This window comes from Deltaproteobacteria bacterium HGW-Deltaproteobacteria-4 (assembly GCA_002841765.1).
Taxonomy (GTDB): Bacteria; Desulfobacterota; Desulfuromonadia; order Desulfuromonadales; family UBA2197; genus UBA2197.
In genome coordinates this window covers 57,391-172,733 of the sequence record PHAV01000004.1, presented here as the reverse complement: position 1 = coordinate 172,733, position 115,343 = coordinate 57,391, and the positions used below count along the sequence as shown (strand labels likewise).

General features: G+C 55.0%; 91 protein-coding genes, 2 pseudogenes and 1 riboswitch (1 of these 94 running past the window's edge). Of the genes and pseudogenes, 32 read left to right on the top strand and 61 right to left on the bottom strand.

All coding sequences use genetic code 11. From position 1 onward, the window contains the following. Positions 1–25 precede the first annotated feature (25 nt). The 13 genes from CVU69_04115 to CVU69_04055 all read left to right on the top strand — a co-directional run bounded on the left by CVU69_04115 (position 26) and on the right by CVU69_04055 (position 15,248). The gene (locus CVU69_04115; GenBank protein PKN13190.1) at positions 26–703 is read left to right on the top strand and encodes a PTS fructose transporter subunit IIA; all 678 of its coding nucleotides are present in this window, start codon (positions 26–28) and stop codon (positions 701–703) included. A 9-nt stretch (positions 704–712) separates the two neighbouring features. Next, positions 713–1,462 carry a DUF1275 domain-containing protein gene (locus CVU69_04110; protein ID PKN13189.1) on the top strand — a complete coding sequence of 250 codons (750 nt, stop codon included), beginning with the start codon at positions 713–715 and terminating at the stop codon, positions 1,460–1,462. After that, positions 1,459–3,453: an oxidoreductase gene (locus CVU69_04105; GenBank protein ID PKN13188.1), complete on the top strand. Its 1,995-nt coding sequence runs from the start codon at positions 1,459–1,461 to the stop codon at positions 3,451–3,453. Before CVU69_04110 ends, CVU69_04105 begins: the two co-directional genes overlap by 4 nt. 6 nt (positions 3,454–3,459) lie before the next feature. After that, positions 3,460–5,433, top strand: coding sequence for a hydrogenase (locus tag CVU69_04100; protein PKN13187.1), 1,974 nt, complete (start codon positions 3,460–3,462; stop codon positions 5,431–5,433). A gap of 10 nt (positions 5,434–5,443) precedes the next feature. Further along, positions 5,444–6,355: a hydrogenase gene (locus tag CVU69_04095; GenBank protein ID PKN13186.1), complete on the top strand. Its 912-nt coding sequence runs from the start codon at positions 5,444–5,446 to the stop codon at positions 6,353–6,355. Positions 6,356–6,513: 158 nt separating this feature from the next. Next, complete coding sequence (locus CVU69_04090; protein PKN13185.1) at positions 6,514–7,152, top strand: hydrogenase; 639 nt, start codon at positions 6,514–6,516, stop codon at positions 7,150–7,152. Between the two features lie 3 nt (positions 7,153–7,155). Beyond that, positions 7,156–8,577, top strand: coding sequence for a hydrogenase (locus CVU69_04085; GenBank protein PKN13210.1), 1,422 nt, complete (start codon positions 7,156–7,158; stop codon positions 8,575–8,577). Next, a complete protein-coding gene (locus tag CVU69_04080; protein ID PKN13209.1) occupies positions 8,577–10,103 on the top strand; it encodes a hydrogenase in 1,527 nt (508 codons plus the stop codon). Before CVU69_04085 ends, CVU69_04080 begins: the two co-directional genes overlap by 1 nt. A gap of 11 nt (positions 10,104–10,114) precedes the next feature. Continuing rightward, positions 10,115–10,870 carry a hydrogenase gene (locus tag CVU69_04075; GenBank protein ID PKN13184.1) on the top strand — a complete coding sequence of 252 codons (756 nt, stop codon included), beginning with the start codon at positions 10,115–10,117 and terminating at the stop codon, positions 10,868–10,870. A 68-nt stretch (positions 10,871–10,938) separates the two neighbouring features. Further along, positions 10,939–11,169 (top strand): hypothetical protein, encoded by a 231-nt coding sequence (locus CVU69_04070; protein ID PKN13183.1) that lies wholly within the window; start codon positions 10,939–10,941, stop codon positions 11,167–11,169. Positions 11,170–11,172: 3 nt separating this feature from the next. Further along, on the top strand, positions 11,173–14,373 hold the full coding sequence (locus CVU69_04065; protein ID PKN13182.1) for a stage II sporulation protein E: 3,201 nt from the start codon (positions 11,173–11,175) through the stop codon (positions 14,371–14,373). 76 nt (positions 14,374–14,449) lie between these two features. Next, positions 14,450–14,800 (top strand): anti-anti-sigma factor, encoded by a 351-nt coding sequence (locus tag CVU69_04060; GenBank protein ID PKN13181.1) that lies wholly within the window; start codon positions 14,450–14,452, stop codon positions 14,798–14,800. Between the two features lie 16 nt (positions 14,801–14,816). Next, complete coding sequence (locus CVU69_04055) at positions 14,817–15,248, top strand: anti-sigma factor (GenBank protein ID PKN13180.1); 432 nt, start codon at positions 14,817–14,819, stop codon at positions 15,246–15,248. Here CVU69_04055 and CVU69_04050 read toward each other — a convergent pair. From CVU69_04050 to CVU69_03990, 13 genes and pseudogenes are all read right to left on the bottom strand, one after another. Then, positions 15,242–15,874, bottom strand: coding sequence for an HAD family hydrolase (locus tag CVU69_04050; GenBank protein PKN13179.1), 633 nt, complete (start codon positions 15,872–15,874; stop codon positions 15,242–15,244). The genes CVU69_04055 and CVU69_04050 overlap by 7 nt on opposite strands. After that, on the bottom strand, positions 15,868–16,650 hold the full coding sequence (locus CVU69_04045; protein PKN13208.1) for a prolipoprotein diacylglyceryl transferase: 783 nt from the start codon (positions 16,648–16,650) through the stop codon (positions 15,868–15,870). Before CVU69_04045 ends, CVU69_04050 begins: the two co-directional genes overlap by 7 nt. 23 nt (positions 16,651–16,673) lie before the next feature. Further along, on the bottom strand, positions 16,674–17,630 hold the full coding sequence (locus CVU69_04040; GenBank protein PKN13178.1) for an RluA family pseudouridine synthase: 957 nt from the start codon (positions 17,628–17,630) through the stop codon (positions 16,674–16,676). A gap of 69 nt (positions 17,631–17,699) precedes the next feature. Beyond that, positions 17,700–17,990, bottom strand: a complete 291-nt coding sequence (locus CVU69_04035) for an integration host factor subunit beta (protein PKN13177.1) — start codon at positions 17,988–17,990, stop codon at positions 17,700–17,702. Between the two features lie 23 nt (positions 17,991–18,013). Next, complete coding sequence (gene sppA / locus CVU69_04030; protein PKN13176.1) at positions 18,014–18,886, bottom strand: signal peptide peptidase SppA; 873 nt, start codon at positions 18,884–18,886, stop codon at positions 18,014–18,016. A 52-nt stretch (positions 18,887–18,938) separates the two neighbouring features. Further along, positions 18,939–20,651 carry a 30S ribosomal protein S1 gene (locus tag CVU69_04025; GenBank protein PKN13175.1) on the bottom strand — a complete coding sequence of 571 codons (1,713 nt, stop codon included), beginning with the start codon at positions 20,649–20,651 and terminating at the stop codon, positions 18,939–18,941. A 114-nt stretch (positions 20,652–20,765) separates the two neighbouring features. Continuing rightward, the gene (locus CVU69_04020; GenBank protein ID PKN13174.1) at positions 20,766–21,446 is read right to left on the bottom strand and encodes a cytidylate kinase; all 681 of its coding nucleotides are present in this window, start codon (positions 21,444–21,446) and stop codon (positions 20,766–20,768) included. 21 nt (positions 21,447–21,467) lie between these two features. After that, positions 21,468–22,760: a 3-phosphoshikimate 1-carboxyvinyltransferase gene (aroA, locus tag CVU69_04015; protein PKN13173.1), complete on the bottom strand. Its 1,293-nt coding sequence runs from the start codon at positions 22,758–22,760 to the stop codon at positions 21,468–21,470. Positions 22,761–22,783: 23 nt separating this feature from the next. Further along, on the bottom strand, positions 22,784–23,653 hold the full coding sequence (locus tag CVU69_04010; GenBank protein PKN13172.1) for a prephenate dehydrogenase/arogenate dehydrogenase family protein: 870 nt from the start codon (positions 23,651–23,653) through the stop codon (positions 22,784–22,786). Next, positions 23,643–24,506: a hypothetical protein gene (locus CVU69_04005; protein PKN13171.1), complete on the bottom strand. Its 864-nt coding sequence runs from the start codon at positions 24,504–24,506 to the stop codon at positions 23,643–23,645. The genes CVU69_04010 and CVU69_04005 overlap by 11 nt, the downstream gene beginning before the upstream one ends. Continuing rightward, positions 24,503–25,588 carry a prephenate dehydratase gene (locus tag CVU69_04000; protein PKN13170.1) on the bottom strand — a complete coding sequence of 362 codons (1,086 nt, stop codon included), beginning with the start codon at positions 25,586–25,588 and terminating at the stop codon, positions 24,503–24,505. The genes CVU69_04005 and CVU69_04000 overlap by 4 nt, the downstream gene beginning before the upstream one ends. Before the next feature lie 88 nt (positions 25,589–25,676). Next, positions 25,677–26,306, bottom strand: a complete 630-nt coding sequence (locus CVU69_03995) for a hypothetical protein (GenBank protein PKN13169.1) — start codon at positions 26,304–26,306, stop codon at positions 25,677–25,679. A gap of 848 nt (positions 26,307–27,154) precedes the next feature. Then, positions 27,155–27,892, bottom strand: a pseudogene (locus CVU69_03990) (ATPase). A 145-nt stretch (positions 27,893–28,037) separates the two neighbouring features. Between CVU69_03990 and CVU69_03985 the strand changes: the two are divergent. Then, a complete protein-coding gene (locus tag CVU69_03985; protein ID PKN13168.1) occupies positions 28,038–29,744 on the top strand; it encodes an alpha-glucan family phosphorylase in 1,707 nt (568 codons plus the stop codon). Positions 29,745–29,784: 40 nt separating this feature from the next. On the opposite strand, the gene CVU69_03980 is transcribed toward CVU69_03985, so the two are convergent. The 7 genes from CVU69_03980 to CVU69_03950 form a co-directional block, all read right to left on the bottom strand. Then, entirely contained in the window at positions 29,785–31,074 is a 1,290-nt protein-coding gene (locus tag CVU69_03980; GenBank protein ID PKN13167.1) for a hypothetical protein, read from the bottom strand. 18 nt (positions 31,075–31,092) lie between these two features. Further along, entirely contained in the window at positions 31,093–33,018 is a 1,926-nt protein-coding gene (locus tag CVU69_03975) for an ABC transporter ATP-binding protein (protein PKN13166.1), read from the bottom strand. 95 nt (positions 33,019–33,113) lie between these two features. Continuing rightward, positions 33,114–33,830 carry a creatininase gene (locus tag CVU69_03970; GenBank protein ID PKN13165.1) on the bottom strand — a complete coding sequence of 239 codons (717 nt, stop codon included), beginning with the start codon at positions 33,828–33,830 and terminating at the stop codon, positions 33,114–33,116. A 19-nt stretch (positions 33,831–33,849) separates the two neighbouring features. Further along, a complete protein-coding gene (locus CVU69_03965; GenBank protein PKN13164.1) occupies positions 33,850–34,629 on the bottom strand; it encodes a radical SAM protein in 780 nt (259 codons plus the stop codon). Beyond that, positions 34,583–34,954, bottom strand: coding sequence for a 6-carboxytetrahydropterin synthase QueD (gene queD / locus CVU69_03960; protein PKN13163.1), 372 nt, complete (start codon positions 34,952–34,954; stop codon positions 34,583–34,585). The genes CVU69_03965 and queD overlap by 47 nt, the downstream gene beginning before the upstream one ends. Positions 34,955–35,040: 86 nt before the next feature. Then, the gene (locus CVU69_03955; protein ID PKN13162.1) at positions 35,041–36,570 is read right to left on the bottom strand and encodes a hypothetical protein; all 1,530 of its coding nucleotides are present in this window, start codon (positions 36,568–36,570) and stop codon (positions 35,041–35,043) included. A 44-nt stretch (positions 36,571–36,614) separates the two neighbouring features. After that, the gene (locus CVU69_03950; GenBank protein ID PKN13161.1) at positions 36,615–37,745 is read right to left on the bottom strand and encodes a tRNA guanosine(34) transglycosylase Tgt; all 1,131 of its coding nucleotides are present in this window, start codon (positions 37,743–37,745) and stop codon (positions 36,615–36,617) included. Positions 37,746–37,924: 179 nt separating this feature from the next. Between CVU69_03950 and CVU69_03945 the strand changes: the two genes are divergently transcribed. After that, positions 37,925–38,788, top strand: coding sequence for a hypothetical protein (locus tag CVU69_03945; GenBank protein ID PKN13160.1), 864 nt, complete (start codon positions 37,925–37,927; stop codon positions 38,786–38,788). A gap of 13 nt (positions 38,789–38,801) precedes the next feature. On the opposite strand, the gene CVU69_03940 is transcribed toward CVU69_03945, so the two are convergent. The 3 genes from CVU69_03940 to CVU69_03930 all read right to left on the bottom strand — a co-directional run bounded on the left by CVU69_03940 (position 38,802) and on the right by CVU69_03930 (position 43,319). After that, positions 38,802–40,952 (bottom strand): bifunctional 23S rRNA (guanine(2069)-N(7))-methyltransferase RlmK/23S rRNA (guanine(2445)-N(2))-methyltransferase RlmL, encoded by a 2,151-nt coding sequence (locus CVU69_03940; GenBank protein PKN13159.1) that lies wholly within the window; start codon positions 40,950–40,952, stop codon positions 38,802–38,804. Continuing rightward, positions 40,952–41,821 carry a phosphatase gene (locus CVU69_03935; GenBank protein ID PKN13158.1) on the bottom strand — a complete coding sequence of 290 codons (870 nt, stop codon included), beginning with the start codon at positions 41,819–41,821 and terminating at the stop codon, positions 40,952–40,954. Before CVU69_03935 ends, CVU69_03940 begins: the two co-directional genes overlap by 1 nt. Positions 41,822–41,987: 166 nt before the next feature. Then, positions 41,988–43,319: a type I citrate synthase gene (locus CVU69_03930; protein PKN13157.1), complete on the bottom strand. Its 1,332-nt coding sequence runs from the start codon at positions 43,317–43,319 to the stop codon at positions 41,988–41,990. A 439-nt stretch (positions 43,320–43,758) separates the two neighbouring features. Here CVU69_03930 and CVU69_03925 point away from each other — a divergent pair, with 439 nt between their 5' ends. Both CVU69_03925 and CVU69_03920 read left to right on the top strand, forming a co-directional pair. Further along, positions 43,759–44,643, top strand: a complete 885-nt coding sequence (locus tag CVU69_03925) for an acyltransferase (protein ID PKN13156.1) — start codon at positions 43,759–43,761, stop codon at positions 44,641–44,643. A 4-nt stretch (positions 44,644–44,647) separates the two neighbouring features. After that, positions 44,648–45,313, top strand: a complete 666-nt coding sequence (locus CVU69_03920) for a DUF480 domain-containing protein (GenBank protein PKN13155.1) — start codon at positions 44,648–44,650, stop codon at positions 45,311–45,313. Between the two features lie 244 nt (positions 45,314–45,557). On the opposite strand, the gene CVU69_03915 is transcribed toward CVU69_03920, so the two are convergent. From CVU69_03915 to CVU69_03890, 6 genes are all read right to left on the bottom strand, one after another. Further along, positions 45,558–46,229, bottom strand: a complete 672-nt coding sequence (locus tag CVU69_03915) for a hypothetical protein (GenBank protein PKN13154.1) — start codon at positions 46,227–46,229, stop codon at positions 45,558–45,560. 28 nt (positions 46,230–46,257) lie between these two features. Further along, positions 46,258–46,980: a hypothetical protein gene (locus tag CVU69_03910; protein PKN13153.1), complete on the bottom strand. Its 723-nt coding sequence runs from the start codon at positions 46,978–46,980 to the stop codon at positions 46,258–46,260. A 77-nt stretch (positions 46,981–47,057) separates the two neighbouring features. Then, positions 47,058–48,224, bottom strand: coding sequence for an exonuclease (locus tag CVU69_03905; GenBank protein ID PKN13152.1), 1,167 nt, complete (start codon positions 48,222–48,224; stop codon positions 47,058–47,060). A gap of 4 nt (positions 48,225–48,228) precedes the next feature. Then, positions 48,229–49,089, bottom strand: a complete 861-nt coding sequence (locus CVU69_03900; GenBank protein ID PKN13151.1) for a bifunctional methylenetetrahydrofolate dehydrogenase/methenyltetrahydrofolate cyclohydrolase FolD — start codon at positions 49,087–49,089, stop codon at positions 48,229–48,231. Positions 49,090–49,137: 48 nt separating this feature from the next. Further along, positions 49,138–50,205, bottom strand: a complete 1,068-nt coding sequence (locus CVU69_03895; GenBank protein PKN13150.1) for an aminopeptidase — start codon at positions 50,203–50,205, stop codon at positions 49,138–49,140. Positions 50,206–50,324: 119 nt separating this feature from the next. Continuing rightward, a complete protein-coding gene (locus CVU69_03890; protein PKN13149.1) occupies positions 50,325–50,579 on the bottom strand; it encodes a transcriptional regulator in 255 nt (84 codons plus the stop codon). Between the two features lie 39 nt (positions 50,580–50,618). Between CVU69_03890 and CVU69_03885 the strand changes: the two genes are divergently transcribed. Then, entirely contained in the window at positions 50,619–53,777 is a 3,159-nt protein-coding gene (locus CVU69_03885; protein PKN13148.1) for a hypothetical protein, read from the top strand. 49 nt (positions 53,778–53,826) lie between these two features. Here CVU69_03885 and CVU69_03880 read toward each other — a convergent pair whose 3' ends face one another. The 3 genes from CVU69_03880 to CVU69_03870 are packed head-to-tail and all read right to left on the bottom strand — an operon-like array spanning position 53,827 to position 58,890. Continuing rightward, the gene (locus CVU69_03880; protein PKN13147.1) at positions 53,827–56,139 is read right to left on the bottom strand and encodes a 4Fe-4S ferredoxin; all 2,313 of its coding nucleotides are present in this window, start codon (positions 56,137–56,139) and stop codon (positions 53,827–53,829) included. A 13-nt stretch (positions 56,140–56,152) separates the two neighbouring features. Beyond that, positions 56,153–57,796, bottom strand: a complete 1,644-nt coding sequence (locus tag CVU69_03875; GenBank protein ID PKN13146.1) for a glutamate synthase — start codon at positions 57,794–57,796, stop codon at positions 56,153–56,155. Further along, entirely contained in the window at positions 57,784–58,890 is a 1,107-nt protein-coding gene (locus CVU69_03870) for a glutamate synthase (GenBank protein PKN13145.1), read from the bottom strand. Before CVU69_03870 ends, CVU69_03875 begins: the two co-directional genes overlap by 13 nt. 378 nt (positions 58,891–59,268) lie before the next feature. Here CVU69_03870 and CVU69_03865 point away from each other — a divergent pair, with 378 nt between their 5' ends. From CVU69_03865 to CVU69_03820, 10 genes are all read left to right on the top strand, one after another. Beyond that, complete coding sequence (locus tag CVU69_03865; GenBank protein ID PKN13144.1) at positions 59,269–61,626, top strand: hypothetical protein; 2,358 nt, start codon at positions 59,269–59,271, stop codon at positions 61,624–61,626. Then, the gene (locus tag CVU69_03860) at positions 61,598–62,224 is read left to right on the top strand and encodes a hypothetical protein (protein ID PKN13143.1); all 627 of its coding nucleotides are present in this window, start codon (positions 61,598–61,600) and stop codon (positions 62,222–62,224) included. The genes CVU69_03865 and CVU69_03860 overlap by 29 nt, the downstream gene beginning before the upstream one ends. Further along, complete coding sequence (locus CVU69_03855; protein ID PKN13142.1) at positions 62,172–63,041, top strand: radical SAM protein; 870 nt, start codon at positions 62,172–62,174, stop codon at positions 63,039–63,041. Before CVU69_03860 ends, CVU69_03855 begins: the two co-directional genes overlap by 53 nt. Further along, positions 63,038–63,811: an inositol monophosphatase gene (locus CVU69_03850; protein PKN13141.1), complete on the top strand. Its 774-nt coding sequence runs from the start codon at positions 63,038–63,040 to the stop codon at positions 63,809–63,811. Before CVU69_03855 ends, CVU69_03850 begins: the two co-directional genes overlap by 4 nt. A 514-nt stretch (positions 63,812–64,325) precedes the next feature. Beyond that, positions 64,326–64,406: riboswitch (cyclic di-GMP riboswitch) on the top strand. A gap of 176 nt (positions 64,407–64,582) precedes the next feature. Next, positions 64,583–68,752 carry a hypothetical protein gene (locus CVU69_03845; protein ID PKN13140.1) on the top strand — a complete coding sequence of 1,390 codons (4,170 nt, stop codon included), beginning with the start codon at positions 64,583–64,585 and terminating at the stop codon, positions 68,750–68,752. Positions 68,753–68,837: 85 nt separating this feature from the next. Beyond that, positions 68,838–69,851, top strand: a complete 1,014-nt coding sequence (locus CVU69_03840) for a hypothetical protein (GenBank protein PKN13139.1) — start codon at positions 68,838–68,840, stop codon at positions 69,849–69,851. 50 nt (positions 69,852–69,901) lie between these two features. Next, positions 69,902–70,396, top strand: a complete 495-nt coding sequence (locus CVU69_03835; GenBank protein PKN13138.1) for a hypothetical protein — start codon at positions 69,902–69,904, stop codon at positions 70,394–70,396. Between the two features lie 84 nt (positions 70,397–70,480). Next, a complete protein-coding gene (locus tag CVU69_03830; protein PKN13137.1) occupies positions 70,481–71,725 on the top strand; it encodes a hypothetical protein in 1,245 nt (414 codons plus the stop codon). Between the two features lie 12 nt (positions 71,726–71,737). Then, positions 71,738–77,752, top strand: a complete 6,015-nt coding sequence (locus CVU69_03825; protein ID PKN13136.1) for a hypothetical protein — start codon at positions 71,738–71,740, stop codon at positions 77,750–77,752. Positions 77,753–77,850: 98 nt separating this feature from the next. Beyond that, positions 77,851–80,688, top strand: a complete 2,838-nt coding sequence (locus tag CVU69_03820) for a hypothetical protein (protein PKN13135.1) — start codon at positions 77,851–77,853, stop codon at positions 80,686–80,688. Between the two features lie 79 nt (positions 80,689–80,767). On the opposite strand, the gene CVU69_03815 is transcribed toward CVU69_03820, so the two are convergent. From CVU69_03815 to CVU69_03735, 17 genes are all read right to left on the bottom strand, one after another. Further along, a complete protein-coding gene (locus CVU69_03815; protein PKN13134.1) occupies positions 80,768–81,370 on the bottom strand; it encodes a peroxidase in 603 nt (200 codons plus the stop codon). A 157-nt stretch (positions 81,371–81,527) separates the two neighbouring features. Then, on the bottom strand, positions 81,528–82,484 hold the full coding sequence (locus CVU69_03810; GenBank protein PKN13133.1) for a class 1 fructose-bisphosphatase: 957 nt from the start codon (positions 82,482–82,484) through the stop codon (positions 81,528–81,530). 41 nt (positions 82,485–82,525) lie between these two features. Beyond that, positions 82,526–82,822, bottom strand: a complete 297-nt coding sequence (locus CVU69_03805; GenBank protein PKN13132.1) for a hypothetical protein — start codon at positions 82,820–82,822, stop codon at positions 82,526–82,528. Positions 82,823–82,917: 95 nt separating this feature from the next. Continuing rightward, positions 82,918–83,643, bottom strand: a complete 726-nt coding sequence (locus CVU69_03800) for a FadR family transcriptional regulator (protein PKN13131.1) — start codon at positions 83,641–83,643, stop codon at positions 82,918–82,920. Positions 83,644–83,724: 81 nt separating this feature from the next. After that, positions 83,725–84,252, bottom strand: coding sequence for a heptaprenyl diphosphate synthase (locus CVU69_03795; GenBank protein PKN13130.1), 528 nt, complete (start codon positions 84,250–84,252; stop codon positions 83,725–83,727). 18 nt (positions 84,253–84,270) lie between these two features. Beyond that, positions 84,271–84,654, bottom strand: coding sequence for a hypothetical protein (locus CVU69_03790; GenBank protein ID PKN13129.1), 384 nt, complete (start codon positions 84,652–84,654; stop codon positions 84,271–84,273). Then, complete coding sequence (locus tag CVU69_03785) at positions 84,641–85,705, bottom strand: ApbE family lipoprotein (protein ID PKN13128.1); 1,065 nt, start codon at positions 85,703–85,705, stop codon at positions 84,641–84,643. The genes CVU69_03790 and CVU69_03785 overlap by 14 nt, the downstream gene beginning before the upstream one ends. Next, the gene (locus CVU69_03780) at positions 85,702–86,583 is read right to left on the bottom strand and encodes an electron transporter RnfB (GenBank protein PKN13127.1); all 882 of its coding nucleotides are present in this window, start codon (positions 86,581–86,583) and stop codon (positions 85,702–85,704) included. Before CVU69_03780 ends, CVU69_03785 begins: the two co-directional genes overlap by 4 nt. 13 nt (positions 86,584–86,596) lie before the next feature. Further along, entirely contained in the window at positions 86,597–87,172 is a 576-nt protein-coding gene (locus tag CVU69_03775; protein PKN13126.1) for an electron transport complex subunit RsxA, read from the bottom strand. A gap of 19 nt (positions 87,173–87,191) precedes the next feature. Then, entirely contained in the window at positions 87,192–87,782 is a 591-nt protein-coding gene (locus CVU69_03770) for an electron transport complex subunit RsxE (GenBank protein ID PKN13125.1), read from the bottom strand. A gap of 25 nt (positions 87,783–87,807) precedes the next feature. Next, positions 87,808–88,395, bottom strand: a complete 588-nt coding sequence (locus CVU69_03765) for a hypothetical protein (GenBank protein PKN13124.1) — start codon at positions 88,393–88,395, stop codon at positions 87,808–87,810. Then, a complete protein-coding gene (locus CVU69_03760) occupies positions 88,388–89,347 on the bottom strand; it encodes a Na+-transporting NADH:ubiquinone oxidoreductase subunit D (protein PKN13123.1) in 960 nt (319 codons plus the stop codon). Before CVU69_03760 ends, CVU69_03765 begins: the two co-directional genes overlap by 8 nt. A gap of 14 nt (positions 89,348–89,361) precedes the next feature. Continuing rightward, complete coding sequence (locus CVU69_03755) at positions 89,362–90,681, bottom strand: electron transport complex subunit RsxC (GenBank protein PKN13122.1); 1,320 nt, start codon at positions 90,679–90,681, stop codon at positions 89,362–89,364. Positions 90,682–90,709: 28 nt separating this feature from the next. Further along, positions 90,710–92,410 carry a hypothetical protein gene (locus CVU69_03750; protein ID PKN13121.1) on the bottom strand — a complete coding sequence of 567 codons (1,701 nt, stop codon included), beginning with the start codon at positions 92,408–92,410 and terminating at the stop codon, positions 90,710–90,712. A 122-nt stretch (positions 92,411–92,532) separates the two neighbouring features. Next, complete coding sequence (locus tag CVU69_03745; protein ID PKN13120.1) at positions 92,533–93,792, bottom strand: (Fe-S)-binding protein; 1,260 nt, start codon at positions 93,790–93,792, stop codon at positions 92,533–92,535. Position 93,793: 1 nt separating this feature from the next. Beyond that, positions 93,794–95,167 (bottom strand): glycolate oxidase subunit GlcD, encoded by a 1,374-nt coding sequence (locus tag CVU69_03740; GenBank protein ID PKN13119.1) that lies wholly within the window; start codon positions 95,165–95,167, stop codon positions 93,794–93,796. A gap of 32 nt (positions 95,168–95,199) precedes the next feature. Further along, a complete protein-coding gene (locus tag CVU69_03735) occupies positions 95,200–96,795 on the bottom strand; it encodes a lactate permease (GenBank protein ID PKN13118.1) in 1,596 nt (531 codons plus the stop codon). Positions 96,796–97,633: 838 nt separating this feature from the next. On the opposite strand from CVU69_03735, the pseudogene CVU69_03730 reads away from it, so the two are divergent. Both CVU69_03730 and CVU69_03725 read left to right on the top strand, forming a co-directional pair. After that, a pseudogene (locus CVU69_03730) lies at positions 97,634–97,729 on the top strand (lactate utilization protein). Positions 97,730–97,731: 2 nt separating this feature from the next. Beyond that, positions 97,732–99,843 carry a hypothetical protein gene (locus tag CVU69_03725; protein ID PKN13117.1) on the top strand — a complete coding sequence of 704 codons (2,112 nt, stop codon included), beginning with the start codon at positions 97,732–97,734 and terminating at the stop codon, positions 99,841–99,843. A 72-nt stretch (positions 99,844–99,915) separates the two neighbouring features. On the opposite strand, the gene CVU69_03720 is transcribed toward CVU69_03725, so the two are convergent. The 3 genes from CVU69_03720 to CVU69_03710 all read right to left on the bottom strand — a co-directional run bounded on the left by CVU69_03720 (position 99,916) and on the right by CVU69_03710 (position 102,745). After that, positions 99,916–101,664, bottom strand: coding sequence for a hypothetical protein (locus CVU69_03720; protein ID PKN13116.1), 1,749 nt, complete (start codon positions 101,662–101,664; stop codon positions 99,916–99,918). Positions 101,665–101,982: 318 nt separating this feature from the next. Further along, a complete protein-coding gene (locus CVU69_03715) occupies positions 101,983–102,297 on the bottom strand; it encodes a hypothetical protein (GenBank protein PKN13115.1) in 315 nt (104 codons plus the stop codon). A gap of 4 nt (positions 102,298–102,301) precedes the next feature. Continuing rightward, positions 102,302–102,745, bottom strand: coding sequence for a hypothetical protein (locus CVU69_03710; protein PKN13114.1), 444 nt, complete (start codon positions 102,743–102,745; stop codon positions 102,302–102,304). Here CVU69_03710 and CVU69_03705 point away from each other — a divergent pair. Then, positions 102,704–104,281 carry a kinase gene (locus CVU69_03705; protein ID PKN13113.1) on the top strand — a complete coding sequence of 526 codons (1,578 nt, stop codon included), beginning with the start codon at positions 102,704–102,706 and terminating at the stop codon, positions 104,279–104,281. The genes CVU69_03710 and CVU69_03705 overlap by 42 nt on opposite strands. Beyond that, positions 104,278–105,033, top strand: a complete 756-nt coding sequence (locus CVU69_03700; GenBank protein PKN13112.1) for a hypothetical protein — start codon at positions 104,278–104,280, stop codon at positions 105,031–105,033. The genes CVU69_03705 and CVU69_03700 overlap by 4 nt, the downstream gene beginning before the upstream one ends. 17 nt (positions 105,034–105,050) lie before the next feature. Here CVU69_03700 and CVU69_03695 read toward each other — a convergent pair whose 3' ends face one another. The 9 genes from CVU69_03695 to CVU69_03655 form a co-directional block, all read right to left on the bottom strand. Further along, positions 105,051–105,347, bottom strand: a complete 297-nt coding sequence (locus CVU69_03695; GenBank protein PKN13111.1) for a hypothetical protein — start codon at positions 105,345–105,347, stop codon at positions 105,051–105,053. A gap of 544 nt (positions 105,348–105,891) precedes the next feature. Further along, entirely contained in the window at positions 105,892–106,671 is a 780-nt protein-coding gene (locus CVU69_03690) for a hypothetical protein (GenBank protein PKN13110.1), read from the bottom strand. Between the two features lie 106 nt (positions 106,672–106,777). After that, complete coding sequence (locus tag CVU69_03685; protein ID PKN13109.1) at positions 106,778–107,137, bottom strand: MmcQ-like protein; 360 nt, start codon at positions 107,135–107,137, stop codon at positions 106,778–106,780. Positions 107,138–107,265: 128 nt separating this feature from the next. Further along, the gene (locus CVU69_03680; GenBank protein PKN13108.1) at positions 107,266–107,679 is read right to left on the bottom strand and encodes a DUF393 domain-containing protein; all 414 of its coding nucleotides are present in this window, start codon (positions 107,677–107,679) and stop codon (positions 107,266–107,268) included. Positions 107,680–107,860: 181 nt separating this feature from the next. After that, positions 107,861–109,348: a DNA methyltransferase gene (locus tag CVU69_03675; GenBank protein PKN13107.1), complete on the bottom strand. Its 1,488-nt coding sequence runs from the start codon at positions 109,346–109,348 to the stop codon at positions 107,861–107,863. A gap of 2 nt (positions 109,349–109,350) precedes the next feature. Beyond that, positions 109,351–110,346 (bottom strand): cytochrome C biogenesis protein CycH, encoded by a 996-nt coding sequence (locus tag CVU69_03670; protein PKN13106.1) that lies wholly within the window; start codon positions 110,344–110,346, stop codon positions 109,351–109,353. 131 nt (positions 110,347–110,477) lie between these two features. After that, entirely contained in the window at positions 110,478–112,169 is a 1,692-nt protein-coding gene (locus CVU69_03665) for a hypothetical protein (protein PKN13105.1), read from the bottom strand. A 135-nt stretch (positions 112,170–112,304) separates the two neighbouring features. Further along, positions 112,305–112,883 (bottom strand): transposase, encoded by a 579-nt coding sequence (locus tag CVU69_03660; protein PKN13104.1) that lies wholly within the window; start codon positions 112,881–112,883, stop codon positions 112,305–112,307. A gap of 83 nt (positions 112,884–112,966) precedes the next feature. Further along, on the bottom strand, positions 112,967–115,343 hold the 3' portion of the coding sequence (locus tag CVU69_03655; GenBank protein PKN13103.1) for a type III restriction endonuclease subunit R. It continues 470 nt past the right edge of the window; the window shows 2,377 of its 2,847 coding nt (coding positions 471–2,847); its start codon lies off the right edge, out of view; the stop codon is at positions 112,967–112,969.

Genomic DNA, 115,343 nt, shown 5'->3' with positions numbered 1-115,343 from the left:
TGACACTACATGACAGGCGAGGATTATGAACCTTTCAGTCAAAGAGGCGGCCCGCCTCCTCTCTGTTTCAGAAAAGACCATTTACCGCTGGATCCAGAAGGAGGTCATCCCGGCCTACCGCATCCACGAGCAGTACCGTTTCAATAGAGCTGAACTCATGGAGTGGGCAACCTCCCGCCGGATCGGTGCGGTACCGGAGTCCCTCCTGACTCCTTCGAGTCCCTCGTCTGTGCCGATCAGCCTCAGCGATGCCCTTGAGGCCGGCGGCATCTTTTATCGCATCAGCGGCAGCACTCGCGATCAGGTTCTGGCGGATATTGTCACACATTTGCGCCTTTCCGACGGAATTGATCGTAACAAACTCCTCAAGCTGTTGATTGTCAGAGAGAACCTCTGTTCGACCGGAATCGGCAACGGCATCGCCCTGCCGCATCTGCGCAATCCCGGTATCCTCCCGATCAGTCGCGCCACCGTCACCCTCTGTTTTCTCGAAAACAAAGTCGATTTTCAAGCCCTCGACGGTCTGTCGGTCGATACCCTCTTCACCATTATGGCGCCGGATCTTCCGGCCCATCTTAACCTCTACGCGCGGCTGAATTTTCTTCTGCAGCGACCGGCCCTGCGCCGGATGCTGGCGATCCCCGGCGGGCGGGAAGAAATTATGACGACATTGCGCGCGGAAGAAGAACGCTTGAGCGAATAATAAAAAGTCATGCCCTATATCCCTTACAAAGAACAAAACAAAACATTCAAAGAACGACCTTGGGTCTTTATTTACGGGGCCATGCTCGCGGCAGCTGCCGGTTTTGTCAATGTCCTCCTCCTTGGTATCTATCATGTTCCGGTCAGTCACATGACCGGCGCGGTCGCCCGTATTGCCATCGATATTTCTTCGAGCAATCGCGCTGATTTCTGGGGAGCCTTTTCGATCTTTATCGGTTTTTTATGCGGGGCGATCGTGAGCGGTTTAATCATCGGCGGTACCCGTGTTCAACCGGGACGCCGCTACGGGGTGGCGATGATGACCGAAGCAAGTCTCCTCTTCATTGCGGCAACGCTGCTGATCAACAACAATACCCGCAGCGGCATCCCCGTTGCCGCCATGGCCTGCGGACTGCAGAATGCCATGGCCAGCAGTTACTGCGGGCTGATTCTGCGCACGACACACGTCACCGGGATGGTGACGGATATCGGCGTTTTGCTCGGACACTGGATTCGCTATCGGCGCATCGAATATTGGAAGCTTGCCCTGCTGCTGGTCATCTTATCGGGATTTGTCACCGGCGGGATTAGCGGCGGCATCAGTTATGCTAATTACGGGATTTACCCGCTCTTTTCCCTGGCGGCCGGTTGTTTTGTCGCCGGACTCAGCTACTTTATCTGGCGTATTCGGCATTACGAGGACTTCTCGATCGATCGCTGGGGGTACTTCCCCCCCGAAGAGGATAATAACGGCTTATGAGCTTTCTAGTGGCGGCCCTGGCACTCCTGATGATTGGCGCTTTGATCAGCCTGATCGCCGGCAAACGCTACCCTCTGGCCCTGACTGCCGCGCTGACCGCCATTATCGGCGCCTCGTTATTGACCGGAACGACGGCTCTCCGGGTCTTGCTCAGCCATGAAACGCTTATCTCCAGCGACACCTGGCTGGTCCCCGGCGGCGCCTTCGCCCTGCACGTCGACCCTCTTGCCGCCTTCTTTCTGCTACCGATCGCTATCCTCCCGACCCTTGCCGCCATTTATGCAGTCGCCTATCTCGACGAAGATGCCAAAAGACGGAATCTCGGAGCTCATTTCTCCCTTTATTGTTTGCTGGTTGCGGCCTTGATCCTGGTGGTGACAGCGGCTAATGCCCTGCTCTTTATCGCCGCCTGGGAGATCATGACGATCTCTTCTTTTTTCCTGGTCAGTTACGATCATCATCATGCAGAGGTCCGCCAGGCAGCCTGGCTTTATCTCCTGGTTGCCCATTTTGGCCTGCTGCTGATCCTTGCTTTTTTTCTCCTCGCCGGCAGCCATTACGGAAGCCTTAATTTTGCCGACTTCACCCCGCTGACCCAGACCGGGCCGACACTCACCGCGGTTCTCTTCCTCCTGGCTCTGGTCGGTTTCGGCATCAAGGCCGGTCTCTTTCCCTTCTTTATCTGGCTTCCTGATGCCCATCCGGCCGCCCCGAGTCATGTCTCGGCGGTTATGTCCGGGGTCGTTGTCAATGCCGGCATCTACGGAATCCTGCGGGTGATGACTCTTCTTCCCCCTCTGTCGGCACTCTGGGGCGCGATCATCCTCACTCTCGGCCTGCTCGGGGCGCTGTACGGTATCGCCATGGCGATGCTGCAAAAGGATCTCAAGCGCTGCCTGGCGTATTCGACAGTGGAGAATATCGGCATCATCTTTATGGGGATCGGTCTCGGGATCCTGGCAGCAGCGGAACAGTTGCCAGTCGTTGCAACCCTGGCCTTTGCCGGCGGTCTCCTTCATATCTGGAATCACACCCTCTTCAAGGGACTCCTCTTTCTCGGTGCCGGCACCCTGCTTCATGCTACCGGCACCCGAAATCTCGATCAAATGGGGGGTTTACTGCGACGCATGCCGCAGGCCGGCTTGCTGATCATCGGCGGCAGCATCGCCCTCGCCGCCCTCCCCCCCTTAAACGGCTTTGCCAGCGAGTGGCTGATCTACCTCGGACTCCTGCACGCCGGGATCGCCATGAGCGGCGTCAGCGCCTTAGGGATCAGCATGGTTCTGGTGCTCTTCGGCGTCGTCGGCACCCTGGCGGTGGTGACCTTTACCCGATTGATCGGCATTGCCCTCCTCGGTGAAGCGCGCTCCCCGGCAGCGGCGCAGGCGCATGAAGCGACGGCGGCGATGCTCTGGCCGATGCGCCTCCTCCTTTTTGGATGCCTGATCATCGGACTCCTGCCGCAACTGACTCTACATCTCCTCGCCCCGGTTCTCACTCAACTCACGCCGACAGCAGCCCTTGAGCTCCTTGCAACCTTTGCCCAACTCGGGCAGATCGGCCTCTGGGGAATGATTCTCTGCGCCACCCTTATCATTGTGTCCCTCCTCCTAGCCGCGCTGCAGAGGCGCCGTCCGACAACGACCGCATCGACCTGGGGTTGCGCCTTCCCCCGCCCGACAGCGCAGATGGCTTATACGGCCGAGAGTTACAGCAGCTTGGCCTATCACCATCTTTTACCGCAAGTGCTGCAACCGGAGATCAGCACAAAACGGCCGCGCTCGCTCTTTCCAGTGACAGTTCAATTTTTTCAGCATTCCCAGGAAGTGCTTCTCCAGCGCTGTTACCAACCCCTCTTTTCCTATCTGGCTGAGCGTTGTGTACGGCTGCGCTGGCTGCAACAAGGCAAACAGCATCTCTATCTTCTTTATATCTTCATCTGTTGTGCAGGCCTCATGCTTTGGAGCATCCTCGCGAGCAAAGGACCTTAGGACCTTATGATCCTTTTTCTCAGTGGCATCGTCATCATTGCACTCTCGGGTCTTCCCGGCCTCTTTATGTCGAGCCGGGATCATCGGGGACAAACGTTTGCCGAAATCCTGGCGCTGCTCGGGACGATCACAGCCTTTACCGGCCTGCTCCTCTGCGCTAATCGCGCCGGAGAAACCGTTCTGCGCGCCGACTGGAGCATCCCCGGCGGTGAACTGCTGATTCGCATCGATGCCATCTCCCTGATCTTTCTTTTGCCTCTTCTCCTCGTCTTTGCGATGACAGTCATCTTTGGGAAAGATGACTGGCCGCAATCTCAGCACCCTGAGAACAGCTGCAAACTGCGCCTCTTTCACGGCCTGATCGCCGCCGCCATCGCCCTGGTACTGACCGCCCAAAACGGCATCCTCTTCCTCCTCGCCTGGGAGATCATGGCCTTGGCCAGCTACTTCCTCATCACCACCGAGGATGATCTCGAAGCAACGCGCCGCGCCGGTTTCATCTATCTGGTGGCAACTCACACCGGCACCCTCGCTCTCTTTGCCCTCTTTGCCCTGCTCGACCTCAGTTGCGGCACCTTCTCCCTCCCCGCTGCCGGCACCCTCCCTGCCGGTGCGGTGACGACCGCCATCTTTCTTTTGGCCCTTTTCGGCTTCGGTCTCAAGGCAGGGATCATGCCGCTGCATATCTGGCTCCCCGGTGCCCATGCTGCCGCACCAAGTCATATCTCTGCCCTTCTTTCCGGGATCATGATCAAGACCGGTATTTACGGCCTGGTGCGCATCACCTCGCTCTTTGCAACGATCCCGCTGTGGTGGGGCTGGGTCCTGATTGTCCTCGGAGTCATCACCGGTATATTCGGTGTCGCCTACGCCCTGGCGCAGCACGATCTCAAACGCCTCCTTGCTTATCACAGTGTCGAGAATATCGGCATCATCACCCTGGGGTTGGGGCTCGCCCTCCTCGGCCGCAGTGCCGGACTGCCTGAGTTGGCGGTTCTCGGCCTGGCCGGCGCCCTCCTCCATGTCGTCAACCATGCCCTCTTTAAATCCCTCCTCTTTTTGAGTGCCGGCGCCGTGATTCACGCCACCAGCACACGCGAAATCGACAAGATGGGCGGACTGATCCGTTCACAGCCCTGGACCGCCGCCCTCTTTCTCGGCGGCGCTGTTGCTATCTGCGGCCTCCCCCCCTTTAACGGCTTTATCAGTGAATGGTTCATCTATCAGGGGAGTTTTCGCGCCCTAATCGATCAGCGCTTAACCCTGAGCCTGGCGATTCTCGTCGCGCCGGTACTCGCTCTGATCGGCGGTCTCGCCCTGGCCTGTTTCGTCAAGGTCTTCGGCATCGTTTTTCTCGGCGCCCCCCGCACGCCGGCCGCGGCCGCGGGGCACGATGCCACACTGCTGATGCGCGCAGCGATGCTTGTCCTTCTGGCTGCCTGCCTCAGCATCGGCCTCCTCCCCTGGCTCTTCGCCCCGCTACTGGAGTCTGCGACTCTGGCCTGGGCACCGTTGAACGGCAGCGGCACGATCACCGCCACCATGACCTCGCTGATCTGGATCGGCATCCTCGGGACGGTTCTAATCCTTCTCACCACTGGTCTCAGTTGTTGGCTGCACCGCCGCAGTCATCAGGCTAACGCTCAGCAGTTAACCTGGGGCTGCGGTTACCTGTGGCCGACCGCGCGCATGCAGTACACCGCCTCCTCCTTTGCCGTTACCCTGGTCAAGCTCTTCCGTTTCGGGCTCTGGAGCAGGGAGCATGGCGGCAAGACGCACGGACTCTTCCCGCCCCGGACAGAATTTGCCAGCCACACCCCCGACAGCATCCTCGACCGTGTGCTGTTGCCGCTATTCAATGTGCTGGCCGTAGCGGCGACCTGGCTGCGCACCTGGCTGCAAAACGGCGTCACCAGTCTCTATCTTCTGTATGTCGTCCTGACTTTATTTGCTCTGCTGATTATCAGCAGCGGGCACTAGCGAGGTAACGATGCTCCTGCAATTATTCCTCCATCTCTTCATTGTTATCCTCTTCCCGCCGCTCCTCCTCGGCGTGATCACCAGGACCAAAGCACTCTTTGCCGGCCGGAACGGACCGCCGTTATTGCAGCCGTACTACGACCTTCACCGGCTGTGGCAGAAGGGCTTTGTCATCAGCCGCACCACCACCTGGGTCTTTCATGCCGGGCCGATTGTCGGTCTCATTGTCCCGCTGCTGGCGGCGCTGCTGATCCCCTTCGGGGCGATTCCCGCCCCCTTCTCCTTTAACGGCGACCTCATCCTCTTTGTTTACTTATTTGCCTTAGCCCGTTTCTTTACCGCCAGCTCAGCCCTTGATACCGGGTCGAGTTTTGAAGGGATGGGGGCGGCGCGGGAAGTGACCTTTGCCTGCCTGGTCGAACCGACCCTCCTCTTTGCCCTGATCGTCCTCGTCCGTCTCTCTGGCGGTTTCTCCCTGAATCAACTTCTGGGCAGCCATCTTGTCACTTCCTGGCAAAGTGCCGGGGCGTCCCTCTTGTTACTGGTGATTGCCCTTTTTGTTGTCCTTCTCGTCGAGAATTGCCGGATACCCTTTGACGATCCGAATACCCATCTGGAGTTGACAATGATTCACGAAGTCATGGTCCTCGATCACAGCGGACCGGCCTTCGCCATGATTCTTTATGGCGCCAGCCTGAAGCTGCTCGTCCTCGGCGCCCTGCTGGTGCGACTCATCCTCCCCTGGGACAGTGGCAATCCCGGCGTCGATGCTGTGGTCTTCATGGCCGGGATGCTGTTCATTGTCGTGGCGATCGGCGTCGTCGAATCGGTGATGGCACGCCTGCAACTGGTGCGCATTCCACAGTTGTTGATCGGCACCACCTTGATTTCCATCTTTGCCCTGGTTCTGGTTTTACGTTGAAGGACTCTTCTTACGACTACCACCCCTAACCCCTCCTAATTTAGGAGGGGGATTTCAAGATTTAAGCTCCCCTCCTTATTTAAGGAGGGGCTGGGGGTGGTCGATTTTAATACCACCCGTACATGCCATTTAGAATAACTCCGATTGGAGATTCACTGATGATCGAATTGAGTAACCTTATCCTGCTGCTGGTGGTGCTGATCAACTTCTATACCCTCGGCACCTCGCGCCTGGTCGCCTGTATTCGCGCTGTCGCCCTTCAGGGCGGACTGCTGGCCCTGCTGCCCTTGGTGGCGCACGGGCTTTCCCTGCACACCCTGATCCTCGCTTTCTGGGCACTATTGATCAAGGCGATCCTGATTCCCAATCTTCTCACCCGCACCATCCGGGAAGTGCGCATCCGCCGCGAGATGGAACCTCTGATCGGTTTTATCCCAACCCTCGCCCTTGGTGCCCTGGTCACTTCCGGCGCTTTCATCTTTGCCAATTACCTACCGTTGATTGCCGCACACCGCGGCAGTCTCTTTATCCCGACAGCATTAGCGACCTTCTTCAGCGGTTTTCTTCTGCTCATGACCCGACGGAAAGCGATCACCCAGGTCGTCGGTTACCTTATCCTTGAAAACGGCATCTTCATCTTCGGCATCCTCCTTTCTGAAGCGATGCCGTTGATGGTCGAGGCCGGGGTCCTCCTCGACATGCTGGTCGGAATCTTTGTCATGGGGATCGTCATCAATCAGATCAATCGCGAATTCTCGACGGTGAATACTGAACGTCTTTCGGCGTTAAAGGAATAGATGATGCTCCTTTTTCTGATCTTCTTCCCTCTGTTGTTCGGCGCCCTGGCTCTATTTCTACCGTCAGAACGATGGCGCTGCCGGCTCCTCCCCCTGGCCGGCACCCTGCACCTCGGCGGCGTGGCGATCATCGCCTGGCATCCCCCCACCGGTAATCTCTGGATTGGTCTCGATGCCTTGTCGCTCCTTGTGCTGCTGGTGACCTCGACCCTCTACTTTGCCTGTTCGATTTATGCTGTCAGCTATCTGCAACTGCGCAGCGGTCGAGGAACCCGCACCATCGTCGCCTGCCTGCTGATCTTTCTGTCGGCCATGACCCTGGCAACGGCGGCCCGTCACCTCGGGCTCCTGTGGATGGCGGTTGAGGCGACGACGATCGCCAGCGCCCCGCTGATCTACTACAACCGCAATCGCTTATCGATCGAAGCCACCTGGAAGTATCTCCTGATCTGCTCCGTCGGCATTGCCCTCGCCCTCCTCGGCATGCTCTTTCTTGCTTATGCGGCGCTCCTTGGAGGGGTCGAGGTGACTCTGCAATTTGACCACCTCCTGGCCGAAAGCTCAGCCCTTTCGACGGCCTGGCTGCGGGCCGGCTTTGTCTTCCTCCTCGTCGGATTCGGCACCAAGATGGGACTGGCGCCGCTGCACAGCTGGAAACCGGACGCATACGGCGAAGCGCCGGGGATGATCGGCGCTCTCCTTGCCGGCGGGTTGACGAGCATCTCCTTCCTCGCCATCCTGCGCGCCGTACAGCTGATGAATGCTGCCGGTCTCGGAGACCTGGCCCGGCAGCAACTCCTCGCCCTCGGCGTCCTCTCTCTCCTCATCGCCGCCATCTTCATGGTGCGCCAGAACGATGTAAAGCGGATGCTCGCTTATTCGAGTGTCGAGCATATGGGGATCCTTGCCATAGGCATCGGCATCGGCGGCCTCGCCACCTTCGGCGCCCTGCTGCATCTGGTCAACAATGCCCTGACCAAGGGGTGCATGTTCCTTTCGGTCGGCAACATCCATCGCGCCTTTGCCAGCAAAAAGATCACCGATATTCACGGCTCCATGCGGCGTCTGCCGATCTCGGGGACGATCTTTCTCGCCGGATTTTTTGCAGTCACCGGCTCTCCTCCCTTCGGGCCGTTTATCAGTGAGTTTACAATACTGCGTGGCATCTTTGCCGGCGGTCACTACTGGCTGGCCGGAGCCTTCCTCCTCCTTTTGGCGATCGTCTTTATCGGTATGGGATCGACAGTGCTGGGGATGGTGCAGGGGACGCCGGACGCCACCGCCGACTCGGAATTCAAGGATACTTTTCTGCTGGTGGCGCCCCCTCTCCTCCTGCTCCTCCTGGTTCTGCTGCTCGGACTTTATCTCCCGCCGGCGCTGCGCCGTTTACTGGAAGAGGCTGTCGTCCTGTTGGAGGTGCAATGATGACTCCGCAAGAATTTGGCAAGATCACTAAAAATCCCGGATCTATTGCCCTGACCGCCTTGCCCCTCCTGGCTTATGAACGCTTTAGTGAACTCTGTCTCGAATTGTGCAAGAAGGGTGGGCGGATTGTTGCCTACTTTGCGAGACCGCAGCCGGAAGGGGATGATCTCGAACTCTTTGCCATCATCGCCCGCTGCTGGGAAGGGGAACTGCTGATTCTGCGCTGCACAGTCGGCCGCAGCTTCCCCTCCCTCACCCCGCACTGCCCGCAACTCCATCTCTTTGAGCGGGAGATTGCCGAAGCCTACGGGGTCATCCCGACCGGCCATCCCTGGTTCAAACCGGTCCGTTTCCATCGACGTTGGCGTGCTGGCAGCGACGCCTGGAATCGCGGAGAGGAAAGACCGCTGCCGGGGGAGATGGATTATTATCGGGTCGAAGGGGAGGAAGTCCATGAAGTTGCCGTCGGTCCGGTCCATGCTGGAGTGATTGAGCCGGGGCACTTCCGTTTTCAGTGCCACGGCGAAAACGTCATGCATCTGGAGATCTCCCTCGGCTATCAGCATCGCGGCATCGAGCAACTCCTGTTGGGCGGACCGCATCCGGCGTCGATCTATCAACTCGAAACCGTCGCCGGCGATACCACTGCCGGGCACGCCAGTGCTTACAGTATGGTTCTCGAAGCGCTGGCGGGGATTGCACCCTCCCCTCGCGCCGAGGCGATCCGGGCGATCGCCCTCGAACTCGAACGTTTGTCCAACCATGTCGGCGATATCGGCGCCCTGGCCGGCGATGTCGGTTTCTTACCAACTGCTTCGTTCTGCGGACGGCTGCGCGGCGATTACCTCAACCTCACGGCGGAAATTTGCGGCAGTCGTTTCAGCCGCGGGTTGATACGTCCTGGCGGGGTCGGCTTTGCTCTTGATGATGAACTCGCCGCGCGCATGCTGCACCGCTTGCTGGTGATTGAAAAAGAGACGCGCGGCGCCATCGAACTCTTCTTTGATGCCCCCTCTGCTCTGGCGCGCATGGAACGGATCGGCACCCTGAGTATCGATGACGCAGAGGCTCTGGGAATGGTTGGAGTTGCAGCGCGGGCCTGCGGTCTGACCCGGGATGTGCGGCTGCATTACCCCTACGGCGGCTATATCTCGACCTACGACCACTGCGTGATCGAGGATAGCGGCGATGTCTTTGCCCGCGCCAATATCCGCCGCCGTGAAATCTACAAATCGCTGCATTGGCTCAAACAAAGTTTGCGGGATCTCCCCCGTGGAGAGCTGCGACGCGAACTTCCGCCCCTGGCGGCGGATACTCTGGCGGTGGCGATGGTCGAAGGCTGGCGGGGGGAGTTGGTACAGGTGGGGATTACCGATGCTGCCGGGAAATTCGATCGCTACAAAATTATCGACCCCTCCTTCCATAACTGGAGCGGTCTGGCGATGGCGCTACGCGAACAACAGATTTCCGACTTTCCCTTGTGCAACAAGAGCTTTAACCTGTCTTATTGCGGCTTTGATCTGTAAGGAGTCATGACATGCTGAGCATCATTCGCGAGCGCATCCGCCAAGGACATCGCACCGGTAAATACCCGCAGCAAGCGCCGACGCTCCCGGCACAATTCCGGGGACGGCCGATTATTGATCAGGAAAAGTGCCCGCCAGGTTGTCATGACTGCCTTGCGCGCTGTCCCTTTGGCGCCCTCGCCCTGCGCGACAACACCCTGCAGATCGACCTCGGACGCTGTCTCTTATGCCCGGAGTGTGCAACCGCCTGCCCGAACGGCGCTTTGTCCTTCAGCACCGATCACCGTCTCGCCGCCAATCAACGCCAGGACCTGTGGACGGGGGAGAAGGAAGCGCAACTGGCAACGGCCCTCCACGCCAAAATGCTGCGGTTCTTTGGTCGCTCCCTGAAGCTGCGCCAGGTCTCGGCCGGGGGCTGCAACGCCTGCGAAGCCGACATCAATGTCCTCGGCACCCTCGTCTTCGATCTCGGCCGTTTCGGTATTCAGTTCGTCGCTTCCCCTCGCCATGCCGACGGTCTCCTCGTCACCGGTCCGGTCACAGAGAATATGCGCAGCGCCCTCCTCGACACCTACGCCGCCGTCCCGGAACCGAAGATTGTCATCGCCTCCGGCGCCTGTGCCATCAGCGGCGGCCCCTTCGCCAACAGTCCGGAAGTCCATAACGGGATCGGGGATATCCTCTCCGTCGACCTTTACATCCCCGGATGCCCACCCCATCCTTATACGGTTCTGGACGGTTTACTACGGATGTTGGGACGGTTATAAATCTTCCTGTCGACAGCCGCCCTATCTTTGCTTATAATTCAATTTGTCATTCTAAAGAGGTGGAATCTATGAAACCTGACAGCCTTTTTCTGCGCGAAGCCTGGCGGCTCTTTTTCTTTCTCGGGATCATCCTGATTAACTACCCCTTTGTACAGATTTTTGACAAGCCTATCCTTATTGCCGGCATCCCCCTTCTCCTCCTCTATTTTTTAGTCGGTTGGCCACTCTCGATCTTCGTCATCTTTATTTTTTCCCGATATCACTCCAATGACCATAATCACAACAAGGAAAAGGGGTAGCTGATGCTCTCTGCCGGCCTTGTTATTTCTCTGACGCTCCTTTATGTCGGTCTGCTCTTTGCGGTCGCGCTCTACGCGCAAAAGCGCCAACGTGCCGGCAAGGGTATTGTCAATAACAGCACGGTCTATACGCTTTCACTCGCGGTCTTTCTCACCTCCTGGACCTATTACGGCAGCGTCGGCCGGGCAGCGACCTCCGGACTCGATTTCCTGCCGATCTACCTTGGACCGACCCTCGTTGCTTTTTGCTGGTGGTTCACAGTGCGCAAGATGGTGCGCATCAGTAAAGCCAACAAAATCGTCAGTATTGCCGATTTTATTTCCAGTCGTTACGGAAAATCGGTCAGCCTCGGGGCGCTGGTGACGCTCTTTGCCCTGATCGGCATCACACCGTATATTGCACTGCAACTGAAGGCGGTCGCCCGCACTTTCGACATTATCACCACCGCTGACATCAGCGGGGTGCACATACTGGCCGAGCACTACAGCGCTCTTCCTGCCTTTATCGATACCGCCTTCGTCTTTTCTATAGTTCTTGGTCTCTTTGCCATCCTTTTCGGTGCCCGCACTCTCGACTCCAGCGAAAGCCATGACGGCATGGTGGCAACGATCGCCCTGGAATCGATTGTCAAACTGGTGGCGCTGCTTGTCGTCGGAATCTACGTTACCTACTTTCTCTTTGACGGATTCAGCGATATCTTTACCCAGGCGACCAGCCGCTTTCCGCAGGTTAAGGATGCTTTTCTCCTGGGGAAAAAAGGCTCTACCTCTTATTCAACCTGGTTTTCCCTGACCTTTATCTCCATGGCCGCAGTCATGCTCCTCCCCCGCCAGTTTCACATGCTGGTTATCGAAAATAACAATGAAGATCATATTCGTCAGGCGATGTGGAAATTCCCGGCTTATATGTTCCTCATCACCCTTTTTGCCACCCCTATCGCCATGGCGGGACTCCTCTTCAATCAGGGGAATACAGTTGCTGCAGATTTCTTTGTCTTACAACTGCCCCTGCAAAATGGCCAAAAATGGCTGGCCCTTCTAGTTTATATCGGCGGTTTTTCTGCGGCCGCGGGGATGATCATAGTTGAGTCAATGACCATGGCGACGATGCTTCTCAATCATCTCTTTGTCCCGGTGCTGTTACGCTTTAATCACAATAATGAAAGAGATTTCTCCGGGCTATTGATCAATCTCAAACGTATCGGCATTCTTCTCGTCCTGGGGCTCGGTTATCTTTATCATCGCACCATGGCCGATACGACTTCGCTGGTCGATATCGGCTTGATTTCCTTTGTTGCGGTCACGCAATTTGTGCCGGCGATGATCGGTGCTTTATACTGGAAACGCGCTAACCATTTCGGGGTCATGATCGGTTTACTCCTCGGTTTTTCGATCTGGACCTACACCCTTCTCGTCCCGGCTTTCGCAAGTGCCGGACTCCTCCCTGCCAGTATCGTCATCGATGGTCCCTTTCAGATTAGCCTGTTGCGTCCGCTTGCACTCTTTGGCCTCACCGGTCTGGATGTGTGGAGCCATGCTCTTTTTTGGTCCTTTTTCTTCAACTTCGGATCTTTTCTGACGATTTCGCTCTTGACACAAAGCAGCCAGGAAGAGCGGGAGCAAGCGCAGCGTTTTGTCGATGTTTTTGTACCGGCGCATCGTCCGGCGCAATTGACCCGTATGGTCAAGGCGCCGACGATTATTGAGTTTGTCGAATTGATCGGGAAGTTTATCGGTAAAAAACAGGCAGAAGCGGCTATTGCCGATTATCTCGGTCACCAGGAGATTGAGGCCAGCGGGAAATTAAGCGACGAGCACCTCCCTGCCCTGAAAAACTTCACGGAATTAACTTTGGCCGGGAGTGTCGGGGCGGCACCGGCCAAGATTATAGTCGAAAATTATCTGGCGACGCGCGGCAGTCATATGGAGGAGATTTTTAATGTTTTCGGTTCGGTGACCTTGAGTCGCACCTCAAGTCGGGAACAGTTGGCCGTCCTTTATGACGTTGCACGACAGGTCGGCAGCGGGACCAGTCTGAAATCGACCCTCGATGAGATCCTGTCTCTCATCAGTCATCAGTTTCGCATCGATCTTTGTGTTATATGGCTTTACGAAGAAAGCACCGACGATCTGCAGATCCGGGCAAAAATGCCCCTCGATGAAAATACCGACTTTGATATTGGCAGAATTCTTCACGATCCCTTGCTGAAAGATACATTTGTGCAGGGGAATGCTAATTTTATCAACGATCTTGCCAGTACGCACCATACCTTTGAAAAATTAGGGATTAAGGCCCTGTTGCATATGCCAATTATTGCAGAAGGAGATACAATCGGCGTTATGTCCGCTTATTCAACTTCAGTTAAAGGTCTCTTTACTGATGAATTCATTGAATTATTGAGCAGTGTTGCCAATCAGATCGGGATTGCCTGGCGTAACAGTTGCCTGACGGAAGAAATGATCTCTGTCAAGGAACAGGAGAAGGAACTTGAGATTGCCAAGCATATCCAGCATGACCTTCTCCCGGATCAAGCCCCGGATATCGAGGGGATCGAATTGCATGGACTTTGCGTTCCGACCAATCAGATCGGTGGTGATTATTACGACTATCTGCATCGTGACCTGGAAAGGATCGATCTGGTCATTGCCGATGTCTCCGGACACAGTATCGGCGCGGCCCTCCTGATAGCTGAAACGCGCGCCTTTATCCGTGCCAAAGCGGAGTCACTGCAGGGCCCGGCACAGATTATTCGTGCCGTCAATGCCTTTATTCTTACGGACCTTGATCGCGCCGAAATGTTTATTACTCTTTTTTACGCCAGCTATGATGCCATCAATCAGAAGCTTCGCTATGCAAGTGCCGGCCACAATAATCCGATGATCTGGCGAGCCGAAACCGGTCGCTGTGATCACCTCGATGTCAATGGTTTGATCCTGGGCGTTAAACCTGATGTTATTTATGAAGAGAAAGAGACCGAGATGTCCAGTGGCGATCTCCTGATCCTTTTTACCGATGGATTGACGGAAGCGGAGAACCGTACCGGAGACTTTTTTGGCGAGGAGCGTCTGGAAGAATTGTTGCGGGAATACCACTTATTGCCAACCGTAGAAATTATCGACCGGATCATGGAACAGGCACGGCTCTTTACCGGAACCCGTTCATTTCGGGACGATGTGACGATTGTTTTGATGAAAATCCTGTAAAACGATGAAAGTTCAGTGACCGACCTTGACCGTTATGATAGAGTCGTGGCTAATTTAACTGGAAATGGAGACCAATATGCAACTTAATATCACCGAATATCCTCAGGCCGTAGTGATTTCCGTACAGGAAGCACGCCTCGATGCCCACAACAGTCCCGAACTGAAAACTGCAATTCTGCAACAGTTTGACGCAGATAAAACCAACCTCATCATTGATCTCAACGAAGTTCGTTTTATCGATTCTTCCGGACTTGGTGTTCTGGTTTCAGGCTTCAAGAACGCCAGCGCCCGTAATGGTGTGCTGCTCCTTTGCTCTATGCAGCCACAGGTTAAATCAATGTTCGAGTTGACGCGTTTGCATCGGGTCTTCGATATTTACCCAACAAGCGATGAGGCATTGGCCAACTTGAAGGATGTTACTCCTTAAATCCGGGATTGCGGCGATGATTGAAAAGATTCACATCAACATCAAGGTTCCGAATGAAACCTGCTATCTCGGGCTGATTGGCAAGATCGGCGAAGACCTGGCGCACACCTTGACCCGTTCTGCGGTTAATCGTGAGGTGCTCGGTTATGAATTGAATACCGTTTTGACCGAAGCGATGGCGAATGTCATCTTTCACGCCAATAAGGGAGATCCGACGCGGAGTATTGAAATCACTCTGAGCGTGGAAGGAAATCGCATTATCATTAAAATTTATGATGAAGGACACGGCTTCGATGCTGCCAATCAGGCATTGGCAGCTCCCTGTACACCGGATGATCTCAGTGAACGCGGTCGCGGGATCTTTATTATTCGTTCATTGATGGATAGTGTGACCTATAAGCGGATGAACGGTAAACACGTTCTCGAGATGGTCAAAACCTTTCACTGAAATCCTTCCTGATTTAACAGCGAAAAAATCTCCCGGTGTGAATTGATGACCGGTGCGACCCCTTGAATATTTCGATAAGCAATAAACGGCATCCCCGCCGCAGCTGCGGCTGCAGCATCGAGCTCTGAGTCGCCGACAAAGAGCAACTCCTTTTCGGCGATGCCGAGACGCCGGGCGGCAAGGTGCAGCATGTCGGGAAAAGGTTTGGGACGGGGAACATCCCGACTGGTGATCACTACTTTAAAGTAAGCAGCGAGATCAAAGTGCAACAGGATCTCCGCCATGCTTGTTCCACGATTAGTCGCCACTGCCAGAGGGTAGCGCTCGGCAAGGGTGGCAATGACTTCCTGCATCTGCGGCTCGGGAGTCATGTAGGGAATAAACTTTTTATAGTCAAGCTTGACCACCATCTGCAGAGCAAGGGCGGCCCGTTCGGGCCCAAGGAGGGCGGCAAAAACCTGGGGCGTGGCGGCAGTATGACAGATATGGGCACGCTCATGTTGCTCGAGAGTGACGGGAGTGACGTCAAAAGCACCGAGAACCTCATTATAATAAGCCAGATTCGCACTTTTACTTTCAAAAAGAACGCCGTCACAATCAAAAACAATCCCTTTCGGACTCAGCATTTATCCCCCCGACTCTTTAAACAGAAGAGACCGCCGCTCCCTAAAAGAATCATCGCCAAACACAGTATCTGTCCCATCGTTGCTCCGCCCCAGAGAAAACCGATCTGCTGATCCGGCTCCCGAAAAAATTCGATAATAAACCGACCAGTTCCATAAAAAATCAAGAAGAAGAAGAAGACCATGCCACTTCTGACCTTGCGGGAAAAGAGCCAGTAAAGGAGAAGGAAGATAATCGGCCCTTCGAGCATCGCTTCATAAAGCTGACTCGGATGACGCGGCTGCGGCCCCGCGGCCGGAAAGACAACTCCCCAAGGTAAAGTGGTAACGCGTCCCCAAAGTTCACCATTAATAAAGTTGCCGATCCGACCCAGACCGAGTCCGATGGTCGCGGCAATAGCGAGGATATCGGCGAGGGGGAGGATGGCAATGGCATGACGACGGGAGTAGATCAAGGTCGCAATGACGACCCCGGCCAATCCACCGTGAAAGCTCATACCGCCCTGCCATACGGCAAAAACCTGAAGGGGATGATCAATAAAATAGGAAAAATTATAGAAGAGAACATAACCAAAACGCCCTCCGAGAATCACCCCGAGGACGATATAAAAAAGGAGATCAGAAACAGCATCTTGATCCAGAGCGAGGTTTCGGCGGGGCGCGAGGCGGCTGATGATAAAGAAGGCCGCGACAAAACCGAGTAGATACATCAAGCCGTACCAGCGGACAGCAAGGGGGCCAAGATGAAATAATATCGGATCGATCTGCGGTGCGTTCAACATAAAACCTCTATTATTACCACTTAACAGACAGATAAATGGTAATGGTTGACCAGCAGTTGAAAGTCAGCCGCCAATGGAGCTAAAAGCTGCAGGGGTTGCCGGGTGATCGGATGAAAAAAATCGAGGCTTTGCGCATGGAGCATGTGACGGGGAATCGCCATGTCACCAAACTGTTGCGGGCCACCGTATCGTGTGTCACCAAGGAGAGGGAAGCCGGCTTCAGAGAGATGGACCCGAATCTGATGCATGCGGCCGGTAATCGGTGTGACTTCTACAAGTGTACAGATTTCGGAAGCGGCAATGCGGCGATATTGAGTTACAGCCTCTTTCCCTCCCCTGGGGATGGATCGGACGCAATTGTCGCGATGACTGCGCGCGAGTAAAGATTTTATCTCATGTTCGCCGGGAGGAACAACCCCTGCAACAAGAGCATAGTAGGTTTTATGCAACGCATGGGTCGTGATGGCTGTCGTTAAAGGTTTATGGGCACGGGGGCTGATTGAAAAAAGAATCACACCAGAGGTGTCGCGATCAAGCCGCTGCACCATGCCGATGGAAGGTTGCAGCTGAGGGCGAAAGGGGTCAGCAAGGAATTCGGCCAGCGCCGCGTAAAGTGTCCCCTGATAGCGGGCCGGTGTCGGCTGTGTCTCTATCCCTGCCGGTTTATTCAGGACAATGATATCAGCATCGCGATAAAGGATTGCGTCAGCGCTGATAGTATAAGGAGTAAGGGACAGACCATCGCAATAAACAGCAATCTCATCCCCATCCTTGACAGTTCGCGAACAACTTCGGACCCGTCGGCCCGAGATATGAACGCCGCCGATATCAATAATTTTTCGCGCCTGTGTCCGTGACAGTCCGGCACATTGTCGAGGCAATGCCAGGTCAAGGCGCAACCCGGCATCGTCAGCAGGGACAGTGAAATTCCAGTGGATCCGCTTTGATGATGGGCTAAAGGCGTCAGTGCTGTTCATAAGAGGCCTTACGCAAGAAAGGCTCCGCCATACGCCGGAGCCTTTCCTGATAAATAGAAGCTAAAACAATCAAGCTGTTTTTCCGTTGTTCACCCGTTCGCGCAACTCTTTGCCGGTCTTGAAAAAAGGGGTCTTTTTCTCTGCAATCATGACAACATCGCCACTCTTGGGATTTCGTGCTTCTCGGGCATCGCGGGAGCGGATGGTAAATGAACCGAATCCACGGATTTCAACACGGCCCCCCTGGACAAGTTCCCCACCGATACTGTCAAAAATTGTATTGATAATCAGCTCGGATTCGCGCTTGTTCAACTGCTCGTTATTGATAGAAAGCTGTTCAATAAGTTCGCTCTTGGTCATGACTACGGCTCCTGTAACATGCGTTATAAAAAATTTAATTTCAACTGACTCTGCTGCTGCATAATCTTGAAGAGGTGATCTGCTGTGCCTTGCATGATGTAATCGATCAGTTTCCGGGGAGGTTCCAGCGGATAAATCACTTCAGGTTCAACAATACCGGCGAGGTCGGCGGCAAGATCGATCGCTGACTCTAAGCCGCCAAGTTTATCGACCAGCCCAGCTGCGAGGGCTTGTCGACCGGTCATAATCCGACCGTCTGCGACTTTTTTTACTTCTTCCAGGCTCAAGTTCCGCCCTTGTGCAACGGCATCGACAAACTGCGACTGCACATCATCGATCATCGCTTGCAAAAGTTGCTGATCAGCAGCAGACATGGGTCGATTAGGAGAACCAATATCCTTGAAGCGCCCGCTCTTGACAACGATATTTTGCCAGCCGATTTTTTTCAGGAGTTCCTCGTAGTTGGCAAACTCCATAATGACGCCTATGCTCCCCGTCATTGTTCCGGGATTAGCGACAATCTGCTGAGCGGCGACCGCAATGTAATAACCGCCCGATGCTGCAACCGATCCCATAGAGACGACAACCGGCTTTATCGCAGCAGTTTTTTTGATAGCATCATGAATTTCTTGCGAAGGAGCAACAGAACCACCGGGAGAATCGATGCGCAGCACAATTGCCTTGATTGCCGAGTCATCCTCGAAATCACGCAGATCTTCAATAATTTCCGAAGCAGAAGTAATGACGCCGCTTATTTCTATGACTCCAACTTTGGTGCCTAAAGAAAAACGGGCACTGCGTCCGGATTGGGGACTCAAGAAGAGTGCGAGGATCACAAAAAAAAGAAAAATGGCACCAACGATTAAGAGTGCCATCACCAGCGGATTTTTTTTCATAGTCTTTCAAACTACCGGGCTTCAGTGGAAGCCCGGTAGTTCATTCTCACATTTATTCAGGAGTTTCGCTGTTGGCTTTATCGCGCAGAGCACCTTGAAGAAGATCACCAAAACTCGAAGTCGCATTGCGATCAGAGCCAAGGAACGATGCCACATCGGCTTTTTCCTTGCGATCCGCCAAATGTTTCATCGAGAGAGCGATCTTGCGATCGACAGTGTCGACACTCAAGACGACGGCTTCAAGATCATCGCCGACCTGAGCAACAGACTTGGGAGAATCGATCTTCTCTTTGCTGATTTCAGAGACATGAATCAAACCTTCAATTCCCTCTTCAACTTCAAGAAAGATCCCGAAATCCGTGACCGAAGTGACCTTGCCGCGAATAATGGTGCCCGGTGCGAAACGCTTGGGAATCGAGAGCCAGGGATCCTGCGAGAACTGCTTGATCCCGAGAGAGAAACGTTCGTTTTCACGGTCAATATTGAGAACAACCGCGCGAACGGTATCTCCCTTTTTATAGAGTTCCGACGGATGTTTGACCCGCTTCACCCAGGAAAGATCCGAGATATGGACAAGCCCGTCAATGCCTTCATCGACACCGACAAAGATACCAAAATCGGTAATATTCTTGACTTGACCTTCGATGATTGTCCCGATCGGGAACTTCTCGCCGATTAGATCCCAGGGATTGGCTTCAATCTGCTTGAGACCGAGGGAGATTCTCCGACTGCTGGTATCGACTGCAAGGACGACCGACTCGACTTCATCGCCAACAGTGAGGATTTTATTCGGATGTTTAACGCGCTTGGTCCAGCTCATTTCCGAGACATGAATCAAGCCTTCAACACCTTGCTCGAGTTCGACAAACGCGCCGTAATCAGTCAAGCTGACAACTTTGCCGTTGACCCGCAAACCGACCGGGTACTTTTCGGCAACGACCAGCCAGGGATCAGGAACGACCTGTTTGAGGCCGAGAGAAACGCGCTGTTTTTCACGGTCAAACTTAAGAACTTTGACGTTGATCTTCTCGCCGACAGCGATGACATCGGAAGGATGGTTGACCCGTCCCCAGGACATGTCAGTGACATGAAGAAGGCCATCAATGCCGCCGAGATCGATGAATGCCCCGTAATCGGTCAAATTTTTGACCGTACCTTCGAGTACATCACCTTCATTCAAGGCGCCAAGCGTATCAGCGCGATGGCTGTCACGCTCATCCTCAAGGAGAACCCGCCGCGAAAGGACAATATTGCCGCGCCGCTTGTTCAGCTTGATAATTTTGAATTTGTAGGTCTCGCCGAGCATCTTGTCGAGATTGCGTACCGGACGGATGTCGACCTGTGAACCGGGGAGGAAGGCAGTTACGCCGATATCGACGGCAAGGCCACCCTTGATCCGGGAGATGATGCGACCATCAATGACAGCACCTTCTTCAAGAGCATTCCAGATCCGCTGACGATCGGCCTTCTCTTTGGAAAGGCTGACCAGACCGTTTTCATTTTCGGTGCGCTCAAGGAGCACATCGATAATGTCGCCGACCTTGACTTCATCGACGAACTCGCTGAGAGGAATGACACCTTCTGATTTGTAGCCAACATCGACAACCACCGAATCAGGATTGACCTGAACAACGGTGCCGCGAACGACTTCTCCAACAACCAACTGCTGAAGACTGCTTTCGAAGAGGTCTTCGAAGCTCATTTCTGATTCGTCGTAGCCTGTTTCATCATTGAAATCTTGATTGTTTTGTTCTTTTACCGACATGTGTGAGAGTTACCCCCTGATGAATTTACTGACCTTTCGCACCACGACGACACGAATATCAGTTTGGGAGCAATTAAATAACATAAGCATGCGCAAAAAACAAAGGTTTTATTTTTACCGGAGATCCTGGTGACGCTTCTGGACGACCCTGACCATCAGGGCCAGAACTTCTTCGATACTCAAATTCGTCGAATCGATAACCAGTGCATCATCGGCCTGAAGGAGTGGCGCATGTTCACGCTCGCTGTCGGCAAGATCCCGGGCGATGACATCGGAAATTGTTTGCTGCAGAGAGACCTTGACCCCTTTGGCGATCAACTCATCGAAACGCCGCTGCCCCCGTTTTGCAGCGGTAGCACTAAGGAAAAACTTCACCTGTGCCTGCGGAAAGACGACCGTGCCGATATCCCGCCCTTCCAGAACCACTCCGCCCGACGCGCCGAGACGACGCTGCAAGGCGACGAGTGCCTCTCGTACTTGCGGCGCCGCGGCAATCTGCGAGGTCAACAGGCTGACTTGCGGGGTGCGAATCGCCACTGAAACATCCTCCCCGTCAAGAAAAACAAGGTCACCGGCCGGGGTATGGACAAACTCGATCTTTAACTGCTGCACCAGGATGCCGAGACGCTCTTGATCCGCAGGGTCAATCCGTTGCGTCAGGGCAGCGAGTGCAACGCAGCGATACATGGCTCCGGTGTCGAGGTGGATATAATCAAGTCGTTTCGCGAGAAGTTTGCTTAACGTGCTCTTGCCCGCGCCGGAAGGCCCGTCAATGGCGACAATCAATTCATTCATAATCAGGAGATCCTTTGGTGATCAGCGGCGCACAATTTCAAGCAGATCCCAGAAATTCGGGAAAGAAGTGGCTGTACAGCCGGTATCATGAATCGTTACGGCACTGCCACTCTGCAGAGCGGCAATCGCACAGCTCATGGCGATACGATGATCACCGGAGGAATCGACTGCGGCTCCATGCAGTCCGCCGCCTCCTTCAATGATCATTCCGTCTGTTGTTGCCGCAAGAGTCGCACCCAGCTTGCTCAGTTCTGCCACCATCGCGGCAATGCGATCGGTCTCCTTGACGCGCAATTCCTGAGCATCGCGGATAATCGTTGTCCCTGCGGCGCAGGCAGCAGCGACGCTGATCACCGGAAATTCATCGATCGCCCGGGGGACGACAGCACCGCCGATCTCGATGCCGTGCAGAGAACTGGCGCGCACCAAAAGATCAGCCACCGGTTCACCGGAAACGATGCGTTCGTCCAAGAATTCGATATCCCCCCCCATGGCGCGAAGAATGTCGATGATCCCGCTGCGGGTCGGGTTAACACCAACATTACGAATCAGCAATTCAGAACCGGGGACGATCAGGGCGGCAACGATAAAGAACGCCGCAGAAGAGATATCACCTGGGACGACGACTTCCCGCCCTTCAAGCTGAGGGCGACCGACCAGGGAGACACCGCCGGCGAAAGGACGTATATCTGCGCCGAAATAAGCCAGCATCCGTTCGCTGTGATCACGGGAAAGGTGAGGTTCGCGCACTGTCGTTACCCCATCGCAGGAAAGACCGGCAAGGAGGATGGCTGACTTCACCTGGGCACTGGCGATCGGTGAAGTATAATCGATCGGCAACAATTCGCCACCCTGAAACGCCAGCGGCGCCAGATCTCCCCCGCCCCGCCCCCAGATGCGTGCTCCCATCAAGGTTAACGGCGTGACCACACGCTTCATCGGCCGCTTGCGCAGGTATCGATCGCCGGTGACGACAGAAAAGAATTTTTGTCCAGCCAAAAGGCCTGACATCAAGCGGATCGTCGTCCCGGAATTACCACAATCGAGGACATCAGCCGGTTCCTGCAGACCGCACAGGCCTTTGCCGGCGATCACCAGGACACCATTCTCCTCTTCCTCAATCTTTATCCCCATGGTGCGGAATGCCTTCAGAGTCGAATGATTATCCTCACCATGCAGGAAACCGCGCACGACCGTACTCCCCTGGGCGAGAGAACCGAGCATGATTGAACGATGCGAGATCGACTTGTCACCGGGGACGGTGATCTCGCCGCGCAAGGGAGAAGACTTGGTAACGATACGAGTTTCAGACATATCCACCTCAAGAACTTGATTAACTACAGAATAGCGTCGCGATTGAGTTTAGAACGTAAAAAGTAGGAGTGCAGTGCAGGGGCGTCCGCGATGCGGATCGCCTCTTTAAGCCCGGCCAGATCGGCTTCGAAGCGCTCAATCATCTCCAGTAGCGCTTCACGATTAGTCAGAGCAATATCCCTCCACATTGTCGGATCTGAAGAAGCAATGCGGGTAAAATCCCGAAAACCACCGGCGGAGTAAAGGAGGATATTCTCTTCGTACCGATCATAAGCACCGACGGCATTAACCAGAGCATAAGCGACCATATGGGGCAAATGACTGATAGCGGCGAGGATACGGTCATGCTTCTCCGCATCCATGATGATCACCTCGCTGCCGGCGGCTTGCCATAAAGCGGTAACCAGATCAAGAGCCTGCGGGTCGGTGCGCTCCGTCGGAGTAAGAATGCAGCGTTTACCGCGATAAAGAGTGGCAAAGGCGGCTGTGGCGCCATTGCGCTCCGTGCCGGAGATCGGGTGACCGGGAACATATCGCAGCTTCGCCGGGAGGAGGGGCTCAAGAACAGAGATCACTGCCGCCTTGACACTGCCGCCGTCGGTCAGGATCGCGCCGGTCTTGAGATAGGGAGCGATGGTCGTCAGGGCGGCCGGCATGGCCAGAACCGGGGTGGCAAGAAAGATTAAATCGGCAGCAGAGAGTTCTTCCGGGCTGATACAGATCTGATCGATGACGCCAAGTTGCAAGGCCTGCTCAAGATTGTGTGCATCGAGATCGTAGCCAAGGACACGATCGGCAACACCGGCGGCCTTGAGGGCAAGAGCCAGAGAGCCGCCAATCAGCCCGACGCCGATGATGGCGACAACCGGAATATGCAGAGGTTTATTTTTCATATGCTGCAGACTTTTCCTTCAGGGGCTCAGCGGCAATATTCCTAAAGAGATACCAATTCTCGGCGAGGGGTTCGACAAAGATATAGTTATGAGCCGACATCAGTGGCGGACTCACGCCCGGCGGGAGATGGAGGAGACCGAGAACGCTATCGAGGAAAGCGCTGACCCGCACTTCGCAACCTGGTTGACTGCTCTGATCCTGTCCTTTACCACTGACAGGACTGACAACTGGAGCCATCTGCGCGGCACTCTTGCTGGCGGGATAAAGACGGACACCGACCAAAGCAAACACTTCGGCCGCCGCTTCGGCCTCTTCCATCCTGCCGGTTTCAACCAAATGCGCGAGGGCTTCGTAGGTTATGCGGTTCTGGTTAAAGTGTTCACGGAACTTATCAGACGGCATAAAAAGACGCTGCAATTGCGTCAGGCGCGCCTCTTGTAGCGGGCTCCGCACTGACTGCGTCCTAAGTCGTGGATACTCTACTGCGGCTAAATAAGGGGGGATCTTCAGGGACTTGATCGCTTCAAGCTTGCTGCCGAGGACACCGCGGTGAAAGAAGGCGCTCCACATCTCCGCAAGGCCGTCACGATCGACAGTCGCTTCATAACTCGCCGTTATTTCACTCTCCATCAGCAAACGAAAGGTCACCTTGGCGTTTTCCGGGAGATATACCCCGACCATCGGTCGCCTCGTAAATTCCTCCAGGGCAGCGCCGGTCAAACGGGCAGAACGGTTCTCCATCCCCTCTTGCGAAAAGAACTCCTGAAGAATCTGCAACTCGACTGCTGAGTCCGCCAACGCAGCAGAAGTCATAAGCAAAAAAACTGACAGGAAGAGAAAAAAAGACCTCATTTCTTTTCCTGATCTGCTTTCTGATAAGAGCCGAGCACCTTAAAGAGTTGACAGTACCCCTTCAAATCCTCGATGGCAGCACGGACATTCTCTTCTTCGATATGGCCGTCGATATCAAGGAAAAAGATATACTCCCAGGCCTTGCTCTTCATCGGCCGGCTCTCAATTTTTGAAAGGTTGATGTCACGGCGGTTGAAAGGTTCAAGCATCTTGTAAAGGATGCCGGGTTCATCGCGGACACTGAACATCACCGAGGTCTTGTCGTGTCCGGTGCGCGGCGGTGATTTTTTACCAATGACAAGAAAACGTGTGAAGTTGTTGGGATTATCCTCAATCTTATGCTTGACAACCTGGACTCCGTACAACGTCGCCGCCATTTCACTCGCCACGGCCGCTACCGAACTGTCTTCTGCGGCCATCTGCGCCGCCCGGGCGGTGCTGGCAACGTCGACCAGCGGAATGTCAGGAAGATTCTCTTCGATCCAATGCCGGCACTGCGCCAGCGCCTGGGGATGAGAAACGACCCGGGTAATCTCTTCCAGACGACCGGAGAGGGAAAGGAGGTCATGAGAAATCGCCAGTTTGATTTCGGCATTAATCACCAGATCGGTGACCATGAACATGTCAAGGGTGTGGGCCACCACCCCTTCTGTGGAGTTCTCCACCGGCACCACACCGAAATCAGCGCGGCCGCGACTGACATCCTCAAAGACGGCTGAAACGCTCTTTTCCGGTATGAGTTGTGCCGAATAGCCGAATTGCCGCATGGCAGCAACATGGGTATTGGTCGCCTGCGGCCCAAGAAAGACAACCTTCATCGGGTGTTCGAGGGATAGAGAGGCAGAGATGATCTCCCGCCAGACACGGCGAATTCCTTCCTGGGGGAAAGGTCCGCAATTGGCAGCAGCAAGACGTTCAAAGATGGCTCGTTCGCGCGCCGGTATATAAAAGTCCTGAGCTCCGCCGGTCTTGGCCTTACCCACTTCGATAGCCCACTGCGCCCGCTGATTAAGTAGGTCAAGAATAGCATCATCGACGGCATCGATCTCTTTGCGCAGTTCGCTCAGACTCTTTGTGGTCATTCGTACCTCCGGCAGCTCAAAAACGGAGCATGAAGATAGTTTATCCGTGCATAAAAATCAAGAAAAGTGGAAGAGTTAGAGGTCTATTTCATTGTGAGTCGATAGAAACGGTAAAGATTCTTCCTTCCTCTGCAAAAATGATACGATCGCGCAGAATTTCCTGGACTTTAGCGGTACCGACAAATTCGCCGGTCATCACTGGCAACCCGTCCACCACCGCCATACGGGCCGCACTATCGTCCTGCCAGGCAATGGCGGTAATGACCGGACTCTGCCGTTCTTCGACGCGCGGTGCAGCGGATTGACTCTCCACAGCAGCGGGAATCAACTCGGTTTCAACATTTTTTACCGGTAGAACAGGCGCTGCTGGCGCCGGCTGTAGCGTCTTTGCCGGTAAAAGTATACTGGGACGCTGTTGATCTATGACCTCTTCTATAATCACTTCTTTGCCCCCCCCGGTTGTTGCCGCAACATGAATATCCGCCGGCAACGTTATCGGGGTGACAATTTTGTTGCCAACCGACGCCGAACGCCACGACCAGAAAAAAGCCGCCAGAGCCACGGCAACGACAGCAACTGCGGTTGGCCAGATCCAAAGAGGAGTCGATCGGCGCCGTGCGCCCCGGCGCAAGAGGTTGGCAGCAATCTCTGGCGCCACATGGCTTTTGCGGGCCCGCTCCTCTTCAAGGCGCCGTAAGGCTTTCAGGATTGAGCTCATTCTTCTTCTCCAGCCGTTTGCAGAGGGTAGCCGTATTGAGGGCTCTCCCGGTAAAGGGCAATCAAGGTTTGCAAGCCGGCGATACCATCCACTGTAAGTTGTTGTTCCGCCTGAAAAGCACGGACAGCCGCACTGGTGGTCTCATCATAGCGACCACTGCGTGCTACGCTCTTCCCTGCATCATTTAGCAACGACTGCAAGTTCATGATCTCGCGGCCGGTTGCTAGCGGTCCTTGCCGGATCGATAGATCCAATGGATTCTTCCAGAGGAGATAGGCACGGTTTTTCCAGTACGGAGCAAGTTGGGCCGGCGCAATTGTCAGGATCTTGTCGTTGTCCAGGGCGACCCGCACGCCACCCGCTTCTCGACCGAGAAGGAGCAGGTAACGAACGTCTACCCCATCGATAATTTCCAAAATCAAGGGGAGACGCAGACGTAACAGGCCGTCGAGATCTCCCTGCAGACGCGCGACCTCAAATTTCTGTTCCCGGCTCAAGTTGAGCGATTCTTCCATCGTCGCTGACGCCGCTGGGATCGGCTGGCCCCCCCACAAAGTCACAAGTGAGTTCAAGGCGTTTCGACGATTATCTTCAGCCGTGGTTTGGCGCAGTTCCGCAAGAATTTCTCCGGTAAAGCGATCGAGGACTGGTGGAGTCTGAACAATTGTTTCCGACAGTGAAATCTTCTCCGAAGCGGGCAGAGCCCAAAGCACGACAGCAGCAACGATGGGGATAAGGAGCAGCAACCAGACTACTGGATGAAGCGAAGAAAAAACAGACCGATGGCGCTGCACCTCTCTTCCTGCCCGGCGTATTTCAGGGAGATCAATCTGCTCGATACAGTCAGCATAGCCGATCAACAGGGCCCGATCGCACAGGATATTGATCATGCGCGGGTTACCTTGTGTTTCCTGAAAAATTTTCTTCTGGGCGGCAGAGCTAAAGAGATGGCCACGACTCCAGCCGGCAATACCGAGACGATGCTCAATGTAGGCTGCCGTATCCTCCGCATCCATGGCCTGCAGATGGTAGCGCACGGTAATCCGCTGACTCAGTTGCCGTAATTCTTTTTTTTCAAGCAAATCGCCAAGCTCCGGCTGCCCGACCAGAACAATCTGGATAAGCTTGTCTGTTTCGGTTTCGAGATTCGACAGGAGGCGGACCTGTTCCAGGACATCGACAGCCAGGTTTTGCGCTTCATCAATAACAAGGACAACTGTCCGCCCTGTAGCATTTTCCTGCAGTAAAAAGGTATTGAGGGCGGCATGGAGTTCCGGAGGGGAGGCCTGATGTTCGAGACCGAATTCGCGGTTAACCGTCCGTAAAAGATCCGGCGCTGACAGACAGGGGTTGAAGATATAAGCGATACGCACCTCTTCCCTTTCCAACTCACGAAAGAGGGTGCGCAAAACCGTGGTTTTACCGGTCCCGACCTCCCCGGTAACCTCGATAAAACCAGCGTGATGGCGGATACCGAAGAGGAGATGGGCAAAGACCTCACGATGGTGTTTACTGAGGAAGAGATAGCGGGGATTGGGCGTAATCGAGAAAGGTTTATCTGTTAACCCGTAAAAATCAAGATACATGAAGAGGTTCCTTAGACATGGAACAATGACCAGCCGGAAGGTAATTTTGGCGATTTTTATCCGCTATTGCAAGCTCCAATAAAAATATGTGTATAATAAGGCTGTTGCAGCCGGGAAGTTTAAATCTTGGTAAGGAGAGATATCAATGCAGAATTGGCAGACTTTTACCAAAGAATCGCGAATCGCTTATTTTACCATGGAGATCGGCATTACCAACGACATACCGACCTATAGCGGCGGGCTCGGTGTCCTGGCCGGAGATACCATCAAGAGCGCCGCGGATCTCAACCTGCCACTGATCGGCGTAACTCTGGTCAGCCGCAAAGGCTATTTCAACCAGAAGATTGCTGCGGATGGGACGCAAAGTGCTTACCCCTTACCGTGGTCTCCTGAAAAACGGCTTGAGCTTTTACCGGTCAAAACACTGGTGACCATTGAAAACCGCGATGTCAAAGTGCAGGCTTGGCTTTATCGAGTCAAGAGCCCCAATGGCGGCATTGTTCCGGTCATCTTTCTCGATACTAAAATTCCCGGCAATGCCGAAGAAGATCAAGGGATTACCGATCACCTCTACGGTGGTGATCTTGCGTATCGTCTCAAACAGGAGATCGTCCTCGGCATCGGCGGTTATCGCATTTTAGCGGCCCTCGGCTTTCTGGTGCGCAAATATCACATGAACGAAGGGCACGCTGCCCTGCTAACCCTCGAGCTTCTGAACGAAAGCTATCGTCATAACAAACTCAATGATGAAACACCCTGGAATCAGTATAAAGTGGCAGAACAATGTATCTTTACCACCCATACTCCCGTCGCCTCCGGACACGACCATTTTCCTTATCCTCTCGTCGAGCAGGTGCTCGGTCCCCTTGTCCCTCTCGATGTCCTCAAACAGTTCGGCGGTACGGAGGAACTCAATCTAACGGTCCTGGCCCTCAAACTCAGCGGCTTTGTCAATGGTGTGGCCAAAAAGCACCGCGAAGTCTCGACCTCTCTCTTCCCCGGCTTTAAAATTCATGCGATCACCAATGGCATTCACCCCTTTACCTGGGCTTCGCCCTTCTTTGTCAATCTCTACAACGACTATCTCCCCGGCTGGGCGAATGAGCCGGAAGTTTTAGTCCGCATTGATGCCGTCCCCGATGAAGAGCTGTGGGACGCGCATTTCGGCGCCAAAGCCTTCCTTTTTCAATATGTTGCTGAGGAGACCGGAGTCACTTTCGATCCCGAGATCTTAACTATTGGTTTTGCCCGCCGCGCCACCGCTTACAAACGGGGTGATTTGATCTTCAGCGATATCAACCGCCTGCTTAAAATCGGCGCCGGTCGTTTGCAACTCATCTTCAGCGGCAAAGCCCACCCCCATGATGCAGCCGGCAAAGAGATGATCCGCAGGATCATCGACGGGACACACGCGCTGGGAGGGATGGTGAAGGCCGTCTATCTGGAAAATTACAACATGGAGATTGCCAGCAAGATGATCCCCGGCGTCGATCTCTGGCTCAACACGCCGATGCGTCCCCTGGAAGCGTCCGGTACCAGCGGCATGAAGGCCGCCCTCAACGGTGTACCGAACTTCAGTATCCTTGATGGCTGGTGGATTGAAGGACATATTGAAGGGGTGACAGGATGGTCGATCGGAGCAACTTCGAGCAGCACTGCCCCGGATCGCAACCACGATGCTGAAGACGCCCTCGATCTTTACCATAAGCTGGAAAAATTGATTATTCCCTTATATTATAATGATCGTCCAGGCTGGATCCGGTTGATGAAGAATGCCATCGGCAAGAATGCCTACTATTTTAACACCCACTCTATGATGCGGCGCTATGTGACAGAGGCATATATTCATTAAAACGGAGTTGAAAAAAAATTACTGAAGCCCTCATCTCACCTCAGATGGTGTCACCGCTCGTCTGATGGCGCAGAATCATCCGGCGCAGAGTATGAAAAGTCTGGTAGCGGGGGTCAGACAATTCTTCGCTTAAAGGGGCGGCAACCAGATCGATAAAAAGACGCTCGCGGAAAAAATCCCCGACCGAACGTCCGGTCATCGCCACAAGGATCTTCTCAAAATTACTCCCGGCGCCAACTTGAATCGGCCGGGTCTGAATCTCTTCCCCGTGCCGGTCCAGGAGGCGCAGGATGGCTTCATCAGCATCACCGCTCACACCGGCATTGTCGAGATCACAATAAAGGAGACTTGCGCCTTGATCCTGCCAATCAGCCAGGGTGTCATCGCCGAAGATTTGGTCAAGACAACGACGATGCAGAGCGCCGCGACGGCGACTACGCTGATCATGCCAGTAGTGCACGGCCTCTGACTGGATTGAACTGCCGCAGAGCGGACACTTTCTCTGCAAACGCCGCAGACGCCCAGGCGACAGGGGTTGTAAGGCCTTGAGGACCGGTTGCGCCGGCCGCTGCCGCTCTTCGGCCAGGACGAAATCGGCAAGCTGACGGAATTGTTGATGGACGATGGTGCCGCGGGCATGGGTCAGAATCGGATAGATGCGGCTCGACAGTCCGGTGGTCAAGCTTTCGACCTTGGGGCTCTTGGCAATACAAAGGTCAAGGACCTGAAAGCCCCTTTCCCGTCCGGAGAAGGTAAGGAATTCCTGCATGCCGATGTTGTTGCGTAACTTTAGACGGGCATCGATGAGACTCGGCAGCAACCAGGCGTGTTCCGGGTTGCCGTCGGCCGCGACAAAGACATCGAGGATCGCCGGGGCATTCACCAGCGAGGGGCGGTCTTTGACCGGGATGATAAGGAGATCAGCGGCTGCTAACGCATTGCGGGTAAAGTAATCGATGACCGGCCGGGTATCGATGATAAGAATACCGCCGAGGGTCGATTGCGCCAGGAGGGTCCGTAAACGGAGGGGATCATCATCCGGAGGAGAGAGATGACGTTCGGAAGCAAGATACTGTACGCCGTATTCCCCGAGATGGGCGAGTCCCACCGGGTCTTCGTTGCGCAACAGACCGGCCACTGAGGCACCGCGCCGGGGACCGATGGCAAACATATTGTCAACACTGAAATGATTGTCAAAGGAGACGATCGTTACCGGCAGGTCTTCGTTCAGCGCCTTGAGATAGACCGCGAGATTGGTTGCCAGGGTGGTCTTGCCAACCCCCCCTTTTTCGCTCGCTATCGTAACAACAAACGGTCTGCACTGCTCCATACTGCCTCCCCAATTTTACTATGCATCCACCTGTAAACTTTCCCAACGGTCGAAAAGGTTGTTAACCTCCGCCTTGAGCACCTCATGCCGGGCCGAGATTTCTTTCCAGCGGGCAGGATCATGGTAAAGATCCGGATCGGCCATCAGCGCTTCGAGAGCCGCCACCTCTTCTTCCCCATCCGCAATCTTTGTCTCCAGCTCCGCCACTTCCTTCAGCCGCTTCTGTTCGCTGCGCTGCGTCTCCTTGCGGATGGCGTGTGCCTTTAAGCGGGCATCGCGATCATCGCCAGTGACTTGCGCCGGGCAGGACGATCCCAGCTGTTCGACGCGCAGTTCGGAATGCTCCGTCTCCCCCTGCAATCCCTTGGCGCGGAGAAAATCTTCGTAATTGCCGAGCCAGGACGTTGTCCGGCCGTCATTGACCTCAATCACCCGTGTCGCCAAAGAATCGACGAAGTAGCGATCATGGGAGACGAAGACCAAGGTTCCACCATAATGGCGGAGGGCATCAAGGAGCACTTCTTTGGAAGCAAGATCGAGATGGTTGGTCGGTTCGTCAAGGAGGAGGAGATTCGCCGGCCGCAGCAGGAGGATAGCGAGGGCGAGACGGTTACGCTCGCCGCCGGAAAGGACTACCACCTGCTTGTGGACATCATCACCGGAGAAGAGAAAAGTGCCGAGGATATCACGGATCCGTGGCACCATATCGAAGGGGGCGGCAGCAAGGATCTCTTCCATCACTGTCCGTTCCGGGGTGAGGACCTTGGCCTGATCCTGGGCAAAGTAGGCGAGCGAGAGATTGTGTCCTTCGATCCGCTCGCCACAACGGGGTGCTTCATCACCGGCCAGAAGACGCATCAGCGTCGATTTCCCTGCTCCGTTCGCCCCGACCAGCGCAATCCGTTCCCCTTTCTCGACAATCAGTTCGACATCGGCAAAGATGGTCCGCTCGCCATAAGCTTGGGAAACATCATGCAGTTCGATGGCCACCCGTCCCCCCTTGGGGGGCTCGGGAAAACGGAAGGCAATGCGTTTGCGCTGCGGCGGCACGACAATCCGTTCGATCTTCTCCAGTTGTTTGATGCGGCTCTGCACCATCGAGGCTTTATTCGCCTGATAGCGGAACCGGCTGATAAAGGCCTCAGTCTTCTCGATCTCTTCGTCCTGGCGACGTTTCTCTTCGAGAAGGGCGGTGATGCGGCGCTCGCGTTCGTCAACATAACGGCTGTAATTGCCGGGATATTCCGTTAATTTGCCGTTCCAGACTTCAACGATTTTGGAAACAACCTGATCCAGGAAGAAGCGATCGTGGGAGACGAGGACGACACTGAAGGGATAGTTCTTCAGGTACTCTTCCAGCCAGTCCCGCGCCGGGAGGTCGAGATGATTGGTCGGTTCGTCAAGGAGGAGGAGATTCGGCCGCTGCAACAGGAGCTTGGCGAGGGCAATCCGCATCTGCCAGCCGCCTGAAAACTGCTCACAGGGTTTTGCCCAGTCGCTCTCGGCAAAGCCGAGACCGCGCAGAACCTTGGCAATCTCGGTCTCCATTGCATAGCCGCCGCGATGACGAAACTCCTCTTGCAAGTGGGCGTAGCGATCAAGATCTGCTTCCTGGTGCGAAACGCTAATGCGCTCCTCCAGGGTCTTAATCTCAACTTCCATCGCCAGTAAATCAGCAAGGGCCGACTGAACTTCACTGAAAAGGCCCTGACCATGATGTTCGAGACCGTCCTGGGGGAGATAACCGAAGGTCAGCCCCTTAGCGACCTGAACATCACCGCTGTCGACCGAAACAAGGCCGGCGAGGATCTTCAGCAGGGTCGTTTTCCCGGCACCATTTTCACCACACAGGCCGATACGGTCACCGGGGCGGATATGCCAGTCAATGGCATTAAAGATCTGTCGACCGGCGTAATTTTTTGTCATTTTTCGTAATTGCAGCATAGAGGCGGGTTATAGCACAAAGGGAAGACAGGGTGAAGAAGAATGGTCGGTCAGAGGCTAAACCTGGCGAGAAAGGAAAATTATTTCGAACACTGTCATTGACTGTTTTCCAGTTGATCAAGGAGCCGGCAAAGTTCTGCCACCACCAAAGCTTCAATCTTCTCCCCTTTTGCCGCTGTCGCTTTGCCTGGATCGCCAATCACCCCACCTGGCCAATATTTCTGCTTGTCCCGCGTCAGGATACCGACAGGGAATGCAGGAAACTCCCGAGGTGCACGCCCCTGAACAAGATGAGGGTGACTGTGCAAAATCCGTGAGGTCTCGATTTCACCGGCGTGAGCATCCCCTTCCGTCTCAATAATCCCCTGCCCGGCCCGACTCGCCAGCATATATTCCGTCACCACGGCAATATGCAGATCTGGAAAAGTATCGAGCAAGATCTCACCGGCGTCGATGAGGGTCGATGTATGTGTCCCGCCGGCGTGGCCGGTCAACAGGATAAAGTTACGTAAACCATGCTGATAAAGTGAGGAACAGATGTCAATCGTCAGGGCACGCAAGGTGGTGGTAGAGATGGAGATGGTGCCGGGATGCTGCCGGGTCGAACGGCAGACACCGTAGTGGATCGGTGCTGCCACAAAGACCGGCCGCTGTTGTGCGGCCAGCAAAGAGACCTGCCAGGCCTGCATGGTATCGGTATCAAGGGGAAGATGCGAGCCGTGCTCTTCAATCGATCCGAAGGGGACAATGACACTGCGGCTTCTTAGCAGGCCGGCAGAAAAGTCAGTCATGGTCATTTCCGGGATCAACATGATGGAAGTTTCCTATGGATCAAGGGGCATTGAGAAAGTGGTGAACCTGCGGAATAACGCGAATATCATGATGAATGGCAGCGGCTAACGCCTGCATCTCCAGGAGTTGATGGGCAGCGAGACTGACGCGACGCTCGATCGTCTGGGGTTGCAGGATCATCGGCACATCAGGTGCGATCTCGTGAATAAAACGAACAGCAGCAAGGAGTTCATCAAAAGACGTCTGAGGTCCAACGACCAGCTTGACCTGACACGGGGACTGCGCCGCCAGGGCGAGAAAACGCTTATGCTCTTCCCATGGAGTCGGCACCCCCGTCACTGATGCGAGCTTGAAATCCATGGAGATGAAGTCGATCTCGCCCAGCAAAGGAACCAGGTCCTCCGGGAGGGTGCCATTGGTTTCAAGATGTATCGGCAGGATTTTGCGCAGTTCCGGTAGCCAGACAGCGAGGGCATCGGCCTGGCAGAGGGGTTCTCCGCCGGTAATACTGATCGAATGGTGGGCGCCGGGGAGGTCCCGATTCCACCCGGCGACAAGCTCGGCGATTTCATAGACCGGCACCGGATTTTCTCTATCGGTCGAGAAACCACAACCGGGGCGAATTTCACTGGGGAAGAGGGAGGCGCGAAAAAACTCCGTGTCACAGTAGGCACAAGACAGATTGCAGTCAGCGAGACGAATAAAGATCTGCCGGCGGCCGAGGTGCAGTCCTTCCCCCTGAATTGAGGAGAAGACTTCAACCACCATGGCACTACTCAAGGGAGTAACTCGCGCAGGCAAAATCAGATTCCCAGACATTGACCAGCGACACGGTGACGTTCGCGTTATTGAGAATGCGACTGAGTTCCTCAAAGAGATAACGGGCGATATTTTCCGACGAGGGGCTCACCCCTTTGAACATCGGCAGGTCGTTGAGATATTTATGGTCGAGAGTTTCGAGAAGGCGGCGGGTCTCGGCCTTGAGGATCTTGAAGTCGATACCGAGCCCCGATTTGTCGAGATCACGGGCAGCGACCGTCACATCGACCTTCCAGTTATGGCCATGTAAATTTTCACAATCGCCTTGATATTGCAAAAGGTTGTGGGCAGCAGCAAAGGAGGTTTGAATGGTCAGGCGATACATGAATAGGGTATCTCAAACTTTCTTGGTGATAGGAAAAGGGGTCAGTATCTGACCCCTTTTCCTTGTTTGTACAGCCATGAAGAATATTAAAAATCGAGACTGAGTTGAACGGACGCTTTTGCCAATTTAGGAACTTCTTCTCCGTCAAATTGAACCTTATCTGGAGACATGGCTGCAGCAAGATCAAGACGAAGTGCCCAGAGGTTCAAACCGAGGCCAGCTGTGTAGACGAAACCGGTATCACTTTCAGCTAAATTCTTATAAGCACCGCCGCGCAGTGCCAGGAAACGGAGGAGGTCCCATTCAAAACCGGCAGACAAATTCTGGGTCTTGTAATCAGTCAAAGCTGTTTCATTCTTGGTTAGATCGTAATCAACTTCAATCGTCAAGGTTTCAAAAGGAATAAAGGCGATACCAGCAGTAGCTTGGGGCTTAAGTTTCACATCCGCCACAGTTAATTTTTTCGGAACCGGGTTAGGAGTCCCGTCAGCAAAATTATAAAAGATGTCCTTTTCAAAGCCGTCAAATTTTGGTGAATTCAAGTTGCGGCCGACTAGACCAAAATTGAACATGCCATAACGGGCCAACACCCCGAGATCAACCCCATAAGTGGTTGTCTCCTGATAATTTTCATCAGATTTCTCAAGAACGTCACCAGAATCTTCATTAAAGACAAGCACTTCCGTACCATAGACGCGCCCCTTCATCACCTTGAGGTTGGCACCCATCGCAATATTATCATTCAGGGCGTAACCATAAGTCAGGGGAACTTCAGCGACACCAAATCCATTCAATACGACAGTCGTGGTATTTTGATTAAGTGTTCCTGCTGCTGTATTTATATTCCCGAACGTATTGACCAGTTCATCTGCTTGCTGCAGTGTAAGTCCCTGCTGTGCGGCGTAATATTCGATAACATCAGCAGCCTGAGAATTTAAGGGAGTATTCCCACCCAAAGCAATAAGCAATAAATCGTATTGAGCTGTTGTGAAATAAGTCGCCGTACCATCATAACTGATACCAGTTGTTGGAGCTGCTGCATTGATATCGCTGGAGAGATTTCCAGAATTCAATGTCAGACCCAAGTTAGTCGTATCAATAGTGTTTTCAGGGACATAAACAACAACTTGAGAATACCCTCTTGCCCCAATCCCAAAGTTTTTAAAGCGCAGGCTGGTGCCGGCGTTCACATCGACCATCAAAGCATTCCCCGGCTCATCCAGTCCGTTCAAACTGGTCACCAGGTTGACAATATCCTGAAGATCACTTTCATTTTGAATGCCATAGTCACTCAGGTCACCAATTTCAATGTCGGCAAGCGTATCAAGATATTTCCCCATATCCTTCTTGATATCAACGCCGGCCCCGGCATAAACATCAAAACCTAAATCCTTGCGACCAAGTTTATTATCAGATTCATCCTCATTGTGCCGACCAAAGAAACCAAAGGCCGCCGGGTTGTAATATTGCGCGCTGTTGTTGTCGACCGACGCGACATTCGCTCCGGCCATCCCCATGGCACGCGGACCGACCATAAACGTGTCCATTGCTTGCGCCGTCGACATGCAGGTCACTGCTACGATGGCGGCCAATCCCATGACATACCTTTTATTCATATGCTTTTCTCCTTTTCACCACAGTGTACAAATAAAATTCCCAGCTAATCGTCATCCCGATCTGTCCCTGCAGCAAGATAACGTCCCAAAAAATCAGCTTTATAATCTGCAAAGGCGCCCTGCTCGATGGCAGTGCGGGCCCCTTCCATCATTTTCAGGTAAAAATGGACATTATGAATCGCCGCCAGGATCGCCGAAAGAATTTCATTGGCGTTATACAGATGATGCAGATAGGCACGCGTAAAGTTCTTACAGCAATAGCAGTCACAACTGGCATCGATCGGGAAGAAATCGCGCCGGAAGCGCCGACTGGTCAAGCGCAACTTGCCGCGGGTTGTGAAAAGAGTGGCGCTGCGCGCATAGCGGGTGGGGATAACACAGTCGAACATATCCATCCCGCGCTCAACGCTTTCAAGTATATCTTCCGGCAACCCGACCCCCATCAGATAGCGCGGTTTATTGACCGGCAGAAAGGGGGCGGTGTAATCGACAACCTTCTTCAGCAATTCGAGACCTTCACCGACCGAAACCCCGCCGATGGCGTAACCGGGGAGATCGAGCCCCGCCAGTTCGAGCGCGCATTCCCGCCGTAAATCTTCATAAACACTCCCTTGGACAATGCCGAACAGGGCTTGATCATGGGAACGTTTGTGCGATTTCAGACAAGTTTCGGCCCAACGCAAGGTCTTTTTGATCGACTTGGCAGCATAGTCATGGGTTGCCGGATAAGGGATACATTCATCAAAGGCCATAATGATATCGGCGCCGAGAGCATTTTCAATCGTGATCGCCTCTTTGGGCCCGAGAAAAATCTCCTCGCCGCTCACTTCATGACGGAAAAAGACTCCATCCTCGGTAATCCGTTTTTTGGGTAGGGAAAAGACCTGAAAACCGCCGCTATCCGTGAGGATCGGCTTATGCCAGTTCATAAACTGGTGCAGACCTCCGGCTTTTTGCACCAAAGCTTCCCCTGGTTTCAGATGCAGGTGATAGGTGTTGGAAAGGATAATCTGCGCGCCGCACTCTTCGACCTGCAAAGGAGTCATCGCCTTCATTGCGGCATGCGTCCCCACCGGCATGAAGATCGGAGTTTCGATAATGCCGTGCGGGGTCTCTAAACGCCCACGACGGGCAGCGGTCTGTGTATCGGTAGCAAGAAGCGTAAAATCAAACAAAGGTAAACTCCATCACAAAATAACGGCTAACTTTACAAAAATGATCAAAGAATTTAGCAGATGTCCAGAGAAAGAGCAATCACCGTGACCGTCCCCTCCCGTTTTCCCCGCCTTTTGCATGAAGCTCTGGTTTGTACGCACTCAATCGTTTATACTAAGGGAAAATTTTCTCAGACCGGATGGTCATGCCACGCATAATTCGCCATTTTTCACTTTTTGTTGCGCTCTCTCTCCTTTTGCACCTTGGGGTCTTTTTATATTTTGCGACCAGAAGTGAGGAGCCAGCACCCCCGACCCGCACCCCCGACCCTTTCTTTGTCGATCTGCGCGAAGCAGAACAAAAACCCCGCGAACTCGATCTTCCTATCCGTCAACTGGAGACCCCGCGCACCCAACCGGCGCCGAGGATAGCGGTGAGTGAACAGATTGCTGTACGTGAAGAAGCACCCAAAGGGAAAGATTCACGAGACACCACGACTATACCGACCACAAAAGAACTCCCGCAAGAAACAGAAGGGGCACAGCAGGAAGCAATCGATCCCAAGAGTCCCCTTGTTAGTGAGAGTGGGAATATGCCGATTCTGAGCCGGGAGAATCTGCTGATGTCGGCAAAGAGTGCAGCGCAGAGCATTGCGGATCTTGATCCGGAAATAAATCGAAAAATGCGGCGGGATGTCGAGGAGGGTCGGGCTGTCTGGCTTGATACCGAAAAAGATATTCTCGGTTCTTTCTACAAACGCTTTCGAAATTCCGTCGAGGATGTCTGGGACTATCCCAAAGATGCAATCGCTCGGGGTGAATTTGGCGTTTGTCTCTATCGGATCGAAATCAATCGCGCCGGGGTATTGGTCAATGCACCGGAGCTACTCAAATCGAGCGGATCAGCACGCCTCGACGCGGAAGCAGCGCGGGCGGTCATCGCCGCTGCTCCACGTTTCGGTTTTCTCCCCGATGCCTACCGCTACGAAACGCTCACCATCTTCGCCTACTTTGACTATCGTCTTGGCAGTCGGAGCCTTTACGGCGAAACATACTATCGCTAAACCCCTGAGATGATCAGATTTTACGGGTAATTTGCCAGCAGTTATGGATCCGCGGATTGCGGGCAAAGTCGCGGGGGATCGTTTTGGCGGTGATATCGACGATCTCCAGCTCGGGCAGAGCATTAGCATCCATTTTAAAGCGCCGGTTGTTATTGGAGAAGATCAGCACACCACCGGGATTCAGCAATCGACTGGTAGAACGCAGTAACGGGACATAGTCACGCTGCACATCAAAGCTTGCGCGCATCGACTTGGAGTTGGAAAAGGTCGGCGGATCAAGGAAGATCAAATCGAATTTACGCCGCGCTTCTTTCACCCAGGTCAGGCAGTCGGCCTGTACCAATTCATGGGTGCTGGTACTCATGCCGTTGAGAACAAAATTACGCTCGGCCCACTTGATGTAAGTCGATGACATATCGACACTGACCGATCTCCTCGCACCACCGAGAGCTGCCTGGACGGTGCAGGCGCCGGTATAACAGAACAGGTTGAGAAACTCTTTGCCCGGTGCTAGTTCATGAATCAGCTGCCGGGTATCGCGATGATCGAGAAAGAGCCCGGTGTCGAGATAGTCAGTGAGATTCACCAGCAGACGCGCGGACCCTTCCCGCACTTCCAGCATCCGGCCTTCGGCACCAAACTTTTCGTACTGTGTCGCCCCCTTCTGTCTCTTCCGCACCTTCAGCGCAATCTTGTCTCTGGAAACCTGTAAAGCCCCGGGCAGAGCCGCCAGAATTTCAACCAGCCGCAAGCGCGCCTGCTCCTCATCGATCGTCTTCGGTGCTTCGTACTCCTGCACATGTACGGCCGTGCCGTACATGTCGACCGCTACGGCATATTCGGGCATATCGGCATCATAAAGGCGATAACACTCAATCCCCTGACTCCGCGCCCATTTGCCGAGACTCTTTAAATTCTTGCGCAATCGATTGGCAAACATCTCCGCTCCGGCAGAAAGGGGCTTTTCTTCACCGGGAGGACGGGTGGCGGCACCATAAAAATATTCGTTTTCGATCTGAAAGTGGAGAAGACGGCACTCCAGGGCGCCATTGAAAAGGGTATTCTGCTTGACCGGCCGGATCTCCATCGCCCGCGCCAAATCAGGATTACCGGTAAAGATCGCCGCCTTCCAGCCGATAAACTCACTGCGCAACCGGGCACCAAGAGCGCCATACAGGGGCGCGAGTTGATTCTTCTCTCCGAGTCGTTCACCGTAAGGGGGGTTGACGACCACCAGTCCGGCTGTGCTCCCGGGACTACGAACCAACTCCTCAACATTCCGACGCTCAAAACGTAACTTGCCGCCAAACCCGGCGGCATCGGCATTGATGCGCGCTGACCTGATCGCTCCGACAGCACTGTCAAATCCGTAAAGGAGGGGCAGACGGGTCATGCCGACTTCGCGACGTTGTCGGGCTTCAGCCAGCAACGGACGCCAAAGGGCATCATCATGACCACGCCAACGCTTGAAGCCGAAATCCTCCCGGTACAGTCCCGGTGCGATATCAGCCGCAATCAATGCCGCTTCGATAACAAAGGTTCCTGAACCGCACATTGGATCGATCAGCGAGCCGCCATCAGCCGCAATCTTTGCCCAACCGGCACGCAGGAGAATCGCTGCCGCCAGATTTTCTTTAAGGGGGGCAAGGACGGTCTCGTGACGATAGCCGCGTTTGTGCAGACTCTCGCCGGAAAGATCGAGAGAAACAATTGCCCGGTCCCGGCGCAGATACAGGTTGAGGCGCAGATCCGGCTTCTCGACATCGACGTCAGGGCGAAAACCCCGCTCTTCGCGCAGCACATCGACGATGGCATCCTTGATCTTGAGTGCGGCAAAGCGGGAATGGGTGATTTCAGAGGAAGTGATCGTGGCATCGACGGCAAAGGTGGCACCGCTATCGAGATGTTCGCTCCAGGGGATATTTCTCGCGCCTTCATAAAGCTCTTGCGGCGTAGTGGCTGCGTATTCCGCCAAGGGCAAAAAAACCCTGCTCGCCAGACGCGACCAGAGGCAGACGCGATATGCGAGTTCGAGTGTGCCGCTAAAGTAGACCCCTGCTCGGGTTTCACGCAAAGAAATCGCGCCGAGAGAACGTAACTCTTCAGCCAGGAGGGGCTCAACCCCGAGGGGGGCGGTAGCAAAGAACGATTGCAACGGAAGCATTAAACCTCCTGCTGCCGGCGATAAATGGCAGCGTTGACTTCATCGAGATACTTAACGGGAACTTTGAGGTTGCCGCGATGCCCACCCAGGGTCAAAACTTCACCGTCAGCACCATGGAAGTCAGAACCACCGGTGACGACCAGGCCATTGCGCCGCGCCAGAGAGATAGTCCAATCGATCATGTCATTGTCTGCACCGTTATTGTAAGCCTCGATACCGTCAAGGCCCAGCTTTGTAAAGGTCTTGACCAGACCTTCAAGGGTACGGCGATCCGGAGTAATATACGGAGGATGCGCCAGAACTGCCGCGCCGCCGGCCCGGTGAATCAAGGCAATAGCATCTTCGATCGGGAAGAAATGCTTCTCGACATTGCACGGCACCAGATATCGCTCAAAAGCTTCCTCTTTATTCTGCACATGTCCGGCATCAAGAAGCGCCATGGCAATATGCGGCCGACCGATCGTCCCCCCGGCTTTCTCCTGCACTGTCGACAGATCGAGCAGTGTACGCCCTTCCCCCTGCAGCTTTTCATTGACGCGCTCGACGATATGTTCATTGCGGCGCTCTCGAAAGTCCCGAAAGCCTGCCAAAGCTTCAAGTAATTCGGGATGGTGGTGATCAAAGCCATAACCGAGAAGGTGAATGTCCTGGTAATCACCCCACTGTGTCGAAAGTTCAACAGCGGTCAGGACTTCAAGGCCAAGGGCCGAACCTGCCACCATGGCGGCATCTATTCCATCAATGTTGTCGTGGTCAGCCAGTGCCACCGCCGAAAGACCAATTGCTTTGGCCATCTGCATGACCTCTTCCGGCGCATAAAGTCCATCCGAAGAAGTACTGTGCAAATGTAAATCAATATATTGCGGCATAAGGGCTCCAAAAGCGTCCAGATTAAAATATTTACGGCGACAACTATAACGTCATTAAGACAAGAAGACAGTATCTTTTTTAAAAAACTCTTCACCTGCAATAAAAACAGGAGACACCGAGCGGCGTCTCCTGTTTTTATTCTGATACGAAATAGAACTGTTGAACTTAGCCGAGATCGCGACCACCAGCAGCAGCCCACTTCTCCAGCATATCGGTAGTGACCGACTTCGGACGCTCGATGGCATAACCAAGACCGCGGTCCCAGGTGATGTTGGCCATGCAGCCGAGGGCGCGACCGACACCGAAGAGGACGGTGTAAAAGTCATATTCGGTGAGACCATAGTACATCTGGATAACGCCAGACTGTGCATCGACGTTCGGCCAGGGGTTCTTGGTCTTGCCGTGCTCGGTGAGGACGCCAGGAGCAACTTCAAAGATCATGGCGACGACTTTGAAGAGAGCGTCATCCTTGAGACCCGGGGTGTTCAGGCAGAACTCGCGCTGCGCCATGTAGCGCGGATCGGTCTTACGCAGAACAGCGTGGCCATAACCGGGGATAACCTGACCGGCGTTGAGGGTGTCCCACAGCGCGTCTTTGATGAGTTCTTTGGTCGGCTCGACGCCTTTGCAGTACTTCTCCTGGAACTTGAGGGTCCAGTCGAGAACTTCCTGGTTGGCCAATCCATGCAACGGGCCGGCCAGGCCGTTGAGGCCCGCGGAGTAGGCATAGTAGGGGTCGGACAGAGCCGAATGAACCAGGTGAGTGGTATGAGCAGAAACGTTACCGGACTCATGGTCAGAGTGAAGGATGAAGTACATACGAGCAACATCCTTATACTCCTCGCTCTGACCGATCATGTGAGCGAAATTGGCGCCCATGTCGAGCTTCGGATCGATTGCAATCTGCTTGTCATTACGGTACTTGAGGTTGTAGATGAAAGCGGCAATGATCGGGATACGAGCACAAATATCACTGGCATCTTCGTAGACAGATTCCCAAGCGGTCATCTTGTTGAATTTACCGGAGTTATAGAAACCGGCAAATTTGGAGTCTTTCTGCAGGGTGAGCATGGCAACCGAAAGCATGACCATCGGATGGCTGTCACGGGGCAGGGCGCGGATGGCATCGAAGACATACTGGGGGACGACCTGACGGACTTTCCACTCGGCAACAACTTCGGCCACCTGAGCGTCGGTCGGGACATCGCCGGTCAACAGGAAGAACCAGAAGGACTCAACAGTCGGATAAGTCGAACCTGCAGCTTTGGGGAGGGCGGCAAAGGTCTCAGGGATATTCTTGCCACGGAAACGGATCCCTTCCTGGGGGTCCAGGTAGGAGATGTCGGTGACGAGGCTGCGAATGTCACGGGCGCCACCAATACACTGGTCAATGTTGACCTGGTCGATGATAACCTTACCGAATTCCTTGACGAGACGGGTGGTACGCGGACGGTGCGCTTCAATCTTCTGCTTTAGCGATTCCTTCAACGTCGACATGCTCTCTCTCCTTTATGATGGACAATATTCGATGGGAAACCCATCGACCGATACAACACAAATAAAACCAGGACATCCTCAGAGACTTCAATATCATCGAAGATAAACAAAAAACAAAGAGGGTTAGCTTCACAAATGCTAATCCCCTTCAATTTAAACAAACTTCTAACAATTAAGGCCTTCAAAGTCAAGAGATTTTTGTATACAACATTGTTTCAAAAACAGGAATTCGCCTCATGAAACTTCATATAATTTATTGAAATATCACAATAAAGCACAATGATTAAAATCATGTAATCCAACAAGAATCGATTTTACCAGGCAGTTTACACTGAAACCAGTTCAATCTCTGTCGTACCACCTACCCCCTACCCAAAGACCGATCGCTCTGCTATAGTTCCGGATATCTTTCACAATTCAATCAAGGATCACCTCGTTCATGCAAACACTCACGGTCGGTTTAATTCAACAAAGCTGCTCCTATGACCGCGCAGCGAATATTGAAAAGAGTCTGGGCGGCATCCGCAGCGCGGCGGCCCGGGGTGCAAAACTCATTGTCCTGGAAGAACTTCATACCGGTCCCTACTTCTGTCAACAGGAAGTAATAGCGAACTTCGATACTGCAGAAACGATCCCGGGTCCCTCGACTGAGTGTTTCAGTTCTATCGCCAAAGAACTCGGAGTAGTACTCATCCTCAGCCTCTTTGAACGTCGCGCTCCCGGTCTTTACCACAACACCGCCGTGGTTATCGAACAGGACGGTTCTATCGCCGGGCGTTACCGCAAAATGCACATCCCCGATGATCCCGGCTATTACGAAAAGTTCTACTTCACCCCGGGCGACCTCGGTTTTACCCCTATCCAGACTTCAGTCGGCAAACTCGGCGTCCTGGTGTGCTGGGATCAATGGTATCCGGAAGGTGCACGTTTGATGGCGTTAGCCGGGGCCGATATCCTCATCTATCCAACGGCGATCGGCTGGGATCCGCAGGACGCTGCTGTTGAACAGGAACGCCAGCGCGACGCTTGGCTCACCATTCAACGTAGTCACGCGATCGCTAACGGTTTGCCGCTGATCAGCGTCAACCGCGTCGGCTTTGAAGCCGACTCTTCGCATCAGACCGCTGGCGCACTGTTCTGGGGGAGCAGCTTTGTCGCCGGCCCGCAGGGGGAGATCCTGGTGCAAGGAGGACAGGAGGACGAGGAGGTACTCATTGCCGCTATCGACTTCAACCGTTCCGAGCAAGTCCGCCGTATCTGGCCCTTTTTACGGGATCGCCGCATCGATGCTTATGGCGATCTCAACAAACGTTACCGGGACTGACATCATGGAACTGCAACTCACCGCCCAGGAAGCCCGTGTCCTCGGTTGCCTTATCGAAAAAGAAATGACGACTCCGGAATACTATCCTCTCACCCTTAATGCCCTGACCAATGCCTGTAATCAGAAATCGAACCGTGACCCGGTGATGACCCTGGATGAAACCGATGTTCTCCTCTGTCTCGACGCCCTGCGATTTCAGGGACTGGCGCTGCAGGCCGCAACGGACGGCGGTCGAGTCCCCAAATATAAGCACAACCTTGCGCAAAAACTTTACCTTGAACCGGAAGAACAGGCGATTCTTTGCGAACTCCTGTTACGAGGTCCGCAAACCGCAGGAGAGCTGCGCAACCGCTGTGAACGGATGTATGCCTTTAGCAATCTCGAAGCCGTAGAAGGGGTGCTTCACCTTCTAACCACTCGTAAAGAACCCCTTCTGATCAAACTCCCCCGTCTACCCGGTCGCAAGGAGAACCGCTTTGCTCATCTTCTCAGTGGCGTACCAGCCATTGAAGAGTCTGTGAAACATGAATCGGCGCCGGAAACGGAACGCCATCATGTTGAGGGACAGGAAACTAGAATCCTTGCCCTGGAAGAGGAGGTTGTCAAGCTGCGCTGCGAAGTCGCCAGCCTGACCTCCGCCTTTGCCGCGTTCCGCAACCAGTTCGAATAAAAAATCTGACGATAATGGTTGCAATTATTGCGAAGCTGATATATATTTAAAAAACGAATCAAGCAACATCCCTTGATTCGGGTCAGCTTTCGTTTAACAGGGGAGAAACCCCGGAAAGGAGATAAAACTATGTGGACTTTAACCTACATGCTCCGTCCAATCACCCGCTGCAAGGAAGGTTGCCGAAGTTAGCCCTCATAACGGGGGCTGCCTGAAGGCTAATGAGCAAAGCCCCGCTGAAAAATCAGCGGGGCTTTTTATTTTTGAAACGAGGAAAGACAAGGAGGGCGCCGTCGCCGCCCAGATCTTTCGGGGCAAAAGCCCACTCACTCACCAACGGCGCTCCGTCGGTACGCAAAAAGCGCGCAATCTCTTCGCGCAGAATCGCTTCACCACTACTGTTCTTCCCCCAACCGGTAATGATCAAAACCAGCGGATAACCGTGATGCACAGCATTTTCAAGAAAATGCGCAACACGACGTCGCGCTTCACTGCGGGAAAAACCGTGCAGATCAAGGCGCTCGCTAGGCCGCAAACGACCCTGCTCAACCAATTTCATCCGACGCGGCGCAGCAGTCGGCACCTCAAGATCAGGAATCTCGTCATGAAAGAAAACCTCCATCCCCTCAATCGCCGACAAGAAGAGCTCCTGATCATTGCCGGGCTCGATCGGAGCGAGTCTGACGACGGTGGCGGGCGACGCAGCTGACGAACGCTCAATCCCGTCAAGTCGCTCATCTGTGGGGAGAATTTTTACTCCGAGACCTTTCATCTCCTCCGAAAAATCATATTCCGGAATGACTGCCCTCGGTAACGGCGGAGGTGCGGCCTTGATCTCCCCCTGTACCGGAAAAGAAAGCCCCTTCAAATTCTTGAAGGGGCTGGTATTAAAATCATGACTCTTTTTTTTACTCATCTGACATAATTTCCTGCCGGCAAATATCTCAGCGCATGGGGATTTTACGCCGCCCCTGCATGGCTCTCGTTTGCTCCTTGACCAGATTCCCGGTCTTTTCCAAATGGAACTGATACCAAAGCTCGCCCCATTCTTTCATCTTCATCTTCTTCCCCTCGCGCAACAACACCAGGTTCGCATTGAGGATATCATTCCCGCCGGTCTTCTTCAGGCCCTTTTCCATAACCTCGATAGCCTTGCCATGCTGACCGGTCTCTTCGAGGCAATAAGCATAAAGATTCCAGAGCATCGGCTCCTTTTTGTTGGCAGAGACCGCCTTTTCAAACGTATCGATCATCAACGAGGACTTGTTCTTCTTCATATAAGTAACGGCCAGCATCCCCATCGCCGGCCAGTTACGGATGAAGCCTTCCTTGAGAAACTCAAAGGCTGTGGAAAAATCGCGGCGCAAAAAATGAATCATGCCGATCTGGGAACGGATCTGCCCTTTGAGATAAACCTGCCAGGGCGCATAAACCAATGCCGTCTCCAGGACTTTGATCGCTTTCTCCGGGTGATTCGCCTGCAGGTCCTTTTGCACCACATCCATGATCGCTGTCACCCTTTTCATCACGATGCGCGTAGCGAAAAAAATTGCGGCCACTGTCACCAGCACGAAAACAAAAAATCCACCCCAGAGCCCCAAGGGACTCAAGGCGGCAAGAGTACCGGCGATCAAGCCAATAGCAAACGAAATCAAGATGTTATACATAAATAATAGGAGATCCTTTCAGATAATAAAGGCGGCACTTTAGCAACCCTTGGACAAAATGTCAAAAAAGAAGAGGGCTACTCTTCGACCAGCCATTGATCAACGCGCTGCTGCAAGTCGCCCCAGTTGTCGCCAAGACGTTCACGGAGAAAGACCGCAATCAGACTGTCGAAGAGTTGCAATCCTTCTTCGATAATATGCATCCGTTCGTAAAAGACCGCTTCGCGCTCGCGCTGTGGGTCAGCGACATCTTCCCGTTCGAGACGTACCGACGGTCCCTTGAAACTGCCAAAGGTGAAGAACTCACCTTTAAGATTGAAACGCCAGAAGTCCTCACCCTTCTCCAGACAGATGACCCCCTCGCGAACAACCTTCCCCCCCTGCAGGGCGGCGCGAACTTCGCGGAAACTGTCCTGCGGTCCACTAACGGCAATCTTTTGGCTGCCGCCACTGCTCTCTCCCTGGAGGACAATACGGTCATTGAGGTAGGCGACAAAGACTTCGCCATGCGCGGCGGGTCCGGGACGACAGACAGCATACTCCGAGCCTTCATTCATCGTTCGGTACAGGAGCCAGAGGAGAAAATCTTCGCCAAACCAAAGGTTATCACGAATCTGTTCAAGTAGATTCTCATTGCTGGCGCGATTCGCTTCTTTCAACTTCAGCAACAGAGCCGGATCGACCACCCCTTCTGCGCGGCGCAGCGGATAGAGGGGGGTCAGGGTCAGACCCTCAAAGGTCTGCTTGAAATAGCCTTCGAGGATTTCAGTCATCTTGGGGCTAATCGAAGTAAAGGTGACGGTCCCGGCGCGGGTATCCCAGATCATATCGTAGACAGCCGGCGCCGGCAGGGTGCGTGCCAGCAGGGAGCCCATCACAGCTTCCTTGAGCTCTTCCCGCTTGGCCTTGGCAATCCGCGCCAGGCCGGGGTTCTGTGCATGGTAGGCACGACAGGCAAGATCAAAGTGGGCACGGAGGAGTCCGGCCGGGATGCGGCGCTGATCACGGCGCAGGGAGAAGACCAGCCAGTTGTCGCGACGGAAATCTCCTTCCTGACTGAAGTCACTCCCCTGACTGTCATCAAGATGCACCCAACCGACCGAGACCTCTTCGCTGCTGTTATCGATCGACTGAAATCCTCGCTCGGCAAGACGCCCTTGCGCCCAGGCGGCCAGATCCCCGTCCGGCAGAGGACCGTTGACTTCGTAGTGACAAATTGTGACGGTATTGGACAGAATCCCCATAAACTTAACAGCCCGCCTTGTCGGCACGCCTTTTGGCGCTGTCGACGGTGTTGTAAAGGAGCATGGTGATGGTCATCGGACCAACCCCGCCCGGCACCGGCGTAATCGCACTGACCCGCTCTAAGGCGCCGGCATAATCAACATCACCGACCAGCTTCTTCTCGCCGACGCGATTCACCCCGACATCGATGACGACCGCGCCTGGCTTGATCCAGTCGCCCTTGATCATCTCCGGCCGACCGACCGCCGCGATCACCACATCTGCGCGCCGCACTTCATCAATAAGATTGGCCGTGCGCGAATGGCAGATCGTCACCGTTGCATGTTTCGCCAGACACATCAGCGCCACCGGTTTACCGACGATATTGGAGCGCCCCACCACCACCACATGCTTGCCGGCAAGCTCAACGCCAGTGTATTCCAGCATCTTCATCACCCCGTAAGGTGTACAGGGTTGGAAGAGGGGGTTCCCAGTAACCAGACGTCCGACATTGTAAGGATGAAAGCCGTCGACATCCTTGCTCGGCGAGATCGATTCAAGGACGCGACTTTCGTCGATCTGCTTCGGCAGGGGGAGTTGGACAAGGATCCCGTCAATGCGGGCATCGTTATTCAGTTCGGCGATCAACGTGAGCAATTCAGCCTCGGTCGTCTCCGCGGAAAGTTTATGTTCTACTGAATAGATGCCGGTATCAGCGCAGGCCTTCTCCTTCATCGATACATAGACGCGGCTGGCCGGATCTTCACCGACCAGAACGACCGCCAAGCCAGGGACAACTGTTCTGGCTGCCAGATTCTGCACGTCTGCGGCGATCTCTTTACGCATTTCAGCTGCGATCAACTTGCCATCGATTACTTTGTTCATCTCACGAACCTCCGGTTATGTGTGAATTTTTATAGCAACGAAGAGAATTTATTGTGCCTTTGCCAGTTCCGCCAGTATCTCGTCCCGTTCGGCACGGGTACGCTTGGCCAATGCGGCGGCCTCCTCATAGAAACGGCTGAGATCGCCATCGGTCCGCTGCAGCAGCGCCAGAAAAGAAGGTTTACGATCGTGATAGGTGGCGACAGCAGCGAGACGCGCATTATTGACCGGCCGCTCGAACCAGCGATCAAAACCACTGTATCCCTGCCATGTTTCGTCCCGTAGAAGCTGATAACGTTGACGGAGTAGGCTGAAAACCGCCTTCTTCTCTGCGCGCATCACCTGAAGCGACTTGCCGGAGGCATATAGGACTTCGAGGTCATGCCGGGTCTGCAGCAAAAGAGCAACAAAGGCCTGCCGCCGCTCCTGTTCCTCCATCGCGTCCGCCGCAGGCGCCTGTCCCTGGCGGGCAAGCCAGCGCTTTACCCCTTCCGCCTCGACAACTTCGGCAAAGGCTTCATTAAAAGAAGAATCGTCCTTAACGTAAAGCTGCTGATGGGCTAGCTCGTGAAAGATCTGTCCTGCCAGCGCCGCTTCCGGCCAATCGATAAAAGTATTGAGAACCGGATCGTCAAACCAGCCGAGGGTCGAGTAGGCACTGACCCCATAAAGATCGGTCTCATAGCCCTGATCGCGCAAGCCAGCTGCAAAGCTCTCGGCCTTGCGGGGATCGTAATATCCGCGATAACTGACGCAACCGGCAAAAGGAAAGCACCAGATCAGGGGCTGCAGAGAGAACTCCTTGGCGGCAATCACATTGGTGACGACAGCGGCGCGCTGAATATCGGCATAACTGCGATAGCTATCATTCTCCGGCAGGTCCAGCTCATGACTGGCAAAATCGCGAATTTCCAGCACCAGTTGCAGCCGCTCTTTAAGTGCAGGAGTAATTTTCGACTCGACAAGGAGTTGTTCAATCGGCCGGCGCGCCAGGAGAATTTTTACATGTCCCTGTATTGCCTGGGCATAATAGCCAAGATCGCTGCACAGAGCCAGTCCCGGAGTACAGAAAACCAAACCGCAGAGACTGGAGAAGAGCAGCATGGCCCGCTTCATGGCAAGAACTGCTGAACGCAAAAAAAGGATTCCGGCCCGGACCTGCGCTGATTATCCATACCGAAAACCTCCTGTGAGCAAATAAAAAACCCCGGCTACTTTGAGTCGGGGGGCTTTATCTATTCTTGCGCCGCTTTGGGGCAACCGGCGCAGCCGCCACCCTCGGCTTTGGCAGCACAAGACGGAGCGGCACCGCCATTGCCGTAACTCTGCTGGTACCAGCCGCCCCCTTTAAGGGCAAATCCTGCCTGAGAAATCAGCTTGCGCACTTCACCCTGGCACTTGGGACAGACAGTCAAAGGCGCATCGGAAAATTTCTGCCGGGCCTCAAAATTATTACCGCAGGCCTGACATTCGTATTCATACATCGGCATAGCTAACAACCTCCTGAGCTTGTTTCGGGCGTCAATGTAATGGCTTCATCGACGACTGTCAAGAGAAAGGAAGGACAAAAAAACTTTGTAACTTACAGCGGCAGTGTTATAATTTACCTTTTGAAAAAAAACCGCTTTCGCCCTCCCCCCTTGACCTTTCGGGGCTGGCACAAATCCAGTCCAGACGAGCTGACAGGTATGAATTTGCAGCACTACGACATAAAATCTTTAGCAGCGAAAAAGAGTCCGTCAGTCTATACCGTTCTTCTCCATGAAATTGACCACCCCCTGCCGCTCACGGTGCTGCGCAACGGCCAGCCGGTCGACAGCTCGACAGCGGATATCCCTTTTCTGCTACGACCGCTGACAATGGAATATGCCCATTATCGCTACCTCCTGGCCAATCATTTCACGCAAATCCTCGACAACGACACCTTCTGCTGGCCATTGTTGATGCAGGAGGGTGATACCTTTACGCAAGTACGGATTGACAAGGAACCACGGCATGGAACCCTCCACCTCGATCTCCAACTGGAAGGACTGATTATTCGCCGCCTGCTGGATGACGGCAGCCATATCAGCCCCCGCACCGCGCGCATCCGGGATTGGCTGGCCGACTTTGCAGCAAAACGCTTCGTGCGCCTGGCAAGCGACAACTGGCAGCTCTGGGACACCCTCATCCTCGACGGAATCCTCCAGGACGATGGCAGCTGCCTGATCCCCCCCCAGCGTTTCAGTGGCATCGAACTGATCGCTGCCGCCGGTCAAACGCCGCAACTGGACGACCTAACCCTGGCCATCACCGGGAACGCCCAATCGCCGGAGCAGCGCTTGCTCAACGATTATAAAATCGATGTCATCCTCGATGCGACAGATAGCGAACAACTCTTTATTCACGCCGTCACCCAGACAGCCAACCGATTATTCCCCCTTGACCAGCATGCCCTTGCCCTTTTTTGTGAAGCGAGCTTTGCTGTGGTCGCGGCGCCGCTGCGCACCCTGAAGCGTCGCCGTGTCATTTATGATGCTTACTTCGCCGCCCGCCGTGAAAGCGGCATCACCGCCCATCGCCGCGTCCTGCGCAATTTTTTACAGGGACCGGATTTTCGTAAACGGGCCGTGGTGCGCGAAGCCAAGGGGATGATAGAAGAAGCTCTCAGCCGCGATCAGCAGGAGAACTGGCTGCTGCAGCTCGACGGAGCCAACTGGGTGCTGCAACAGCGTAACCACCAGAAAGAAGTGGCGCTGCTGGAGATCCTTTACCAGCACTTCGGTGTCACCGCCCTGCGCGATGCCCAGATCCCCGGCGAACTGGTGGTGCCGCGCCGCTCCTTCTTCAGCTCCTTACCGATGCTGTTGCCGGCCCTGCAAGAGATTGGCGTTGAACTCTCCCTGGCTGGCCAAACGACGGTTCCGGCCGCAATCGAGATCAAGATCAACGCTACTGCCGCCGGCATCGACTGGTTTGAACTCCGTCCGGAGATCCGTTACAACGGTACCCTCTTCAGTGAAGATGAGTGGCGCCGCGCCCTCGCTGACGGTCTCTTTGAAGCCGGTGGCGAGCTCCATCTCCTTGATGCTCTCAGCCTGCAGGCCCTCTCCCTCCTCGCCGCCATGGCACCGACCCAGCGCCAACGGAAAGGGGAAGATGTCCTGCGCATCCCCCGCCTGCACATCCTCGATTGCCTCGCCCTCCGCCGCCTCGGTGCCAGCCTCGAACTCGCCGCGGACGATGCGAAAATCCTTCATGATCTCGAACACTTTTCCGACCTGCCCTCTCGCCCCCTGCCGCAACTCCAGGCGCAGCTGCGCGAGTATCAGCGCCATGGTTACGACTGGCTCGCCTTCCACTACGAGCACAAATTCGGCGCCTGCCTCGCCGACGACATGGGCCTCGGCAAGACCCTGCAAGCGATCAGCCTCCTAGCCGCCTTGCAGCAGGGGGTGCTCAGCAGTCGCACCCCGAAAAAAAAGGCGCTGCCGCATCTCGTCGTCATGCCGCCGAGCCTCCTCTTTAACTGGGAAAGTGAAATTGCCCGCTTTGCCCCGGAGCTGCGCACCACCATCTACCGCGGCCTTGACCGCAGCACCGACTTTAGAAATACCGATGTCGTCCTCACCTCTTACGACCTCGTGCGCCGCGATATCGAAAAGCTGACAAAGCTCCCCTTCCATGTCATCATCTTTGACGAAGCTCAGGCGGTGAAGAATCTCCGTACCGGCATCACTGCCGCGGCCCGGCGCCTGCAAGGGACCTTCAAACTTGCCCTCACCGGCACCCCGGTCGAGAATCACCTGGGCGAATTCTGGTCAATTATCGACCTCGTCCTCCCCGGCCTTCTTGGCGATGAAAAGGACTTTGGCGGCGCTCGCAGCAAAGATGAAGAACAGCGCCTCACCACCATCATCGCCCGGACCAAACCCTTTGTGTTGCGCCGCAGCAAGGATATGATCGCCGACGAGCTCCCGGCCAAGATCGAAATGGAGCTCCGCCTGGAGATGAACGAAGCGCAAAAACTCCTGTATCAGCAGACGGTCAACGAACTGCGCGGGACGGTCTCCTCTGCTTATAGCCAACAGAACGCCGGCCAGGCCCGCATCACCGCCCTCGCCGCCCTCACCCGCCTGCGCCGCCTCTGCCTCGATCCGCGCCTGGTCGGCGCCGAAATCGAAGGGGCAGCACCGAAGATTACCGCCCTCTGCGAACAACTCCAGGAACTTATGGAGGAAGGGCACAGCGTCCTCGTCTTCTCCCAGTTCACCACTTTTCTCGACCTTATCGAACCGGCCCTCGCTGCTGAGGGGATCCCCTGGCTGCGGCTCGACGGGTCGACCCCGGTGGCGCAGCGCAAGGATCTTGTCCATCGTTTTCAAGGGAGCAAAGTCCCGCAAGTCTTTCTGCTCAGCCTCAAAGCCGGCGGACGCGGCCTCAACCTCACCCGGGCGAGTTACGTCATCCACCTCGACCCCTGGTGGAATCCGGCGGTCGAGAATCAGGCTTCCGACCGCGCCCACCGTATCGGCCAGACGCGTACTGTGACCGTGTTGCGTTTGTTGATGCAGCACACTGTCGAAGAGAAGATGATGATGCTCAAGAGCCGCAAGGAAAAGCTCTTTAAAGCCCTGCTGGAGGAAGGACGGGATGCCGGGGATGTGCCGTTGACGCGGGCAGATTTCGAATTTTTGATCGAGGGGTGACGCTGAAAATAAATCGGGCGACGCAAGCGTCGCCCGATCCGTTCATCTTTTAAACCAAAACCTCCATTGCCCAGATCCCGCAGGGACAGATCCCTGCACAGATGCTGCAACCGATGCAATACTCAGCATCGGAGACGTACTCGAACTTGCCGTTAGGGAGTTCGACGCGGCGGATCGCTCCTTCCGGGCAGGCCTCCAGACACATTTTACAGTCGCGACAGGTACCGCAGGACAGACAACGATTGGTCTCATCCTTGGGATCGCCGGGGCGATGCCGACCACGGTTGCGCGGGCGGAAGAGCTCCTTTGACAAACAACTCTGCGGAATCAATTGCGGCTTGATGATCGACTGAAGCTCTTTACCGCTAATAAAATCATCAATATAGCGCGCCACATCTGCTCCGTCACCAATGGCATGAGTGAGCAGGCCGGGTTTGATCGAATCACCGATGGCAAAGACCCCCGGCATCTTGATTGACTGATTGCAGCTGTCAACATCAACCATCCCCTTGTCATTCAAGATCTCCCGCGGCACATAGGAAAGATCCGGACGCTCACCAACGGCGATGATAACGGTATCAGCTTCAAGCAGGCGGCCGTCCTTGCCATGCACCCCTTTTTCATCGACCTTGGCCGTAAAGAAGGGCCAGATAATTTTGCCGCCGAGGTATTCGACGCGGTCGATTTCATGACGATACGCCGCCGGACGCTGGATATCGATAGAAGTGACCTGTTTAGCGCCCATGGCGTAGGCACCGAGACAGACATCCATGCCGGCGTTGCCAGCGCCGAGGACGACAACCCGTTCACCAATGACCGGACGCTGGCCGTTGTTGATTGCCTTGAGAAAATCAAGGCCTTTCACCAAGCGCTCATGGCCGCTAAAGGGGATGATCACCGGATTATGGGCACCACTGGCAATAACAACTGCATGATGCTCCTGACGAATTTGTGCAAAGAGCGGCGCATCGACCTTGGTCGAGGTCTTGACGGTAATGCCGCTCTGCTTGATCCGCTTTATCTCCGAACTGAGGATTTCCGCGGGGAGACGCTCGGTGGGGATGACCTGACGCAATTTACCGCCGACTTCGACATCGGACTCATAAACGGTGACAGCATGCCCGGCCAGACGCAGTTGCCACGCCGCCGAGAGACCGCCGGGACCACCGCCGATGACTGCCACCGACTTGCCGGTCGCTTCTTTAATGGCTGGGGCGACAGCATCGATGGAGAGGCGCCCAAGCTCCTTCATGGCGACGGGATGGTCGATAAAACGACGGGTACAGGCATCCATGCACAGATTCGGACAGACTTCGCCGCAGACCGAACCGGGGAAAGGTGAGTAGCGCAGCACAAATTCCAGGGCTTCCTGAGTCTTTCCGGCGCGCAGCAGATTAATGCGATCCTGGGTCGGAATACCGCTCGGGCAGGAGGTCTGACAGGGGGCGCCATAACGCTTGTCCTGCCAGTGCGGAATCTTGAGACGATCCTCACCAATGCCGACCAGACCACTCACCCGGGCATAATCGTCATCAAGAATATCACCGAAAATCCCGCCTTCGACCCATTTATTGAGACGGAATTCACGCATGGTCACGCGGTGAATGTGCTTGCGCTCCTCCAGGGTCTTGGCGACGATCTTGCGCCAGACGGAGAAGTCAGACAGAGTCGCGAGATGCTGCGGACGTTCAATCTGTTGCAGGAAGGTCTGCAGACCGTTACGAAGGAATTCACAATCGCCTTCGTCGAGATCCAGAAGCCAGACATCGTCGGGAATCCCCTGCACCGGACCACGCACATAGATCGTCCCACCGACCATACCAATACAGGAACGGTCACCAAGGATGGAATCGAGATCCTCGCAACCGAGTCCACAGATAACCGCGGTGCCGCCCCCCATGAACTCGAAGGAGAAGGAACCGGTATTCTTCAGCACCCAGAATTCCGGGGCAGGGAAAGCCGGGTCATGCTTCATTAATGAACCGGAACGGGTACCGACGCGGCCGCCGATATAGATTTTCCCGCCGGCCGCACAATGCGCCGTGGTATCACCACCATCGCCGCGCACGGTCAGGATCGCACCGGAGTTGAGCCAACCGGCATCCGCCGGTGCAGATCCCTCGACGATGATCTCGGTTCCGGCGAGGCCAAAGGAACCAACCCGCTGCCCGGGATTTTTCACCTTGAAGCGCAGAGTTTGCCCATCTGTCGACCACAGGGGCCCGCCGATGTCATGATGACCGGAGGAGAGGACCTCGAACTCGGTCTCGCCGGCGTCTAACCCCTGATAGATCTGTTCGAGGAGTTCCTGAGTCGAAATTCTTTTCTTGTTATGGTCAAAACCATTAATTAGAGCGGGCATTATCTTCCTCCCGTTAACAGACATATTGGATTTTCAGACGCTCGGCCACGGCTCGATCAGTGGTGATCAGCGCATCAGAACGTCCGATCGGCAGCGACGAATTGCCGATCGGCGCCATCAACTTCTTCAACTCCTGATCCATCGCCAGGTAGTAGTTGACGATATTCTGTGCCGCTTTTTCCGGATCGAGGCGCCGCACCAGCGTCGGGTTCTGAGTGGTAATCCCGACCGGACAGAGGCCAGTGTTGCAAGCATTACAGCGCCCCATCTCGTTGCCGATACACCCTGCCATCTGCAAGATCAACTTGCCGGCAAAGACGCCATTGGCGCCAAGACACATCATCTTGAAAGCGTCAGCGGCAAGATCACCGGTGCGACCGAGACCGCCGGCAGCCCAGAGAGGGATCTGCTCCTGGCGTCCCTGAGTCACAGCGGCAAGGTAACAATCCCGCAACTTCGAGACGATGGGATGACCGGTATGGTCGAGGGAGACCTCGTGGGCTGCGCCGGTCCCGCCGTCGACGCCGTCGAGGAAGAAGCCGCCGACGATGTTGTAAGGGTCACGCACAAGATTGTTAAAGACCGAAACCGACGTTGCCGAAGCCGCCACCTTGATCGCCACCGGCACCCGAAACTTAAATGCGGCATTCATCGAGAGGAACATCTTCTGGACGCTCTCTTCAATGGAGTAGAGACCCTGATGGTTGGGGGGCGACAAGAGATCCGCCTTGGGAACGCCGCGAATCGCTTGAATATGATCCGCCACCTTCTGCGCCATAAGCAAGCCCCCATCCCCCGGCTTCGCCCCCTGACCGATTTTGATAATGATGCCGCAAGGATCTTCAACCATGTGCGGCAGGGTGTTGGCAATACGGTTCCAGCCGAAGTGGCCGGAAGCGATCTGCAGAATCATGTATTTGAGGTATTTGCTCTTGAGGAGACGAACCGGGACCCCTCCTTCCCCGGTACACATCCGCACCGGCAAGCCGCACTCTTCATTGAGGTAGGCGACGGCCATAGCGATCGCTTCCCACATCCGCCAGGAAAGGGCGCCGATCGACATGTCGCCAATGACGACCGGATAGATCCAGCGGACCGGCGGTGCCTGACCATCCTTGACAAGTTCGCCGTCAGTACCGAGGTGAAACGGAAGTTTCCCGGCCGGGAGAATCCGGCCAAAGGGAGCAAGGAGATCAAAGGTGTGACGTTGGGCGTCGAGACTGGGGTCAGTCATCTGGGAAATTCGACCGACGCGCATCTTGTCAAGGGTCCGTACCGTCGATTCGAGATTCTTTCGACCGCCTCGCTTGATCGAATCGCCAGAGAGGCAGCGAGTGACGATCGGCAGGCGATTGTCGATATTTCGCACCGGACCGATCGCATCGTTGGGACAGACCTTTTCACAGGCGCCACAACCCCGACAGTGACTGACGAGGGTACTGATCTGACGGATGACCGGAACCGCCGAGAAACGCTGCTGCGGATCAGGGAAGTCCCCTTCGGAAAAGACCATGCGCCGGCGCTCGACCTTGGCTTCAATGGCGCGAAAAGAACAGGTGGCGACACAGGAACCGCAAAGAGTGCAGCGACTAGCGTCGTAACGGATCTTCCAGGGGAGGTCGTTGGCGGTCAGATCCTGGACTTTTACTGTTTCCATCTCTGCACCTCCAGATTAGCATCGATCGTGATCATTTCGCGCTCATGGGGATAGATATCATCCTCCCAATTGCGATCGGGAAGGAGTTCATTGATGCCGCAGACCTCGGACGAAAAGACAACCATCTCATCGGAACGACCAATGACGATGGGGCGCAACTTCTTGGCATCACAGCAGGTAAAGAGAGTGCTGTCGGGAAGGACACCAATAATCGTGTTAGGGCCGTTGATCTCCAGATGGGCCAACGACTGCCGAATCGCGAGGAGGACGTCGCTGTCATTGCGGGTACTCAACTCCTCAAACGGGAGGGGAGTGATGACATGCTTGTAATAATTGAGGGGCCAACCGAGAACCCGGTGAATATAGTGCATAGTGTAAAGGAAACACTGGGAGTCCGACTCAAAACCGATGTAGCCGTAATGCAGCTTGGCTTGAAACTCTTTATTCTTTTGATAAAAGGTATTTTCTCCATTCGCCAGAGCGGTATACCCCTGTAGAAAGAAGGGGTGCGCGGCATAACGAACAATGTCGTAATTGGTATTCTGCCGGCACTGGGCGGTAATAACCTTGGCGGTGAACCTGTTATCCGGCTCCCAAAGGTTGAAATAGGTGCCGATATCCTTGGGGTTGCCGATCTCCTTGAGAGTGATGACATCGGGCCAGAAGGAATAGACAAAACCTTCTTCATCCTCTTCCAGTGCCTCACGCAGCTTAAGACGCATCTCCAGAAGGAGCTCTTCCTTCTCCTTCTGCGGTGCAGACCGGTAATTTTTCGGATATTGAAAGGTCTCGAAGACATAGTTAGGCATGGCGATAATATCGAGACCGGGAAGATTGTTGGTTTCGGGGACCCACTGCAACACCCGGTTGAAGCCGGCCGCGTGCAGAATATCCTCGGCGAGCTTCAGCCCTTCGTCAGTACAGGCCATGGAGAGGGTCGGGAGATGCTTGTACCCTTCGAAGAGGCCACCGAGGTCTTGCATGACCATGGCGAAGCCCGAATTGTCGTGCCCTTTTTGTTGGGATTGCATGAGAAGCAGGGCGAGGCTGGGATGAACGTAATTACGACTTTTGATGGCGCCGATTCGACACATAGTTTTAACCTCCGCTTTGGAGTGACAACGCTTACCTGATGTCATTTAATAACAAATTTCATGCCAAATAAAATAGTAACAGCCAGAGGTTAATTTAATGAAAAAACAATCGACATTTCAGGATAATGCATAAATAAAATGCACTTTTTTAATGGTATGATAAAAAAAATGGCAGCGCACCTACTTTGCAAAGTACTCACTGAGTAACATGATTTCCCAAATAACTTTTCAACTTGCACGCTCTTCACCCGCTGCCCACTATCCTTTTTCATATGTTCTTTTTCATCTTGACAAGGATGCGGAGAGTTGCTATCAAAACGATCTATTTATCTAAATATTTCTCCGCCCTCCGTGTGTTTCTTTACGTACCGGCCAAGAATGAGGTTGTTTATCGTGATGTCTCTGAAATTATGCCGTAATACCCTGATCAGGTTAGTTATCGTACTGGCTATAATTTCTTCAACTCCTAATCTTCCTGCCTACAGCCTGGATGCGGAAGACTCACATGGCTTGATTTTCATTTCAGGGTTCAACGCCAGCCTTCAGAAAAACTATCCTGTCGCTATTCTCAAAATGAACGAGGTCTTGCAAAAGGCCCCTGATACGCCCTTGCGTGACATGGTGCTGTTCTGGCTTTCCAACGCCTATTACAAGAACGGCAACCAACAGGATGCCGCCAGGGTCATGTCCCAGTTTTTGAAGGAATATCCCGATAACCCGATCAAGGCAACAGTCGATGAGGAACTGCTTGCACTGACCGCCCGTTATGATCAAGGCGAAGAATTGCCGACCGGCTTGCCGACAACAGCCGATGGTGCCGCGCCTCAGCTTGTTGGCACAACTGACATAGGTAAAGAACAAAGGCCCTTCCCCGCCGGTATAATCAAACGCCTTGAAACTTCCAGCATGACAGAAGAACGCGCAGCGGCTGAAAAGGCCGAACTGACGCACACCGTTGTCGCCGAGGCGCGCCCAAGGGAGTCTGCCACGCAGGATCGCCTGCAATTGCAGACAATGAAAAACGCTGGCATGACTGAGGTTGACAAGCAGGCCCCCACCTTGGCAGATAAGCAGCGCCAAGCAACACAGCAGGCGTCTGAAGAAAAGACCCGCAATGCCAAGTCTGATCTGCGCGAGAAGGCGATTGCACAATATAAGTCGATACTTGTCGACTATCCAAACAGCAAGGCGGCGGAGACTGCCGCCGTCAAACTGAAAGAACTGGGGGTAGCATTTGCTCTGCCTCAACGGACTGCTGTCGCAGACCCTCCCTCAGAAACATCCCAGATACTGCGTCTCGAAGTTGCCCAGTTGGCAGGAATTGAGTTCAACCTGCCACCCCAGGCACAGTCCTTCAATGTTGCTCAACGAGTCAGCCTCCCCTTTGAAATCATCAACCAGGGCAATGGCAGCGACTCTTTCTATCTGGAATCCGGTTTCCCGGTTAACTTTTCAACAGAATTCTCTTCTGCCGCATCCCCTGCCCAAGCCATTAATCAGACCAGCCTGCTGGCCCCCGGTGAATCCTTTAAAGGCCTCATCCATCTGACGATCCCCGCAACCAGTATCGACGGCCTGCGCTTTTCTTACCCGGTCAAGGCCGCCTCACGGACAGTGAGTGAGGCTTCACAATCTCGCGAGGTGAAAGTCATCGCTTCGGCTCCACTGCTACGTGCGACCGTTAAGGCAGATCACAGCGACCTGCTGCCTGGTGCGAAGATTACTTATAAAGTAACAATTATGAATATCGGCTCAGCCGGGGCTGGCAATGTCACTTTCCGGCTGAACTTCCCGCCCCAACTGGAGCCGATCGACTATGAAAAAAATGGTTTCCGTCAGGAAATGAAAGCAGCACTTGTGATGGATGGCGTGCAGCTCAAGTCCGGTGAAAGTCGGGAATTCAATCTGACCTTTCAGCTCAAGGAGGACTCATTGGCCGGTCAGGAGATCTTGACCAGGGCCGAGTTGCACAACAACCTTTTGAAAACGACAACCGTTATTGTCTCTTCTGCTATCTATGTTCAACCGCAACACGGGCTTCAGGTTCACACCGGTTCTGAACGACTGGTGGTGATCCCCGGCCAGACGGTATCGGTGCCATTTGTGGTGACTAACAGCGGTAACGTGCGCGAAAAGTTCAGCATTGTCCCTGGCGGGGATGCCCGGCAGGCCGTAACAATCTTCCATGATCTTAACCATGATGGCATCAGGCAGGCCAATGAACCGGTCATCACAGAGATCGGTCCACTGGCAGCTAAAGAGGAAGCCAGCATTGTCATGGAGATTAAGACTCCCCGTGAAGCCAGTGACGGTTCGGAAGAGAACGCCCAGATTACGTTCCTTTCCGAGGGAGAGCCTGCTCGCTCCTTTGCCGGTGTTACCCGTCTGGTCTATTCGCGACCGATTCTAGAGATGGCCATGAGCGGTCGTGACGGCAAACTCTTGCCGGGTGAAGTTGTATCAACGGATCTGACCATCACCAACCGTGGATCTAATCTGGCACGGATTGTCGAGCTGAAGAGTGTCTGGCCGGAACAGCTTGAGTTGGTTGCAACCGACCCGGCAACCAATTCGGCCGACGACGGCACACTTCTCTGGGAATTCAGTGAATTGGGTGCTGGAGAGAAGCGTGTGATCAAGGTCTCGTTCCGGGTGAAGCCGGGGACCGGGATGGGGACCAATATTCAGATTAAAAACATTCTGACATATGAAGATCAAATCGGGAACAGGTACTGACATGATGCGATATGTATTTGTAATGGTTATGGCGACACTCCTATTTGTGGATGTGCCATCAGGATGGAGTCAACAGCAGTATCTCTATTCTCCCGCAGCAGTGGTGGCGTCCGGGAGTACCACGCAGAGCAAGGATGCCATTCTGGTTCAGGAGGTGGCGGTAAAAAAGGGAGATACCCTCTACAAAATCTCGCGCAGATTCAGCGGATACGGTTCTTATTACCCCCAGATTTTACTCTTTAACGACATCAAGAATCCCAACAAGATTTATCCCGGGGATGTGTTCAAGGTACCGGTTGCACAAAAGAGAATACCGCGTCCTGACGCTAAGGCGCCGTTGTATGGTGGCAAAAAAGTACATAAAAAGTCGGTTGCCGCTAAGCCATCAACTAATAAACACCGTGCGGCACTTGCCGCTAACGCCACAGCCGGGCAGAAACTGTTTGAGCAGGCTGTCAAGGCCTATCGGCGGGATGATTGTCGCGCTGCATTGAAATCATTTGACCTTTTTCTCACAAAAAACCAGTCGTCACCCCTTGCACCGGATGCCAGTCTCTACAAAGCTGACTGCTACCTCAGGCTGTCCAATCAGAACTAACCCTTCGCATTCTCCCCTTAACTTCAAATTCCCGATCAGCCTCAACGACGGCCTGGTTATCGAAGCGGTTTATTACGGCTCCGGCACCCTCTGTATTTCATCTCAGGCCGGCTGCGCTCTGGCCTGCCCCTTCTGTGCCTCTGGCAGCCAGGGGCTGAAGCGGCAACTCACCGCTGCCGAGCTGCACTTGCAGCTTCAACGATTGCGACAGAACGGCTTCGAACCACAGCGCCTGACCATCTCGGGAATCGGCGAACCCCTGCATAACTGGGAGAATGTCCGCAGTTACATGCTTGCTTGCCAGAAAAATGGACCGGGGATCTCGGTCACCACCACCGGGGTTGTTTTAAAACATCTCGCAGAGTTGGTCGAACTCGCCGAAAACGGTGTCATGATCTCGCTACATGCCGCCGATGCAGAGATCCACCAGCAACTCATCCCCAAGGGGCCGGACTTCGAGCTGCTCTGCACTGAAATTGACCGGATTTATCATCTGATTTCACGTCGCAAGCGCCGCAAGATCGGCATCAACTACCTCCTCTTCAGTCGTGTGAATGACCGTGAAGCTGACCTCCTCGCCCTTCAGCGGCTGATGCAACGCTGGCCGGATTTCACCCTGCACCTGCTGCGCTACAATCCGGTAGTCGGGATGGACTTTCACAGCGATCCGGATAATATGGATCACTGGCACGACTATCTACACGAAAAGGGCATCTCGGTTCGCCGCCCCAATCGCTGGCGCAGCAACACCGATGGTGGCTGTGGGACCCTCTATCTGCGGGGGTTCGAGGACCAGGAGAAAAGGAATTCCCCATGAAAGAGACCGCTCTGGCCGCGGCCCGCGCCGGCGGCGCAGTCCTGCGCAGCAAATTCGGCACCCGGCTGCACATCGAAGAGAAGAGCGCCAAAGATCTCGTCACCGAAGCGGACCGCGAAGCCGAGGCAGCGATTGTCGGAGTTATTCAGGCAAACTATCCCGAGCACAATATCCTTGCCGAAGAAGGGGCTTACCCGCAGACCTCCAGCCCCTTTCGCTGGATCATCGACCCCCTCGACGGCACCACCAACTTTGCCCACACCTTCCCCTGGTTCGCCGTCTCCATCGCCCTCGAAAATGCCGGCGAGATGATCCTCGGCATCGTTTACAACCCCATGTACGAAGAACTCTTTGTTGCGGTAAAGGGTCAAGGCGCAACCCTCAATGGCCACCCCCTGCAGGTCTCCGCGATCAACCGCCTTGATCGCGCCCTCCTCGCCACCGGTTTCGCGCCGGCCAGTTCCTCCTCCCTGACCAACAATTTTGACCACTTTATCCATTTCCAGGAAAAGGCCCAGGCCTGCCGCCGCCCCGGAGCTGCCAGTCTCGATCTTGCCTGCGTTGCCGCCGGCCGCTTTGACGGCTTCTGGGAGATGAAACTCAAACCCTGGGATACCGCCGCCGGCATACTGCTGGTCACCGAGGCCGGCGGTCGGGTCAGCAATTTCGATGGTGCTCCCTTCTCTCCATTCCAACTCGAATGCCTGGCCAGCAACGGCTTGATTCACGACGCCATGATCCCGATTCTCCAACAAGGGAAAAGGCCTTGAGCTTGCGGCGAGTCGAGCGCATGACAATTTATGGCAGGTCAAATTGGGACAAACGACAAATTGCGCCAAAGGAGCTCTTCCCTCAAGGGGTGCGACTTGATCCGTGCCCACCAACCGGTCAACGTGATTTGCCGGTTCAAGCTGAGACGGCACCGGCAAATCACGTCACGGCTCGCCAGTTCACGACCACAAAAGACTCTTTGTCTTCGTACAACTCGCCGCGTATTTCGGGCCTAATCCTGCTAAAGCCGGACAATACAAAGGTTTAACCGTGTCTGTACCGATAGTTGAAACGTTTCTACTCCTTTTTTCAGATATTTACCTTGGTCATTCAGCTCGCAATAATCCTCCTTTTAAGGCGATCACCCCCCTGCCCCACAGCTTTCACCACCCCCATGAAAAGGCCAAAGAAACTCGATTTTACAATAGGTTGAATTGGCACAGAACCTGCTCCTAATGACTTGACAATTTAACGTCTAAAGTTCTATAACTATAATAATCTTAGTTTCACTTATTCCGATAAAAGCAAAACCGGAGTAATCCGGCGACGCAAAGCTCAGGATCCGTTTCATGAACGGACAGCCGGGCTACCGAAGACAAAGTGAATGATCTAACTGCGCAGAAAAAGCAGTTATTCAGGCGCTCATTTTCGGGGATGAAAATGAGCGTTTTTTATTGTTTTTTCCACAAATAACATGAAACAAAAGTTTTACAAATTCAGATGGATAGAAGCATAAACATTTTATCCGGGCAGTCTTTGGCATAAATGACATGAAAAATCGAAACCCATTAATTATTATCGCAATCCTGATCCTGGCCATCGGCCTGGCTTTGCCGGGTCAGGCTGCCCTCCTCGACCAGCCAATGACCGGTGCCACCGCCCCCGGCTGGGTCATTGGCGGTGCAGCCTACCTCACCGCCAGCACAGGTGTCGACGCCCCCGGCAACGGCTGGCTGCGTCTGACCGAACCGACCGGCAACCAATCCGGCTTTGCCATGTATGACAGCTCCTTCGACATTTCACAGGGAGTCGTCATCCAGTTCGACTACGCCACCTGGGGCGGCAACGGTGCCGACGGTTACAGTATTTATCTCTTTGACGGCGCCTATAACGCTACAACCTTTCAGGTCGGCGCCTCGGGCGGCTCCCTTGGCTACGATAAAAAGACCGTCGCGCCTGTTTCCCCCGGTCTCAGTGGCGGCTATATCGGTGTCGGTATCGACGAGTACGGCAATTTTTCCAATCCGACCGAAGGTCGGCTGGGTGGTCCGGGCCAGCGGCAAAATTCAGTGGCAGTGCGCGGCCCCTACGACCACTCCCTCGGCGCCTATTACTACATTGGCGGCACGGCTGCCAACATCGGCACCCTCTGGTACAATCAGGCCTTTCGCCCCGGCCAACTCAGCAGCCAGTATCGCAAGGTCGTCATCTACCTGACGCCGGTCGCCGCACCGGAATACATGCGTGTCGATGTCTTTATGCAATTTGGCTACAACCAGCCCCTGACCTATCTGGTCGACACCCTTTACACCATGCGGCCGATCCCGAGCACGGTCAAGGTCGGCTATGCCGCCAGTACCGGCGGTTCGACCAACTATCACGAAATCCGCAATCTCGCCATCGACAACCTACCGATAAACATCAATCTCGCTATCGCGAAAACCGCTTCTGCCCCGACCGTCGCTCCCGGCGGCGCATTGACCTATACCGTCACCGCCCGCAACTACGGCCCCAACCTGGTGACCGTCGCCAACAACGTACCGATCGTCGATACTGTCCCGGCAGCGTTAACCGGTGTTACCTGGACCTGCGCCGGCTCCGGTGGCGGAACCTGCGGCGCCGCTGCAGGGAGCGGCAACAACATTAACACCACGGCCACCCTCCCCTTTAACGGCGCTGCCACCTATACCATCACCGGCACGGTCGCCGCCGCTACCCCACAGGGCACGGTCCTGGTCAACACCGCCACCCTGACGCCGCCGGCCGGCATCATTGACTATCTGCCGGCCGACAACAGCGCCAGTGTCAGCACCACCGTCAGCAGCGGCACGATCAGCATCAGCGGCACGGTGTACAATGACAACGGTTTTAGCGGCGGCATCGCCCACAACGGCGTGCGCGACGGCGGCGAATCCCAGGTCACTGGCCAGACCTATTATGCCAAACTTTTTCGCGCCAGCGACCTGAGTACCACTGTCGTCGCCCCTGTGCAGGTCAGCACTACTCTCGGCACTTACACTTTTTCCGGAGTCCCGAGCTACGGTGATTATGTCGTCATTCTCAGCTCCACCAACACCGTCAATGTCTACGACCCGAGCTTTCCGAGCGCCAACTGGATCTATGTCACCCCCATCAACTATACCCTGAGCGGAGTTGTCGCCAGCGGCGCCAATCTGACCAACCGGAACTTCTTCCTTTACAACGGCAGTCGCATCAGCGGCAAAGTGATCAAGGATGACGGCTTCAACGGCAGTATCACCACCGCTTATGACGGTATTCTCAATGCCGCCGAGACCGGCATCGCCGGGGTGACGTTGACGCTGCGCAATAGCACCGGAACCACCACCTACGATACCGTCACCACCGATGCCGGCGGCAACTTCGCCCTCTTCACCAACACCGCCAGCGCCACCCTGCGTATCTATGAAAACAATCTCGCCGGCTACACCTCGGTCAGCTATAACTCCGGCACGACCGGCAGTACTTACACCATTGCCGGTGAATATCAGCAGTTTGCCTATACCCTCTATACCGACTACTTCAATCTCATTTTCGGCGATATACCGCCGCCGATCACTATCAACTTCACACCGACCCCTTTAAGCGCAGTCGGCAACTCATCAACACCGGTCTACTACGCGCATATCTTCACCGCCACAGCCCGCGGCAATGTCACGTTTACCACAAACAGCCGTACCCAGGGGGGTTGGCCGGCGATTACCTATGTGCGCGACAACAACTGCAACGGCAGCTTCGATGCCGGCGAATCGGATATCACTGCGGCGGTCAATCTCGAAGCCAACGAAAATATCTGCATCCTGGTGCGTGAGACGATTCCGGGCAGCGCCACGAACGGAACGATTGACACTGTCGTTACCCGCGCCACATATACCACCGGCCTGGCGAGCCAGACCCGTGACGTCAGCGACACCACAACTGTCGCTATTCCTAACCTCTCGACCTCAACGAAAAACTGGATTAACCGCACCAGCGGCGGCGACCCCCTGGCCGGTGATGTCATCCGCTACACTATCACCCTGACTGAAACTGCCGGAGTTGGCGCCAGCAACGTGTCGGTGACCGACACCATCCCCAACAACACTAGCGGTTTTAGTGTCATTCTCCCCCTGCCGGGCGGCGCCACCAACCTCTCGACCCCCTTCGGTACCGGCGGTAATGGTACCGGCTACCTGTATATCACCAACATCACCGTCCCGGCCAGCGGCAGCGTCACGCTCATTTACGATGTCACCATCCCCCTCGGCACCGCGACGGGGACGGTCATCGACAACAGTGCCACGGTCACCGTCCCCGGCGGCATCGGCGCCAATCCCGATGCGCCAGCACTGATCGTCAATAGCGGCTCGCTACCGGGTTCCGGGAACAAACCCCTCTACTTCTATAACAACAGCTCAACCCCCAGCTATAAACTCTCGCGCACACCGATGCCGACCGCAGCCGGCTCTATTGTCGCGATCCCCCGCGGCAGCATTACCCAGAGTTGGACGCTCAACCCGGCCCTGCAGTCGGATGTGACGATCAGCAACGGCAATATTCCGGTGACCCTCTGGCTCTCGACCAACAGCAACCGTACCTATACCATCCCGATTACGCTGACGTGCGGCGGAACGAGCGTCGCCACAACCTCACTAAGCGCCGACTTAGTCGTCGGAGGCGCCGTCCGCTACGACTTTACCCTCACTCCTGTATCGTCAACTGATTACACCTGTGCCAGCGGCAACGCCCTGATCATGGACATCACCAACACCCAGGGAGGCACCGGAACTGGACGCAACATCAACGTCTACCCAGCGCCGTCGACCGGAAACTCGTCGATGGTCACTATCAACTCGAAAAACGTCATCAACATCAATAACAGCGACATCACCTTCCATACTGCCCTCTACCCTGGCGGCAGCAGCGTTACCTCGCTGACTGTCGGAAGCACGGTCTATATCCGCGCCACGGTCAGTGACCCCTTCGGCAGTTACGATATCACCGGCGCCACCCTGACTTTGACTGACCCCTCCGGTGTTACCCGGATTGGTTCGCCTGCTCCGGTCGCCATGAGCGTAGCCTACGATTCAAACGCCGCCACCAAGATCTACCAGTACGGCCCCTACACCATCCCGGCCGGCGGCCCGGCCGGAAATTGGACCGCCCGCGTCGTTGCCAATGAGGGGACCGAGGGGACGGTCAGTGATTACGCACTGCAAGCCTTGAGCGTCATCGTGCCGATGCCGAACCTGCTGGTGGTCAAATCATCACAGGTCTTCTCCGACCCGGTTAATGGTGAAGGAGCAGGAGCCAAAGCAATTCCCGGCGCTTTTGTCGACTACACCATCCAGGTCACCAACTTTGGCGCCGGCGCAGTTGACAGCAACACCACCGTCATTACCGATTCGATTCCGGCCGACACCGAACTCTTTGTCGACGACTTCGACGGTGCCGGGCCATCGATCGGTCCTGTCCTCTTTAACAATGGCACGACTGCGAGCGGCCTCAGCTACACCTTTACCAGTCTGGCCAGCACCACTGACAATCTCGCCTTTTCCGGCAATGGCGGCACGAATTACGACAAAAGCAATACAGCACCGGACATTAACGGCTGCGACTCGACAGTTACCAATATAAAAATCCCCTTAATCGGCATCTTTAATGGTTCAAATGGAACCAATCACCCCTCATTCAACGTCAAATTCAGAGTCAGGATCAAATAATCAGAAAGGAACAAGATATGGATTTTTTATTCGCTCACAACTTTTCAAACCCGGTTCAACACAAGAAAAGAAAGGGAGGTACACCATGACAAAAAAGATTGCCACCATCGCTCTGCTCCTGGCGCTCTGCTATCCGCTCACTCAAGCGGCCTATGCAGCCGGAACCCCGTCGGGGACGGATATCTCTAACACGGCAACCGCCACCTATAACGATGGCGCTACTCCGGTGACCAAGACCGCATCGGCTCCGAATATCGTTGTCGACAACAAGGTCAACCTGACGGTGACTAAAAATGGTGACGCCACTGTTTTACCCGGATCAACCGATCAAGCCCTTGTCTTTTCAGTCAAGAACGAAGGCAATACCACGCAGCGCTATGCCCTGGACGCAACCAACAGCGCCGGCATTGTCATGGATAATGTCCGCATCTTCCTCGACAACGGCACCACTCCCGGCGTTCTGGATGCCGGTGACACTCTCTATGTCAACGCTGCCACCTTTGGTGACGTTGATGCGGATGACAGCCTTGCAATCTTGATCATTGCCGACACCCCGGCAGGGGCGGTCAGTGGGGACATATCAGATTATCAACTTGTTGCTACGACAGTCGATGCCGGCACCACGACTGTGACAACTGCAACTGTCGGCCCTAATACCGCCGGCGTTGATGTCATCTTTGCCGATAATGCCGGCAGTGCCGCCGGTGATACTACTCGTGACGGAAAACACTCGTCAGAAGGGACCTATACCGTCAACCTCCTTTCTCTGGTTTTGAACAAATCGGTGGTAATTACCTGGGACCCGACTAATCTCTTCGTCACTCCGAAGGCAATCCCCGGCGCCATCCTTACCTACAGCATCAAAGCCTCCATCACCGGTGTCGGTACTGCCGCAGACGTGGTGATCACCGACGAAATACCTGATAACTCCACCTATGTCGTTAGCTCCCTTAAATTAAACGGCGCACCGCTAAGCGATGGCGCTGATCTTGATGTCGGCAGTGTCGCTGGCGCGCCAGTGACGGTCACCGTCGGTCTCGGCGATCTGACCAATGCTTCCCCGGAGCAGACTATCACCTTCGATGTGACGATCAACTAAAGCGATAAACGTAAAATTTTTCAAGAGAACCAGACAGATAGGAGTCACTTATGACAAAAAAATTGCTAGCCATTTTATCCCTTCTCGTGCTGGTCGCCCTCCCCGCCAGTGCCGCCGAGAAAAAAGGGATCGAACTCAAGTCAACCGCCGAGATCGATATCATCGTCAAGAATGATAAAGGGGAGCAGGAGACCGTTCGTGTCTCCGCCGCAGATACCAATGTTACCCCCGGCGATACGATCATCTTTACTACGCACTATGAGTACCAGGGAGATAAACCGGCAACGAATGTGGTCATCAACAATCCGCTGCCGGAGCATATGCTCTATCTTGACAATACGGCCGAGGGGAAAGGGGCGCGCATCGATTTCTCTGTTGATAAGGGTCAAATCTTCGCCGCGGCCGACAAATTGAAGATCAAGGATGCCGAAGGAAAGGAGCAACCGGCCAGCGCAGCGGACTACACCCACATCCGCTGGACATTCGAAGGAGCCCTGCAAGACGGCGCCAAGGGCAGCGTCTCTTACAAAGCTAAAGTGAAATAACGAACATTGGAAATAGGGGGTTGGCTTTTACACCTGGGAATTGTCCCGCAAGAACAACTACAACCAGCAAAAAAGGAGAGCACCATGAAAAGAACCCGTTTATCAGCATTTCTTTTGGCTGCCGCTTTCGCGGCAATGACGCCGCTATCGGCATTGGCCGCAGGCACACCGGTCTGTACAGACATCACGAACACGGCATCCCTTACCTACGCTGTCGGAGGAGTGACTCAACCTGTAGAAAATGGCACTGCTACACCTTTTGAGGTCGCGAGTAAGGTCAATCTCACGGTCATAACGGCAGACGCGGCTCCCGGGGTCTCTGTTGTGCCCGGCACCGGCACCCTGCAAGCGGTGTTAGAATTTACCGTCACAAATATTGGTAATACCGTTCAGGATTACATCCTTACCCCGGTCACTAAAGCAAATGGCACTTACACCGTCTGGGCAGCGAACGATTCCGTCGATACCTTTAACGCTTCCGGCGTCGTCGTCGTTGTCGAATCGGGCGACGCAGTCGGTTATGACGTATTAGATGTTGCCACTTACATCGACGAACTTGCACCAGATACATCTAGAACCGTTTATATCGTTGCCACCGGAACCCCGGCTATTGCTGTTGCCTTGGCCAATGGCAGTAAAGCGGTTTATGCGCTGAATGCAAATACAGCTGCCGGTGGTACTGCAGCTGCCCTGGGTGCAGAGACGACCAATGCATCGACTTATAATGGTCCGGGCTGTACGGCAGCGGTCCCCGTTGTTCTGGCTGATACGGCTGCCGGGACGGGTCCAGAAGATGGCAATCTTGATGGGGCAGATTCGGCTTATAGCGTCTTCGTTGTTTCCTCGGCTGATATTTCTGTCAATAAAGTAGCAACGACGCTCTGGGATCCGATCAATTACACCACCACTCCGAAAGCGATCCCCGGTGCCATTGTGCAATATGTTGTGACGATTACCAATGACGCGGGAGCTCCCTCCTCCGCGACCCTCACCAGCATCGGTGACACCCTGATTGCCAGCTTGCTCATGGATGCTGATTTGTTGACTGATTTCAGCACGCCGGCAACGCCTGCAGCTGAATCTGCAGCAGGATCTGGTTTCAAGGCATCAGTGACCGGGAGTCGAATCGGCAATGCCGGTAGCGGCCTTGCTGGCGGAAATGTTGCTAAGTACTACACAACGACCAGCGATGCCGATGGTGTTGAGCTTTCGGGGCAGGCAATCACGGCCACCCTTGCAACCTTGCTCCCCGCCGAAGCCAGTTACACGGTCGGGGAATTGAAGCCTGGTGAAGTCTTCACATTAACTTTCAACGTTATTATTCAGTAATCAGGAAACAGTTTGTCGACTCTGAGCAGCATAAAGGCAGTAATACGACGCTTCACCGCCGGGATCATTCCCGGCGGCAGCGCCGTGTTGCGCCTTTGTGCTGCACACTTCATCATGACCCGCATCGGGGGAAGAGTGGCGATGCAAAGCCGTCGTTCTTCCTTCGCTGCGGGGCTTCTTTCAGACCGTACCGCGAGTCCTTCCTGCAGTGAAGTGTTCGCGAAACGCGCTGAACTTTGCCGTCATCTCTGCATGACGTTCTTATTGGCTTTTGTTCTCCTCGCTCCTTCTGCTCATGCCGCCGTAACTGTCGACAATACCGCCTATGCCAGCTATCACGTCGACACTCTGCCCCAGACTAGAGAATCGAACCTGGTCTCAACCGTCATCCGCACCCCGTCGCAACTCGATTTCCTGACTTATGCCCCCTCAGTCACTGATCCCGAAAAACTCTTACTCCTGCCAGTGGCAACGACCAGCTATTTTGCTGCCGGCAGCTTTATCCCGATGCCGCCCCCCCTTCCCCTCGGCGCATCGGCACCCCTGACTCTCGGCACCCTGCCGCTGGTGCTGGCAACGGTCTACCATGAAAACGAGCCGTTCTTTCTGCGTTTGAGCGACCTCGACCAAAATCTTGACCCCGCCGTCGCCGAGTCAGTCATTGTCACCCTGACCATTCCGGGAACGAGTGAATCCGAGATCTTGCGTCTCACTGAGACCGGTCCGGATACCGGCATCTTCACCGGTTATATCCAGTCAACAACCACCGGCACCAGTACCTCCGGGAACGGTCTCCTCTTCGTCCAGCAGAATACACGGGTTCAGGGGCGTTACACTGATGTCGTCGATGGCACTGACAGTTCGGCGGCGAGTGCCCTTGTTGACCCCTACGGGATAGTCTTTGACAGCATGACCGGTTTGCCGGTGAATGGTGCGACCATTACCTTCATCAATGCCGCTACCGGTCTGCCGGCGACTATTTACGGCGATGACGGTGTCAGCATCTATCCCTCGACGATAACTTCAGGGGGAACAGTCACCGACAGCTCTGGACGCATCTATACCTTCCCGGATGGATTTTATCGTTTTCCTTTTGTCGAGCCGGGAAGATATCTCCTCGTAGTGACACCGCCAGCGGGTTCGGGCTATCTTGCCCCCTCGACGGTCTCCACCAGTGAGATTCAGACCCTCCCCGGTGCCCCCTTTGCCATTAACCCCGGATCCCGTGGCGAGGTCTTCCTGATCAATCCCGGGCCGGCGCTCCATATCGATATCCCTCTCGATCCCCAGCAGACCTGGCTGCGTCTGAACAAAACCGCCTCGAAAACGATCGTCGCCATCGGTGATTTCCTGCAATATCGCATTGCCGCCGAGAATACCGGGACTCTCGCTGTCAACAGCGTTGTGCTCAGCGACCGCCTCCCCCTTGGCCTGCGCTACCGCAAAGGCTCGACCAAAATCGATGGCGTCAGTGCTGCCGACCCGACGCTCTCAACCGACGGCAGAAGCATGCTCTTTACCGTCGGCACTCTCGCCGCCGGGCAGAGTATGACCATCACTTATGTCGTCGAAGTGGCAGTCGCGGCACCCTTGGGACCGGCGGTCAATATTGCCACCGCCACCGGCAGCGGCGGCATCACTTCCAATATTGCCAAGTTCGAAATAGTCGTTAAAGAGGATCTCTTCTCCAGCAAGACGACGATTGTCGGTCGCGTCTATCCCAACGGCTGCCCGAATGACGGCGCAGAGGGTGATGGACTTGCCGGCGTACGTCTTTACCTGGAAAATGGTACTTACGTCATCACCGACCTGCAGGGGATGTATCACTTTGAAGGAATTCAGGCCGGGACGCATGTTGTTCAACTCGACCTGGAGACGATTCCGAACGAGTATGAACTCATCAGCTGTGAAGAGAATAGTCGCTTTGCCGGGACGCCCTTCTCCCAATTTGTCGATCTGCAAGGCGGAACCCTCTGGCGCGCTGATTTTTACACCAAGAAAAAGCCGGAAGCCCCACCGGTGCAGGGATCTGTCGGACTTGAGTTGGCAAGCACGCTCGGTGATGACGTCACTTATACGGTGACACTCCATGTCGGCGCAGTGCCGACGACGAATATGCGCTTGACAGTGATCCTCCCCGATGGGGTGATTTATCAAGGCGCTAGCAGCAGCCGCGATGGTCTTGCTCTGGCCGACCCGGAAGTGACGGAAAGTGTTCTCACCTATCGCCTGGGAGACAGTCCGGCGGATTGGACAGGCAAGATCAGATTAAAGGGGACACTGGTTCCACATCTCAAGAACGGCGAGTTGACGGCGAAAGCGCTGCTGACCTTCAATACCAGCGAAGAGAAGAACAAGCGCACGCCGCTGGTCGATAATATCCTTAAGAATGAATCCACCAGCGAACGCAGGTCGATCCCGGCGATTATTCTGCGCCCGTATTTTGATGAGTTTGGTTACGAGCTTTCCGATCCTGACAAAAAAGTTCTCGACGGGATCATCGCCGAATTTAAAAATGTGCATGTGAGCCAGATCTCTGCCACCGGTCATACCAATAGCACCCGCATCGCCCCTCGCAGTCGACACATCATGGCCGACAACTATGAACTCTCGAAGGCCCGGGCGAAATCAGTCGTCGATTATCTGCAGGCCGGCCTTAACCTGTTGCCGGAGCAAGTGACGATTGCCGGCAAGGGTCCGGATGAACCGATCGCCAGCAATGAAACCGCAGAAGGCCGCGCACTGAATCGCCGGGTGGAATTAAAGATTTTGACAGAATTGGTCAATCAATGGACCAAACTCGAAAATATCAAGGAATACAGTGGCCTTAAAACGGTCGATGTCACTGCCTTGAAACTGGCCGAAGTCTCGGCGGCGGAGAAGGTCAGAAAAGAGCGTAAAATCGCCCGCACCATGCCGGAATTCGATAATACGTGGCTCGAAACAGCTCAGCCCAGTCTCAATTTTGTCTGGCCCTATAACGGTTTTTATCCCGCCATCCCCAGTGCCAAGATCGCTGTGACTCATGATCCGCAGAAGAGACTCAAACTGTTGCTCAACGGTAAAGAGGTCGATCCCCTTTATCTTGACGGCACCAAAAAGCGGGGTGACAACCAGGTCGCAATTAGCCTCTGGATCGGCATTCACCTGAGCGACGGTGACAACCTCTTTGAAGCGGTTGAAAGCTCTGTCGATGGCCAGGAAGTGCGCCGTGTTGCCCGCACTCTGCACTATTCGACCTCTCCGGTTAAAGCTGAAGTGATGCCGGGTCAATCGCGGCTGACCGCAGATGGCAAATTCCCTTCGGTGATCGCTGTCCGTTTGACCGACAAAGACGGCCACCCTGCCCGTGCAGGACTGGTCGGTGAGTATCAACTCGACCCCCCTTACCTCCCTTTGCAACTGGAAAAAGACCTCAAAGAGAACCCGCTGCTGCTTGCCAAGAGTGCACGCCTGAAGTATCTGGTCGACGAAGACGGTATCGCCCGCATTGAATTGCAACCGACCACCCAGACCGGCGAGGCGACCCTGCGCTTCAATTTCGTTAAGGGAGAAAGCGAAGTGCGCGCCTGGCTGACTCCGGGTGAACGGGAATGGATCATTGTCGGTTTTGCCGAAGGGACAGCGGGATATAACTCCCTCTCGGGAAATCTGGAGAACATCAAAGCTTCGCAGATCGATGATGAATATTATGAAGATGGCCGACTCGCCTTCTTTGCCAAAGGGATGATCCAGGGGAAATGGCTTCTGACCGCAGCCTACGACAGCGCTAAAGCGGGAATGCGTCAGGCCGGAAGTCTCTACGGCACGATCGACCCGCAGCAGTATTACACCCTTTACGGCGACGCTTCGTCACAACAGTATGAGGCCGCCAGTGCCCGCAGTCTTTATCTCAAGATTGAGCGCGATCAGTTCTATGCGCTCTTTGGTGATTATGATACCGGGCTCTCGGTGACCGAACTTTCCCGCTACAGCCGGAATTTTAACGGTCTGAAGTCGGAGATGAAGAGCGAAAATCTTGATTTCAATCTCTTTGTCAGCGACACCAACCAGGCCTTTGTCAAGGATGAACTGCGCGGCGACGGCACTTCCGGTCTTTACCGCTTGTCAAGAACAGATCTCGTCATTAACTCCGAGACGATCACCATCGAAAGTCGCGATCGGTTCAAAAGTGAAGTGGTGATCTCTTCACAAAAGCTGAACCGGCATATCGACTACGACATCGATTACGAAAAGGGGACCCTCTTCTTCAAGAGCCCTGTTTACCATCGTGATGAAAACTTTAATCCGATCTACATCGTCATTAACTATGAATCCGTAGATACCGGCGACAAATCCTACAATTACGGCGGACGAGGAGCACTGCGCTTCATGGATAAGCGCGTCGAAGTCGGCGCCACTCATGTCCATGAAGGTCGTGTTGGCGGCGAAGGTAATCTCTCCGGGCTCGATACCACCATCAAGCTCACGGAAGAGACGATCATCAAAGCGGAAGTGGCAACAACCGAAAACGACTTCGTTGGCAGCAGCGCCAGCGGTATCGCTTATCTGGCAGAAATTTCGCACCGGACCAAGGTCGTCGATGGCAAGATTTATCTGCGTGAACAGGATAATGATTTCGGTCTGGGTCAACAGATGGGAAGTGAAAGCGGTACGAGAAAGATCGGCGTGGATGGAACTTACCGCTGGAATGAAAAGGTCAGCTTGCAGACCGGAGCCTTCCGCCAAAACAATCTTGGCACGGACGCTGTCAGGGATATGGCTGAAGTTCAAACCGCTTTCAGTGAAAAGGGTTATTCCCTGCGCGCAGGGTTGAGACACGCCCAGGATAATTTGGGAAATGGTGAGAATAATACTTCAGACCAATTTATCAGCGGCGGCACCTATAGCCTCTTTGGCGACAAATTGACCCTGCGAGCGGAACATGACCAATCGCTGCACAACAGCAATGACAACGCCGACTTTCCGACGCGAACTTTGATCGGTGCTGATTACAGGTTAAGCGAAAGCGTGAGCTTCTTTATTGCCCACGAATTGAGCCGGGGTTCGCTGGAACGGACGCAGATGACGCGGATCGGCCTGAGATCTTCACCGTGGGCAGGGGGACAGGTCAGTTCGTCCATGGAACAGCAATCTTCAGAGAATGGTACGCGTGTCTTCTCGGTAAGCGGGCTCAAACAGTCCTGGCAAATCTCGAAGAAATGGAGTGTTGACGCCGGACTCGACCGGAGCGACACCATCAGAAAATCAGGGACTGCACCTTTTAACGTCAATGTCCCGGCCGCTGCCGGCACCTCGGACTATACGGCCATCACTGGCGGGGCTTCGTATAAGGAAGAAAACTGGTCCTGGACCGGTCGTCTGGAGATGCGGACCTCGGATGAGGAAGACAAGTTCGGTCTCTTTACCGGCATCTACGGCGAAGTTCAGGACGGTCTTGGTTTAGGGGCTGCCGCTCAGATTTTTAAAACCAACGGTATTGCCGGTGCCAAGGAGACCAACGGCGATCTCCGTTTCAGTCTCGCTTATCGGCCGCAAGAGACTGCCTGGATTGTGCTGAACCGTCTCGATTATCTCTTCGACAAGCAGCAGGGCGGCGACTTTAATTATGACAACTGGCGGCTGATCAACAATATCAACGCTAACTGGAAGAGTCATAATCGCAAGACGCAGCTTTCGCTGCAATACGGCGCCAAGTACGTTAATGAAACGATCGATGAACACGACTACAGCGGCTACACCGACCTGACGGGATTGGAAGGGCGCTATGATCTCACAAGTAAATGGGATGTCGGCGTCACCGGTAAGGTGCTTCATTCCTGGCAGGCGAAACAATTAAAATACGGTAGTGGCGCCTCCATCGGTTACAATCTGGTCAAGAATGCCTGGTTCAGTGTCGGCTATAACTTTATCGGCTTTACCGACCGCGACTTCTCTGCCGCTGACTTCACCGCCCAGGGACCGTTCGTCAAGTTCCGCTTCAAGTTCGACCAGAATTCAGTGCGTGAGGCACTGCAACAGTTTTAAAAGTTACATTCCTTATGCCGGTGCAACGACAGCGGCTTATCATCAGCCACCATCTTATACTCGATGAATTATTGTCCTGACCAATTGTCTGGAAAATCATGATCTTTGCAAATAATGGTCTACACCGGCGACAACTCTTGCGCTCTGCACTGATCGCTGTCGCTTTAACATGTGCCTTCATACTTACCTTGGCGTCGGCAGTAATGGCCTACGGCGACAACGAATGTGTGGCGGCGCGCTACAACTCAAATCTGGGGTGCACGGCCGCTGATGTGTCTATTACCGGCATCTCTGTTGCGCCGGGAACCCCCACCGCTTGTGTCGGTGGTAGCTCCTTCACCGCCAACCTCGATATTACGGTTAATTTTGCCCAGCCTGATCGTTATGATGTCGGCATCTTCCTTTCCCGGGACGGCAAGACGCCGAAGCTCCTCCCTGCCAGTGGCGGCGCTGATAGCTGCACTGTCGGCATCCTGCCAACTATTAGCCCCTTTACCGATATCGAACAGTACGGCAGCACCGATACCTGCGGCGACGGCAATCCTACTATTAACGGCGGCACAGGCTCGGGCATCGTGCGACTCTACGATGTCCCGGTCCTTTGCCAAGCCGTCGACCTGAGTAATGGCAAACTCTTTATTCCCTTTGTCGTCAGCTGGGATCATCAAAAAAGAGCCAATTGCACTTCGATTGCCGATGCCCTCCCCGGGACGACTTCTAAATGCAACTCGCCGAACACCTTGCTCGCCACTAATGTCGAATACGGTTCGATCAACGTCGTAGTCCTCCCCTCCATCAGTAAAAGCGACGGTAAGACGGCGCTTAGCCCTGGCGCCGCCACCACCTACACAGTCGTAATTACCAACACCACCGGTGCAGCTCTGAGCAATGTCGTCTTCACCGACCCGGTTGCCCCTAACCTCACCGTCAGCACCGTCTCATGCAGCGCGATCGGGACGACCTGTCCGGCCACGACCGTGGCCGCGATGCAGGGGGCCGGAATCACCATTCCTGCCATGCCGGTTAACAGCAGCGTGACTTTCGCCATTAACGCGACCCTGGCCGCCAGTCCCGCCCCTTCAGGAACGAGAACCGTCACCAATACCGCCTCTGTCTCCGTCACCGACAAAAGCACCAGCGCCAGTGACACCAATACTATTATCGGTGCAAACTTTCCCGACCTCTCGACTTCGACCAAGGGGGTCCTTGACAAGAACGGTGATGATCTTCAACCCGGCGATGTCCTGCGCTATACCATCACTCTCAAGGAGAACTCGGGGTACACTGCCACCGGCGTCTCTGTTACTGACAATATCCCCGCCAATGTCAACAACTTTACGGTTATAAGTATCCCCGCCGGAGCCGGCAATAGCTCGACAACCGGCGGCGGGACCAATGGCACCGGCTACCTTAATCTCACCGGCATTACTGTGCCGGCGTCAGGGAGCGTAACCATCGTCTTCGAAGTCACCGTTGCCGCCGCCACCCCGGCAGGGACACCGATCGCCAACAGCGCCACCGTCACTAATCCCGGCGGCCTCGGGGGGACACCAGCAGCGCCGACACTCACCGTTCAGGCGGCGACGGTCACAGGGAGCGGCAACAAGCTGCTCTATCTGTACGATAGCACTTCAACACCGGCGCATAAACTCTCACGCACCCCCAACAGCTCAACATCCTATGCAACAATCGCCCTCTCTGGTTTGCAGCGCTGGACGATGGATCCGGGTGCCGCCGCGGCTATCACTATCGATCCGAAGGTCAACAGCACAGTTCCGGTCTATCTGCTCCTGCGGTACAACAGCAACCCCGGCAACCGCACCGTCAAGGTTGATCTGCAATGTTCCTCGGGAGGGACGACCCTTACCAACACCAAGACGATCAATTTAACCATCAATCAGGATATGGTACGATTCGATTTGTCAACGCCGACACCACCCTGGACAACACCAGTCACCTGTGCCGCAGGCAACCGGTGGGAGTTAACTGTCACCAACACTGCCGCCGCAGTGACTGATAGTATGCGCGTTTACATCACCAACCCCACCTGGGGGAGATCGCGGGTCGAACTCCCGGCCAGCACCGTCATCAATGTCGACTCCATTACCTACTACGACGCTGCCTACCCGGCCGGGAGCGTTGTCACCTCTGCCGCTCCAGGGAAAATTGTCTACATCCGCAGCACAATCAGCGATCCCTTCGGCAGTTATGACATCAACGCCAGTCAGCCGACTACACTACCAACCCTCACGCTCACCAAACCTGACGGCACGGTCGCGGTCACAGCCAGACCGATGACAGAACTCAGCGCCCTGACCACCCCGGCAACTAAAACCTTCGAATATGGCCCCTATACGCTCAACACTTCTGGCAACTGGACCGCACTGGTTCATGCTTTCGAGGGGACGGAAGGGACGGTCAGCGATTACGGCATAAAAAGCGCCTCCGTGATCAGTCCGTTACCGAGTCTCCTGGTGATTAAATCAGCGCAGACCTTTTCCGACCCGATCAACGGTACAAGCTTGCCCAAAGCGATTCCCGGCGCTTTTATGACATACACTATTTCGGTCAGCAATACCGGCCCCGGAGCCGTTGACAACAACAGCACCGTCATTACCGACCCGATTCCGGCCAACACCGAACTTTTTGTCGGTGATATCAATGGGGCCGGTTCCGGACCGGTCCTCTTTACCGATGGTCCCATTCCGAGCGGCCTCAGTTACACCTTTACCAGTCTGGCCAGCACAACGGACAACCTTGCCTTCTCCGGAAATAACGGTGCAGATATCTACCTCAAGAGCAATACCGCGCCGGACAGTAACCAGTGCGACCCGTCTGTTACCGATATCAAGATTCCCTTAAGCGGAACCTTCAACGGATCAGATGGCACGAATCACCCGGCCTTTAACGTCAAATTCAGAGTCAGGATTAAGTAGTCAGAAAGACGTCCATAAAAAGAGCAGCCCCGATAAGAGGCTGCTCTTTTTTATGGACGTCAGAGATGGTATGTAAAAATTACAGTTTCCCAGACTCAGCCGCCAGATAGGAGGCTACGCCAGCTTTGTCAGGAACCATCCCCTTCTCGCCTTTATTCCAGCCGGCCGGGCAAACTTCGCCGTACTTTTCAGTAAATTGCAGGGCATCGACCATGCGCAGCATCTCATCGACATTACGGCCGAGGGGGAGATCGTTGACGACCTGATGCCGAACGACGCCTTTGGTATCGATGAGGAAGGAGCCGCGGTAGGCAACCCCGGCCTGCTCGAATTCGACATCATAGGCTTTGCAAACTTCGTGTTTGACGTCGGCAACCAGGGGATAAGCCACCGGACCGATGCCGCCATCATCGATCGGCGTATTGCGCCAGGCAACGTGGGTGAACTGCGAATCGATAGAACAACCGATCACCTGCACCCCGCGTGACGTGAATTCGTCGATGCGTTTGGAAAAAGCAATCAACTCGGTCGGGCAGACAAAGGTAAAATCGAGGGGATAAAAGAAAAGGACAACATACTGACCGGCGTAATCGGAGAGGCTGAAGTTGTCGTTGATCGTGCCATCGGCCATGACCGCAGATGTTTTAAATTCCGGGGCTTTTTTCCCGACAAGAACTCCCATTGTTTTGACTCCTTTGATTGGATGTTTAAGATGTGGTCTCAGCAATGTTCGCAGTCTACACATGAAAAAAACGTTGTCAAGAAATTATTACCAATATGGTTATTTTTAAGTTTATAAAAAAGGTCAGGCGGATAACGATGCCTGACCTTTTAATTGATTAACCATGTTCGGCGATATAAGCTTCCGCCAGAGCAACGTCCTCTTTGCAGCCGATGAAGACCGGAGCGCGATCATCAATTTGCGCCGGAATGATATCGAGAATCCTTTCCTTGCCGGTCGAGGCCGCGCCACCGGCCTGTTCAACCAGAAAAGCCATCGGATACAATTCATAAAGGAGACGGAGCTTCCCTTGCGGTGCCCCCTGCAGATGCGGATAAAGGAAGATCCCCTTCCCCTTGATCAGGATCTGATTGATATCCGGAACAAAGCCGCCGCTATAACGGAGCTTGGCTCCTTTCTCTTCGAGTTGGCGGACAAACTTTTCAGTCCCGGCCGTATACTTGTTGCGCTGGCCGCCGGGAGAGTAGATTGAGCCGCACTGGGCCAAGCGGATATTTTCATTGACCAGGGTATATTCCATCAGTGCGTTCATGGCAAATTCCTGGACGCCGTTGCCTGTCGAAAGGACCAGGGTCGTCCTCGGCCCGTAAAGAATATACATGGCGGCGACCTGATGGCGGCCGGCTTGCAGGATATTCTCCCCGTCGTAAATTGCGACGATCGTACCGACAGCCAGATTAACATCGACGAGGGACGAACCGTCGAGGGGATCATAAGCCACTGAGAAGCGGCGGCAACCATTTTGATTATTGGAATGATCAACGCTGATGATTTCGTTGGTCTCCTCGGAGACAATGGTCGAAACCACACCAGAATGGATCAAGCGCTTGCGCAGGATGCGATCAGAGAGGACATCGAGGGCCAACTGCTCTTCGCCGTAAAGGTTGGACGTTCCTGCGACCCCGAGATCGCCGGTGCGAATGGAGTTGATGATATATTTCGAGGCATCGGCAATTTCGCAGATCAGTCGGGTCAAGTCACGATCAACATTGGAATCACGCAGATAACAACGCAGATCAACTTGAAACTTGGTCTTGCCCGGGGCTGCAGACATAAAATTCTCCTGGTCGTATACAAAAAATATTGACTGACGGACTATTCAAATTCACCCTTGAACCATTTATCGAACCAGTTGCGGTGATCTTTTTCTGCAAGGATCGCCAGATCTTTGGGCCCCAGCCAGATTCCCTTGCAGCCGGGGCACTGATCAAGCGGAACACCGCGAAAATCCATCGGTACTAATTTTTCGCTGCATTTCGGGCAGTGATTACGACAGATAGCCAGCTTCTCTTTCTCTTCCATCTGCTTCATCTTCTCGATGAGTAACTTTTCTCTTTTGTAGATGTACTCATTCTCCAGAGCTCTTTCGCGTTCTTTCCAAATATCGGTCATGACATCACCTCCTGCAAGAGATTAAATACACCTTTATCTTAACAAAAAAAAAGAGAAGTGCAAGCAATCATTGAGAATATACAGATAACCATATATCAGAGGCCTTCTCTGATCTTCTTCAGATAGAGGTTGCTTCGCTCCTCGGCAAAGCCGAGATGTTCAAGCATCAAAACCCTGGCACGCTCGGCATCGCCACTTCTTATAGCCTGAAAGACACTGTGATGATGATTGAACAGCTGCTTTTGATCGTCTTCGGTCAGATAAACCGCCCGCCACACCCCCCGCTGAAACTCTTTCATCGCGTCAAAAATATTCTGCATAAGATGGAGCCAGACGACGTTATGAGTCGCTCGGGCAATAACAATGTGAAAGTTGGCATCAAGATCTTCTGAGGGCTGTAATGTCTCCAGATTTTGTCGCATGCCGTCGACAATCTCCTCCATGCGCCGTAAATCTTCCGGCAAAGCGCGCTGCGCAGCAAAGTAGGCAGTCCAGCTCTCCATACATTTGCGCACCTCGATGACGTCCAGGGCCCGCTCCTGCTCGATACGAATCATATCACTCAGGGCATTTCCGCTCCCCTGTTCCATGAGAGACAGAACCGTCGTCCCGCCCCCTTGCAGTGCTTCGACCAGTCCTGACGCGCCGAGAATATTCAGGGCCTCCCGGACAGATGGACGGGAAACGCCAAACATCTCTGCGAGTTCCCGCTCTGGAGGGAGGCGGTCACCGGGGACAAATTCACCGGACATGATCGAGTTTCGGATCTGCTCGGCAATCTGTGCGGAAATTTTTTTCGGCCTGATCGGCGTAAAGGTCATAGTCGTCATCCGGCAATCACAGGAGATTAATATCCGCTTTCAATACACTATTTTCCGGGATGGTGCAATCTGCAGTTCGCTTCAATTTTTGGTCAATTCCGCTAAAATTCCTGTCGCCTCCAGCCGTTCAAGTAATCCCTGCAAAAGATAGCCGGTCATCAGACCGGTCGGTATAGCGCCGAGAAGAAGAATGGGGAGATAGAAAAAGATCGCCTGATTCTGCAGAAGGAAGGACGCCATCAGCAACTGCCCGAGATTATGGCTGACGGCACCGGACAGACTGATTCCGAGGGGGCTGAAAAAGGTGGTCTTTTTAACCAGTAGAGCCATTACCAGCGTGCTGATCAGAGCCCCGGTCAGACCCAGGAAGAAGGCGGGCGCAAAGAAGGTTCCCCCCAGCAATGACCCGAGAAAGACCCGGGCGATCGCCACGGTCATGGCGGCGCGCAGATCATAAAGATACAGGACCAGCAAAGTCACAATGTTCGCTAAACCAAGTTTAACCCCGGGGAAGGGTAAAGGAATAGGGAACAGCCCTTCAAGGACATGCAGGGTGGTGGCCATGGCGAGTAATAAAGCAAGGTAGACGAGGCGGCGGGTACTGAACATGGGTGGGCTCGCCTCCGGTTAGCGGGTGACGGCATCCACCGGGGCGGGACCGTCGATATGAATGATGATTTCGCCGGGGAGACAGACTATCGTCGCACCCGGCGACTGAATCCAGCTCTGCTTGACACAGATCTGTTCGGGACAGTTCGCTTCGAGCATGCGAATCCTGCCCTCAGCGACCTCCACTGTTGCCGGGCCTAGACGTCCGACAATTTGCATCATCTCTTTACCGCTGGCGGGGTCAAGGTCGATAGTCCGGAGAACTTTCCCTTCAACCGTGATCGTCGCCTGCGCTGGTAAAAGCTGGTCTGAAGAAGTAAAGAAGTGTCGATAGATCGTCAGCAGTCCTAATAGTGCACAAAACAGGATCGCGGCGATCAGTAGCTTATCAGCGCGGGTCATAGCGATACGCCCCTCCGGGCAGAACTTCGAGGTGAGCAGCAAGGCCGGGGGTATGAAAAATGCGCCCGTCAACGTTCACCAAAACCAGGTTGACGCCGAGTTTTTCCGCCAGAGCCAATGCCTCCTCCCCCTTCATGACGAAAAAGGTTGTCGACAGGAGATCGGCAAGACCGGCGTCCTGGCTCACCACCGTCACACTCATATTTTCACTGGCGGGATAACCGCTGCGTGGATCAAGGATGTGATGGTAACGTTGGCCGGCCACCTCAAAATAACGGTAATAATCGCCCGAAGTCACGGCCGCAGCATCCTCAAGGGCGACAATAGCAATCAGGCCGCCGGCTTTGCGAGGATCCTTGATACCGATGCGCCAGGGAGCATTGCTGGCATTGCTGCCAAGGACGCGAATATTCCCGCCGGCATCGATCAGGGCTTTCTTGATCCCCTGTTTGGCAAGAGCCTGCAGCGCCTTTTCAGTCGCATAACCTTTAGCCAGAGCACCGAGATCGAGTTTCATTCCGACGTTGCGCAGATAGACCGTCGATTCGACATCATTGACCACTAAATTCTCGATATCGACCAGCGGCAGTGTCTCGACAATGATCGAAGATGCGGGAATTTTGGGATTTTCCCCGGCAAAGTCCCAAAGGTCCATCACCGGTCCGATCGTCACGTCAAAGGCGCCGGCACTCAGATTGTGATATTTTTTCGCCAGCAGCAGCATCGCCAGAGTGTCAGCATCAACGCGCACCGGACTAATTCCGGCCATTTCATTGATGCGACAGACATCGCTGCGGCGACAGTCCTCCGTCCCTGGCAACGGAAAGCGATCGACAAGAGCAGCAATACGATGCATCTCGCCATAAGCCGCGGTAACCGCCACCGGCAAGGTCGCGACATCGTCACCGTAGACCTTGATACTGACCAGCGTATCCATGAGAAACTGCTCGCTGCGGTATTCCTTTATCCGGTGTTCCGACAGGAACACGCTCACCCCGACGACCAGCAAGCCGAGACAAAGTATCAGCAAGAGATTGCTGCGCCTGGTCATTCCGTCTTGCAGACGCCGCAGGCCTGACAACCGGCGTCCGGAGTCGTGCCGATTTCAAGAACAACATGTTCCGACAGGGGTGAAATCATGTCAATCGACTTGGTCGGACATTTGGCGGCACAGATGCCGCAGTTGGTGCATTTCTCGACATCGATGACAGCGACGCTCCCTTCCCCGACGGCCACGACATGCACGGCATCTTCCGGGCAGTTCTTTTCACAGATTTTACACTTGATGCAGGCGACGGAACAGTTGGCCTTGGCCTCTTTGCCCTTTTCGGTATTGACGCAGCGGACCGTGACCAGATGCGACACGCCGATCAGCTTCAGGATCTGCTGCGGACATTCGACGACGCATTTGTTGCAGGCGGTGCAGCGGTAGTAATCGATGACCGGCAGACCGTCAGCCCCCATCTCGATAGCGCCAAAGGGGCAGACCTTGAAACAGGAACCCTGCATGACACAACCGAAGTCGCAGGCTTTCGGCCCTTTGAAGTTGGCGAGGGCGGCACGACAATCCTTGATCCCTTCGTAGCGATAAAGCATCCGGGTCCGACCGTAGCCCCCCTGACACAGGAGTTGCGCGACTTTGCGCTCTTCATAGGCCGAGACTTCCGTCCCCATGATCGCGGCAATCTGTTCGTACAGAGTCGCTCCGCCTGGAGCACAATCAGTCGGTTTGACGCTTCCGGCGACGATTGCCTCGGCAAAGGCTGCGCAACCCGGCAGCCCGCAGGCGCCGCAATTGGCGCCGGGCATGATTTGCAGCAGGGCTTCAACACGGGGATCGACGGCGACGGCAAACTTCTTGCCGGCAAAGCCGAGAATGATTCCAAAGACGGCACCAATGGCCCCGAGACTTAAAATTGCAACTAGCATCAATACGCCTCCACTAGGTCAAACCGGAAAAACCGAGGAACGAGATGGACATTAATGCCGCGACGATAAGGGCGATCGGGGTTCCCCGCATACTCTCGGGGATATCAGCATCTTCCAGCCGCTCGCGAATCCCCGACATGAGGAGGAGAGCGAGGGTAAAGCCGGCGGCATGACTGAGGCTGTGCACCATAACCTTGCCGAGGGAGTATTCATTCTGAATGTTGATAATCGCCACACCGAGGACCGCACAGTTGGTGGTGATCAGCGGCAGAAAGATCCCCAGGGCCTTGTACATCGGCGGGCTGAATTTTTTAATCACCATCTCGACAAACTGCACCAGCGAAGCGATGACCAGAATAAAGGCGATCGTCTGCAGATAAGTGATGTTGAGCGGAGTCAAAAGGTAAGTCTGGAGCGCCCAGGTGATAAGGCTGGCGATGATGAGGACAAAGGAGACCGCTCCCCCCATCCCCAGCGAGGCGCTGAGTTTTTTCGAGACGCCGAGAAAGGGGCAGATCCCGAGAAACTGCGACAGGACGATATTATTAACCAGGACGGCGCTGATAATAATGATGAAATATTCTTGCATCTGACAGGTTCCCCTTCCCTTATGCGGTTTTTTTCTGGAATTTGTTCATCAGGCCCAACAGGCAGCCGAGGGCAATGAATCCGCCGGGCGGAAGGATCATGATCAGGGCAGGAATGTTCTCCGGCAGGAGCTGCAGGCCGAAAAAGGTCCCGGCGCCGAGGACTTCGCGGACCGCACTGACCATGACCAGCGCCACGGTAAAACCGATTCCCATACCGAGGGCATCGACTATGGCGGGGAGCATGGTGTTGCGGCTGGCAAAAGATTCCGCCCGACCGAGGATGATGCAGTTAACGACGATCAGGGGGATGAAGATCCCCAGGGCCGTGTAAAGCGCCGGGGTAAAGGCATGCATCAGCATATCGGTAATGGTGACAAAGGTGGCGATAATGACGATAAAGGCAGGAATCCTGACGCTGGAGGGGATGACCTTACGCATTGCCGAGACGACAATATTGGAGGCCAAAAGGACACCGGTCACCGCCACCCCCATGCCGAGACCGTTATTGACTGAGGTGGTCACAGCCAGGGCCGGGCACATGCCGAGCAGCAGGCGAAAGAGGGGGTTCTCCTGAACCAGCCCTTTGCTAAATTGATCCTTCAAGTTCATAGGATAGACCTCCACGACAAATTTTTCATGGCTGTTTCGCCGCGGCGAAGTGGGCAATAAAGTGCTCGCGGGCGGCATTGACCCCCTTGGTCACCGCCTTGGTGGTGATGGTGGAGGCGGTGATCGCCTGCACCTGATTCTCCTTGACCGGCGGGGTCTTGGTCACTTCGAGGGCAAGGTCGATCCCTTTATCCTTGTAACGGTCATAAAATTTGCTCTCGGTCGCTTTGGCGCCGAGTCCCGGTGTTTCCCGCTGGCTAAGGACCTTGATCGTGGTGATCCTTGCCGTCGCGATATCAAAGCCGGCAAGAAGAGCGATCGGCCCGCTGTAGCCCTTGGTCTCGACCGCATAGATGACTCCGACCGGATCGGTGCCGCGATAAGCGATATTCACCTCTTTGATCACCGGATCGTAGGGAGACGTGAGATAGGTGGCGGTTTCGTCGACAACCCGGTCGGACTGGGGATAAACTTCCTTGAAACTGTCAAGCTTGTTCTGCAAAATCTGCTGGGCGATCAGCGGACTGGCGAGGCTGTTGACATAACTGAGGCCGGCACCGGCGACACCGGCGACCAGCAGCAGAAAAAGACCGAGCTTTAAAATATCACGCATGGCTCTTCACCCTCCCGAATACCCGCGATTTGGTATAGCGATCGAGCAGCGGGGTGACGACGTTCATCAACAGGATCGAGTAGGCCACCCCTTCCGGATAGCCCCCTTTGAGACGGATCAGGACGACCAAAAGACCGCAGCCGATACCGAAGAGGATGCGCCCCAGCTTGGTCACCGGTGAGGTGACCCAGTCGGTCGCCATGAAAAAGGCGCCGAGAAGGAGGCCGCCGGCACAAAGGTGATAAACGGGATACCACAGTCCCTCCCCTTTTATCCCGCCGATCATGGCGGTGAGGAGAAAGACGGTGCCGAGGAAGGTGCCGGGTATGCGCCAGTCGATCTGCCTGCGGTACAGGAGATAAGCACCGCCAAGGAGCAGAGCCAGAGCACTGGTCTCGCCGATACTGCCGCTGACCGAGCCGAGGAAGATATCTCGGAGCGGAGGGAGGATCTCCCCGCCCGCCTCTTTCATAATCCCGAGGGGGGAGGCGGTGCTCAAGCCGTCAAGGGGGTTGGTCCAGTTGGTCATCGCCACCGGAAATGACGCGAGGAGGAAAGCCCGGCCAATCAGGGCGGGATTGAAGATATTCTGGCCGAGGCCGCCAAAGAGATGCTTGGCAACAACAATGGCGAAGATCGTACCGAGGACCGCCATCCACAGCGGTAACGACGGCGGCAGACAGAAGGCGAGAAGGAGGCCGGTGATAATGGCGCTGCTCTCCCGGGTCGGTGATTCCCGCTTCATGATCTTCAGGCAGACAATCTCGGCAGCGTAGGCACTGATCACGCAGGCCAGGATCACCAGTAATGCCGGCAATCGAAAGAAGTAGAGGGCGGCCAGCAGCGCCGGCGTCAAGGCGATGAGGACATCGCGCATGGCGGTCGGGACGTTGTCCGGACTGTGCACATGCGGTGCGGAGGTGACAACGATAAGATTTTTCTGCGGAATCATCCGGCTTCCTTCCCTTAACGCGCCTTGGCAGCGAGAATGGCCTGCTTGGCCCGGCGGATATACTGGATCAACGGAATCTGGGCGGGACAGGCATAAACACAGGAACTGCACTCTATACAGCTCATGACATCGGCTTTTTCCGCTTCTTCCCAGGCACTGCGCTTGGCCAGTCGCGCCAGAGAAGTCGGTTCGAGAAAGGCGGGACAGGCGTCGATACATTTGGCGCAACGTACGCAGGGGTATTCCTTCTGCGCCCGATGGGGCTCTTTATGAAGGAGGACAATGCCGGAAGTCCCTTTGACCACCGGCAGTTCATCGGAGAAAACAGTCTTCCCCATCATCGGGCCACCGGCAATGATCTTCTCGACTTCGCCGAGATAACCGCCACTCTGTTTGATCAATTCACTGAAGAGGGTGCCAATGCGCACCAGGTAGTTGGCAGGATGACAGATACCGGGACCGCTGACGGTGACGTAGCGTTCGATCAGGGGAATTCCCAACTCGACAGCGTCGGCGAAAGCCGCGGCGGTTCCGACATTATTGACGATCACCCCCACCGACAACGGCAGCTCACCGACCGGGAGTTCTTTTCCGGTGCAAGCGTAAATGAGCTGCTTCTCCGAGCCTTGCGGATATTTTTCTTTGAGGACGACAACCCGAAGGTTCGGCTGGTTGGCAACCGCCTTCTCCATCACCGCAACCGCATCCATCTTGTTCTCTTCAATGGCGATGACCCCTTGCGTGCAGCCGATACTGCGGATCATATAACCGAGACCGGCAACGATCCTCTCCGCTCTTTCCAGCATCAGGCGGTGATCCGCGGTGAGGTAGGGCTCGCATTCGACGCCGTTGAGGATGACCGTGTCGATCTTCTTCCCTGCGACCGGGGCATACTTGACATGGGTCGGGAAGGTCGCCCCCCCCTGGCCGACGATGCCGGCTTCGAGAAGAATCGCGCGCAGTTCATCAGGGGTCAAAGTCGCCGGATCAGCAGCCGGCTGCACTGTTTCCGCCCATTCTTCCCGGTGGTCGTTCTCAATGATGATACAAGGGACAAAACTGCCGCCGGGGTGCTCCATGACTTCAATGCCGACGACTTTGCCGCTGACGCTGGCATGGATGGGGGCGGAAACAAACCCCTTGGCCGTGCCGATCTTCTGCCCCTTCTTGACCTCATCACCGGCGACGACCAGAGGGACACAGGGGGCGCCGATATGTTGGGACAAGGGAATGTAGACCCGGTCGGGGATCAGGGCGACAACCGTCGGCAGGTTGCTGGTCAACTCCTTGTGCCCGTCCAGGTGGATCCCGCCTTTAAAAGTACTTCTCTTCATCTCTATTGACTCCAGGAGAAGGTCATTTCTATACAACTTTAACTTCAACAAAAAACAGCACGGTCAACAAAACCAGCAGCACAGCACTGCTGAACAGGTCCGCTGAGGAAAATTGCAACGGTCGCATCCTCGTCCGTTGCAGATCTCCCCGGTAACAGCGTGCCTCCATCGCCGTAGCCAGAGCCTCGCCGCGACGAAAAATCGCCACAAAGAGAGGAAAGAGCAGGGGGATATACCCTTGCAGTCTTTGCCGTAAGCCGCCGATATGAAAGGCCGGGGAGCGAGAGGCCCGGGCCTGAATACTCTTTGCCGCTTCTTCGACGATCACCGGGATAAAACGCAAGGCCAGGGCGAAGAGCATGGCTAATTGCTGAACCGGTATCTTGATGCGTTTCAACGGTTGCAAAAGACTCTCCAACCCGGAAGTCAGGGCAAGTGGAGACGTCGTCGCCGTCAGCAGCGTGGCACTGCTCACCAGCAGAATCAGGCGCAGCATCATTTTCGCCGAGCGGTGCAGCCCTTCATACGAGAGATAACTCAAGATCCCGGAAGTCGCGAGCGGTGCCCCCGAAACAAAGAAAATGTTGAAAAAAGCAGCACAGGCCGCCAGCCACAAGATCGGACGCAGACCGCGCCAGGAATCGCTGAGTGAACGCCCGATCCCCAGTGTCAGCAGCAGCATAAAGGCGCATAGGAGGAAGAGCGCCCCATAGCTCTCCACACTATACAAAAGCACCATAAAGAGGAGCGCCAGAAGGATCTTGCTGCGCGCATCGGTCCGGTGCAAAAGCGAGTCCCCTGGTGCATAGCCCCCCATCATGACCAGCGGATAGCTCCAGGCCTTTTGACTATCGATAGCAGCGCCATCCTGTTTCGGGGGACGGAGCGGCAGTGGCTCTGCAAGGCCAAGCGCCGCAAGGCGCGCATCATCAGCGAAGACCTCCGCCGGTGTCCCATCGAGAACGATCTGTCCTGACTCCAGAACAAGGACGCGATCCGCCAGAACCGCTTCGTCCCGGTGACGGGTGATGTGCAGAATGGTCAGCCCCAATTCCCGGTTGAGACGGCGCAGCAAGCGCATGATCTCCTGCCGCCCCGCCGGATCGAGCCGGGTGGTCGCTTCATCGAGAATGATACACTCGGATTGCATGGCGAGAATCCCGGCCAGCGCCAGACGCTGCTGCTCTTCAGCGCTCAGGGTATGGGGAGCGCGTCCGGCAAAGTCCATCAGACCGACGGCCTGAAGAGCGCTTTCAACGCGAAGCAGGATCTCCGCCGCGGGCAACCCGAGATTTTCCGGACCAAAGGCGACATCTTCCTCGACCGTGGTGCCGACAATCTGGTTGGCTGTATCCGCAAAGACCATCCCGGTCAACCGTCTGATCTCCCAAAGACGGCTGGCATCGCAGCTGTCAATCCCATGAATGCGCACCCGCCCGGCCGTTGGAAGATACAGGGCATTAAGCAGCCGCGCCAGAGTTGATTTGCCCGAACCCTTGCTGCCAAGGATGGCGACAAAATCACCCCTATTAATACACAGGGAAACATTATCCAGAGCTTTCGCGGGCTTCCCGGCACCCTCGCCCGGAGCATGCGTAAACTCAACTCCTTGCATTTCGATTATTTCCATGAAAGGAAAGACCGTTCCGGGAGGAGGCAAAGAAAAGAACCAATAATCGGCGTTGCTGGCAGAGGACAAGCTCTTTGCCAAGCTGAAAGAATTTAACATTTTAACAAATGCGAAATAATCAGCAAGGCTTATTTTTACTGTTACAAATCATGATGTTAGGAAATAATTTTATTTATAATAAATATTATTATCATAAATAAAATATAAGTGTCAAGATCTCTTTAAGAAGGGTTCTTCGGCAATGGTGCCAGGAGAGATTGAAGAAGAAGCTCGGTGAGATGGAGAATCCTGACCCCGGGCAACTGCTCCGCCAGACCCTTCTTCAGCTGCAGAAGGCAGCCGGGATTACTCGTCACCAGCACGTCGGCGCCACTGGCGGCAATCGTATCGAGTTTGCGCTGCAGAATGCGGTCGGACATCGACGGCTTGGAGATATTGTAGGTCCCGGCACTGCCGCAGCAAGCGTCGGCCGATGCCAACTCCTGATAATCGAGGCCGGGAACTAATTGCAACAACTGCCGCGGCTGCTGCCGGATCCCCTGACAATGAGCGATATGGCAGGGGTCGTGATAAGTGACCTTCAGCGGCAACGGATTAAGGAGTGCGGCCAACTCGTCGGCATGCAGGGCGAGGACTTCAGAGATATCCCGCACCTTGTCACTAAATTTTTTCGCCCCTTCCCCGTCAATATGATGCTCGTACTTCTTCAACTCGGCGCCGCAGCCACCGCAATCGGTGACGATAAAATCAAGATCATAACCAGCGAAAATCTCAACATTGGTGCGGGCTGCCTCCTGCAGACCAGCGAAATCACCGCCCAGCATATTCGGGGCGCCACAGCAGACCTGATTCTTCGGAGTGATCACTTTGTAACCGAGGGAAGACAGGAGTTTGATCGTCGCCCGACTGGCATCACTAAAGATCAGACTCATGACGCAGCCGAGAAAGAAACCGATGGTGCCGCGCTCCGCGCCGATCGCCGGGGTGATCTCGAAGATCTCCTGGCGCAGCGGCTTCTTCGGCAGCTCTGGCAGCAGCCCTTCCATCCGCTCAAGGGGCTTGGGGAACATCTTCATCACCCCGAGGCTCCGCACCAGCTTCTGTAGGCCACTGCGTTGATACAGACGCATCGGCACCATCGAAATCTCAAGACGATCAGGATGCGGCACCAGCTTGCGCAGGACGAGATCCTCCATGAAGTTCAACCCCTCCCCGCCCTTCCGTTCGCAGCTGAATTCCGCCACAAGTTCGCCGGCATTAACGCCGCAGGGGCAGGCCGAAGCGCAGGCCTGACAATCAAGACAAAGGGACAGATAGTCGAGGAGGCGCTCCGATTGGTCGAGTTCCCCTTCCGACACTTTACGGATCAGCGCCACCCGGCCGCGCGGTGAGGCGGTCTCCAGGAAGGTCTCCTTGTAGGTCGGACAGTGCGGCAGACACATGCCACAGCGCATGCAGTTGATCAGCTTGACCTCATCCATCTCAAAAGACCTTCCCGGGATTAAGAATCCCCTGCGGATCAAAGGCCTGTTTGATACCGCGCATCACCCGCACACCCGACTCGCCAACTAGACGCGGCAGGTACTTCTTCTTCGCCAGCCCGACCCCGTGCTCACCGGTAATCGTCCCGCCCATGGCAATAGCGGCATCAAAGATGACTTCAAAGGCCTGATGCGCCCGCTTGATTTCGTCCTGATCGCGCTCATCGGTCAGACAGGTGGGATGGAGATTGCCGTCGCCGGCATGACCGAAGGTACCAATGGTCACGTCGTATTTCTTCGCTGCATCCTGAATCACCTGCAACATGGCGGCGATACAACTGCGCGGCACAGTCGCATCCTCCAGAATCGTCGTCGGCCGCAGTCGCGCCAGGGCCGAAAGGGCGGTGCGCCGGGCTGTCGCCAGTTTGAGAGCTTCATCGGCATCTTTGGCGGTCTGGAAGAAGGAGCAGCGGTGCTTTTTACAGATCTCGGCGACAGCGGCGGCTTCCTCGGCAATAACGACCGGATGGCCATCAACCTCGATCAGGAGGACAGCATCGACATCAAGGGGGAGACCGACGTGAGCGTAATCCTCGACACACTTGATCGTCACCTTGTCGAGAAACTCCAGGGTCGCCGGGATAACCTTGGCAGCGATAATCGCCGAGACCGCCAGGGCGGCATCGCTCATCGCCGGGAAGTGGGCGAGCATGGTGATCTTCGCCTGCGGTTTGGGGATAAGCTTGACGGTAATGCCGGTGAAGATCCCAAGCGTCCCTTCCGAGGAGACGAGGAGGGGATTGAGATTGTAGCCGGCCACATCCTTGACCACCTTGCCGCCGGTGCGAAGGAGGTCGCCGTTCGCCAGGATTGTCTCCAGCCCCATAACGTAATCGGCAGTGACCCCGTACTTGAGGCCGCGCAGACCGCCGGAGTTTTCCGCGACATTCCCCCCCATGGTGGAGATGTGCATGCTGCCGGGGTCGGGCGGATAAAAGAGTCCGCGCGCCTCGACCTGCCGATGCAGCGTGCTGGTAATAACGCCGGGCTCTACGGTGGCGGTGAGATTCTCCTCGTCGATCTCTATAATCCGGTTCAACCGGCTGGTCTGGAGGACGACACCGCCATCGCTGGAGATCGACCCGCCCGAAAGGTTGGTACCGGAGCCGCGCGGCGTGACGCTCACCCCGGCAGCGGCACAAAGCCCCATGATCCGGACAACCTCATCGCGGCAGGCCGGGAGGAGGACGACGCCGGGACGGCTCTCCAGTTCCGGGGTCGAGTCGTAACCGTAGACCGCAAGCGACTCCCGATCGCTCAAGGCGTATTCTGCACCGACGATCTGTTTAAATTCCTTGAGCAATGAACTGTCCATAAATCACCCCGTCTCTATGAATCAAATAATGGTTAGAATGCCTGCGAAAGGATATAGCCGACAATTCCGGCGATGACGCCGTAGATCAGCATCGGCACAACCGTGCGCTTCATAATAAAGCCCTCCTGGGCCGAGAGACCAAGGACCGAGCAGACCGCTACAATATTGTTGATGCAGACCATATTCCCCATACTGCCACCGACGGACTGCATGGCGAGAATGGTGTTAGTATGCAGACCGAGATCTTTGGCAATGGCGAGCTGTATGCCGCCGAATGTCAGGTTAGAGACGGTGTTAGAGCCGGAAAAAAAGGCACCGAGGGCGCCGAGATAACTGGCAAAGAACTGCCACTGTGCGCCCATGGTGTCGGCGAGAGCCTTGCCGATAAGAATGGTGTTGGCGTCGACGCCAGGGGTCTTGAGCATCAAAAGTTTGACAAAGACAAGGGCGGCCAAAAGGGCGATGACCGGTTTTTGCATCTGCAGGAACGATTCACTGACCGTGCGGCTGATCGCCTCTTTATTCGCCTTGAACATGAAGAAGGTGATGACGGAAATGAGAATAAAGGGGACCAGGGAGGGGACATAGAGAATCTGGTATTTCCAATCGGTGTCAGTGCCGAAGATGGTTTTAAGGGTGATGACGAGCGAAGAACTCAGGGAAAAGTCGCCGAGCGTGCCAAGGGACGCTTCAATCCAGGTGTTGCTGCCGGTGAGGAGAGGCTTAATGCCGATCTGCTTGATTCGGGTCAGCAGCAAGATGATAACAGTTCCCCAGAGGGGGAACGAGGCCTTGATTAAAGCGGGAATCGAAATCGAGTTAGGCCCCTTGCTCCCCTCTTCACGGACCAGACCGATCCCCTGCTTAGCGATGACGACCGAGAAGATAAGGCCGACAGTGCCGGCAACGACCGAGGGGAATTCATAATCGAAACGGGCGGCTATCAGGTAAGGGATCATGGTGGAAAGGATACTCAGGTAAACAAAGAGGATATTCTTCTTGACCTCCGCAAAAGACAGGGCAAAGGTCAGGGCGATGACCGGGATGACCAGAGCGGCGACGGAGTGGATAATCGCAGCGCGGAAACCGATATCAAGGAGCTGTTCGTGGCCGATGCCGGGGAGCTGGCCAAGGCCGAACCATCCCGGGGTGCCGACAGCGCCGAAATGAACCGGCACACTGTTCATGATCAGGCAGAGCATCGCCACCCGCACCGCGGGGAAGCCGAGGCCGACAAGGATCGGGGCGGCGATCGCCGCCGGTGTGCCGAAGCCGCTCGCCCCCTCGATCAGGAAGGCAAAAGCCCAGCCGACGATCATCGCCTGAGCGACCTTGTTGGTCGTCACCCCGTTCAGCCAGGTGCGGATGGTATCCATCGCCCCGGTATACTCCATCGTCTTGAAGAAGAAGATCGCTCCCCAGATGATGGAAATCGGGACCAGAGCGGTGAGTAGGCCGCTGATGACGCTGGCGTTGACCAGGTTGGCATCGGCGCCGAAATAAGTGAGCTTGAGGAGATAAAGGATGACAGCGACGATCGGCAGAGCCCGAAAGGAAGGGACACTCTTCTTTTTGGTCATCAGGTAGATCAAAAAGACAATGGGGAACAACGACAACAGGACAGGCATGACAGGTTCCTTTCCTCGGTGCGGTGCGGTTCTGAATTCCTCAACGTTAAGACTGGCGGCCAAGGGGGAAATGACATTTCAAATAATTGGCCTTACCATTTATTTTTTTACCAGATTAATGAGGTGCCCGTCTTCTGTCAAGCGGAAAATAGAAAGACGTTCTGTATCTATAAAAATAGAACCAGAAAAAATGCTAAAACGATAATAATTTCGTGAATAGGCGGGAATGCAAACCCTATTCAAACAAAGAAAGCAGAAACATTGTTATTTTCGCAATTGACATCTCCTCATTTTTCCACCTATTATCAGATAACTATAAATGGTAAGACCTCTACTTAACTGCCAGATTCCAGCAACAGCGCCGGAGAAGAATTCAATGAATGAAACCACGGTCGAAAAATTCAGGGTCGCAGCACAGGTGATCGGAGCAGAGGTCCACAGCTGCGGTTCAGGCCTGGGGGCTGCAAACGCAGCCGGGCGGCACTTCTCTACATCGAAGGAACTGAGTTCGCTTTTACAGGAGCTTGCCGCCGGCGGGAGCATCTGCGCTTCCACTCTCCCCGATGAACTGAATGCGCACCTTGCGGGCCTGATTCTAAGCGACCTGAGCACGGCGGCGGATGCCACGCTCTGTATCAGCTTTGCGGAAGCGGGGATTGCCGCGACCGGCAGCATCCTGGTGCAACTCACTGATCCGGCCGAGCGCGCCGCCACCGCCCTGGCGACCAAGCATGCGGTCTTTCTCCGCACTTCATCGATCGTTCCGACCCTGCGTGACCTCAGCGCGTCCCTCAAAGCACAACTTCTTGGAGCCGGCCCGACTTATTTTTCGATCACCACCGGCCCTTCCCGCACCGCTGATATCGAACGGGTGCTGACCATCGGTGTGCACGGCCCCAAAGAACTGCACATTCTGCTGCTGGAGGGGGAATAGTCATGGCTGACAAACGGATCAACACCAATATCAACAACACCTTCCTGCGCAAAGCATTGAAGAATTTTGCCACCGCTTACCCGATCGCCCGGGCCAAGGCCTTTGAAGGGATCGACTTTGCAGCGCTGCGCCATCGCATCGCCGTCAGCAAGCTGGCAGGACTCCAGCGGTTACTGGAGCTGATCGCCCAGTTCACCGCCAGCGCAGAAAAGGCCGGCGCTATCGTCCATTTCTGCCGCACCCCGGAAGACGCCAACCGCACTATCTTTGAGATCATCCAGAGCAAAAACGCCGATTTTCTTGTCAAATCGAAAGCGATGACTTCAGAAGAGATCGAACTTAATCACTACCTTGAAGCGCGCGGCGTCCGCTGTCTGGAGACCGATCTCGGCGAATGGATCATCCAACTCGCCGGCGAGCGGCCCTCGCACATGGTCATGCCGGCGATTCACAAAAACAAGGAAGAGGTGGCAGAACTCTTCGCCAAGGAGATCGGCAGCGACTGCCCGGCTGATATCCCCTTTCTTGTGCAAAAGGCCCGCGAAACTCTGCGCAGCGGCTTTCTCACCGGTCAGGTCGGCATGTCCGGGGCGAACGTGGCCATGGCCGACAGCGGCGCCATAGCGCTCATCACCAACGAGGGAAATGCCCGCCTCGTCACCACCCTGCCCCAGACCCACATTGCCCTGATCGGCGTCGAAAAGATCGTCCCCTCCCTCGACGAAGCTCTCGATGTCATCGAAGTCCTCCCCAAGAATGCCACCGGCCAGAAGCTCACCTCCTACCTCTCCTTCATCAAAGGGCCGACCGGGGGCGATGGCCGCGAACTGCACATCGTCCTCCTCGACAACGGCCGCGTCGCTCTCGCCGCCAACCCGGAGTTCCAGACCGCCTTGCAATGTGTCAAATGCGGCGCCTGCGCCAACGTCTGCCCGATCTACGAAATCGTCGGCGGTCATGTCTTCGGCCATATCTACGTCGGCGGCATCGGCCTGGTCCTCACCCCCTTCTTCCACGGCTTCGACAAAGCCGAAGAGATCCTCAAACTCTGCATCGGCTGCCGCAAATGCAACGAAGTCTGCGCTGCCGAGATCGATATCGAAGGGCTGATCGTCGATCTGCGCGACAAGATCCGCAAACCCTTTGGCCAGAAGTTCATGTTCGGGACGATGATGAAGAACCGCAAACTCTTCCATGCCGCCCTGCGCGCCGCTTATCTCGCCCAGAAACCCTTCCAGAGCGCCGGCGGACGGATTCGTCACCTGCCGATGGTGCTTAATCGCGAAACCGCCAACCGTTCGCTGCCGCCGATTGCCGAAGTCCCGTTTCGCGATCTGATGCTCAAACGGCCAACCACCCCTGCCCTCGCCCCGCAGCAGGAAAAGGTCCTCTTCTACTCCGGCTGTCTCGCCGATTTTGTCTACCCGGAGATGTGCAGTGACACCGTCGAATCGTTGGAGAAGCTCGGCTACAGCGTCGCCTTCCCGCAGGAACAATCCTGCTGCGGCATCCCTGCCCGTTATTCCGGCGAAATGGATGCGGCGCGGGAGATGGCCAAGCTCAACATCGACGTTCTCCTCAGCGAAGAGGCCTATTTTGTCGTCACCATCTGCCCGACCTGCACCATGTCGATCACCCACGACTTCGTGAAACTCTTGGCAGATGATCCGCTTTATGCGGAGAAGGCGCAGAAATTGGCAGCGAAGACCTTCAATTATTCGGAGCTGGCGGCGCGGAAGATCGATGCGAGCAAAGGGCAGGAAGGCGGCGAGAAACAGGTCGTGACCTACCACGATGCCTGTCATTTGAAACGGGGCTGCGGGATCCATGAAGAGCCGAGGCAGGTGTTGCGGGAATTGGCAAATGCCGAGATTCAGGAGATGACCGACTGCGACAAGTGCTGTGGTTTTGGCGGTTCTTACAGCATCAAATATCCGGAGATTTCACAGGAAGTGTTGAAGAATAAGCTGGCGAATATTAACGAGACCGGGGCTGGTATTCTTGCGGTCGATTGTCCTGGTTGCAAGTTGCAGATTGAGGGGGGATTGGAGGCGAGCGGCAGCAAGATTCGGGTTGAACATACCGCGACGCTGGTGCGGGAACGGATGGGTTGAAGAGAAAATTCGCCGCCCTCGGCTGGAGGGCGGCGAATTTTCGATAATCGCTACGGATTGTCTAAGGGGAGGTCAGTCAACGGTCACCTGTTCGGCATAACGCTGGAAACCGTTTCTCCCAGCCTCCTTGACACGATAAAGGGCGATGTCGGCCTTTTTCAGCAAGGTATCGTTGTCGTCACCATCATCGGGAAAATCGGCTATACCCAAACTTGCTGTGACACTCAAGACATGGCCGTCGCAGACAAAGGGTTCCCGAAAGGCTTCCACTATCTTGCCGGCTACCACGGACACCCCGTCCGGGTGATTAACAAGGGGAAACAATATCACAAATTCATCGCCACCCATGCGAGAGACCGTGTCACTTTTTCGTAACAGGGTGTTGAGCCTCTCGGCCACCCCCTTCAGGAGCAGGTCACCCATGCTGTGTCCCAGGGTATCATTGATATCCTTGAAGCGATCGAGATCAAGAATCATAAGCGACCCCCTGGTGCCGCTGCGGTGACAGGAAACCAGCGCCTGGTTCAGTCGCTCGCTGAGAAGCACCCTGTTTGGAAGGCCGGTCAGGGCGTCATGGAATGCTAGGTGCCGGATAGTCTCCTGTTGCTGCCGTTGTTCGGTGATGTCATTCATCATGATGACATACCCCACCAATGCCGCCTGACGGTTCAGTATACTTGACAGATTGGTCTGATAGTAACGGGTCTGCCCGTTTTGCGAAATTTGGCCGACAAAGGACGCCTTGCCTCGCTTACAGGCATGCTCAAGAGCGCCCTGCAGAGTTTCGGCGATTTCGCCTTCCAGTGCCTTCAGCTCAAAAATCTTGCTGCCGGTGGCCGAAAAAGGGAAACAGGCAAGTACCTGCTCTGCCACCGGATTTAAATACTTGACACCAAACTCCGAATCAGTGGCTATGATAGCCGTGTCGGTTACCGATCTGAGAATGCTGTCGAGAAAGGCTGACTTGTTCAGGAGATCATTGGCGGTCTGCTGAAAAATATCCTCCTTTTCCCGAATGATCTCCTTCAGGGATTCGATGTACTCCCCTTCCAGACCCTTAATCACATCGGTCTGGGTAATGATGCCGGCGGTCCCCCCTTCGTCGTTCACCACCACGACCCTCCGTATCCCCTCCTGTTTCATGAGGGCGGCAGCCTTGTGGACCGTATCACCGGCCTGAATGACCCGTACCGGACTGCTCATGACAGATCCTGCCGAGACCGTCTCCGACTGAACCCCCTCAGCCACCAACCTGGCTACATCCCGCTCCGTGATAATGCCGGCCGGCCGGCCGGCTTGTTCCACAATCACGCAGCTGATATCGGACCGGGCCATGATCGCCAGCGCTTCAGAAAGTTTTGCTCCAGGTGCGATGCAGGCGACATCACTTGTCATTATCTGCTGAATCTTCCTCAGCTCCATGAAATATTCGAGGCCAAGGAAGCTTATGATATCGGACTGGCTCAGAACCCCCAGCAGCCTGCCGCCTTTGTCCACCACCACTTGATGGCGAATCCTGTTGGCTATCAAGAGACTGTAGGCCTCAAATACCGTCAGATGTCCGGCAATTGAGACCACCGGACTGGACATGAATGAGCAGATGGGAAGATTTTTGGAGGCTTCATAGCGGTCGGATAGCTTCACCAGGTCCCGCTCCGTGAATATACCGAGAGGCTTTTTCTTTTCTTCTACAACCACACAGCTTATGCCGTTGCGGGACATGATGCCAACTGCCTCGGCCACGGTCGCATCGGCGCTGACGCTGATGACTTGCCGTGAAACTATCTGCCTGATTTTTGTCTTGTGGAGATTTGCGGCCACGTTCTCTTACCTTCCGACTCCAGAGTATTCCCGACCAAACATACTACGCCAACCTGACTATATTACTTCACAATATCTGAGCCACGACTCCAGAAGGTTGCGACCGGGTCCTGCTGAAATGAGTCTAAGGGGTCAAACTTGACAAACGGAAATCCCCAAATCATCGCTCAAAAAAAATGCCATCCATCAGCACATTGCTGACCAGGCGGCATTATCGATCCATTATCCCTCTACCCATCTCAAATCCCTCACTTTAACCGCCTTAAACCAGGCGCATGAAAAATGTCCTGACTATTTACACTGCCGACACCCGACATGTCAATGCAACATTGCGTCAACATTGGAAAAACCATCGCGCCCGGTGACCAATGTTATCGGCGCGGCGGCGTCCACGTGACCCGGTGGTATCGCTTCGCTCGACCACCGGCTAATTGCTGTGAACCCTCCGGGTTCTGCTGTCGCATCCCGGCGGGATGCTGGCTTGTGGCCGGTGATTGAGGCTGTCAGCCGAGATCCCCAGTAGACGGCGAAACCTACCACCCCCGGCCCCTTAGTCCCGTTGTTTGGGTCCTCCTTAAGCAAGGAGGTGAGCTTAAGACCAAAACGGGCGGCCACAAGGGCCGCCCCTATCAATAATCTATAGGATTTCGGGATTGGTCTTCCCCCCTTTCGCCGCCGCCGGAGCGCGGTGGACGTTTGGCGATAACGGCGGACAAATGTCTGAGCGCAGCGAGTTTTTGTCCGCCCGCCAAACGTCTGCCGGACGCAGGGAACCCGCGTAGAGGGCCAGACGATTGGGGTGCCTTTTCTTGCCTACTTCTTTCCGGCAAGGAAAAGAAGTAGGGCGTCGTTGGGGGCGCAACCCCCGGAACTTGTTCGGTTGAAATCGGAAGGACAAAGCGGGCAGCCACAGGGAGCCGCCCCTGTCACGTAGCCAACTCACTAACAGTGAAATGAAGTCAGCACAAAAGACCTTTACAGAGAATAAAGCCGTGCTAAACTGGAACGATTGCATCAAATCTGACTCCAGAAGGTAGCCATGACCCCGGAAGAACTGCATCAGCGCCTGCTTGATCCGCATGTCTACCCCTCCCCGCCCGGCACGATCGAACTTCGCGAAACCCATGCTTCCTGTGTTTATCTGACCGATCAAAAGGTCTACAAGATCAAAAAACCGGTCAATCTCGGCTTTCTCGACTTTAGCACCCTTGAGCGGCGCCACCATTTTTGTCAACAGGAAATCCTGCTCAATCGCCGTTTTGCGCCGGATACCTACCTTGGCGTCGTGCCGATCCGCCTCCATAACGGCGAGCTCTTGATCGACGGCCAGGAGGGGGAGATTATCGAATACGCCGTGGTCATGAGCCGCCTCCCGGAAGAGCGGATGCTCGACCGCCTCGTCGAACGCAACGATCCGAGTCTGCCGGAGGAAGTGGTGCGGCTCGGCACTTCTCTGGCGCAGATGCATCAGGACTGTCAGATCTGTCGGGGAGATGCTGAGGATGTGGCAACGGTGGTGCAACGCAACTGGGAAGAGAACTTTAACCAGACTGAACAGTACGCCGGTGTGACGATTCGATCGGAGGCTCTCGACCTGCTCCGGGAGCGCATGCATCTGGCCATCGATAATCTGCGACGCCAGATGCAGGAGCGGGAAGCCGCCGGCCGGGTACGCGACGGGCATGGCGATCTGCACGCCGACCATATCTGCCTCACCTATCCGATCTGCATCTACGATTGCATCGAATTCAACCGCCGCTTTCGTGTCGGTGATATCCTTGCCGACCTTGCCTTTTTGCTGATGGATCTCGACAAACGGGGGAGGCAGGATCTCGCCAGGATCATCGAACAGACCTGGAGCTCCCTTCTGGGTGAGGAGATCGACCCGGCCCTGCTGCGTTTTTACGAAATCTATCGGGCTTTTGTGCGCGGCAAGGTAAACAGCTTCCTCGTCGATGATCCGGAACTGCCGGAAAAAGAGCAGATGGCGGCAAGACAACGCGCCAAAGAATACTTTGACCTCGCCCTCGGTTATCTGGTTCCTCCCACCCTCTTCATTACCTGCGGCACGATGGGGGTCGGCAAGACCACGCTCAGTCGTGCCTTGTCCCTGGCGGTCAGAGGGACGCATCTGCGCTCTGACATCGTCCGCAAGGAGTTGTTCGGACTCGATCCCCGCCAGCATCACCCCGCGGCCTTTGGTGAGGGACTGTATGCTCCGGTCCGTTCGCGCCAGACCTATGAGCAGTTGCTTAAACTAGCTGGCAGCGAAATTGCCACCGGACAGAGCGTGATTGTCGATGCCGCCTTTGGCGATCAAGAAGAACGCCAGCGCTTCCGTCAACTCGCATCCGCCGCCGGTCTTCCTTTTGTCCTGCTTTATCTTCATTGTGACGAAGAACTGACCCGCCAACGCCTGACACAACGCTGGGAGGAGGGGACTGATTCCTCGGACGGCCGACCGGAAATTTTGCAGCAGCAGCTGAGCAGCTTCGTTCGTCCCACGGCCAAAGAGAATGCCATCACCATCGATACCGGCAGGGAGTGCCACGACAACATCCAGGTGATTTTGCTTAATCTTCTAGAAAAAAATAATATTATTGGAGTCTTACGTTGAAAGAACAGTGGGAAAACTTAAAGGAAACGGTAAAAAACGAGGCGGCTGATCTCGACGGGCTCATAGCGGAATGGCAGAAAGAGTACACTACAAAGGGAAGACGTATTTTCTGTGCGGCGCAATGCTCGAACTGTTGCACTCTCTTTGTGCAGTCGACCCTGGTGGAAGCGCTACTCGTTGCCGAGGAACTCGATGCGATGCAAGCGTACAAGCTGCAGGAATATGTTTTGCGACAGCGGGAGAGCCTGTCCGGTGCCGGCGACTTTCTCAGTGTCCTGCGCAAGCAGCGCTCGGCTATCGGCCCCTGCCCTTTTCTTGACGGCAGCGGTTGTTGCAGTATCTATGCGCAGCGCCCCCTTGCCTGTCGTGCCCTCCTCTCCACCAAACCGGCTGAATGGTGCTGTGTCGATTTTTCGACCCTCGATCCGCTCGAGAAGCGTCTTTATCTGGAATCTCTGGAGCGTTCGGTGGTGGCCTATCCCGTGCACTATGTTGCAAGCACACAAAATGCCGCACAGCACGCCGAAACACGGGTGCTCAAACAGATGGAAACCCTGCTCCCCGGAGGGGCGATCAGCGGCAACTTCCCCTTGCTCGTTTATCTTGCCTACACCACCAACCTTGCAGCCCAGATCAACAATGGAATGGCGAAGACCTGGACGCAGAAAGTGCAATCCAGCGCCTTCTTCCATCCCCTCCTGCTCAACATCTTAAATGACAAACAGGAGCTCAATCCTCCTTTAAACATCTAACCAGGGGGCATTGACCCTTAATTTGACGAGGTGACAGGTGCAGTAGGCAATTCAGCTGTTGGCAGCGGCGGCAGTTCCGGAAGCCGGTTGAGGGCGGCGACATATCTATCAAGATCAAAAGGTCTGCCCTCCTTGAGCACCTCGAAAACTTCGACAACAACAACATTACCGATCAGCTCTTTCCCGGCTTGGATTGAAAACCCTTCCGAAACCAGACGAGCTAAAGTTTGCTTGATTTCCGGCGGGTCATTGGCTTCAATTTGATTTTCGACAACTTCAATAATGGCGCGTTGCAATCGCTGATTGTGTTTCATCCTGTTTCCCTTCATCGAAATAAACGGCGGCAATAAATTCAGGCCGGGCGCAGGGGAGCAATATACAAAATCAGTTACATCCTGACCAGCACAATTTCTAGCACTCTATCCACATCCCCTGTGGATAACATTGCGGGAAAAGATACAACTAAGGGGTGACAAGTCCGGATAAATGGAGGGAATAGGATTTTGCCTATTTATTACACAGAAGATAACTGTATGTTTTTCAATGTTTTTTTAATAATTTAAATTACGCCTTAAAATATTTGATAACCCTTTGATTTTACGATAAAGAAAATTTTTTAATGATTTATCGACTAAGTTCCCAGCCAGTCGGTGGGAATACATGACAACGGCGAGACCGGAAGGGGGACAGTGGCTCATCAAACGTCTTGACTCGAATACCTCTCCGTATAAAGCTGTCTTGCCAACCTGTCAATCAGCCGCCCCTTTGACGACCGCTGACCGAAAGTATAACCGACTTGTTCACAGTGGCAAGCGCAGGCCTGTCATCGTCAATGCTGCGGATGGACTGTGGATACTCCTATCGAGCAAGGAGTGCAGGAAAAATAAAAACCTCCGCCGCTAACGGCCCATTGACCTCCAACGTTTCAATGGTCAGAAGGGAAATCTTACTCCCACCGGCAAAGTTGGTCAGGAGCCTGGGGAAGAGGACGCCGTTGGCCGCGCGGAAGTCGGCATATTCAGTAGCCAGTTCGGTCGACCCCATTGTCCCCATCGAAAACTCGGCCGCCACCCGATGGATCAAATGGCTGTCTCGGTCGACATAAACCCGCAGTTGTGGAGCACCGGCGGCCGTGATCAAGAGAAGATCATAGAGGCGCCCCTCCAACTCCTTTATTCCCCCCTCCTGCGCCGTGCAACTCAGATCGGCCAGACACATCGGAACATCCAGATAACTGTACTGGTAGCGCATCGAACTGAGGGAGATCGGCTTGGCCGGATAGAAACGGTCACCGGCCCCCTGCCAGCCTTGGTCGCCAGCAAGAACCCGAATCTCTCCCCCCTGTTCCGGACGGATCTCGATCCGCAAAGAGCCGGGACGCTGCATAATGCGGGCGTAGCCGCCGGACACCTGGCGCAGGTCATCATTGATCCGGCCCCGCGCCACGACCGTGCGCACTTCTGACAGCGCCTTGCTGCCGCCATAGGCGTCGAGCATGGCGGTAATGAGCGGCGATCTGCCGGTCTCAGCGGACAATCTTGCAGGGACAGCGGGATTACAGCCGGAAAGAGTCATCGTGACAAGGGCAAAAAAAGCAGAGAGGAACAGAGCGGTGGACTTCAGTCGCTGACAATACATCATCTTTCCCTTCAATGAAAACGGCACGATCTCCCTGCGGTCGTCACACGTTATCCTGATTCAATATGTTCCTAATACTTCAAACCGGGAAACTCGGCAATTACCCCTATCGAGAACCAGGAACAGCCGGACGGCGCGCCCGCGGAAGCCCTTGCACCACCAGCCGGTACGATTCGTCTATCATCCCCTGCACCTCCTCGTCCGGCAGGGAGCCATCGAGGATGACGGTATTCCAGTGACGCTTGTTCATATGGTAGCCGGGAATAACGGCCGGATATAGTTCGCGCAGCACTTCGGCCTGTTCCGGCAGCGCTTTGAGGTTGAGGCGCAGCGGCTCTTCATCGATCCCGACCAAGGCGAACATCTTGCCACCGACCTTGACCACCAGGGTGACAGTGTCAAAGGGGAAGTCTTCGACGGCGCCCGGCTTGCTCAGCAGGTACGTGCGGAGGGTGTTGAAATCCATGGAGGATCTCCTGTAGTGGCCGATTGTCACGACGATTTGGATGGCAAGATCGGGGACGTTAAAGGGGGCAGGCTACTTTTCCAAGCCAGTTCCAAAGAAAGTCTTTCCCCTTTTGTGTCCCTCTTTTCTCAATGTTTACCGATCTTGCAGGTTCCGCTGTCACAGTTGTGTCTTTTCGGCAAAAAGGGACGGATTGCCGCGAAGCCCTTATACACAAGACGTGCAATAGGGTTCACGACCGGCAGGGTGATGATCGTCCCCATCAAACCATAGACTGTGCGAGCTGGAAACGCCTGCCAGATAGCCCAGAAGGCCTCGACTCCTTTATATGTCTCCCCCTTCTGGTCAATAACGTGCAGCTCATACATAAAAACATCCAGGGGGATGCGATAAGGCTCTGGGTCGAAATCGTGAGCGCTAATATCCACGCCCAGGAGTTTACCGCCATGCTGCCGCTGCAAATAATGACGGATCTCCCTGGCGCAGACAGAGCATGACCCATCATAGAAGATCCTGATCGGGAATTGCGGCGATTTCGGCATGGACGTCAGTACTCCCTTAGCGACACTGTTCGCAACGGTTGCTGTTGATGCCGATTAACTGACAGTGACAGACAGCACAAGCATTCAACCATTCCGGGTGACCGGCATCGTTCGCCCGTTTGAGGGCTTCAAGCCTCAGAACCTCCTGCTCCATCTCTTCGTTGTACTGCATCTCAAACATTCAGACCTCCTCCACCTCTTCCCCCAAATCTTCGGCAATCAGCCGGAACTGCTCCAGCGCCGCCTGGAGATCCTCAACGATCTCCAGCGCCAGGATGCCCGGTGCCGGCAGGTTGTCCGAATCTTCCAGCGAATCGTCCTTGAGCCAGAAGAGATCGAGACTGGCTTTATCGCGGACGACGAGATCGGCGTAGTCGTAACAGCGCCAGCGGCCGTCGGGGGTCTCGGCGCTCCAGGTGGCGGTGCGAGTCGGCGCGGTGCAGAGCTGGACGAACTCGTCGAGGTCTTTGCGCTGCAGCGGATTGGTCTTGAGGGTGTAATGCTGGTTGGTGCGCAGGTCGTAGATCCACAGCTTGCGCGTCCACGGCGTCTCGCTGGCCGGTTTGCGGGTGAAGAAGAGGACGTTCGCCTTTACTCCTTGGGCATAGAAGAGGCCAGTCGGCAGGCGCAGCAGGGTGTGGACGTCGCACTCATGCAGCAGCTTGCGGCGGATGGTCTCTCCTGCCCCGCCTTCGAAGAGCACGTTGTCGGGGACGACCACGGCGGCGCGGCCGTGCTGCTTGAGCAAAGTCTTTACGTGCTGCATGAAGTTGAGCTGCTTGTTCGAGGTGGTGGCCCAGAAGTCGTCGCGCTCGATGGTCTCGGTCTCGCGGTTGATCTTGCCGTCTTCGGCGACGATGGTGGTGCTGCTCTTCTTGCCGAAGGGGGGATTGGTGAGGATGATGTCGAACCTCGTCCCCGGATCGGCGGCGAGCGAATCGGATACCAGCAGCGGCAGGTCGGTATCGAGTCCGCCGATGCCGTGCAGCATCAGGTTCATGGCGCACAGGCGCGCCGTGCTCTGCACCAGCTCCCAACCCTTAAAGGTCCCTTCTTTGAGATTCTTGAGCTCGTCCTTGGTCATGTGCGGATGACCGGCAACGATGGCATCGTGGGCGGCAAGGAGAAAGCCGCCAGTGCCGCAGGCCGGGTCGCAGATTGTCTCCCCCGGCTTCGGGGCAATGACGTCGACGATCGCCTGGATCAGCGGCCGTGGGGTAAAGTACTGCCCGGCACCGCTCTTGGTGTCCTGGGCATTCTTCTCCAGCAGCCCTTCGTAGGCGTCCCCCTTGACATCGGCGCTCATCACCGACCAGTTCTCCTTGTCGATGAGATCGACGATCAGACGGCGTAGCTTGGCCGGGTCCTGAAACTTGTTCTGCGACTTATTGAAGATCAGCCCGAGCAGGCCCTTCTCGTTGCCGAGGTTTTCCAGGGTGTGGCGGTAGTGGTCGAAGAGCTCATCGCCGTCCTTCTTCACCAGCGTCGGCCAGGCCCATTTCAGCGGGACGGTGCTGGGATGGTTGTAGGGCGCTTTGGTGCGCTCATCGGCCATCTTGAGGAAGAGGAGATAGGTGAGCTGTTCGACGTAGTCGCCGTAGCTCATGCCGTCGTCGCGCAGGACGTTGCAGAAGTTCCAAAGTTTGCTGACAATTGCGGCGGGGGTCATGTTTAATCGTTGCTCCGGTTGATGAGATTGACAATGACTTTAACGATGGTCTCTTTCTCGTCGGGACGGCTCTCGGCGATGAGGAGCGTCAGCGCCACCAGGGCATTGTCGGCGAGGCGCTTGGAGCCGTCAGGTCGATAGAGGATGGCGTTGCCGGCGAGAAAGTAGATAAAGAGGGCAGCGGCGATGCGCTTGTTGCCGTCGCTGAAAGCGTGGTTCTTGACGACGAAGTAAAGGAGGTTGGCCCCCTTCTCCTCGACGCTGGGGTAAAGTTCTTTACCGTCGAAGGTCTGGTAGATGGTGCCGAGGGCACTCTTGAATCCCTGATCCTTCTCGATGCCAAAGAGCCCGTCGAACTCCCCCTTCATCGCCTTGACCAGAGAGATTCCCTCTGCGTAGTCGATGACGCGCAGCGTCTGGCCGGTCGTCCCCTCGATACTCAGGGTGCCGTGATCGTAACGGTCGAGGGTGGCGAGGGCGTAGGCGTAATCGTTGATCACCCGCAGCACATCCTTGCCGGTCTCGGTGACCAGCTCCTGCGTCATCAGGGTACGGGCGAGGAGATCGACAGTCTGGCGCAGATCGTGGAGTTTGGCGGTTTCATCGTGCAGTCGCTGCTCATGGATGGTGTAGCCCTTGACCAGATGATCTTTAAGAACCTGGGTTGCCCAGATGCGAAACCGGGTCGCTTTGTCAGAATTCACCCGATAACCGATCGAAATGATCATGTCCAGATTGTACGCAACTTCGGTTCTGCTCACCGAGCGCTCGCCTTCGCGACGAACTCTTTCCATTTTGGAAACAGTTGCCTCGGCAGCAAGTTCTCCGGAAACGACAATGTTACGCACATGCTTGGAAATCGCGGGGACCTTGACGTCAAAAAGATCGGCCAATTGCTTTTGAGTCAGCCAAACAGTATCGTGATCAAGATGAACCTCGAGCGCTGTTGCGCCGGTTTCTGCCTGATAAATGACGATATCGCCTTTCTCGGAGTCCATATTACAACGTTCCTTTGACTGTTACGTCATTACTGAACTACCGTGAATTTATCGGTAGTTCCAGTTCGTGCAAAAAATGCAACAACAGAGAAAGTTATACGGAAATTCCGGATAACAGATGCATTCCGATCTTACACGACTTGATACCGCGCACCGCGCTTCTCCCCCGTCTGCCGCACCTTCCCTTGCCGCTTCAGTTCCTGAATCGCCGCATTCCACTGGCCGGTGGAGAGACCCAGAGGATCGGCCAAGTCGGGGCGGGCATAATCGCGGCCGGAGTGCATGGCGGCGAAAAGAGCGGCGGTGATGTCGTCGAGGCAGGTGAAATTGTCGCTGACTGCAGGTGCCGGTGCGGTTTCTCGCAGGGGCACGGCGTGCCGTGCCCGCTTTGAACGTTCGGATTGAGACAAGGGCACGGCATGCCGTGCCCCTACATTTGCATTCGTCCGTATCCGCTCCAGCAGCACGCTGGCCGGTTCGTCGTTGGGATCCTGGTGAACAAGTTGGCCGGAGAAGGCTTGTTTGAGGATCGATTGGCGCAGGCGGTCGGCGCGGCGGAGGTTGGCGTCGACCTGGGCTTCGGCATTAGCAACGATTGTGAGGCATCGTTCTACTTCGGCAACGATTCGAAGTTGTTCTGTATATGGCGGAAGAGGGAACTCAACGGTCGAAAGCCTACCAAGACTTAAATGTGCAATATTCGTTGTAATCGTACCTTCATCGACAAATCTTCCAGCACGCATATTATGGCGACTAACAATAAGTGCGAACTCAACACTAACACCTTCAACGGCCCTGAATCGAATTAATGTATTTGTAAAACAAGCACCTGGCAACTCTCCGCGATAAATCGCTGGACGTCCTAACAACTCAGGGCTTTGTCCTTCATTGAGAAGTAAGTCGCCAGTTTTAAGCTCGTACTTTTCAAAATCGTCCGGAGGAAAATCCATTTCCATCACGTCGCTGAGATCAATCCGATCCTCGAATACATTTTGAACCCTTAGATATTTTCGCATGTTCGCGCCCGTGTGGTACTTGGGGGCACGCTGTCTACCGAGATTCAGACGTCCTACTTGCCCATATCTCGCCCACACCCACCCTGTCGGCAATTCCGAAAGATTGATCGTATCCAGCTCAACGGATTCTTTGAACTTCCCCACCACCTTGCGCCTCTCGGACAGAATCCGCTCCAGCAGTTTGTCGGCAGGTTCAACATCAGGATGTTGCTTACGCCATTCTTCGGTGATCTTGCCTTCGACGGCGGCCTTGAGGACGGCGGCTTTGTAGCGCTTGAGGTTGGCCTTGACGCGCTTGAGGTTGGAAACAGCTTCGTCGAGGCGAGAGAATTGTTTTTCGATCTCCGCGACGATGCGGGTTTGTTGCGCCATAGGCGCAATTGGCAGACTAAATTTCCTCAAAAACTGAAAATGTCTGCTGTATCCACGGCTTGGGATTTGTAGAGATGTCAGAAGATAATAGAAAAATTTTGAGTCGTAGCAATTTGCCGATTTTAGTATTTTGATGCCTTCGGCACCTACCGCAAAACGTTTATCTACAAATTTAATTGCACGTGTATGGTCACCAAAAAGAACAACAGGTAGTTCCCCGACAAACGCCAAGTCATCATCGTTGGTATAGCCACCAATGAAATCCTGGCCTTGGTCAATAACGGGGATTTTGCCCTGTTCCAGATAATCGCGCTGCTTTAACCGCCTACCTGCGTCAGACGCGACCGACACCACTTCCAAGAAAGACGCTACGTCCCAGCCAGTTGGCACCTTTGGAATGTCTGGTTCAAAAACTATTTTTTCTTCTTCGCTCACGCCTTCAACGCCTCATTCCACCAACGATTTCGTATGGGCACGGCGTGCCGTGCCCAGATTTTGTGCCCTGATAATACCGATCAATCAACCCGGAAAAACCGGGCACGGCACGCCGTGCCCCTACAATGATGGTTTTTATCGTGTCGGGTGGTTTTCGTCTTCGATCCATTTGGCCGGATTATCGGCAATGTATTGCCGGATACCGTCCAATTCACGTTCGTTGCGGATGACCCGTTCGTAATAATTACGCTGCCAGACCGGCGCGCCGGGATTGTTGTGCAGAATATTGATGCGTTTGCTAACGGCGGATTTGAATGACCGGATCATGGTCGCCAACGAACCGGCGACGGGTTGACCGAAAAATTCCACCGTAAGGGCACGGCGTGCCGTGCCCTGTTCCACCGCGACGTCATCATCAAGGGCACGGCACGCCGTGCCCCTACAATCATCGATCATCAATACCGCATGAAAATGATTCGGCATCACGATGTATTCGTCCAACACCACGTAATCCCGCAATTCGGCGGTCAACAACCATTCTTCCTGAGCGATTTTCCCATGTACGTTCAACCGCATCACCCCGTCCACGACCTCGCCAAACAGACATTCCCGTTCGAACGCACAAATCGTCACGAAATACGCGCCGGCGCGGGTGTAATCGTAATCATTAAGGCGGATGGAACGCCGGCGATGAAAATTCGGATTAAACGTCATGTTCCCCCTCCGTAGGGGCACGGCGTGCCGTGCCCTGAATCAACCGACAATTGCAATCGGGCACGGCACGCCGTGCCCCTACGTTACGCGGCCAATGTTTCGTTCAATTCATCAAGAATCACGTTCAAATCATCCCCAAACAGCTGCCAAACCCTGCCAATCCCACCCTCCTGCGCAAAGGGCGCATAATCGAAATCCTCCGTCTCGATCTGCAGATTCGCCGCAATATGATCGCGAATCATCTCCAGCCACTTGCGCTGTTCGGAGGTAAAGCGCCGCCCGCTGACCTGCTGCTGCTCGACCCAGGCGCGGAAGTTGACCTGCACCTTCTCGGGAAAGGGCACCAGCTCGTTCTCCTGATGCATGGCAAAGCGCACCAGCGAGACCAGATCGGTCAAGATGTGATTGGCCGCTGCCCCGCGCACCTTGCCCGCCTCCAGCTTCTGATACGCTGCCCACAGCTCGTCCGGCACCCGCTTCTCCCACCCTTGCGGATGGGTCGAGTAGATACGCAGCTGCTCGACCTGGGCGACCAGCTTCTCAGCCAGCTCGCGCACATCCTCGAACTTCAAGCGCTGTTTATACGGCTTGGAGTAGAGCACCTGCAGTGCGGTGATCTCATCCTTGTTCTCAAGGATAAACTGCTCGAAGGACTCAACCACCCCCTTGGCCTTCTCCTCGGTGAAACCGGAGAAGAGGACCGTATCGAGGCTGACGGTGTCGATGATCTGCTCGTTCTTCTGCTTGATAGCAAAGAGCAGCTCACGCAAATCCGGGTTGCACAAGGGGCGCGCCGCCGCACCGAGAATCTGCGCCGCGGCCTGGCGAATCTGTTTGGCGTCCGGTTCCTGCTGGCCGGAGGCCTGTTGCGCGGCGGCGATGTGCGCATCCGGCTCCAGGGCGGCGACGAGATCCCCGGTGAGCGCCTTCAGGCTCTTGCCGTCGGTCAGCGCCATCACCTGCTTCTGCTCCTGCGGGGTCAGCTTCTTCTCCAACCGCGCTAGCCGCGCCGCCACCGAGGAGATGACGTCGATCTCGCAGTTGCCGAAGGCGACCGCCTGCAGCAGTTTTTCGAAACCGACACTCTTCTTGCGCTCCAGGGGGAGAGAATCGGTCTGGTCCTGCTCGCAGACGCCGACGGCATCGACGATGACAAAGTGATCCTTCCCCTTGGCGTCGGGGGTGACCGCCTGCAGGTCGTTGTCGTTGATGATGCGCACCCCGCGCCCCTTCATCTGCTCGAAGTAGGCGCGCGACTTGACCATGCGCATGAAGAAGACGCACTCCACCGCCTTGATGTCGGTGCCGGTGGCGATCATGTCGACGGTAACGGCGATGCGTGGCATCGGGCTGGTGCGAAAGGCGGCGATGAGGTCTTTCGGCTTCTCGCCACTGGTGCGGTAGGTGATCTTCTGGGCGAAGTCGTTCCCCTTGCCGAACTCTTCGCGGACGATCTTGACGATATCCTCGGCGTGGGAATCGTCCTTGGCGAAGATCAGCGTCTTCGGCACCCAGGTGCGGCCGGGGAAGATCTCAGTAAAGAGCTTGTCGCGAAAGGCGCGGACCACGGTGCGGATCTGGTCGACGCTGACCACGTCGCGGTCGAGCTGGGTGGCGTCGTACGCGAAGTCGTCGTCAAGCTGCTCCCAGCGCACGGCGCGGGTCTCGCGGTCGCGCTTGTCGACATAGTAGCCGGCCTCGACCTTGCCGCCGGTCTCGCCGATCTGCGTGCGGATGCGGTAGACATCGTAGTTGACGTTGACCCCGTCGGCGACCGCCTGCGGGTGGCCGTACTCCATGACCAGATTTTTATGAAAGAAACCGAAGGTCTGCTTGCTCGGGGTGGCGGTGAGGCCGATGAGATAGGCGTCGAAGTATTCGAGGACCTGGCGCCAGAGGTTGTAGATCGAGCGGTGGCACTCGTCGGTGACGATGATATCGAAATCCTCGATGGGGAAATCGGGATTGTAGGCAATCGGCTCCGGGTCCTTGAAGAGGCTGCCGAGTTCGGCGGCCGACTCCTCGTCCAATTCCTCCGGCAGCTCCCGCCCTTTGAGCATCGAGTAGAGGCGCTGGATGGTGCAGATGCAGACCCGCGCCGTGCGATCCATGTGGTTACTGGAGAGATTCTGGACAATGTACTCTTCGCTGAACTTAAAGTTGTTGTAGGGGGAGACGTACTGCTGGAACTCCTTCAATGTCTGCTGGCCGAGGTTGCCGCGATCGACGAGAAAGAGGACCCGGCGCGCCCCGGCGAATTTGATCAGCCGGTAGATGAAGCTGATAGCGGTGAAGGTCTTGCCGCTGCCGGTCGCCATCTGGATCAGGGCGCGCGGCTTGTTCTGCTTGAGGGAGCCTTCGAGGCTGCGGATGGCGACGATCTGCGCCGGCCAAAGGCCGTCAGTTTTCAGCTCCGGCATCGACTGCAGGCGGGCGAGGAAGGTCTGCGGAGGCTCGGCT

Bases quoted from the DNA above. Each gene is read 5' to 3' on its own strand.
- CVU69_04115 (PKN13190.1), top strand. From the start codon at position 26: ATGAACCTTTCAGTCAAAGAGGCGGCCCGCCTCCTCTCTGTTTCAGAA.
- CVU69_04110 (PKN13189.1), top strand. From the start codon at position 713: ATGCCCTATATCCCTTACAAAGAACAAAACAAAACATTCAAAGAACGA.
- CVU69_04105 (PKN13188.1), top strand. From the start codon at position 1,459: ATGAGCTTTCTAGTGGCGGCCCTGGCACTCCTGATGATTGGCGCTTTG.
- CVU69_04100 (PKN13187.1), top strand. From the start codon at position 3,460: ATGATCCTTTTTCTCAGTGGCATCGTCATCATTGCACTCTCGGGTCTT.
- CVU69_04095 (PKN13186.1), top strand. From the start codon at position 5,444: ATGCTCCTGCAATTATTCCTCCATCTCTTCATTGTTATCCTCTTCCCG.
- CVU69_04090 (PKN13185.1), top strand. From the start codon at position 6,514: ATGATCGAATTGAGTAACCTTATCCTGCTGCTGGTGGTGCTGATCAAC.
- CVU69_04085 (PKN13210.1), top strand. From the start codon at position 7,156: ATGCTCCTTTTTCTGATCTTCTTCCCTCTGTTGTTCGGCGCCCTGGCT.
- CVU69_04080 (PKN13209.1), top strand. From the start codon at position 8,577: ATGACTCCGCAAGAATTTGGCAAGATCACTAAAAATCCCGGATCTATT.
- CVU69_04075 (PKN13184.1), top strand. From the start codon at position 10,115: ATGCTGAGCATCATTCGCGAGCGCATCCGCCAAGGACATCGCACCGGT.
- CVU69_04070 (PKN13183.1), top strand. From the start codon at position 10,939: ATGAAACCTGACAGCCTTTTTCTGCGCGAAGCCTGGCGGCTCTTTTTC.
- CVU69_04065 (PKN13182.1), top strand. From the start codon at position 11,173: ATGCTCTCTGCCGGCCTTGTTATTTCTCTGACGCTCCTTTATGTCGGT.
- CVU69_04060 (PKN13181.1), top strand. From the start codon at position 14,450: ATGCAACTTAATATCACCGAATATCCTCAGGCCGTAGTGATTTCCGTA.
- CVU69_04055 (PKN13180.1), top strand. From the start codon at position 14,817: ATGATTGAAAAGATTCACATCAACATCAAGGTTCCGAATGAAACCTGC.
- CVU69_04050 (PKN13179.1), bottom strand. From the start codon at position 15,874: ATGCTGAGTCCGAAAGGGATTGTTTTTGATTGTGACGGCGTTCTTTTT.
- CVU69_04040 (PKN13178.1), bottom strand. From the start codon at position 17,630: ATGAACAGCACTGACGCCTTTAGCCCATCATCAAAGCGGATCCACTGG.
- CVU69_04035 (PKN13177.1), bottom strand. From the start codon at position 17,990: ATGACCAAGAGCGAACTTATTGAACAGCTTTCTATCAATAACGAGCAG.
- sppA (PKN13176.1), bottom strand. From the start codon at position 18,886: ATGAAAAAAAATCCGCTGGTGATGGCACTCTTAATCGTTGGTGCCATT.
- CVU69_04025 (PKN13175.1), bottom strand. From the start codon at position 20,651: ATGTCGGTAAAAGAACAAAACAATCAAGATTTCAATGATGAAACAGGC.
- CVU69_04020 (PKN13174.1), bottom strand. From the start codon at position 21,446: ATGAATGAATTGATTGTCGCCATTGACGGGCCTTCCGGCGCGGGCAAG.
- aroA (PKN13173.1), bottom strand. From the start codon at position 22,760: ATGTCTGAAACTCGTATCGTTACCAAGTCTTCTCCCTTGCGCGGCGAG.
- CVU69_04010 (PKN13172.1), bottom strand. From the start codon at position 23,653: ATGAAAAATAAACCTCTGCATATTCCGGTTGTCGCCATCATCGGCGTC.
- CVU69_04005 (PKN13171.1), bottom strand. From the start codon at position 24,506: ATGAGGTCTTTTTTTCTCTTCCTGTCAGTTTTTTTGCTTATGACTTCT.
- CVU69_04000 (PKN13170.1), bottom strand. From the start codon at position 25,588: ATGACCACAAAGAGTCTGAGCGAACTGCGCAAAGAGATCGATGCCGTC.
- CVU69_03995 (PKN13169.1), bottom strand. From the start codon at position 26,306: ATGAGCTCAATCCTGAAAGCCTTACGGCGCCTTGAAGAGGAGCGGGCC.
- CVU69_03985 (PKN13168.1), top strand. From the start codon at position 28,038: ATGCAGAATTGGCAGACTTTTACCAAAGAATCGCGAATCGCTTATTTT.
- CVU69_03980 (PKN13167.1), bottom strand. From the start codon at position 31,074: ATGGAGCAGTGCAGACCGTTTGTTGTTACGATAGCGAGCGAAAAAGGG.
- CVU69_03975 (PKN13166.1), bottom strand. From the start codon at position 33,018: ATGCTGCAATTACGAAAAATGACAAAAAATTACGCCGGTCGACAGATC.
- CVU69_03970 (PKN13165.1), bottom strand. From the start codon at position 33,830: ATGTTGATCCCGGAAATGACCATGACTGACTTTTCTGCCGGCCTGCTA.
- CVU69_03965 (PKN13164.1), bottom strand. From the start codon at position 34,629: ATGTCTGGGAATCTGATTTTGCCTGCGCGAGTTACTCCCTTGAGTAGT.
- queD (PKN13163.1), bottom strand. From the start codon at position 34,954: ATGTATCGCCTGACCATTCAAACCTCCTTTGCTGCTGCCCACAACCTT.
- CVU69_03955 (PKN13162.1), bottom strand. From the start codon at position 36,570: ATGAATAAAAGGTATGTCATGGGATTGGCCGCCATCGTAGCAGTGACC.
- CVU69_03945 (PKN13160.1), top strand. From the start codon at position 37,925: ATGGTCATGCCACGCATAATTCGCCATTTTTCACTTTTTGTTGCGCTC.
- CVU69_03940 (PKN13159.1), bottom strand. From the start codon at position 40,952: ATGCTTCCGTTGCAATCGTTCTTTGCTACCGCCCCCCTCGGGGTTGAG.
- CVU69_03935 (PKN13158.1), bottom strand. From the start codon at position 41,821: ATGCCGCAATATATTGATTTACATTTGCACAGTACTTCTTCGGATGGA.
- CVU69_03930 (PKN13157.1), bottom strand. From the start codon at position 43,319: ATGTCGACGTTGAAGGAATCGCTAAAGCAGAAGATTGAAGCGCACCGT.
- CVU69_03925 (PKN13156.1), top strand. From the start codon at position 43,759: ATGCAAACACTCACGGTCGGTTTAATTCAACAAAGCTGCTCCTATGAC.
- CVU69_03920 (PKN13155.1), top strand. From the start codon at position 44,648: ATGGAACTGCAACTCACCGCCCAGGAAGCCCGTGTCCTCGGTTGCCTT.
- CVU69_03915 (PKN13154.1), bottom strand. From the start codon at position 46,229: ATGAGTAAAAAAAAGAGTCATGATTTTAATACCAGCCCCTTCAAGAAT.
- CVU69_03910 (PKN13153.1), bottom strand. From the start codon at position 46,980: ATGTATAACATCTTGATTTCGTTTGCTATTGGCTTGATCGCCGGTACT.
- CVU69_03905 (PKN13152.1), bottom strand. From the start codon at position 48,224: ATGGGGATTCTGTCCAATACCGTCACAATTTGTCACTACGAAGTCAAC.
- CVU69_03900 (PKN13151.1), bottom strand. From the start codon at position 49,089: ATGAACAAAGTAATCGATGGCAAGTTGATCGCAGCTGAAATGCGTAAA.
- CVU69_03895 (PKN13150.1), bottom strand. From the start codon at position 50,205: ATGAAGCGGGCCATGCTGCTCTTCTCCAGTCTCTGCGGTTTGGTTTTC.
- CVU69_03890 (PKN13149.1), bottom strand. From the start codon at position 50,579: ATGCCGATGTATGAATACGAATGTCAGGCCTGCGGTAATAATTTTGAG.
- CVU69_03885 (PKN13148.1), top strand. From the start codon at position 50,619: ATGGCTTCATCGACGACTGTCAAGAGAAAGGAAGGACAAAAAAACTTT.
- CVU69_03880 (PKN13147.1), bottom strand. From the start codon at position 56,139: ATGCCCGCTCTAATTAATGGTTTTGACCATAACAAGAAAAGAATTTCG.
- CVU69_03875 (PKN13146.1), bottom strand. From the start codon at position 57,796: ATGGAAACAGTAAAAGTCCAGGATCTGACCGCCAACGACCTCCCCTGG.
- CVU69_03870 (PKN13145.1), bottom strand. From the start codon at position 58,890: ATGTGTCGAATCGGCGCCATCAAAAGTCGTAATTACGTTCATCCCAGC.
- CVU69_03865 (PKN13144.1), top strand. From the start codon at position 59,269: ATGAGGTTGTTTATCGTGATGTCTCTGAAATTATGCCGTAATACCCTG.
- CVU69_03860 (PKN13143.1), top strand. From the start codon at position 61,598: ATGAAGATCAAATCGGGAACAGGTACTGACATGATGCGATATGTATTT.
- CVU69_03855 (PKN13142.1), top strand. From the start codon at position 62,172: ATGCCAGTCTCTACAAAGCTGACTGCTACCTCAGGCTGTCCAATCAGA.
- CVU69_03850 (PKN13141.1), top strand. From the start codon at position 63,038: ATGAAAGAGACCGCTCTGGCCGCGGCCCGCGCCGGCGGCGCAGTCCTG.
- CVU69_03845 (PKN13140.1), top strand. From the start codon at position 64,583: ATGAAAAATCGAAACCCATTAATTATTATCGCAATCCTGATCCTGGCC.
- CVU69_03840 (PKN13139.1), top strand. From the start codon at position 68,838: ATGACAAAAAAGATTGCCACCATCGCTCTGCTCCTGGCGCTCTGCTAT.
- CVU69_03835 (PKN13138.1), top strand. From the start codon at position 69,902: ATGACAAAAAAATTGCTAGCCATTTTATCCCTTCTCGTGCTGGTCGCC.
- CVU69_03830 (PKN13137.1), top strand. From the start codon at position 70,481: ATGAAAAGAACCCGTTTATCAGCATTTCTTTTGGCTGCCGCTTTCGCG.
- CVU69_03820 (PKN13135.1), top strand. From the start codon at position 77,851: ATGATCTTTGCAAATAATGGTCTACACCGGCGACAACTCTTGCGCTCT.
- CVU69_03815 (PKN13134.1), bottom strand. From the start codon at position 81,370: ATGGGAGTTCTTGTCGGGAAAAAAGCCCCGGAATTTAAAACATCTGCG.
- CVU69_03810 (PKN13133.1), bottom strand. From the start codon at position 82,484: ATGTCTGCAGCCCCGGGCAAGACCAAGTTTCAAGTTGATCTGCGTTGT.
- CVU69_03805 (PKN13132.1), bottom strand. From the start codon at position 82,822: ATGACCGATATTTGGAAAGAACGCGAAAGAGCTCTGGAGAATGAGTAC.
- CVU69_03800 (PKN13131.1), bottom strand. From the start codon at position 83,643: ATGACCTTTACGCCGATCAGGCCGAAAAAAATTTCCGCACAGATTGCC.
- CVU69_03795 (PKN13130.1), bottom strand. From the start codon at position 84,252: ATGTTCAGTACCCGCCGCCTCGTCTACCTTGCTTTATTACTCGCCATG.
- CVU69_03790 (PKN13129.1), bottom strand. From the start codon at position 84,654: ATGACCCGCGCTGATAAGCTACTGATCGCCGCGATCCTGTTTTGTGCA.
- CVU69_03785 (PKN13128.1), bottom strand. From the start codon at position 85,705: ATGACCAGGCGCAGCAATCTCTTGCTGATACTTTGTCTCGGCTTGCTG.
- CVU69_03780 (PKN13127.1), bottom strand. From the start codon at position 86,583: ATGCTAGTTGCAATTTTAAGTCTCGGGGCCATTGGTGCCGTCTTTGGA.
- CVU69_03775 (PKN13126.1), bottom strand. From the start codon at position 87,172: ATGCAAGAATATTTCATCATTATTATCAGCGCCGTCCTGGTTAATAAT.
- CVU69_03770 (PKN13125.1), bottom strand. From the start codon at position 87,782: ATGAACTTGAAGGATCAATTTAGCAAAGGGCTGGTTCAGGAGAACCCC.
- CVU69_03765 (PKN13124.1), bottom strand. From the start codon at position 88,395: ATGCGTGATATTTTAAAGCTCGGTCTTTTTCTGCTGCTGGTCGCCGGT.
- CVU69_03760 (PKN13123.1), bottom strand. From the start codon at position 89,347: ATGATTCCGCAGAAAAATCTTATCGTTGTCACCTCCGCACCGCATGTG.
- CVU69_03755 (PKN13122.1), bottom strand. From the start codon at position 90,681: ATGAAGAGAAGTACTTTTAAAGGCGGGATCCACCTGGACGGGCACAAG.
- CVU69_03750 (PKN13121.1), bottom strand. From the start codon at position 92,410: ATGTTAAATTCTTTCAGCTTGGCAAAGAGCTTGTCCTCTGCCAGCAAC.
- CVU69_03745 (PKN13120.1), bottom strand. From the start codon at position 93,792: ATGGATGAGGTCAAGCTGATCAACTGCATGCGCTGTGGCATGTGTCTG.
- CVU69_03740 (PKN13119.1), bottom strand. From the start codon at position 95,167: ATGGACAGTTCATTGCTCAAGGAATTTAAACAGATCGTCGGTGCAGAA.
- CVU69_03735 (PKN13118.1), bottom strand. From the start codon at position 96,795: ATGCCTGTCCTGTTGTCGTTGTTCCCCATTGTCTTTTTGATCTACCTG.
- CVU69_03725 (PKN13117.1), top strand. From the start codon at position 97,732: ATGGCTGACAAACGGATCAACACCAATATCAACAACACCTTCCTGCGC.
- CVU69_03705 (PKN13113.1), top strand. From the start codon at position 102,704: ATGACCCCGGAAGAACTGCATCAGCGCCTGCTTGATCCGCATGTCTAC.
- CVU69_03710 (PKN13114.1), bottom strand. From the start codon at position 102,745: ATGCGGATCAAGCAGGCGCTGATGCAGTTCTTCCGGGGTCATGGCTAC.
- CVU69_03695 (PKN13111.1), bottom strand. From the start codon at position 105,347: ATGAAACACAATCAGCGATTGCAACGCGCCATTATTGAAGTTGTCGAA.
- CVU69_03690 (PKN13110.1), bottom strand. From the start codon at position 106,671: ATGTATTGTCAGCGACTGAAGTCCACCGCTCTGTTCCTCTCTGCTTTT.
- CVU69_03685 (PKN13109.1), bottom strand. From the start codon at position 107,137: ATGGATTTCAACACCCTCCGCACGTACCTGCTGAGCAAGCCGGGCGCC.
- CVU69_03680 (PKN13108.1), bottom strand. From the start codon at position 107,679: ATGCCGAAATCGCCGCAATTCCCGATCAGGATCTTCTATGATGGGTCA.
- CVU69_03675 (PKN13107.1), bottom strand. From the start codon at position 109,348: ATGACCCCCGCCGCAATTGTCAGCAAACTTTGGAACTTCTGCAACGTC.
- CVU69_03670 (PKN13106.1), bottom strand. From the start codon at position 110,346: ATGGACTCCGAGAAAGGCGATATCGTCATTTATCAGGCAGAAACCGGC.
- CVU69_03660 (PKN13104.1), bottom strand. From the start codon at position 112,883: ATGACGTTTAATCCGAATTTTCATCGCCGGCGTTCCATCCGCCTTAAT.